The sequence below is a fragment of the Bifidobacterium sp. M3-N-101 genome, from assembly GCF_023656805.1.
GTDB classification, from domain to species: Bacteria; Actinomycetota; Actinomycetes; order Actinomycetales; family Bifidobacteriaceae; genus Bifidobacterium; species Bifidobacterium breve.
Map to the genome: position 1 here is coordinate 1 of NZ_JAMOKQ010000007.1, position 115,343 is coordinate 115,343.

The 115,343-nt window shown below is 61.1% G+C and carries 104 protein-coding genes, 1 tRNA gene and 4 pseudogenes (1 of these 109 running past the window's edge); 20 read left to right on the top strand and 89 right to left on the bottom strand.

Annotated elements, in window-relative coordinates:
- Nucleotides 1-271: 271 nt before the first annotated feature.
- Nucleotides 272-667, bottom strand: a complete 396-nt coding sequence (hisI, locus tag NBH12_RS06610) for a phosphoribosyl-AMP cyclohydrolase (RefSeq protein ID WP_015438852.1) — start codon at nucleotides 665-667, stop codon at nucleotides 272-274.
- A gap of 82 nt (nucleotides 668-749) precedes the next feature.
- Nucleotides 750-1,520: an imidazole glycerol phosphate synthase subunit HisF gene (gene hisF, locus NBH12_RS06615; RefSeq protein ID WP_003829472.1), complete on the bottom strand. Its 771-nt coding sequence runs from the start codon at nucleotides 1,518-1,520 to the stop codon at nucleotides 750-752.
- Nucleotides 1,521-1,705: 185 nt separating this feature from the next.
- On the opposite strand from hisF, the pseudogene NBH12_RS10980 reads away from it, so the two are divergent.
- Nucleotides 1,706-2,256: pseudogene (locus tag NBH12_RS10980) on the top strand (type 1 glutamine amidotransferase domain-containing protein).
- Here NBH12_RS10980 and rlmN read toward each other — a convergent pair.
- From rlmN to NBH12_RS06675, 10 genes are all read right to left on the bottom strand, one after another.
- Nucleotides 2,257-3,426, bottom strand: a complete 1,170-nt coding sequence (rlmN, locus tag NBH12_RS06630) for a dual-specificity RNA methyltransferase RlmN (RefSeq protein WP_250819302.1) — start codon at nucleotides 3,424-3,426, stop codon at nucleotides 2,257-2,259.
- Nucleotides 3,427-3,451: 25 nt separating this feature from the next.
- The gene (locus NBH12_RS06635) at nucleotides 3,452-4,438 is read right to left on the bottom strand and encodes a phosphatidate cytidylyltransferase (protein ID WP_250819303.1); all 987 of its coding nucleotides are present in this window, start codon (nucleotides 4,436-4,438) and stop codon (nucleotides 3,452-3,454) included.
- A gap of 24 nt (nucleotides 4,439-4,462) precedes the next feature.
- Complete coding sequence (gene frr / locus NBH12_RS06640; RefSeq protein ID WP_250819304.1) at nucleotides 4,463-5,014, bottom strand: ribosome recycling factor; 552 nt, start codon at nucleotides 5,012-5,014, stop codon at nucleotides 4,463-4,465.
- Between the two features lie 62 nt (nucleotides 5,015-5,076).
- Nucleotides 5,077-5,817, bottom strand: a complete 741-nt coding sequence (gene pyrH, locus NBH12_RS06645) for a UMP kinase (RefSeq protein ID WP_003829481.1) — start codon at nucleotides 5,815-5,817, stop codon at nucleotides 5,077-5,079.
- Between the two features lie 175 nt (nucleotides 5,818-5,992).
- Nucleotides 5,993-6,844: a translation elongation factor Ts gene (gene tsf / locus NBH12_RS06650; RefSeq protein ID WP_003831798.1), complete on the bottom strand. Its 852-nt coding sequence runs from the start codon at nucleotides 6,842-6,844 to the stop codon at nucleotides 5,993-5,995.
- A gap of 81 nt (nucleotides 6,845-6,925) precedes the next feature.
- On the bottom strand, nucleotides 6,926-7,765 hold the full coding sequence (gene rpsB / locus NBH12_RS06655; RefSeq protein WP_015438854.1) for a 30S ribosomal protein S2: 840 nt from the start codon (nucleotides 7,763-7,765) through the stop codon (nucleotides 6,926-6,928).
- 255 nt (nucleotides 7,766-8,020) lie between these two features.
- On the bottom strand, nucleotides 8,021-8,506 hold the full coding sequence (gene def, locus NBH12_RS06660; protein WP_016462908.1) for a peptide deformylase: 486 nt from the start codon (nucleotides 8,504-8,506) through the stop codon (nucleotides 8,021-8,023).
- A gap of 6 nt (nucleotides 8,507-8,512) precedes the next feature.
- On the bottom strand, nucleotides 8,513-10,594 hold the full coding sequence (locus NBH12_RS06665) for an AMP-dependent synthetase/ligase (RefSeq protein ID WP_016462907.1): 2,082 nt from the start codon (nucleotides 10,592-10,594) through the stop codon (nucleotides 8,513-8,515).
- Between the two features lie 75 nt (nucleotides 10,595-10,669).
- Complete coding sequence (locus NBH12_RS06670) at nucleotides 10,670-11,158, bottom strand: hypothetical protein (protein ID WP_003829492.1); 489 nt, start codon at nucleotides 11,156-11,158, stop codon at nucleotides 10,670-10,672.
- Between the two features lie 145 nt (nucleotides 11,159-11,303).
- Nucleotides 11,304-12,428 (bottom strand): GuaB3 family IMP dehydrogenase-related protein, encoded by a 1,125-nt coding sequence (locus NBH12_RS06675; protein WP_003829495.1) that lies wholly within the window; start codon nucleotides 12,426-12,428, stop codon nucleotides 11,304-11,306.
- A 128-nt stretch (nucleotides 12,429-12,556) separates the two neighbouring features.
- Here NBH12_RS06675 and NBH12_RS06680 point away from each other — a divergent pair, with 128 nt between their 5' ends.
- Nucleotides 12,557-13,777, top strand: a complete 1,221-nt coding sequence (locus NBH12_RS06680) for an NADP-dependent isocitrate dehydrogenase (protein WP_003831796.1) — start codon at nucleotides 12,557-12,559, stop codon at nucleotides 13,775-13,777.
- Between the two features lie 140 nt (nucleotides 13,778-13,917).
- The gene (locus NBH12_RS06685; protein ID WP_025299846.1) at nucleotides 13,918-15,603 is read left to right on the top strand and encodes a substrate-binding domain-containing protein; all 1,686 of its coding nucleotides are present in this window, start codon (nucleotides 13,918-13,920) and stop codon (nucleotides 15,601-15,603) included.
- A 12-nt stretch (nucleotides 15,604-15,615) separates the two neighbouring features.
- Here the strand turns inward: NBH12_RS06685 and NBH12_RS06690 are convergent, their stop codons facing one another.
- Nucleotides 15,616-16,239, bottom strand: coding sequence for a M23 family metallopeptidase (locus NBH12_RS06690; protein ID WP_025299847.1), 624 nt, complete (start codon nucleotides 16,237-16,239; stop codon nucleotides 15,616-15,618).
- 480 nt (nucleotides 16,240-16,719) lie between these two features.
- Here NBH12_RS06690 and NBH12_RS06695 point away from each other — a divergent pair, with 480 nt between their 5' ends.
- Complete coding sequence (locus tag NBH12_RS06695; RefSeq protein WP_033501826.1) at nucleotides 16,720-17,655, top strand: tyrosine-type recombinase/integrase; 936 nt, start codon at nucleotides 16,720-16,722, stop codon at nucleotides 17,653-17,655.
- Between the two features lie 56 nt (nucleotides 17,656-17,711).
- Here the strand turns inward: NBH12_RS06695 and NBH12_RS06700 are convergent, their stop codons facing one another.
- The 16 genes and pseudogenes from NBH12_RS06700 to NBH12_RS06770 form a co-directional block, all read right to left on the bottom strand.
- Nucleotides 17,712-18,038 (bottom strand): hypothetical protein, encoded by a 327-nt coding sequence (locus NBH12_RS06700; RefSeq protein WP_033501825.1) that lies wholly within the window; start codon nucleotides 18,036-18,038, stop codon nucleotides 17,712-17,714.
- Nucleotides 18,039-18,056: 18 nt separating this feature from the next.
- Nucleotides 18,057-19,004 (bottom strand): nucleotidyl transferase AbiEii/AbiGii toxin family protein, encoded by a 948-nt coding sequence (locus NBH12_RS06705; RefSeq protein ID WP_007056046.1) that lies wholly within the window; start codon nucleotides 19,002-19,004, stop codon nucleotides 18,057-18,059.
- Nucleotides 18,991-19,542 carry a type IV toxin-antitoxin system AbiEi family antitoxin gene (gene abiEi / locus NBH12_RS06710; RefSeq protein WP_007056124.1) on the bottom strand — a complete coding sequence of 184 codons (552 nt, stop codon included), beginning with the start codon at nucleotides 19,540-19,542 and terminating at the stop codon, nucleotides 18,991-18,993. The genes NBH12_RS06705 and abiEi overlap by 14 nt, the downstream gene beginning before the upstream one ends.
- A 73-nt stretch (nucleotides 19,543-19,615) precedes the next feature.
- Nucleotides 19,616-20,521 carry a Fic family protein gene (locus tag NBH12_RS06715; RefSeq protein ID WP_007057623.1) on the bottom strand — a complete coding sequence of 302 codons (906 nt, stop codon included), beginning with the start codon at nucleotides 20,519-20,521 and terminating at the stop codon, nucleotides 19,616-19,618.
- A 47-nt stretch (nucleotides 20,522-20,568) separates the two neighbouring features.
- Entirely contained in the window at nucleotides 20,569-21,243 is a 675-nt protein-coding gene (locus tag NBH12_RS06720; RefSeq protein ID WP_033501823.1) for a hypothetical protein, read from the bottom strand.
- A 76-nt stretch (nucleotides 21,244-21,319) separates the two neighbouring features.
- Nucleotides 21,320-22,498 carry an IS256-like element IS1249 family transposase gene (locus NBH12_RS06725; RefSeq protein ID WP_034879614.1) on the bottom strand — a complete coding sequence of 393 codons (1,179 nt, stop codon included), beginning with the start codon at nucleotides 22,496-22,498 and terminating at the stop codon, nucleotides 21,320-21,322.
- 309 nt (nucleotides 22,499-22,807) lie between these two features.
- Nucleotides 22,808-23,225 (bottom strand): annotated as a pseudogene (locus NBH12_RS06730) (transposase family protein); the annotation flags it as partial.
- A gap of 164 nt (nucleotides 23,226-23,389) precedes the next feature.
- A complete protein-coding gene (gene erm / locus NBH12_RS06735) occupies nucleotides 23,390-24,244 on the bottom strand; it encodes a 23S ribosomal RNA methyltransferase Erm (protein WP_005390949.1) in 855 nt (284 codons plus the stop codon).
- Between the two features lie 99 nt (nucleotides 24,245-24,343).
- Nucleotides 24,344-24,409, bottom strand: coding sequence for an erythromycin resistance leader peptide (locus NBH12_RS10985; protein WP_118069233.1), 66 nt, complete (start codon nucleotides 24,407-24,409; stop codon nucleotides 24,344-24,346).
- A gap of 50 nt (nucleotides 24,410-24,459) precedes the next feature.
- The gene (locus NBH12_RS06740; protein ID WP_034879614.1) at nucleotides 24,460-25,638 is read right to left on the bottom strand and encodes an IS256-like element IS1249 family transposase; all 1,179 of its coding nucleotides are present in this window, start codon (nucleotides 25,636-25,638) and stop codon (nucleotides 24,460-24,462) included.
- Nucleotides 25,639-25,888: 250 nt separating this feature from the next.
- The gene (locus tag NBH12_RS06745; protein ID WP_033502003.1) at nucleotides 25,889-27,706 is read right to left on the bottom strand and encodes a hypothetical protein; all 1,818 of its coding nucleotides are present in this window, start codon (nucleotides 27,704-27,706) and stop codon (nucleotides 25,889-25,891) included.
- A 15-nt stretch (nucleotides 27,707-27,721) separates the two neighbouring features.
- On the bottom strand, nucleotides 27,722-28,807 hold the full coding sequence (locus NBH12_RS06750) for an antirestriction protein ArdA (protein ID WP_250819305.1): 1,086 nt from the start codon (nucleotides 28,805-28,807) through the stop codon (nucleotides 27,722-27,724).
- Nucleotides 28,808-28,832: 25 nt separating this feature from the next.
- Nucleotides 28,833-29,543 carry a hypothetical protein gene (locus tag NBH12_RS06755; RefSeq protein ID WP_115790996.1) on the bottom strand — a complete coding sequence of 237 codons (711 nt, stop codon included), beginning with the start codon at nucleotides 29,541-29,543 and terminating at the stop codon, nucleotides 28,833-28,835.
- 157 nt (nucleotides 29,544-29,700) lie between these two features.
- Complete coding sequence (locus NBH12_RS06760) at nucleotides 29,701-30,786, bottom strand: aggregation-promoting factor C-terminal-like domain-containing protein (protein ID WP_007052702.1); 1,086 nt, start codon at nucleotides 30,784-30,786, stop codon at nucleotides 29,701-29,703.
- Nucleotides 30,783-31,742, bottom strand: coding sequence for a hypothetical protein (locus NBH12_RS06765; RefSeq protein ID WP_007052703.1), 960 nt, complete (start codon nucleotides 31,740-31,742; stop codon nucleotides 30,783-30,785). Before NBH12_RS06765 ends, NBH12_RS06760 begins: the two co-directional genes overlap by 4 nt.
- Complete coding sequence (locus tag NBH12_RS06770; protein ID WP_022527652.1) at nucleotides 31,739-32,137, bottom strand: hypothetical protein; 399 nt, start codon at nucleotides 32,135-32,137, stop codon at nucleotides 31,739-31,741. Before NBH12_RS06770 ends, NBH12_RS06765 begins: the two co-directional genes overlap by 4 nt.
- A gap of 184 nt (nucleotides 32,138-32,321) precedes the next feature.
- Between NBH12_RS06770 and NBH12_RS06775 the strand changes: the two genes are divergently transcribed.
- From NBH12_RS06775 to mobC, 5 genes are all read left to right on the top strand, one after another.
- Nucleotides 32,322-32,615: a hypothetical protein gene (locus NBH12_RS06775; protein ID WP_007054354.1), complete on the top strand. Its 294-nt coding sequence runs from the start codon at nucleotides 32,322-32,324 to the stop codon at nucleotides 32,613-32,615.
- Nucleotides 32,616-32,721: 106 nt separating this feature from the next.
- Nucleotides 32,722-34,881 carry a type IA DNA topoisomerase gene (locus tag NBH12_RS06780; RefSeq protein WP_250819306.1) on the top strand — a complete coding sequence of 720 codons (2,160 nt, stop codon included), beginning with the start codon at nucleotides 32,722-32,724 and terminating at the stop codon, nucleotides 34,879-34,881.
- A 75-nt stretch (nucleotides 34,882-34,956) separates the two neighbouring features.
- The gene (locus NBH12_RS06785) at nucleotides 34,957-35,388 is read left to right on the top strand and encodes a ribbon-helix-helix domain-containing protein (RefSeq protein WP_250819307.1); all 432 of its coding nucleotides are present in this window, start codon (nucleotides 34,957-34,959) and stop codon (nucleotides 35,386-35,388) included.
- Between the two features lie 93 nt (nucleotides 35,389-35,481).
- Nucleotides 35,482-35,688, top strand: a complete 207-nt coding sequence (locus tag NBH12_RS06790) for a hypothetical protein (protein ID WP_250819308.1) — start codon at nucleotides 35,482-35,484, stop codon at nucleotides 35,686-35,688.
- 12 nt (nucleotides 35,689-35,700) lie between these two features.
- Nucleotides 35,701-36,144 carry a plasmid mobilization relaxosome protein MobC gene (gene mobC, locus NBH12_RS06795; RefSeq protein ID WP_007052708.1) on the top strand — a complete coding sequence of 148 codons (444 nt, stop codon included), beginning with the start codon at nucleotides 35,701-35,703 and terminating at the stop codon, nucleotides 36,142-36,144.
- Here mobC and NBH12_RS06800 read toward each other — a convergent pair.
- From NBH12_RS06800 to NBH12_RS06810, 3 genes are all read right to left on the bottom strand, one after another.
- Nucleotides 36,106-37,374, bottom strand: coding sequence for a type II restriction endonuclease (locus NBH12_RS06800; RefSeq protein WP_007052709.1), 1,269 nt, complete (start codon nucleotides 37,372-37,374; stop codon nucleotides 36,106-36,108). The two genes, mobC and NBH12_RS06800, sit on opposite strands and share 39 nt — an antisense overlap.
- 45 nt (nucleotides 37,375-37,419) lie before the next feature.
- Nucleotides 37,420-38,391 (bottom strand): DNA (cytosine-5-)-methyltransferase, encoded by a 972-nt coding sequence (gene dcm / locus NBH12_RS06805; protein ID WP_007057142.1) that lies wholly within the window; start codon nucleotides 38,389-38,391, stop codon nucleotides 37,420-37,422.
- Nucleotides 38,392-38,519: 128 nt separating this feature from the next.
- Nucleotides 38,520-39,302, bottom strand: a complete 783-nt coding sequence (locus NBH12_RS06810) for a Fic family protein (protein ID WP_250819309.1) — start codon at nucleotides 39,300-39,302, stop codon at nucleotides 38,520-38,522.
- Between the two features lie 117 nt (nucleotides 39,303-39,419).
- Between NBH12_RS06810 and NBH12_RS06815 the strand changes: the two genes are divergently transcribed.
- The gene (locus NBH12_RS06815; RefSeq protein WP_250819310.1) at nucleotides 39,420-40,727 is read left to right on the top strand and encodes a relaxase/mobilization nuclease domain-containing protein; all 1,308 of its coding nucleotides are present in this window, start codon (nucleotides 39,420-39,422) and stop codon (nucleotides 40,725-40,727) included.
- A gap of 19 nt (nucleotides 40,728-40,746) precedes the next feature.
- On the opposite strand, the gene NBH12_RS06820 is transcribed toward NBH12_RS06815, so the two are convergent.
- The 42 genes and pseudogenes from NBH12_RS06820 to NBH12_RS07025 form a co-directional block, all read right to left on the bottom strand.
- Nucleotides 40,747-42,030, bottom strand: coding sequence for a HipA domain-containing protein (locus tag NBH12_RS06820; protein WP_007056089.1), 1,284 nt, complete (start codon nucleotides 42,028-42,030; stop codon nucleotides 40,747-40,749).
- A complete protein-coding gene (locus tag NBH12_RS06825) occupies nucleotides 42,027-42,341 on the bottom strand; it encodes a hypothetical protein (RefSeq protein ID WP_007056064.1) in 315 nt (104 codons plus the stop codon). Before NBH12_RS06825 ends, NBH12_RS06820 begins: the two co-directional genes overlap by 4 nt.
- A gap of 102 nt (nucleotides 42,342-42,443) precedes the next feature.
- A complete protein-coding gene (locus NBH12_RS06830; protein ID WP_250819311.1) occupies nucleotides 42,444-43,577 on the bottom strand; it encodes an alanine and proline-rich secreted protein Apa in 1,134 nt (377 codons plus the stop codon).
- Entirely contained in the window at nucleotides 43,564-44,517 is a 954-nt protein-coding gene (locus NBH12_RS06835; protein WP_217740448.1) for a DUF4913 domain-containing protein, read from the bottom strand. The genes NBH12_RS06830 and NBH12_RS06835 overlap by 14 nt, the downstream gene beginning before the upstream one ends.
- On the bottom strand, nucleotides 44,517-46,325 hold the full coding sequence (locus NBH12_RS06840; RefSeq protein WP_195575025.1) for a type IV secretory system conjugative DNA transfer family protein: 1,809 nt from the start codon (nucleotides 46,323-46,325) through the stop codon (nucleotides 44,517-44,519). Before NBH12_RS06840 ends, NBH12_RS06835 begins: the two co-directional genes overlap by 1 nt.
- An 80-nt stretch (nucleotides 46,326-46,405) precedes the next feature.
- Nucleotides 46,406-47,047, bottom strand: a complete 642-nt coding sequence (locus tag NBH12_RS06845; RefSeq protein WP_131212449.1) for a hypothetical protein — start codon at nucleotides 47,045-47,047, stop codon at nucleotides 46,406-46,408.
- Nucleotides 47,048-47,148: 101 nt separating this feature from the next.
- Nucleotides 47,149-48,183 carry a hypothetical protein gene (locus tag NBH12_RS06850; protein ID WP_007056059.1) on the bottom strand — a complete coding sequence of 345 codons (1,035 nt, stop codon included), beginning with the start codon at nucleotides 48,181-48,183 and terminating at the stop codon, nucleotides 47,149-47,151.
- A gap of 104 nt (nucleotides 48,184-48,287) precedes the next feature.
- Nucleotides 48,288-48,557 carry a hypothetical protein gene (locus NBH12_RS06855; RefSeq protein WP_250819312.1) on the bottom strand — a complete coding sequence of 90 codons (270 nt, stop codon included), beginning with the start codon at nucleotides 48,555-48,557 and terminating at the stop codon, nucleotides 48,288-48,290.
- 230 nt (nucleotides 48,558-48,787) lie between these two features.
- A pseudogene (locus tag NBH12_RS06860) lies at nucleotides 48,788-49,129 on the bottom strand (dehydrogenase); the annotation flags it as partial.
- A 14-nt stretch (nucleotides 49,130-49,143) separates the two neighbouring features.
- Nucleotides 49,144-50,703, bottom strand: coding sequence for a putative type IV secretion/conjugal transfer ATPase (locus NBH12_RS06865; RefSeq protein ID WP_172633840.1), 1,560 nt, complete (start codon nucleotides 50,701-50,703; stop codon nucleotides 49,144-49,146).
- Between the two features lie 53 nt (nucleotides 50,704-50,756).
- Nucleotides 50,757-52,244 carry an SCO6880 family protein gene (locus NBH12_RS06870; protein ID WP_077384267.1) on the bottom strand — a complete coding sequence of 496 codons (1,488 nt, stop codon included), beginning with the start codon at nucleotides 52,242-52,244 and terminating at the stop codon, nucleotides 50,757-50,759.
- Between the two features lie 24 nt (nucleotides 52,245-52,268).
- Nucleotides 52,269-54,260: pseudogene (locus NBH12_RS06875) on the bottom strand (hypothetical protein).
- Between the two features lie 9 nt (nucleotides 54,261-54,269).
- Complete coding sequence (locus tag NBH12_RS06880) at nucleotides 54,270-54,572, bottom strand: hypothetical protein (protein ID WP_007057813.1); 303 nt, start codon at nucleotides 54,570-54,572, stop codon at nucleotides 54,270-54,272.
- Nucleotides 54,573-54,609: 37 nt separating this feature from the next.
- On the bottom strand, nucleotides 54,610-55,092 hold the full coding sequence (locus tag NBH12_RS06885) for a hypothetical protein (protein ID WP_217740441.1): 483 nt from the start codon (nucleotides 55,090-55,092) through the stop codon (nucleotides 54,610-54,612).
- A 13-nt stretch (nucleotides 55,093-55,105) separates the two neighbouring features.
- Nucleotides 55,106-56,338 (bottom strand): hypothetical protein, encoded by a 1,233-nt coding sequence (locus NBH12_RS06890; RefSeq protein ID WP_217740440.1) that lies wholly within the window; start codon nucleotides 56,336-56,338, stop codon nucleotides 55,106-55,108.
- Complete coding sequence (locus tag NBH12_RS06895) at nucleotides 56,335-56,973, bottom strand: hypothetical protein (protein WP_217740439.1); 639 nt, start codon at nucleotides 56,971-56,973, stop codon at nucleotides 56,335-56,337. Before NBH12_RS06895 ends, NBH12_RS06890 begins: the two co-directional genes overlap by 4 nt.
- Nucleotides 56,974-57,295: 322 nt before the next feature.
- Complete coding sequence (locus tag NBH12_RS06900) at nucleotides 57,296-62,101, bottom strand: LPXTG cell wall anchor domain-containing protein (protein WP_250819315.1); 4,806 nt, start codon at nucleotides 62,099-62,101, stop codon at nucleotides 57,296-57,298.
- A 337-nt stretch (nucleotides 62,102-62,438) separates the two neighbouring features.
- Nucleotides 62,439-63,470 (bottom strand): FIVAR domain-containing protein, encoded by a 1,032-nt coding sequence (locus NBH12_RS06905; protein WP_007056898.1) that lies wholly within the window; start codon nucleotides 63,468-63,470, stop codon nucleotides 62,439-62,441.
- A 41-nt stretch (nucleotides 63,471-63,511) separates the two neighbouring features.
- Nucleotides 63,512-64,396 (bottom strand): hypothetical protein, encoded by an 885-nt coding sequence (locus NBH12_RS06910; RefSeq protein WP_032738551.1) that lies wholly within the window; start codon nucleotides 64,394-64,396, stop codon nucleotides 63,512-63,514.
- 28 nt (nucleotides 64,397-64,424) lie between these two features.
- Entirely contained in the window at nucleotides 64,425-64,655 is a 231-nt protein-coding gene (locus NBH12_RS06915) for a hypothetical protein (protein WP_016462865.1), read from the bottom strand.
- Nucleotides 64,655-64,909, bottom strand: a complete 255-nt coding sequence (locus tag NBH12_RS06920; RefSeq protein ID WP_007056901.1) for a ribbon-helix-helix protein — start codon at nucleotides 64,907-64,909, stop codon at nucleotides 64,655-64,657. The genes NBH12_RS06915 and NBH12_RS06920 overlap by 1 nt, the downstream gene beginning before the upstream one ends.
- A 77-nt stretch (nucleotides 64,910-64,986) precedes the next feature.
- Complete coding sequence (locus tag NBH12_RS06925; protein WP_007058038.1) at nucleotides 64,987-65,580, bottom strand: ParA family protein; 594 nt, start codon at nucleotides 65,578-65,580, stop codon at nucleotides 64,987-64,989.
- A 135-nt stretch (nucleotides 65,581-65,715) separates the two neighbouring features.
- The gene (locus tag NBH12_RS06930; RefSeq protein WP_118088510.1) at nucleotides 65,716-66,189 is read right to left on the bottom strand and encodes a WhiB family transcriptional regulator; all 474 of its coding nucleotides are present in this window, start codon (nucleotides 66,187-66,189) and stop codon (nucleotides 65,716-65,718) included.
- Nucleotides 66,180-67,550, bottom strand: a complete 1,371-nt coding sequence (locus NBH12_RS06935; protein WP_195346833.1) for a helix-turn-helix domain-containing protein — start codon at nucleotides 67,548-67,550, stop codon at nucleotides 66,180-66,182. Before NBH12_RS06935 ends, NBH12_RS06930 begins: the two co-directional genes overlap by 10 nt.
- On the bottom strand, nucleotides 67,547-67,747 hold the full coding sequence (locus tag NBH12_RS06940; RefSeq protein ID WP_077322488.1) for a hypothetical protein: 201 nt from the start codon (nucleotides 67,745-67,747) through the stop codon (nucleotides 67,547-67,549). The genes NBH12_RS06935 and NBH12_RS06940 overlap by 4 nt, the downstream gene beginning before the upstream one ends.
- Complete coding sequence (locus NBH12_RS06945) at nucleotides 67,734-67,901, bottom strand: hypothetical protein (RefSeq protein ID WP_165499374.1); 168 nt, start codon at nucleotides 67,899-67,901, stop codon at nucleotides 67,734-67,736. Before NBH12_RS06945 ends, NBH12_RS06940 begins: the two co-directional genes overlap by 14 nt.
- Entirely contained in the window at nucleotides 67,898-68,047 is a 150-nt protein-coding gene (locus NBH12_RS06950) for a hypothetical protein (protein ID WP_165499373.1), read from the bottom strand. Before NBH12_RS06950 ends, NBH12_RS06945 begins: the two co-directional genes overlap by 4 nt.
- A complete protein-coding gene (locus NBH12_RS06955) occupies nucleotides 68,032-68,415 on the bottom strand; it encodes a hypothetical protein (protein WP_060868089.1) in 384 nt (127 codons plus the stop codon). The genes NBH12_RS06950 and NBH12_RS06955 overlap by 16 nt, the downstream gene beginning before the upstream one ends.
- Nucleotides 68,412-68,678, bottom strand: coding sequence for a hypothetical protein (locus tag NBH12_RS06960; protein ID WP_015512204.1), 267 nt, complete (start codon nucleotides 68,676-68,678; stop codon nucleotides 68,412-68,414). The genes NBH12_RS06955 and NBH12_RS06960 overlap by 4 nt, the downstream gene beginning before the upstream one ends.
- 203 nt (nucleotides 68,679-68,881) lie before the next feature.
- Nucleotides 68,882-69,091: a helix-turn-helix domain-containing protein gene (locus NBH12_RS06965; RefSeq protein WP_032684878.1), complete on the bottom strand. Its 210-nt coding sequence runs from the start codon at nucleotides 69,089-69,091 to the stop codon at nucleotides 68,882-68,884.
- Between the two features lie 497 nt (nucleotides 69,092-69,588).
- Nucleotides 69,589-69,661 (bottom strand) — tRNA-Asn (locus tag NBH12_RS06970).
- A 111-nt stretch (nucleotides 69,662-69,772) separates the two neighbouring features.
- Nucleotides 69,773-70,816 carry a tRNA (adenosine(37)-N6)-threonylcarbamoyltransferase complex transferase subunit TsaD gene (tsaD, locus tag NBH12_RS06975; RefSeq protein ID WP_003829524.1) on the bottom strand — a complete coding sequence of 348 codons (1,044 nt, stop codon included), beginning with the start codon at nucleotides 70,814-70,816 and terminating at the stop codon, nucleotides 69,773-69,775.
- Entirely contained in the window at nucleotides 70,813-71,412 is a 600-nt protein-coding gene (gene rimI / locus NBH12_RS06980; protein WP_015438869.1) for a ribosomal protein S18-alanine N-acetyltransferase, read from the bottom strand. Before rimI ends, tsaD begins: the two co-directional genes overlap by 4 nt.
- A gap of 14 nt (nucleotides 71,413-71,426) precedes the next feature.
- Nucleotides 71,427-72,308 carry a tRNA (adenosine(37)-N6)-threonylcarbamoyltransferase complex dimerization subunit type 1 TsaB gene (gene tsaB / locus NBH12_RS06985; protein ID WP_003829527.1) on the bottom strand — a complete coding sequence of 294 codons (882 nt, stop codon included), beginning with the start codon at nucleotides 72,306-72,308 and terminating at the stop codon, nucleotides 71,427-71,429.
- A gap of 56 nt (nucleotides 72,309-72,364) precedes the next feature.
- On the bottom strand, nucleotides 72,365-72,931 hold the full coding sequence (gene tsaE, locus NBH12_RS06990; RefSeq protein WP_025263012.1) for a tRNA (adenosine(37)-N6)-threonylcarbamoyltransferase complex ATPase subunit type 1 TsaE: 567 nt from the start codon (nucleotides 72,929-72,931) through the stop codon (nucleotides 72,365-72,367).
- Between the two features lie 8 nt (nucleotides 72,932-72,939).
- Nucleotides 72,940-73,911, bottom strand: coding sequence for a DNA polymerase III subunit delta (holA, locus tag NBH12_RS06995; protein ID WP_003831786.1), 972 nt, complete (start codon nucleotides 73,909-73,911; stop codon nucleotides 72,940-72,942).
- 78 nt (nucleotides 73,912-73,989) lie between these two features.
- Nucleotides 73,990-75,696: a ComEC/Rec2 family competence protein gene (locus NBH12_RS07000; RefSeq protein WP_016462852.1), complete on the bottom strand. Its 1,707-nt coding sequence runs from the start codon at nucleotides 75,694-75,696 to the stop codon at nucleotides 73,990-73,992.
- The gene (locus tag NBH12_RS07005; protein WP_230473572.1) at nucleotides 75,693-76,460 is read right to left on the bottom strand and encodes a ComEA family DNA-binding protein; all 768 of its coding nucleotides are present in this window, start codon (nucleotides 76,458-76,460) and stop codon (nucleotides 75,693-75,695) included. The genes NBH12_RS07000 and NBH12_RS07005 overlap by 4 nt, the downstream gene beginning before the upstream one ends.
- 85 nt (nucleotides 76,461-76,545) lie before the next feature.
- Nucleotides 76,546-79,509 carry a leucine--tRNA ligase gene (gene leuS, locus NBH12_RS07010; protein WP_003831784.1) on the bottom strand — a complete coding sequence of 988 codons (2,964 nt, stop codon included), beginning with the start codon at nucleotides 79,507-79,509 and terminating at the stop codon, nucleotides 76,546-76,548.
- 42 nt (nucleotides 79,510-79,551) lie between these two features.
- Nucleotides 79,552-80,433 carry a transporter substrate-binding domain-containing protein gene (locus tag NBH12_RS07015; RefSeq protein ID WP_015438875.1) on the bottom strand — a complete coding sequence of 294 codons (882 nt, stop codon included), beginning with the start codon at nucleotides 80,431-80,433 and terminating at the stop codon, nucleotides 79,552-79,554.
- 12 nt (nucleotides 80,434-80,445) lie between these two features.
- The gene (locus NBH12_RS07020) at nucleotides 80,446-81,396 is read right to left on the bottom strand and encodes a magnesium transporter CorA family protein (protein WP_003829540.1); all 951 of its coding nucleotides are present in this window, start codon (nucleotides 81,394-81,396) and stop codon (nucleotides 80,446-80,448) included.
- 179 nt (nucleotides 81,397-81,575) lie between these two features.
- Complete coding sequence (locus NBH12_RS07025; protein WP_003829541.1) at nucleotides 81,576-82,421, bottom strand: histidine phosphatase family protein; 846 nt, start codon at nucleotides 82,419-82,421, stop codon at nucleotides 81,576-81,578.
- A gap of 68 nt (nucleotides 82,422-82,489) precedes the next feature.
- On the opposite strand from NBH12_RS07025, the gene NBH12_RS07030 reads away from it, so the two are divergent.
- Entirely contained in the window at nucleotides 82,490-83,761 is a 1,272-nt protein-coding gene (locus NBH12_RS07030; protein WP_016462850.1) for a THUMP-like domain-containing protein, read from the top strand.
- Between the two features lie 81 nt (nucleotides 83,762-83,842).
- Here NBH12_RS07030 and NBH12_RS07035 read toward each other — a convergent pair whose 3' ends face one another.
- Nucleotides 83,843-84,247, bottom strand: coding sequence for a pyridoxamine 5'-phosphate oxidase family protein (locus NBH12_RS07035; RefSeq protein ID WP_052789000.1), 405 nt, complete (start codon nucleotides 84,245-84,247; stop codon nucleotides 83,843-83,845).
- Between the two features lie 234 nt (nucleotides 84,248-84,481).
- Here NBH12_RS07035 and NBH12_RS07040 point away from each other — a divergent pair, with 234 nt between their 5' ends.
- The 6 genes from NBH12_RS07040 (at nucleotide 84,482) to NBH12_RS07065 (ending at nucleotide 90,672) form a co-directional block, all read left to right on the top strand.
- Nucleotides 84,482-85,417: a DMT family transporter gene (locus NBH12_RS07040; RefSeq protein ID WP_016462848.1), complete on the top strand. Its 936-nt coding sequence runs from the start codon at nucleotides 84,482-84,484 to the stop codon at nucleotides 85,415-85,417.
- A 74-nt stretch (nucleotides 85,418-85,491) separates the two neighbouring features.
- Entirely contained in the window at nucleotides 85,492-86,190 is a 699-nt protein-coding gene (locus tag NBH12_RS07045) for a nitroreductase family protein (RefSeq protein ID WP_015438880.1), read from the top strand.
- A 171-nt stretch (nucleotides 86,191-86,361) separates the two neighbouring features.
- Nucleotides 86,362-87,594 carry a hypothetical protein gene (locus NBH12_RS07050; RefSeq protein ID WP_250819316.1) on the top strand — a complete coding sequence of 411 codons (1,233 nt, stop codon included), beginning with the start codon at nucleotides 86,362-86,364 and terminating at the stop codon, nucleotides 87,592-87,594.
- Between the two features lie 26 nt (nucleotides 87,595-87,620).
- Complete coding sequence (locus tag NBH12_RS07055; RefSeq protein WP_171842849.1) at nucleotides 87,621-87,776, top strand: hypothetical protein; 156 nt, start codon at nucleotides 87,621-87,623, stop codon at nucleotides 87,774-87,776.
- A gap of 295 nt (nucleotides 87,777-88,071) precedes the next feature.
- Complete coding sequence (locus tag NBH12_RS07060) at nucleotides 88,072-89,370, top strand: glycoside hydrolase family 125 protein (RefSeq protein ID WP_016462846.1); 1,299 nt, start codon at nucleotides 88,072-88,074, stop codon at nucleotides 89,368-89,370.
- A gap of 66 nt (nucleotides 89,371-89,436) precedes the next feature.
- Complete coding sequence (locus tag NBH12_RS07065; RefSeq protein ID WP_016462845.1) at nucleotides 89,437-90,672, top strand: AGE family epimerase/isomerase; 1,236 nt, start codon at nucleotides 89,437-89,439, stop codon at nucleotides 90,670-90,672.
- 110 nt (nucleotides 90,673-90,782) lie between these two features.
- Here NBH12_RS07065 and NBH12_RS07070 read toward each other — a convergent pair whose 3' ends face one another.
- From NBH12_RS07070 to NBH12_RS07120, 11 genes are all read right to left on the bottom strand, one after another.
- Nucleotides 90,783-91,892 carry a LacI family DNA-binding transcriptional regulator gene (locus tag NBH12_RS07070; protein WP_016462844.1) on the bottom strand — a complete coding sequence of 370 codons (1,110 nt, stop codon included), beginning with the start codon at nucleotides 91,890-91,892 and terminating at the stop codon, nucleotides 90,783-90,785.
- A 241-nt stretch (nucleotides 91,893-92,133) separates the two neighbouring features.
- Nucleotides 92,134-93,276 carry an Ig-like domain-containing protein gene (locus NBH12_RS07075; RefSeq protein WP_250819317.1) on the bottom strand — a complete coding sequence of 381 codons (1,143 nt, stop codon included), beginning with the start codon at nucleotides 93,274-93,276 and terminating at the stop codon, nucleotides 92,134-92,136.
- On the bottom strand, nucleotides 93,264-95,516 hold the full coding sequence (locus tag NBH12_RS07080) for an endo-beta-N-acetylglucosaminidase (protein ID WP_250819318.1): 2,253 nt from the start codon (nucleotides 95,514-95,516) through the stop codon (nucleotides 93,264-93,266). The genes NBH12_RS07075 and NBH12_RS07080 overlap by 13 nt, the downstream gene beginning before the upstream one ends.
- A 234-nt stretch (nucleotides 95,517-95,750) precedes the next feature.
- Nucleotides 95,751-98,030 carry a glycoside hydrolase family 3 protein gene (locus NBH12_RS07085; RefSeq protein WP_016462842.1) on the bottom strand — a complete coding sequence of 760 codons (2,280 nt, stop codon included), beginning with the start codon at nucleotides 98,028-98,030 and terminating at the stop codon, nucleotides 95,751-95,753.
- Between the two features lie 158 nt (nucleotides 98,031-98,188).
- On the bottom strand, nucleotides 98,189-99,469 hold the full coding sequence (locus NBH12_RS07090) for a glycoside hydrolase 5 family protein (protein ID WP_016462841.1): 1,281 nt from the start codon (nucleotides 99,467-99,469) through the stop codon (nucleotides 98,189-98,191).
- Nucleotides 99,470-99,496: 27 nt separating this feature from the next.
- On the bottom strand, nucleotides 99,497-100,336 hold the full coding sequence (locus NBH12_RS07095; protein ID WP_007057343.1) for a carbohydrate ABC transporter permease: 840 nt from the start codon (nucleotides 100,334-100,336) through the stop codon (nucleotides 99,497-99,499).
- Nucleotides 100,336-101,307, bottom strand: coding sequence for a carbohydrate ABC transporter permease (locus NBH12_RS07100; RefSeq protein WP_013410736.1), 972 nt, complete (start codon nucleotides 101,305-101,307; stop codon nucleotides 100,336-100,338). Before NBH12_RS07100 ends, NBH12_RS07095 begins: the two co-directional genes overlap by 1 nt.
- The gene (locus NBH12_RS07105) at nucleotides 101,304-102,596 is read right to left on the bottom strand and encodes an ABC transporter substrate-binding protein (RefSeq protein WP_007054407.1); all 1,293 of its coding nucleotides are present in this window, start codon (nucleotides 102,594-102,596) and stop codon (nucleotides 101,304-101,306) included. The genes NBH12_RS07100 and NBH12_RS07105 overlap by 4 nt, the downstream gene beginning before the upstream one ends.
- A 387-nt stretch (nucleotides 102,597-102,983) precedes the next feature.
- Nucleotides 102,984-106,136, bottom strand: coding sequence for an alpha-mannosidase (locus NBH12_RS07110; RefSeq protein WP_016462840.1), 3,153 nt, complete (start codon nucleotides 106,134-106,136; stop codon nucleotides 102,984-102,986).
- A gap of 121 nt (nucleotides 106,137-106,257) precedes the next feature.
- Entirely contained in the window at nucleotides 106,258-109,377 is a 3,120-nt protein-coding gene (locus NBH12_RS07115; RefSeq protein ID WP_016462839.1) for an alpha-mannosidase, read from the bottom strand.
- A gap of 219 nt (nucleotides 109,378-109,596) precedes the next feature.
- The gene (locus NBH12_RS07120) at nucleotides 109,597-109,740 is read right to left on the bottom strand and encodes an IS3 family transposase (protein WP_230473570.1); all 144 of its coding nucleotides are present in this window, start codon (nucleotides 109,738-109,740) and stop codon (nucleotides 109,597-109,599) included.
- Nucleotides 109,741-109,771: 31 nt separating this feature from the next.
- Here NBH12_RS07120 and NBH12_RS07125 point away from each other — a divergent pair, with 31 nt between their 5' ends.
- Nucleotides 109,772-110,065, top strand: a complete 294-nt coding sequence (locus tag NBH12_RS07125; protein ID WP_025263025.1) for a hypothetical protein — start codon at nucleotides 109,772-109,774, stop codon at nucleotides 110,063-110,065.
- Nucleotides 110,066-110,393: 328 nt separating this feature from the next.
- Here the strand turns inward: NBH12_RS07125 and NBH12_RS07130 are convergent, their stop codons facing one another.
- From NBH12_RS07130 to NBH12_RS07140, 3 genes are read right to left on the bottom strand one after another with little or no spacing between them, the layout of a single operon-like run.
- Nucleotides 110,394-110,627, bottom strand: a complete 234-nt coding sequence (locus NBH12_RS07130; protein ID WP_014483672.1) for a hypothetical protein — start codon at nucleotides 110,625-110,627, stop codon at nucleotides 110,394-110,396.
- A 24-nt stretch (nucleotides 110,628-110,651) separates the two neighbouring features.
- Nucleotides 110,652-111,629, bottom strand: coding sequence for a Fic family protein (locus tag NBH12_RS07135; protein ID WP_016462837.1), 978 nt, complete (start codon nucleotides 111,627-111,629; stop codon nucleotides 110,652-110,654).
- Nucleotides 111,630-111,689: 60 nt separating this feature from the next.
- Nucleotides 111,690-113,003: a HipA domain-containing protein gene (locus NBH12_RS07140; RefSeq protein ID WP_016462836.1), complete on the bottom strand. Its 1,314-nt coding sequence runs from the start codon at nucleotides 113,001-113,003 to the stop codon at nucleotides 111,690-111,692.
- A 443-nt stretch (nucleotides 113,004-113,446) separates the two neighbouring features.
- Here NBH12_RS07140 and NBH12_RS07145 point away from each other — a divergent pair, with 443 nt between their 5' ends.
- A complete protein-coding gene (locus tag NBH12_RS07145; RefSeq protein ID WP_014483669.1) occupies nucleotides 113,447-113,743 on the top strand; it encodes a hypothetical protein in 297 nt (98 codons plus the stop codon).
- Nucleotides 113,744-114,108: 365 nt separating this feature from the next.
- On the top strand, nucleotides 114,109-115,343 hold the 5' portion of the coding sequence (locus tag NBH12_RS07150) for a tyrosine-type recombinase/integrase (protein ID WP_003831770.1). It continues 82 nt past the right edge of the window; 1,235 of the gene's 1,317 nt are visible here — the first part of the coding sequence; it begins with the start codon at nucleotides 114,109-114,111; the stop codon falls past the right edge of the window.

Sequence of the window (115,343 nt, forward strand, 5' to 3'; positions counted from 1 at the left end):
CCGGGCCACACGGGAAAGGACGCCGGACGCCACCGGCAGGGCGAAGCGCGCCCACGACAGCCAACCGGAATCCCGACACGTCAACTCACCAAGGAGTTGACAAAAACATAGGAACACCCCCCCAGTCAGCTGCGCTGACAGCTCGTCGCAAGAGAGGACGGCCTCCGGCTGATTATATTTTGCTCACTGTCGTTCGCCTTCGCCTAAAAACGCCTCCGCGTTTTCTTCACGGTTCAGCCTCAGAGAGGGGAGCCAGAGAAAGGAACCAACTCTACTGCTCGACCGGACGATGACCTTCGACCACGGGCAGAGGGCCTCCTTCGAGGAAGCAACTGCGCTTGCCGGTGTGGCAGGCGGCACCGACCTGATCGACCTCAACCAGCAGTGCATCGCCGTCGCAGTCCAAGGACACACCCTTGACGTACTGCACATGGCCGGAGGTGTCGCCCTTGCGCCAGTATTCCTGACGGGAACGGGACCAGAAGGTCACGCGCCCGGTGGTGAGCGTGCGGCGCAGAGCCTCATCGTTCATGTAGCCGACCATCAGCACCTCGTGGGTGTCGTACTGCTGCACGACTGCGGCAACCAAACCTTTGGCATCGCGCTTGAGGCGTGCAGCGATGCGGGGGTCGAGTTCAGTGGAATTGTCGTATATAGTGTCTGTCATATTTGTCTTCTTTATGTGGACCATCCTCAGTCACGCTACGCGTGACAGCTCCCGCCAGCAGGAGCAATAAGGTGTATGCGTTTTATCGAACGGTGTAACCGTGCTTCTTGAGTTCGGCCTTAACATCGGCGATAGTCAGAATTCCGTAATGGAACACGGAAGCCGCCAGCACAGCATCCGCACCGGCCTCGATGGCAGGAGGGAAATCCTCGACCTTGCCGGCACCACCGGAGGCGATAATCGGAATCTTGACTTCCTTGCGCACTGCGCGAATCATTTCAAGATCGAAGCCTTCTTTGGTGCCGTCGGCATCCATCGAGTTCAGCAGAATCTCGCCAGCGCCCAACTCTTCAGCTCGTTTGACCCACCAGATTGCGTCGATACCGGTGGATCTGCGGCCACCCATCGTGGTGACCTCGAAGCCGGACTGGGTATGCTGTTCGCCCTGTTCACGGCGGGCATCAACGGACAGTACCAGCACCTGGTTACCGAAGCGGTCGGCCACGCGGCTGATCAACGACGGATCGTTGATGGCGGCGGTGTTCACTCCGACCTTGTCCGCGCCGCAGCGCAGCAGCGAATCGACATCTTCGGGCGTGCGCACGCCGCCGCCCACGGTCATCGGAATAAACACCTGCTCGGCAGTACGGGAGACCACGTCGATCATCGTATTGCGGTGGGAACTGGAGGCGGTCACATCCAGGAAGGTGATTTCATCGGCACCCTGACGGTAGTATTCGGCGGCCAATTCCACCGGATCACCGGCATCCTTGAGGTTTTCGAAATGCACACCTTTTACCACACGACCGGCGTCAACATCCAGGCATGGGATGACTCGTACCGCCAACGACATGCTTCACTCCCTGTTTGGCTTTGCTTTACAACTTTTCAGACTACCTACCGCCCGTTACATGGGAAGCAGTCATTTCTGGAATATGAGAATTACCACTATATGTGGTCGGCAAAGCAGGCGCATAGCAGCCCGAACCGTGAGAGAACAGCCAGTGGAACAATCCCAGTCGCGTGAAGGAGACCACTATGGCTGTGGAGAACAGCAAGGTTCTGATTATCGTCAACAAACTGGGGCATTGAGGAAACCGAGCTGACGCGCCCGCTGCGTGACCTCAAGGCTGCCGGAGCTCAGGTGACGCTTGCCGCCATCACGCTGGACCCGTGCGAGACCGTGCAGCACGACCGTTACGAAGGCGAGACGCTGACGCCGGATGCGCTGCTGAGCGACGTGCAGGCCTCTGATTATGACCTGCTGGTGGTGCCCCGGCGGCACTTGCAATGTGGATCGCATTCGTGTCAATGAGGATGCCATTACGCTGGCGCAGGAGTTCGCACATGAGGGCAAGCCGATTGCCGCGATCTGCCATGGCGCTTGGCTACTGGTCAATGCTGGACTGGTCGCAGGCAAGACCGCCTCCCCTTGCCGTTACATCGCCGCCGATATCAAAAACGCCGGCGGTCATTACGTCGACGAGCAGCTGCACGTGGATGATGCCAACGGCTTCAAGCTCATCACGTCCCGCAAGCCCGCTGATTTGGACTACTTCGTGGACGCAATCAAGGATGCGCTGAACTAACTACCGCTCCTTGGCAGCGAGCTGACCGCAGGCACCGTCGATGTCCTGGCCGCGGGTGTCACGCAGAGTTGCGGTGATGCCCGCGCGGTGCAGAATTTCCAGGAATTGCTTCTCGTCTTCCGGCTTGGAAGCCGTCCACTTTGAACCTTCAATCGGGTTCAGCGGAATCGGATTGACGTGAGCCCAATTATCACCGTAATGGTTGAGCCGCTTGGCCAGCAGCTGCGCATGCTCGGCCTGATCGTTGATGCCACGCATGAGTGCGTATTCGATGCTGACACGGCGCTTGGAGGCAAGCCAGTAATCATGTGCCGCGTCCAGCACCTGAGTGGTGTTGAAACGCTTGTTCATCGGCACCAGCTCATCGCGCAGCTCGTCGCTAGGCGCATGCAGGGAGACCGCCAAACGCACCGGAATGCCTTCGGCAGTAAGCTTCTTGATACCAGGCACCACACCTACTGTGGATACGGTGATATTGCGTGCGGAAATGCCAAAGCCCTCCGGCGGCATCGCAGAAATCTGGCGCACGGCGGAAAGCACGGAATTATAGTTGCCCATCGGCTCGCCCATGCCCATGAACACGATGTTGCTCAGGCGGCCTTCTCCTCCGGCCACTTCACCATCGCGCATCATTTTGGCGGCCACGCGCACCTGTTCGACGATCTCGCCGGTGGACATGTTGCGGGTCAGACCCAGCTTGCCAGTGGCGCAGAACGGGCATCCCATGCCGCAACCGACCTGCGAGGAAATGCACAGCGTGGCACGGGTCGGGTACCGCATCAGTACCGATTCGATCAAGGAGCCATCAAACAACTTCCAGAGCGTCTTGATGGTGGTACCCTCATCGGCCACCTGACGGGTCACTTCGGTGATGAGCTGCGGGAAGAATGCGGCAGCGGCCTCATCACGCTTTGCAGCGGGAAAATCGGTGAATTCCGCGGCATTCACATCGAAATGACCGAAATAATGATTGGCCAACTGCTTGACGCGGAATTTAGGCAGTCCCAATTCGGCCGCCTTTTCAATACGCTGCGCGGGAGTCATATCCACGAAATGCAACGGCGGCTTGCCTCGCCGGGCGTGATCTTTGGAAAGCACGTCGCGGAAAGCTCCAGACGTACCACCAGGAGTGATGCCGGTCTCCGGGGTATCGATTTCAGGTATAGTCATAACCAGTCGTTCCACTCTCAATCGGTCACAGTCCGGTGACCCACAGCAACGCACAGGTGAACGGCGCGCTCATCAGAATCGAATCCACGCGATCCATCACACCGCCGTGCCCCTTCAACAGATGGCCCATGTCCTTGATGCCGATATCACGCTTGAGCATGGAGGCGCACAAATCGCCAAACGTGCCAACTGCACCAATCAGAATGCCCGCTACAATCGGCACCCACCAACGGCTGGTCTGCAACGACGGGTCATAGGTGAAGATGAATACGGCAAACGAGCCAATCATGGCGAACAGCATCGAGCCAATCAGACCTTCGACGGACTTCTTCGGCGAAATGCGCGGGCTGAGCTTGTGCTTGCCGAGCCATGCGCCGGCAAACAGACCACCCGTATCAGACAATGCAGGCATGAACACCAGCATGATGGCATGGGCAATAGGATGATCGTTGAACGTCAGCGGAATGATGATGCAGCTGGCCAGCAACGGAATGTAGAGCACGGTCAGCACGGAAACTGCCACATGGCTCAACCGGGAGTGATGCTGTTCACCGCCGTCGTGATTGTATGAGGATTCCAGACGAGCGCTGGCGTCCGTGTTGGACAGTTTGCCGGCGACCGCCAGAGAAAGCCGGTTGCCAAGCGTAAGCTTTGCGCTTGCGGCGATGGCAACAAGAATGATGGAGACGATGACGCTCAGCGACATCGTGATGAGATGGTAGGGAGAATAATACGTGGCAATCAGGGTGAAGGAGGAGCAAATCCAGAGCATAACTACAGGAATGTGCAGTCCTACCGTGGCGAAGTCCACGCGGAGTTCCCAGAGTGCCAGAATCATGAACGCAACGACCAACAGCACGAACACATCAATGCTGAGCAACAGGCAAGCGACGATCAGTATGACCAGTGCCGAACCCGTGGCAATTGCCTGAGGCATATTGCGACCAGTCTTCTTGTTGATCTGATCGAGAGCCTCTTCGGCCTCTTCATGGAGTTGTTCGTTGCGTTCCATAGCCATTCTCCAGGTCTGATCGAATCAGACCTCCATGATCTCCTTCTGCTTGGTGTCCAGCAGAGCATCAATCTCATCAGTAACGGACTTGGTGACCTTGTCGAGATCCTTGAGCAGACGATCGCCCTCGTCCTCGCCCATGTCGCCGTCCTTGACAGACTTATCGATGGTTTCCTTGGTCTTGCGGCGAATGTTGCGCACGGCCACCTTGCCATCCTCGGCCTTGGACTTGGCGAGCTTGACGTATTCCTTGCGGCGATCCTCGGTGAGTTCCGGCATGGTCAGACGGATGACATTGCCGTCGCGGTTCGGGCTGACACCCAGATCGGAGTTGCGAATGGCCTTCTCCACCGCGGCAGCCTGAGAGGCGTCAAACGGGGTGACGGACAGGGTGCGGGGCTCAGGCACACCGATGGAGGCCACGGCCTTGATCGGCGTCGGAGTACCGTAGTAATCGACCACAATGCCGTTCAGCAGAGCCGGATTGGCGCGACCGGTACGAATACCAGCGAAGTTCTCTTTGGTGTTTTCCACGGTCTTGGCCATCTGTTCCTTGGCCTGATCGATGAGGGACATGTTCACTCCTTGTGTTTGGGGTTCTTCTATGAACGCTTGTATTCGATTGTAGGCGCTCGGGACTACTCGGCCACGCGCGACTCGGCGGTGGAGACCAATGTGCCGATCTCTTCGCCAATCAGGGCGCGGGTCACGTTGCCGGTTCCTTCAAGACCGAACACACGGATGCGCTTCTTGTTGTCGCGGGCCATGGAAAGCGCGGATGCGTCCATAACGGCCAGATTGTCGACCAGCGCACGGTTGTAGCTCAGGGTCTCGAAGCGCTTGGCTTCAGGATCCTTGCGCGGATCGGCGGTGTATACGCCGTCGACGCCGTTCTTGCCCATCAGCACCTCATCGCAGTGGATTTCCAGAGAGCGCTGGATGGAGACGGTATCAGTGGAGAAGTACGGCATACCTGCGCCGGCACCGAAAATCACCACACGCCCCTTTTCAAGATGGCGAATGGCCTTCAGTGGAATGTACGGCTCAGCGACCTGACCCATGGTGATGGCGGTCTGCACGCGGGTGGCCTGGCCCTCCTGCTCGAGGAAGTCCTGCAACGCCAGGCAGTTCATGACTGTGCCGAGCATGCCCATGTAATCGCCACGGGAACGGTCGATACCGGCCTGTTGCAGCTCAGCGCCACGGAAGAAGTTGCCGCCGCCGACCACGATGGCCACCTGCACGCCCTGCTGCACAGCGGGAACGATTTCCTCGGCGATACGACGAATCACGTGGGTGTCGATGCCGACCTTGCCTCCGCCGAATGCCTCGCCGGACAGCTTGAGCAGAACTCTGCGCGGCTTATCGCTATCAGTCATATTGATGCCTTCCTTCAACCGAAAATGCCTGAAAATATCCGTAGACAAGCGTATCGGCTTACAACGACACCCCTTGCAGCGACACCCTCGGTATACAGACAAAAACGCCACCCGGCTGCAATCAGCCAGATGGCGTTTTGAAAATTACGCTAGTCGCGTGAAATGAGCGCTAGGCTCACTCCTCTTCGCCCTTGCCGACTTCGACGCGAGCGAAAGCAGTGGCGTTGCCACCGACTTCCTTGAACAGGGCGCCAACGGTCTTGGACGGATCTTTGACGAACGGCTGCTCGAGGAGCACGACTTCCTTGAAGAAAGCGTTGAGACGGCCTTCGACGATCTTCGGAATGATCTTCTCCGGCTTGCCTTCGGCCTGGGACTTCTCGGTGGCCACGCGACGCTCGGACTCGACCACATCGGCCGGCACGTCCTCGCGGGTCAGCCACTTGGCACCCATAGCGGAGATCTGCAGGGCGGCTTCGTGAGCCACGGCGGCACCGGCCTTGTCGGTGGCGATCATGGCGACGATGCTCGGCGGCATCTCAGCGGACTTCTTGTGAGCGTAAATCTCGACGTGCTCGCCGGAAATCTTGGCGAACTGGCCGACCTTGACATGCTCACCGAACAGAGCGGCGGCCTCTTCGACAGCCAGCTTGACGGTGGTGTCGCCAGCCTTGGCGCCTTCCAGCTCCTCAGCGGAGTTGGCGTCGGCGTCCACGGCGTAGCCGAGCACTTCGTCAGCGAACTCGACGAACTTCGGGGTCTTGGCCACGAAGTCGGTCTCGGAGTTCAGCTCGACGGCGTAACCGGTCTCGCCATTGGCGGTCTCGACGACCTTGGAGGCGATGGTGCCTTCCTGAGCCTTGCGACCCTCACGCTTGCCAGCTGCGGCGATGCCCTTGGCGCGGATGATCTCCTTGGCACGAGCGACGTCGCCTTCAGCCTCGGTGAGAGCCTTCTTGACGTCGAGCATGCCGGCGCCGGTGTCTTCACGAACCTGCTTGATCAGTGCGGCGGTAATTGCTGCCATTGATTATTCTCCTTTAAGAAGATGTTGCTTACCGTGTGAGCGATGGGAGGCGCTGTTACCAGTGCTTCCCATCGCGTAGTATCACTCGGCCTTGGGGGCCTCAGCGGTCTCCTCAGCAGCGGCCGGAGCAGCGGCTTCGGCTTCGGCAGGAGCCTCGTTGGTCAGGAGTTCCTTTTCCCAAGCGGCCATCGGCTGCTCGGCGGTCTCGCCCTCAGCCTTGGCGGCCTGGCCGGAACGCTCCAGCAGACCCTCGGCGACGGCGTCGGCCATCAGGCTGGTGAGCAGCTCGATGCCGCGAATGGCGTCGTCGTTGGCCGGGATCGGGTACTCGACGGTGTCCGGATCGGCGTTGGTGTCGACCAGGGCAACAACCGGGATGCCCAGCTTGTGAGCTTCCTCAACAGCCAGGGATTCCTTGGTGATGTCGACCACGAACATCGCGGACGGGGTGCGGTTCATGTTGCGGATACCGCCCAGCTGCTTGTTGAGCTTGTCCTTCTCGCGCTCGAGCAGGAGGAGCTCCTTCTTGGTCAGGCCGGAGCCGTGCACGTCGGAGAAGTCCATCTCCTCAAGTTCCTTGAGGCGGTTGACGCGCTTGGAAACGGTCTGGAAGTTGGTCAGCATGCCGCCGAGCCAGCGCTCGGAGACGTAGGGCATGTTCACGCGGGTGGCCTGGTTGGCAATAGCTTCCTGAGCCTGTTTCTTGGTGCCGACAAAGAGCACAGTGCCGTTGTGGGCCACGGTGGTCTTGATGAAGTCGTACGCCTTGTCGATCATATCGAGCGACTTGAACAGGTTGATGATGTGGATGCCGTTGCGCTGGGTGAGGATGAACTGCTTCATCTTCGGGTTCCAACGACGGGTCTGGTGGCCGAAGTGCAGGCCAGCCTTCAGCATCTCGCTCATAGTGATCTGAGCCATGGTATTACTACCTTTCATTGTCGGTTCTTGCCTGGCCATGCGCACCTGCGTGCAGCTACTCCCCCGTTGTTTCACGGGCTTGCAGCCGACCGACACAGGCCGTCGCGAGCATGACGCGAATTTGTTGTGTGCCGGTTGACAATAATGGGTGGCTCCGAACGCCAGCGACTGCGCTCGTTGCCGGGTGGCACACAAAATTCGAGAATAGCATGACCCGAGAATAATATGCTCCCGTTGGCGGGAGCCAAGAACGGACTACTTCTGATGTTCGCGCATGTACTTCATGGCAGCGCGACGCTCTTCCTTTTCGAGGCGATCCAGGTAAACGTGTCCGTCAAGGTGATCGCATTCATGTTGAAGCATACGACCCATAATGCCAGTGCCCTCGAGCACAATTTCCTTGCCGTCCAGATCAATGCCACGCACACGGGCATACTCGGCCCTGCGGGTCTTGTACCACAGTCCTGGCACGGACAAGCATCCCTCGTCACCGTACTGTTCGCCGGATTTCTCCTCGAGTACCGGGTTCAGCACGTAGCCAACCTTCCCATCGATGTTGTATGAGAAAGCCCTCAAACTGACGCCAATCTGGTTGGCGGACAGGCCAGCACGTCCCGGATCGTCCACCGTTTCTAGCAGATCATCAACCAGTCGGCGCACGGCAGGCGTGATTTCCTTAATCTCGTCGCAGGGGGTGCGCAGGACGGGGTCAGGCACGACCCTGATCTCACGAATGGCCACTTCTCGTTACTCCTCGTTGTTCTCGCCGGCTGACTGATCAGGCAGCTCATCGGCAGTTGCCTCTGCGGACTCGCCTTCCTCAGCCTCATCGGCTTCGTTCTTCGTCTTCTTGATTTTCTCCGACACGCTAGCAATCGAATCAGACACGCTGGCCTTCATCTGCTCGGAAGCCTGCTTGACCTGTTCCGAGGCCTGCTTGACCTGCTCGGAAGATTTCTTGACGGTTGCCACCGTGCTGTCGATGATCTTTGCCGTGGTCGGCAATGGTTTGTTGGAAGGCTTGGGCGCGTACAGGTCTTCTTCGATGATGGCTGTGTAACGCTGCAGCACCTTAGGACGCACCACCTTCATGCTCGGGGTGAGCGTGCCATGTTCCTGATTGAATTCCTCGTCGAGAATCGCGAACTTGCGCACGGATTCGGCGCGGGACACATTGGCATTGGCCTGATCGATGTACTGCTGCACGAAAGCGCGCACCGCATCGTTGCCGCTGGCCTCGGCTAGCGACATATCAGGGTCAAGGCCCTGTCCTTCCAGCCACGAATGCAGCATCTCAGGGTCAAGCTCAATCAGTGCGGAAACGAAGGGCTTACCATCGCCGACCACCACCGCGTGAGCGACGATTGGACAGGTGTCGATAACATCTTCCATAGGTGCCGGGCTGATGTTCTTGCCGCCGGCGGTAATGATGATGTCTTTCTTACGGCCGGTGATGTATGTGAAACCACGGTCTTCGATACGTCCAAGATCACCGGTTTTGATCCAACCGTCGGCGGTCATTGCCTGGGCGGTGAGTTCCGGCTGCTTGTAATAGCCGAGGAACACGTTCGGACCGGTGAGCTCGATTTCGTCATCCTCGCCAAGACGCACGCCCATACCGGGACCGGGCTTGCCGACCGATCCGACCTCGTTGTCATCCTCCCAGTTGACCAGCATCGGAGCGGCGGTTTCGGTCATGCCGTATCCCTGAATGAATGTGATGTCGTCCATGCCATTGAAGAAATGAGCCAGATCCACGTTCAGCGGAGCACCACCGCAGGCCAGCCATTTGAGATTCGGGCCAAGGGCGGAACGAATCGACTTGCCGACTGTGGCCATAAAGAAGGAATGCGCCATACGGTCGATGAACGAATGGCCATGCCCCGACTGCTCGTCCTTGCTCCACTTGACGAAGTGCTTGACGGACAGGGCAAAAATATGGCCTTGAACGCCCGCGCCGGCTTTCTGCGAGGCGGCGTTGTATACCTTCTCGAACACACGGGGCACACCAAGCAGGTAGGTGGGTTTGAAGCTGCGAATGTCGGCGAGCAGATGCTTGGCATCGGGAATGTATCCGACCACACCGCAGCCGCCGATGCATACATATTGGATGTACCGCGCGAAGCAGTGCGCAAGCGGCAGGAAGAGCAGCAAGCGATTGTCGTCATAGAGCATGCCACGCAGAATCTCATAGCCGTTGAGCACAATATGCGTGTAGTTGCGATTCGAGAGCATGGCCCCCTTGGGCTTGCCGGTGGAACCGGAGGTGTAGACCACAGTCAGCAAATCGTCGGCCTTGATGCGCGCAATGGCAGCGTCCAAGATCTCGTCGGATACGTTTTGTCCGAAATCGGCAACCGCATCGAGCCCATCGGCCTTGAAGTTGAACACATATTTCAGGCCCGGATGTGCAGCGCGAATCTGCTCCAACGTTTGCGCATGCTGGAAACCACCGGCAAAGGCTATGACCGGATCGACCTCTTCCACAATGCCGGCAGTCTGCTTGGCGGAATCAGTCTCATACACCGGAACCACAACCGCTCCGATAGCCGCACAGGCAAAATCAGCCACGCCCCACTCGTAACAGGTGGGCGAGTAGATAAGCACCATGCTCCCGGCCTTCACGCCGAGGCCGAGCAGTCCCTTGGCCACCTCGCGGACACGGCTGAGCATTTCCGTTGCAGTGGCGCCACGCCATTGATGGGTATCGTCATCCTGCCATTCGGCAATGGTGTCATCCGGCGTGCGGGCTGCACGCTTGACCAGCAGAGAGAACACCGTGTCCTCGTCGGTGGTGACATACCTAGGTTCTTCAACATGTTCACGCATACGCTCTACTATAGGCGCGACCTGTCCTATGACTACGCCGTCCGCATGAAGTCATGTCAGCTTTGAGCCGAAACGCTACCCCAAATCGGCAAAGACACACATCCATCTGGAACCGATATACCGGAACTTGAGATTCACCCGCAAATCTTCCTGGCCAATGGTCATGAATACCACCATCTCCATCGTGTCCGCGCCGGTGATCACGCCATCAATCAAAGTCGGCACTGTGGGCAGATAGCAGAATTTGGTTTTGATTTCCGGATGAGTCACCATATGGGAATCCAGCAAGTACTGCATGGTTCTCAGACGTTCTAGACAAGGGTTGGTCAGCGCTCGGCGCAAATGATCCACGCTAAGCTTGCCTCGGATGGCATCGGCGCAATTGCAGGCGATTCGACATGCAGCCATCGCCATCGTATGGCATTCCCGCGCACTCATGCTGCTGGCGAAGGTAGGTTGTATGTGGTACTTGACCGGACGATCCGATAACTCTACGACGATGAATCCGTCATACCCCGGCAAAGGCCCGCATCGACGCATATCAAAAAAGCCCGTATATTCCATGGAATCCCCCTCGATCCCCCTCGAGGCCCACCACCATCGGCAGGCGCAGGATTACACAACATCATGAAAAGGCGTGTCAAGTCAAGTAACTTGACACGCCTTTCTCACATGATGGATTAGTTCATGGAACGCGAACGTCTTGCGATCAGCGGCTGGAATACGGGTTAACCACCATGCCGCAACGCTGGAAGTTCTTCACATCGACATAGCCGGTGGAAGCCATTGCACGCTTCAACGCACCAATGAAGTTCGTCTTGCCATCCGCTTCATGGCTCGGTCCGAACAGGACCTGCTCCAGAGACCCAACCGTGCCGACCGTGGTACGATAGCCACGCGGTAACGTCTGATGACGAGCCTCCGCACCCCAGTGAGTGCCCTTACCAGGAGCCTCAGTGGCGCGCGCTAACGGAGCGCCAAGCATAACCGCGTCAGCACCAAGAGCCAGCGCCTTGACGAAGCTGCCGGAGTCGCCCATGCCACCGTCTGCGATGACCTGTACGTAGCGGCCGCCAGATTCGTCCATGTAGTCACGACGGGCTTCGGCCACGTCTGCAATGGCGGTGGCCATCGGAGCCTGTACGCCGATGGTCTGGCGAGTGGCGGAAACTGCGCCGCCGCCGAAGCCAACAAGTACGCCGGCCGCGCCGGTGCGCATCAGGTGCAAGGCTGCAGTGTAGTTGGATGCTCCGCCGACGATGACGGGCACATCAAGGTCATAGATGAACTTCTTCAGGTTCAACGGTTCCTGACCGGAAGACACATGCTCAGCAGACACCACAGTGCCGCGAATCACAAACAAATCTACGCCTGCATCAACCACGGTGGAGTAGAACTGCTGGGTGCGCTGCGGAGAAAGCGCGCCGGCAACGGTAACGCCAGCGTTACGAATCTCGTGCAGACGTTGGGTGATGAGTTCCGGCTTAACCGGCTCGGCGTAAATCTGCTGAATGCGAGTGGTGGCTTCTTCGGCCGGCAGACCGGCGATTTCATCCAACAGCGAGGTCGGGTCCTCGTAACGGGTCCACAGCCCTTCCAAGTCGAGCACGCCAAGCGCGCCCATCTTGCCCATGGCGATGGCGGTGGCCGGGCTGGTCACCGAATCCATGGGAGCGCCAATTACCGGCACGTCGAACTCGTAGGCATCGATCTGCCAAGAAGTAGAGACATCTTCGGGGTCGCGGGTGCGGCGAGAGGGGACGATGGCCACATCATCGAGTGCATAGCCGAGACGGCCCTTTTTGCCCAAACCGATTTCAATTTCCTGAGACATGGCTTCCACACTATTGCTCGGGCGGGACGCTCATGTCTCACTTTCCCACAGACCGGACGATTGTTTCGCGCCGTTACAAACATGCGCTAAGACTAAAACCATCTTCACATCATCTATCAGGAGGAAGCATGGCCAAAATCAAGGTCGAAGGCACCGTTGTCGAACTCGACGGCGACGAGATGACCCGCGTGATCTGGAAGGACATCAAGGATCGTCTGATTCTGCCGTACCTCGACGTGAACCTCGACTACTACGATCTGGGTATCGAGCACCGTGACGAAACCGATGATCAGGTGACCATCGATGCCGCCCACGCCATTCAGAAGCATCATGTCGGCGTCAAGTGCGCGACCATCACCCCCGATGAGGCACGAGTCAAGGAATTCGGCCTCAAAAAGATGTGGAAGTCCCCCAACGGCACCATCCGCAACATTCTTGGCGGCACCATCTTCCGCGAGCCGATTGTGATGAGCAACGTGCCGCGTCTGGTGCCCGGCTGGACCAAACCGATCGTCGTGGCCCGTCACGCCTTCGGCGACCAGTACAAGGCCACCGATTTCAAGGTACCGGGCGCCGGCCAGCTTACCGTGACCTTCACCCCGGACGATGGCAGCGAACCGATTCAGCACGTGGTGCACAACTACGGCGAAGACGGCGGCGTGGCCCAGGTACAGTACAACGTTAACGATTCCATTCGCGGCTTTGCCCGCGCCTGCTTCAACTACGGTCTGATGCGCCACTACCCCGTGTACCTGTCCACCAAAAACACGATTTTGAAGGCCTACGACGGCCAGTTCAAGGACATCTTCGCCGAAGTGTTCGAGACCGAGTACAAGGACAAGTACGAGGCCGCCGGTTTGACCTATGAGCACCGTCTGATTGACGATATGGTGGCCAGCTCCCTGAAGTGGCATGGCGGCTACATCTGGGCCTGCAAGAACTACGATGGCGATGTGCAGTCCGATTCCGTGGCACAGGGCTTCGGATCGCTGGGCCTCATGACTTCCGTGCTGATGACCCCGGACGGCCAGACCGTCGAGGCCGAGGCCGCCCACGGTACCGTGACTCGCCATTACCGCCGTTGGCTCAAGGGCGAGAAGACCTCCACCAACCCGATTGCCTCCATCTTCGCTTGGACCGGCGGTCTCAAGCACCGTGCCGACCTGGACAACACTCCCGAGGTCCGTCATTTCGCCGAAACGCTGGAAAAGGTCATCGTCGACACCGTTGAAGGCGGTCAGATGACCAAGGATCTGGCCATGCTCATCGGCCCGGACGAGCCGTGGCTCGATACCGAAGGCTTCATGAACGCGCTGGACGAGAACCTGCAGAAGGCTCTGGCCAAGTAAGTCGAGCGGTTTTTCGACACATCAACCCTGATTGTTCCCGGATATGTGGTGATTCCTCCACATATCCGGGACTTTTTTCTACTCCGCCCTACTAGAATCGTGAACCAGTGCTACTCGCCCCAAGGAGGTTTTGCCCGCTTATGGTGTTCACACGCCGCCCAGCCGCCGTTCTTACCGCCATCGTTGCCGCTTGCGCGATGGCAATATCGCTGACCGCGTGCACCACCGACGCGAATTCGCAGGACACGGCGGACGATCAGACCACGGTCACTTCGTCCGCCCCGGGAGTCGTGGCCATGTTCACTCCTTCCGACGGCATCACGCTGAACCAGCAGACCCCGTTGAACAAGTGGGCAAAGCTGACGCCGAATCTCACCAAGGCACTGACCTCCGCCGGATTCAAGAAGGGCGATATTTCCCACACGACTTCCGATTCCCTGGACAAGCAGAGCCGCGCCATCCAGGACTATGTAGTCAATCATCTTTCCGGCAGCAACACCACCGATGATGCCGGCATCGTCATCTCCCCCGACAACATCACCCTGCTGGTGGCACCGGTAGTCGAGGCCGATGCCTCCACCCGCCAGTACGGGGACTATGTCAGCCAGGAGCTCAGCACCGCCGACACCGCTGAAGGCAGTGATTCCACGGATTCGTCTGATTCGTCCAATTCGTCAGACTCGTCGGATTCATCTACGGGTTCTGATTCCACCGATGATTCGTCATCCGACGCATCCAAAACGGCCGGCGATTCCAAGAACGCGGCCCAAGCTGAAGCGGTGGATCGACTGGTGTCGTCGCTGAAACTGGCTAAAGAGTCCGGCATGCATGTGGTGCTCATGGGCAACAGCATCAAAGGCTACAAACCAGACGCCTTCGTCAGGTTCTCGGATGCGCAGGCCATCGGCAAGCTGCAGGCCGAAAAAATCGTATCCAAGCTTGAACTCAGCAAGGCCAGTAAAGACAATCCCAAGTACATCGAAGTGCTGATACCGTATACCGCTGTGGATGAGTCAGGCGAGGCCAGCGACTCCACCTTTGTCCAAGAAGCGTTCCGCGGCATCTGGCAGGTGCTGGGCGCCTACTACCAAAAAGGCGTTGTGGAAAGTCCTTCAGGTACATTGAACGGCAACTCCACCGAGGATGATTGGCAATCCGTGGCCTACGACGCGTCCAAGGAAGGATCCACCGCAAAGGTACTCGACGCGCGCTTGGCCAAAGCCGACGAACATGCCTCTCCCACCCGCATTGACGGCATCATCGCCATGAATGACTACATCGCCTCGGAAGTCGTCACGGAACTGGACGATCTTGGATATACCGGATCCGCTGCTGATATCAATCCTCAAATCACTATTTCCGGCATAGTCGGCAACATCACCGGCAAGAAGGATCTGAGCCGCAGCGATGTTCCTGACCCCATCAAGTCTCCCGAGAAAGACGATTCGGCCGATTCCACCGATTCCGCAGATACCCAGGACGACTCCACCGCCACGGATAAAACCGATAAGACCAAGGACTCGCAATGGCCTCTGGTTACCGGATATGGTGCCTACGTCTCGAATATCCCGTCTATCGTGAACGGCAAACAATGGATGACCGGCATAGAGGATCGCCAGACCTTGGCCGAGAACATTGCTGAGGCATGCGCACTGCTCAACAAGGGCCAAACATTGACTTCCATGTCTTCCGTGCGGAATACCGAAGTGGGCGGCAAGAAAAAGGTTCCCACCATCAGCGGGCCGCTTTTGGCCGTCAGCGCCAGCAATCTCAAGGTCACATTGATCGATCCGGGATATATCTCTTTGGCCGATGCCGGCTTGTAAACCGAGCCTGAATCATAACGATTTCAACACGATCTTCTGATTCCCCGCATACCGCTGTGGATCCAGATAATCATCTTCCCCGCGCTTGAGGCCCCAGTGCAGGCACTGCCCTGTGCAATGGTCCGACGCACCACCAACCGTACCGATGAACTGCCCCTGCGTAACCGCTGCGCCAACCGTCAGCGTCGTGGTCGCCGGCTCGAACGTCGAGATCACACCATTGCTATGGCGCATGCTGACCACGTCCTTCTCCGCCACTTTCCCAGCAAAACGTATTATTCCCGCCTGGGGCGCCACAATCACGGTTCCGGCCTGTGCCGTGAGATCTATCCCGCGATGTCCGGACAACCACCGCTTGGCCGGTTTCTCGAACTCCCGTTCAATCCGCGGGTCAAGCACCGGCCATCCGCAAAGGGCCTCGCATTGCCGATCCGACTGCGGTTGTGTCGCATAGGCATGCTCCGCATTCCCATTCGGCATCGCAATTCCAAGACCTAACGGCAGTAACAGCCCCAGAATGAGAGCTACTGCACACATGGCACGTTTCTGTTCCTGTGCCTTTCGATGCTCTCTGCGACGCCATATAGACGCTTTTCTGGCCGCCTCACGGCGTTTGTTTGCATGATATGCACGCATGAGTTCCCCATTCCCCTGTTCAGGCCGGTTTCCGCTCCGGTTCTTCCACAGTGAAGCGGTGACAGAGGAATGTCCAGCTGAATCGGGATATGTGGTTCCAGCTTGCCAGTTATCCACAACGGCGTGTTGCTTACAATTCGGCAAGATGATTCAAATATTGACTACCGAGCCGCAAATCACTTGATTGAACATAGTCCAAATACAACGAAACCCCTTGATTTCCAAGGGGTTTCAGGTAGCTCCTGCGACTGGGCTTGAACCAGTGACCGTCCGATATACGGTTCTGGCTCGCAGCCGTAGGGCTTTTTGCAACAGGAGTAGACAATACACCAGCCTTGCTGTTCCTTCAAATCGGCGTGTCATCGCGCATGTTCGCCTTGCAGCTGGTTTTCCGAAGAGCATCGGCCAGAAACGCGCAATAGTATTCCTTGGGAAGTGATGAAGAAGTCACTTCCCTTTTCTATGCGCTTAAGGAGCCCCATGAGGTATTGGAACGACAACAGGAAGAGCTGCGAACACGTCGAGCCACGGGAGGATTGGAAAGAATCCATTGAGAAATGGATCGACTGGATGGACGCCATCGGACGCACGAACGACACCCTGCGCACCCGCTGGTACCAGATCGTTCGATTCTCCAAAGCCGTCGATAAAAGCATCACCGACGTGACCGAAGACGACCTCATATTCTACCTAGCCGGCATGGGAACCGAAGGCAGACGCGGAGTGCGCAGCTGCGTCAAGGTCTTCTACCAATGGAGCATGAAGCGAGGGCTCGCCCGCCGCAATCCGGCGGACGAAGTGCCCACCGTGCCCATGACCCTTCCGTCCGGCTGCATCTGTCCCGAGGAGAACATCGAACAAGGACTCGCATCACCCGACGAGAACGCGCGGCTGGCCGTCATGCTGGGCGCGTTCTGCGGCCTGCGCCGCATCGAAATGACCCGGATCAACCTGAAGACCGATCTGGAGGAGAACGCCGAGGGCATGGTGCTCCACGTCCACGGCAAGGGCAACAAAGAGCGAATCCTTCCCGTGCCGGCAAGACTTGCGGCGACATTGAGGAAACGCACCGGCGTATGGCTGTTCCCCGGAGACGTGCAGGGACACTGCGGCGTCGATTACGTGGCGAAGAGGATCAAGACGGCAACCGGATACCCGTCGCACAGCCTGCGCCGCAGGTTCGCCACATGCGTCTACTACAGGAACGGCTGCAACATCGTGCTTGTCAGCCGTATGCTGGGGCACGCCAACATCGCCACCACCATGCGCTACATCGGCCTCGTGCAGGACGAAATGCGCAACGCCGTGGAATCCACCACCCGCACCGACATGAGACTGACCATGCCCATGAACCAGGTCGTCGGAACAGCCGGCAGCGTCGCCACCTATTCCCTTAGCACCGCGAGGATCGGATGAACAAACGGTATACGCCAACATGCTTCTTTGCGCATATTGGCGCATACCAACACCGCTCACCGAGTGTTCCCGAGACTGGAAAGCGGCAACGCGGCTATGTCTATCCCCAGCGCATCGGCTGCGGAGAACACCGCTTCAATCGGGGCTTCGCCCCGCTGGAGCAGAGCATCGGCAAGCCGGGGACCGATACCGGCCTGGGAGGCAAGGTCGTCGGCGTTCCAGGAATGGTTCGCGGTCTCTTCACGGAAGGCGGCTGCGATATCCGATTCGGTGCGGGCGAAAAGAGTCCGGCGTTCACGCGGCGCTTGGAAACGACTAAGGTAACGCGCGTACTCCAATTGCGCCTTTGTCGGCTCAGGCAACTTATAGTCCAGATTCGACATCGCAGACCTCCTTAGCGTTCAGCGGGTTGGACTGGAGTCGTTCGACGCACCGAAAATAGGGAATCCGGGAACCGCATCGGCCGACGATGGAGTGCCTGGAGTGCCGTACAACGTCCCGATCTGTTCGATCGCCCATGCGCTCCAACGTGGGGATTCGACCGTGGATGTCATCAGGCCGGCGGGGAGGAACCGGCGCATCTCGTCGGCGAAGGCATCCGAGCCGATCACATCGGCGACCCCCGCCACGCGATCAGCACGGTCTGCCCAAAGTCCTTCTTCGCCGTAATCAGATGATTTCAATTCCGCAAGCTCCATCGCCCGTCGGGAATCGACGTCGCCTCTCGACGCCAACCAGCACATGTCCCACAGGTCGCGTCGCCGCAGGTGCGATGCGCAGGCATAGGAGAGCAGCTTGTCGGCAAGAATCTCGGTGGGGCTTTCCACATCGAGGATGATCTGACCCGACAAGGCCGGGAACATCGGATAGTTGACCAAGGCGGGACGATGCTGCGGCTCGTACGCGGGAATCGATGCCACCTCCAGCTTGATTGTCTGGCTCGGCAGATCCTTGCGCTGACCGGCCGTGCGAATCGCTATACGCCATCTGCGCGTCAGCCCATCGGCGTCGGGTCTCGGCTCCTTGACCCGGACCGTCACATCATCGCCCATCCCCGAGAGCGAATCGGAGATGCAGGAGCCAAGCCCTTTAAGGGTGTCCATGTCGAACGAGGTGCCGCCGGCAAAATCAAGGTCCTCGCTGTACCTCGGGGACCCGTGGCACAGGCGCAGACTCGTGCCGCCCTGGAACACCAGCGAGGAGAAGAAACCCTCGCGCATCATGGCGTCCAGGATTCGATAATGCAGAAGTTCCTTCTCGACCACGGGAAGCAGATTGCCCATGCCCTCGGCGGAAACGATCTGTGCTGCCATGGCTTTGTACTTGAACGGTTCGTCAGTTCCAGTCATCGTCGTCCTCCAATTCATCCATATCCACCAGATCGAGATTACGCCCGACGGCCTTCAGGTCACGATACGCCCACTGTTTCGACGCGAGCGGCGTCAGTCCGTCATCGCGGGCGATCAGGTTCGGCAGGATGCGGTCCCAGCTGAGCTTGCAGTGCGTGAACTCGATCACCCCATACGGGGTATGGAACTCGCCTTCGCGACCCGTGGTCATGAACGTGACCCTATCCACCGGAATCTGGCTGATCACGTTCCAGCGCGACAGAGCGCTTTCGAGGCTTTCCCACACCAGCTCGCCGGAACGCAACCGCTTTGCGACCTGATGAAGTGTCCCCTCGCCGAGATGGGAGGAATACGCGAACACGTAGACGCCACGGGCGGCACGGACCAACGCCTTCGCCGATACCAGGCTGGACAGGGTTCGGTTCAGTTTCTGCCCCTGCTCACCCAGCACGACGGCCAGTTCGTTCTTGCAATACACGTAGCACGAGTACTTGGCGTCCATCTCGCGCAGCTGGTCAATCGCCTCGCTCCTTTTCATGTTTGTGAGTATACACGAACATACGCAAAAACGCATATTCATGTACACCTATCACAATCCTGAAGCGTTCCAATCAGAGGGAACGCCCTCGTGCCGGACCGTCTTCGAGACCAATCCCGTCGATGGCGTTTTCCGAGAAAGGGTTCTCTCTTAATCTGCCGACGATTTCCGCTACGGCGCGCTCTTCCTGATCAACGCATTGGACAAGCTGGGAAATGAACGGCTTGGGATCGCCGTCAACCTGCCATGCTTCCAGACTTTTCCCATAGCTGCGGCCGGCATCATGTTTGATTGCTACGGGCCGGTAGCCGGCAGCCATGAGCATGAGATTCAGAATCTGTCGCCCGGTTCGCCCGTTGCCGTCCGTGAATGGATGGATGTTCTCGAACATCGCGTGGAATCCGGCAGCCTTGAGGATCGGGTGGTCTTTGGAACCGTTCACCGCGTCCACGAGCGCTTCCATGTCCTCGTAGATTTCAAGTGGGTCGGCGGTCTTCACTCGGGTGGCGGTGATCCTTGCCTGGTAGCCGTAGGGGCGGAACCGACCCCTGAGCGCGGGCTGCATGTCCAATGCGGTGACTTCATGCAGCTTTTGGATCATCTCGACACTCAGCGTCCGCTCCTCTTCAGCGAATCGTTCCGCATAGGCCATGCCATCCGCAACGCCACGGGCGGCGAAGATGTATCTTGCCGGCGAGTCGGTCGGCACGAACTCGCCCTCCAACACCAGTTCGGTGTCCTCAAGCGTCAGCGTGGATCCCTCGATCGCGTTGGAGTTGTAGACATAGCGGGCCATCCATTCCTTACGGTAATCCTCAAGCGCTGACTGCTCCACCCCATCCAAAGGAAACATCTGCCTGAACCGTTCTCGGGCAGCATCGGAACGACGAAGCAAGTCGGACACCTCCGCGTCCCGCTCCAGAGAGTCCAAGAGAGGAGGAAGGTTTCGGATTTTCTCAGTCAGCGCTGGATTCGGCATATCGGCTCCTTAATCGATGCTTCCATAAGTCTACAAGCGCAGGCGCGTCACATGGACAGTCCGACGATTTTCTTGCCTTCGAGAAAGTCCTGGAAAAAGGCCGTGGAATCATCGTTGCCGTCCGATGATTCCACGGATGGCTCCTGGAGACGCATTTCCTCGACTTCTGCGGCGGTCTGCTTCGTCGCCTGTTCGAGCTGGTCGCACAGACTGACGGTCTTGCCCGTGAAAGCGGCCGCGAGGTAATGCGGGTCAATGTCCAAGGCGATGGCATCGGCGCTTCGCAGACATTCCCCGGCCTGCTCGATCAATCTCATGGCCTGTTCCACACGCGCCCTGGCACCATCGAGACCGGATGCTTCAAGCCCCTGTTCCATGGGTTCGTCCGACCAGGAGCGGATATCGAGCCGGGTATCAAGCGTGAAATCCACCCCCGCGTCACGCAACGCAAGCACGGCGCTGCGGTAATGCCCGCTCTGCCAGTCCGCTATGAACCGGTCCGCGAGCCCCTTGTCCTGAGTCCCGCATTCCTCGGCGAGGAATCCGCGCAGCGCCTCCTCGTCATCCTCCTCCATGAGCGCGGCGCTGACGGCCACATGGTTCCGGCCGTCATGCGACTCGAAATACAGCATCGTGTCGGGCAAACGATCACGGTCCGCGTGCTCCAGCAATTCGCCTATCGACCGGTCCATTCCCGCCGTGACCTCATGTTCATCACTCATATTCGTTTCTCCTTATTCCATATCGTTTTCCGGGTTAAGGGTCAAAATGTGTGTCTGGCTCGGCGTGTCGCGGGGGTTAGATTTGGCCTTTTTGAATGCCGATTGAGTGGGTGTAGTCGGTGTCGATAGCGTTGTCGTAGAGGGCTGGGCGTCCTGTTTCGTGGTCGGCTTGGTTCTCGGTTTGGGTCAGGGTGGATACTTTGGCGAGTTGGCCCTGGCCCCAGTCGGACTGCCTGGCGATTCGTACTGGATCGTCAGGCAGTTCCGTTTTTAAGTAGAGCCACCAATCCAGCATGCGGCGTTGTCGTTCGCCTGATCTGCCGCGGTGGGTTCTGGCGAGCAGTTTGAGCTGGGCGTTGATGCCGCCTTCTAAGCTGTTGGTGGTGGATTTGATCCGCTCGGGCGCAAGGACTCCTGCTGGCGGGTTGAGGTAGACAAACAGCATCTCGGACCGCCAAAGATGGTTGAGGCTGTTGTAGGCCTTGCGCACGTTGTGGTGGGTCCACACGCGGGTCCATGCACCTGTTTTGGGGTCTTTGATCATGGTTTTCTCGTTCATCCATTCCCGGTAGATCGTTGAAAACTCGTGCAGTTGCACACCCCACGCGGCGGCTTCATCCAGTGTGGTGATCCGGGTCAGTTTCAGCGCAAGTCGGTAGATGGTGCGCCCGGCATCGGTGCGTGGGTTGGTGGTGGTGTAGCGGCGGACCACGCGTTGGGCGTGGATGAGGCAGCGTTGAATTTTCGTAGTCGGCCAGCACTTTTTGATTGCGCTGTATGCGCCTTGGCCGCCGTCGATGACGGCGATGAGTGGGGCTTCGATGCGTTCAAGCAGCAGTTGGTAGTCGCGGGTGGTTTCGTGTTTGCACCAGTGCCAGGCGATCACGTGGTCGATGGTCGCCGCGACGATCAGGCAGCCACCGGCGGTGTAGGTGCCATCGAGAAATACCTGGTCGTAGATCCGCTTGTGGTGGCCGGCGGTGGGGTCAGGCACATCAACGAGCCAGCACCACTTGAAGCGCCGCTTCATGGTGGCGCGGCTAACACCGTTTCGTTTGGCTAGGTCGTCGAGTGATATTGCGGTGGTGCAATGCTCGATGAACTGGGTGAACACTGCCGCGTTGGTGATGTCGTTTCGACGTTTGACGCTGGAGGCGCCGCATTGTTTGCAGCGCCATCTGGTGGTGCCTTTGCTGGTGGTGCCGTTGCGTTTCATTTCACCGCCGCAGTGGCAGCGTGGTTGGTTCTTCGACATTGCGACACCACACCACGCCGCGCATAGCACATCACGGCTGCCACACCGAGGATTTCCCGTCGGGGGCTAGATATATGCTTCCGGAGCATATACTTTCCGGAAACCTACAGGTCAATCCGTGAAAATCCGCGATTCCGGACACACTTTTTGACCCTTAACCCAGATTGCACGCGTGGGGATTGAGGGTGTGAATCCCACTGTCGTGGGTTTGATGAGGTAGTCGATGTTGCGGAAGCTTTGGCATCGGCGTGCGTTGTGCTCCGTACGTTGTTTCAAAAACGGGTTTCATCAAACGGAACAAAACCTGGGACACTTCATATCCCACCCCAGGCCTAATGACTTGGGTGCAGCGGCAACGCTCATCCGATTTAGGCAGAGTCGTTGCAGGATCCAGTGGGTCACCTGGTCCGTGGTCTTTGAATTGTCGGGCGCGCAGGCAAGGCCAGCACGGAAGATCTTCTGCAAGCAACGCTTGTTGGTGCACCGGTAGCGTGGAAGGCGCACATGAAGTTGTTGGGTGGCCGACGATGGGCAGATCGACCAGGCTGCGGATGACGTGGTCGCGGAATACCCCAGGCTGCCCGCAGGTAGGGCATTCATTGATCGGCTCGACGGGTTCGGCTTCAATAACAGTGACGTCACCGTTTTCTGTGGCACCGGTGATAGTAGTTCCTAGTTTTGCGGTGCGGCAGATGGTATCGACGATGACATTTCCGTTAGGCTGCACAGTAGGTCCTTAGTTTTGTACGGATGGATTAGATACCTTTTTCCTACAAAGCCAAGGACCCCAATATCTTGTGCCACGCCCGAACCCCCGGCGAACTAATCAATGCACTCTAAAACCGGAAGAGCCCTTTTAGTACTACTGGTGGATTTCGGTTTTGGTGGGGATTAACGCCGCCGGCTTCGGTTTTTCCGTTGAGGAGGTCGTTGACTACTTCCCGATGGTGAAATGGGTCGATGGTGAGGTAGAGAGGAACCAGTCACCTGGAAGAGATCGATCCAGTCGTTGGTGTGCAATCTGGGAGGTAGGGTCGCGGGGTCGATTCCTCGCGAGCGCAACCATGATTGTGTTTCTGAACGTGATGAAAACAACCCTGCCCTTCGGAGAATTTCCCCTATCCCGCGTCCCCGGGCAGTGAAAACGGTGTGCACCATCGCCTGAAAGGCTTTGCGCTGCTCTATCGGAATCTTCGGGTCACCCACCCGGCGGATCACTAAGATCCCCCCGTCAACGTTTGGCTGTGGCCGGAAAGCAGTCCTTGGTACCCGAGAACCCAGGTGAAATGTGAACCATGGGGACCACTGAGCCGTCATCATCGTGCTTGCGCCTACCCCGGCCCGGCGGCGAGCGACTTCCCACTGCATGAGGAGTACAGCGTCAGTCCATGCTGGCGCATGCAGCAACTTTCGAAGAATGGCAGTGGTGAGGTGAAAGGGAATGTTTCCCACAATGACGCAGGGAGTGGCGGGTAACCGGAAGTTAAGGAAATCATCATGGACCACTTCGACCGCCGCCGAGGAGGTTTCTTGTGTGATTTTGGCAGCTAGTTTTGCGTCCACTTCAACTGCCGTTATCGCCCTCCCCAAGTGGGCCATCGGGTGAGTGAGGGCACCGCTTCCTGGTCCGATCTCAATGATGGGGCCGGAGGTTTGTTTCACAAGGTCGATGATGGAGTTGATGATCTTGTGGTTGGTGAGAAAATTTTGGCCATGCTCGTGACGGCCGTGTCCGTATGCAGACATCAGGTGTGCTCCTTGGATTTGAAAGGGAGCCGGGCATGACAAATAGCCACCCGGCTAAAGGACCGGAGCGGTTTTTAACCTACGGGGTAGGAAACCGCCTTAGCGGTTGGTGCGCAACCGCAAGAAAGCGATACCTGAAATCAACATGGGTCTAATTATATCCATTTAAAGGGTTAAGGGTCAAAATGTGTGTCTGGCTCGGCGTGTCGCGGGGGTTAGATTTGGCCTTTTTGAATGCCGATTGAGTGGGTGTAGTCGGTGTCGATAGCGTTGTCGTAGAGGGCTGGGCGTCCTGTTTCGTGGTCGGCTTGGTTCTCGGTTTGGGTCAGGGTGGATACTTTGGCGAGTTGGCCCTGGCCCCAGTCGGACTGCCTGGCGATTCGTACTGGATCGTCAGGCAGTTCCGTTTTTAAGTAGAGCCACCAATCCAGCATGCGGCGTTGTCGTTCGCCTGATCTGCCGCGGTGGGTTCTGGCGAGCAGTTTGAGCTGGGCGTTGATGCCGCCTTCTAAGCTGTTGGTGGTGGATTTGATCCGCTCGGGCGCAAGGACTCCTGCTGGCGGGTTGAGGTAGACAAACAGCATCTCGGACCGCCAAAGATGGTTGAGGCTGTTGTAGGCCTTGCGCACGTTGTGGTGGGTCCACACGCGGGTCCATGCACCTGTTTTGGGGTCTTTGATCATGGTTTTCTCGTTCATCCATTCCCGGTAGATCGTTGAAAACTCGTGCAGTTGCACACCCCACGCGGCGGCTTCATCCAGTGTGGTGATCCGGGTCAGTTTCAGCGCAAGTCGGTAGATGGTGCGCCCGGCATCGGTGCGTGGGTTGGTGGTGGTGTAGCGGCGGACCACGCGTTGGGCGTGGATGAGGCAGCGTTGAATTTTCGTAGTCGGCCAGCACTTTTTGATTGCGCTGTATGCGCCTTGGCCGCCGTCGATGACGGCGATGAGTGGGGCTTCGATGCGTTCAAGCAGCAGTTGGTAGTCGCGGGTGGTTTCGTGTTTGCACCAGTGCCAGGCGATCACGTGGTCGATGGTCGCCGCGACGATCAGGCAGCCACCGGCGGTGTAGGTGCCATCGAGAAATACCTGGTCGTAGATCCGCTTGTGGTGGCCGGCGGTGGGGTCAGGCACATCAACGAGCCAGCACCACTTGAAGCGCCGCTTCATGGTGGCGCGGCTAACACCGTTTCGTTTGGCTAGGTCGTCGAGTGATATTGCGGTGGTGCAATGCTCGATGAACTGGGTGAACACTGCCGCGTTGGTGATGTCGTTTCGACGTTTGACGCTGGAGGCGCCGCATTGTTTGCAGCGCCATCTGGTGGTGCCTTTGCTGGTGGTGCCGTTGCGTTTCATTTCACCGCCGCAGTGGCAGCGTGGTTGGTTCTTCGACATTGCGACACCACACCACGCCGCGCATAGCACATCACGGCTGCCACACCGAGGATTTCCCGTCGGGGGCTAGATATATGCTTCCGGAGCATATACTTTCCGGAAACCTACAGGTCAATCCGTGAAAATCCGCGATTCCGGACACACTTTTTGACCCTTAACCCCGTTTTCCTATTCACCGGGTCATGCCGTACGGCGATGCCTGGTCAAGGTTCAACGTGCCGGCCGGATCGCATACGCCGGCAGAATCGCTTTATCGTCCGTGTGCCGTTTCCATGCCGTCATCCAACGCGAGGTCGAGCCCTGCGGTCTCAGGAGACGTTTCCTGTGGGTCGGCCCAGCCGACGGCGAGGTCCAGCGCGCCGCGCAACGCCTGGCCGGAAAGCCGGTACGTCCAGAAATCGTTTGCCTCGTAAGGGAAGGATTCGCCGGACACGATGCCGCGCTCGTCATGCAGGCTCACGTCGAACGCTTCGGGTTTGGCCGTGATCAGCGCATGACGGGCGGAACCGGGAACCGAGACTTCCAGCGCCTTTCTGCCGTCGGGAGACCCGGTGGCGGTGAATTTGATATCGGGGTGGTGCGCGAGGCTGTAGGAAGCGTTGGACTCACACGCCAGCGGGACCGTATCTCCCAGCCCGCTGTCTGCGGCCAGCTGCTGTGGGCTGTAATCCATGCCCTGCGTGTAGTCGATGGGCTGCGCGTCGGTGTAGAAGCATCCGCCGCCATCGTCCGCGTCGATCGCGTCTCCCACGAGCCGGTCCAGGCGCGCGGGGTCGTCCCATGCGCTCACGAGTCTGGCGGGTTCGGCCTGGTTCTTCCATGCCATGTAGCGGTCGCGTTGGTCGCCGCAGATGCCGTCGAATGATTCCTGGGAGATGAACGTGCCGCCGTCCAATTGGTAGCATTCCCCGTCCGGGTCCAACGAGCGCTCCTTGAACTCCTTTTCGGCGGCGGCGTACAGGCGCTTGTCGATCTGCCCCATGGCCGCGTCGATGCCCGACATCATCTCGTCCACGTGTTGCCGCATGTCGGGCTGGCTCGTTTTCCACCATGCCTGCAAGTCGGCGAGCACGTCGGCGGCGTTCTCCCGTTCGCACACATCGAGCAGGTCATCGTCGTAATTTTCCACCGTCCAGGAGTAGAAATCCCAGTCACTCGAACCGGTCAGGCGTTCGATGCCCTTCATGCGGTGGAAGTCCATCAACCCGCCGCCGTGCTCGCGCACGATGCCCGCCAACGGCAGATCGGCCTCGTCCATCAGGCCTTTCCAGTATTCGGGGACATTCCCGTTCTCCATGTCGTTCTCCTTTCCGAACGCCTTTTCGATCACGAGCGGGTCTCGTGGGTCAACAGTGCGGTCGATCCGCAGTATCTCGGGCATGACCGCCTCGCTTTCACGGCCGATGACGAACGTGCCGATGCCGGCCTTGACGCGATGCTCGGGAAGCCTTCCCGAACCGTCGCACATCACCGCCGGCCGGAACAGCGAATCCCCGTAGGCGAGCGTCACCGTGTCGCCCGGCCTGGCGAGAACCCGTTCGACGGCCATGCGTGAGAGGCCATGCGCGTCGAGACGGCCGGAACGCCAATCGTTGGCCTCGGCTGCTGTCAGGGTGAAGGAAACGGAACGCCCTCCCTGGGCCGAGGTCACGTCGAGCCTGACCGGCTGCATGGCCTCGAAACCGATCCAGATGCCTTCCGGCGTCCTGTCCGGGGCTTTCACGTCAATGTCCGTGAACCCGTATTCGGTCAGCACGTCCGTGACCCTGATCCTGAGCGCGTTGTCGGGAGGCAGATCAGGGCGTTCATTGGGAATCGGGAGCGAGGACGCCTCGAACCACACGTCCTCGCTCGGATCGGTGTCGAAGCCGCCGTCCGCGTCGGAATACGCCATGTGGACGCCGAACTCCAATTCCTTGGCATCGACGGAAGAGACCAGAATCGCGTTCCCCAGCACGAGATCGCGCGCGTTCCTGCGCAGGATGGATTGCATGTCGGGCTTGGCGGGATTCCCGGCCGCGAGCAGGTCGCGGTTCACACCCTCCATGTCAAAAGGCGTCAAGGCCATCTCGCTCGCCCTTTCTCACTTGGAAAGGCCGGAACCGGCCGTATCGGTCATATTCAGCGGGTCCGAGGGGTCGCACGCCTGCGCGCGTTCCGCGAACGAGGTGACGGCACCGGGCAGCACATATCCCAGATCAAGGTCGATCGGGCTCACGCCGTCGTCTTCGCCGACGGACGCTGCGGGCATTGCGCCCATGGTCTCGCGCAGCACGTCCACGGCGTCGCCAGTAGCGGCGCGCGCGTCGATGATCCGGTGCATCGTGTCCTCAAGCGCGGCATGGATATCGGTGGAACCCTCCTCCACGATGCACTGGTATGAGGGGGCTCCCCAGTTCGTGCCGGTGCCGGAAATCGTGTAGTCCGCGATGCGTTCGCCCGGCTGGACGAGCGAGGCGAGGTCGAACGCGGCCGGCGAACCGGTCTTCGCGTCGAAATCATCCAGCCATTCGACCTCCTCGGCGATCTCCTCGCGCGAGTACCGGCCGTCGATATCGCTCGGCCAGTCCGCGTCCTCCAGATAGCCGTTGTCGCCAAGCGACACATCGCCGTCGAGCGTGAGGTCCCGGCCGTACATCTCCATATCGATCAGATAGCCGAGCCCCGTATCGAACATGGACCACACGGCATCCGATGCCCACCCCTGGTTCACGGCGGTCCAGGCATACTTCGCCTCCTTCGATTCGGCCGAGGACGGCGCATCATAAGAGTGATAGGGGATCTCGTCCGAGTTCAGCGCGAGGTTCGCGTACTGCAACGGGGTGCGCGGGGCCGCGTCAAGATCGTCGCGGACCGTCTGCACCTTCTCGTACACGTCCGGGTCGTCGTCCTCGCGCGCCTCGAACGCGCGGCACATGAGGTTCAGGTCCGTCAGCGACTCGTATTCGCCGGGATTCGCCACGGTGGCGAGCAGTCCTTCCCCGCCCTCGTAGTCGTGGATCGCGTACTCCTCGTACCGGCCGCCCAATCCCACCTCGGTCTTCAGGGTGTCCTGCAAGCGTTCGGCGGGCATGGGCAGCGTGATCCACGCGCCCTGCAACACGCCCTCCACGTATTTGCCCAGGTTGGCGACGTACACGCTGATCTGGTAGTCCTTCAATCCGGCCATGATGATGCTCCTTCGCTCGGGTCTTTTATCGTGTGGCTGCGGCCGAGGCAGACGGGTCGGCAATGCTCAACGGGTCGGCCGGGTTCGCGGGATCGTGGGTTTCGGACGTTTCGGCCTTCTCGCCTTCGTCTTTGCGGGCGAGCCGGCCGTCGTCCACCATCGCGTCGATGATCTCCCATCCCTCCTCGATGCTGCGGTCCCGCAATTCCCTGGCCGAGATCATGTCGCGCATCGCGTCCATGTTCTCGTTGTTGTCGGGCCAGTCATGGTCTTTCAGCCAGTGCCGAAGGTCCTCCTCCGTCCAGCGGATCTCCGCAATCGTTTCGTTGCCTTGCCCGGCGTTGCTTTGACCGGGATGAAGCAACGCCTCAGATCGGAGACCGAAATACGCTTTGTCTTCCTGGAGGCCGGACAGGAAGCCGGAGGGCGTGAACCCGTTGCGTGCCGCGAACTCGCGGGACCAGCATTCGTCGAACTCCTCGTCGGGGTCGAAGTCGAGGAGCCCGTCCGCCATGGCGCGCCTCAGCCCCTTCTCGTCCGCCTCGGCCGGCACCGTGACCGTGACCGTGGCGTGGTTGGGGGCCTCCAGCGTCATGTACAGTTCGCTGTGGCCGGCGTCGCGTTGGATGAAGCATTCCCCGTTGCCCCAGTCGAGCTCGTGCTGCTCGATCAGCTCCTTCGCCTTGTCGGTCAGGGCCCGTTCCTGGGACGTGTATTCGTCGGGTTCCATCAGCATGATGCGTCCTTCCTTCCCTTGGATGATCGGTGCCGCGCCGTCCGGCGGGCATGGCTCCGATCATCAGCCCATACGGGCGGTCGCGCGGGGCATGGCGTCTACGGGGCAGATGATTCCGCCGAGATCTGATGCTCGGTCCCTTCACGTGTCCCGCTCCTTAGTACCAGTTGTGGGCGAGCCAGAACGTCTTGGCGGCGCTGGGGCTGCCGTACCGGCCGGCGATGTAGTTCAATCCCCATTTGATCTGGGTGGCGGCGTCGTCCTTCCAGTCGTCTCCTGCGGAGGCGAGTTTCGACGCGGGCAACGCCTGGGGTATGCCGTACGCGCCGCTGCTCGGGTTGGTGGCATTCCACTGCCATCCCGATTCCTTGTTCCACAGCCATACGAGCGCGTCATAGTCGCCGTCTCCCCAGTCCTTGTACGAGGCGATCATCTTCCGGGCGATGGCCCGGGCCTGTTCCGGCGTGGCGTGGGTGCCGTCGCCGTCGTAGTCCACCACCACGTCCGTGGAGCCCGAGTCGGAACTGGAGCACGTCCATGCCGCCTCCACCGGATCCGAAGAGGAGGACGAGTCGGACGATGACGACGAATCGGACGATTCGGAACCGGATGACGTGGAATCCGTGCCGGCGGAACCATTGGTGGACACACTGCCGTTGGGCAGGATGTAGACCGCGCCGACGTCGATCCTGTGCGTGCGGTGGTTGACGATGCCCAGGCCGCCGCGCCCGTTCATCTCGCTGATGGTCACGGTGCCGGCCGTCCGGTCGACCGCCTCGACGACGGCGACGTGGCCGTACAGGGTGTCCGCGTCGGCCACGCCGGGCGGGTAGCTGACGATGCTGCCGGCCACGGGATCGGTGCGGGTGGTCTTCCATCCGGCGGCGGTGGCGCTGGCGGCCCAGTCGCCGCCGTTGCCCCAGTAGGAGCCCACGTCCAATCCGATTTTATGGCCTCTCATGCACGCCCACCATGTGCATTGCCCGTCCGGATAGGCCTGGCACACGTTGTCGGGCCCGTCGGATCCGTTGAACCACGCCTTGGTCTGCGCGATGGTCATGCCGTCACGCACCTCGCCGGTCGTGACGCTTCCCGTGACGCCTCCCGACGATCCGTTGGAGCCGCCGTCCTTGCAGCCGCCGAGGACCGCGAGCACGGTCAACGGCGTGCATCCGCCGAGCAGGGACAGCAGGCACGCCGAGAGCATGGCCGCGAGGATCCGATGGCGGCTGGCCCGGCTCATTGCGTGTTCCTCAGCGACCAGAAGGGCTTCTGCCCGCCGACCACGACCTCCACGGTCCGGCAGGGATGCTGGACCGTGCCGTATCCGGTGGCGGAGATCACCGTGTACGCCTCGTCGCCGGCCTTCACCTGATCGGGGTCGAGCTCGTTGGCATCCTTGTCCAGCAATGACGCGTCGAGCGCGGCCGGGCAGTAGACGGTGACGTGCCAGTTGCCGTCGTCCATCGGCAAGAGCACGGTGTTGTACGCCTGGCTGACGGTCTGCTGCGGATCCGTCGTGGATGACGGTCCGCCGCCTTCCGGGATCGGGAAGCTGGTTTCCTTCGTCGTCCAGAACGGCTGGGACTGGATGGCATCCGTATCCGAGCCCTCCCATTTGCCGTCGGAGGTGCAGGTGTAGGCGTAGTTGACGTACTTGTCATCGTATTGGCCCGAGCATACGGATCCGGCGTGGAAGCGGCGCTGGGTCCACCACCAGCGCGGCGCGTCGGAGACCGGATGGCTCTCCCCGGCACCGTCGTCGCCGAGCAGCGCGAACACGTTCTTGCGCCATTCGTCGTCGCTGCCGTTTGGATCGAGCAGCGCGTCCACCGTTTCCAATGCGGTGTCGATCGGGCCGGAACCATTGTGCAGCGTGATGCCGTCCGCGTTTTCGGAGAGCGTGCGGGTGCCGTCCTTGTGGGTGTCAACGGGGAACGCGGTGGTGCGCTGAGACCAGTCGCCGGGAACCGGGATTCCCGCCGCCTCCAGGCCGGCGTACCGTCGCGGGCCTGAATCCGTTTTCCTTTTGCCCGTGGACTCCTGTTTCGCGTCCGTCGCGGAACCGTGGTCGTCGCCGGCCGTTGACGGCTGGTGGTTGGCGACGATGACGCCCAGCGAGCACACGAGGAGCGCGGCGACGAACAGGCACAGGACGCGCAGCGGTTTCGGCAGCGGACGCGGTTCCGGCCGGTTCACGATTCACCGCCTTCCCAACGGTTCGGCTCGCCCGGCATGCCGCCTTGCGTGTTTTCTTCCATGGCCGGATGCTCCCGCTCGGGGTTCACGGTTCCCGGATCCGCGTTTTCGGGCGACCCGTCTTCCGCCGACCCGTCTTCCGTCCCCGTCCACCGCGCGTCTATGAGGTCGTCCGCCGTTTTCAGTTCGGCGCTGGTGTTTCCCGCGTCCTTCGCCTTCCTGCGCAGCAGGGTGGCCTTCTCGCGGGCCTCTTCCAGACGTCCCTCCAATGATTTGATGTTGACGCGCGCCGCCACGTACTCGTCCATCGCATCCTGTTTCGTCTTCTGGCTGTCGCGCACCGCCTTGAGGATGCTGCGTTTCATGTCGCGCATGGTGTTCTGGTTGTTCGCCACGACGATCTTCCTTTCGCTCGTTTTTCCGTCAAGGCGAGTCTGCCTTCCCGTCGCGCGTTCCACGGGGCATGGCGTCTACATTCCCCATGGCGGAAGGCGGGGCGTGTAGACGCCGTGCCCCGTGGCCGGCCGTTTTGCGGCCGAGAATCGGAAGCGTCGTTCCAATCAGGTGAAAGGAAAATCAATGGAATCGTTTCTCTCTATGCTCGCCGGCTGGTTCATGGGCCTGTGGACGTGGCTGGTCGAGCTCAACGGGATGCTCCAGGTGGTGCTCGTGCTGTTGTGCGTGGTCGCCTCGGGCGTGTGCGCGATCATCGGCAAACGCATGGGCAGCCCGATGATCGTGGAATCCGGCGGACAGACCTGGAGCCGCACGCTGGTGACGGCCATCGCGTGGATCGCCGGCGTCATCCTCATGCTGATCGCGGTGCTGGCCATCGCCGCCGTGTTCGCGCCGCTGCTCGGCTTCGCCGCCTGACCTTGGCGACGCCTTTCCATCCAGGGCCGGCCGGGAAGGGATTCCCGCGCCGGTCCTCGCATGTCGGACAAGAATCAAGGAATCCCAAAAAACGGAAGGAACGCGAATGAGACTCGTCATCGCGGAAAAGAAATCGGTCGCCACGGCCATCGCGCAGGCGTTGTGCGCCGCGCCCGTCCAAAGGGACGGATGCTATGAGTGCGGCCAGCTGCTCGTGACATGGGCGCAGGGCCACCTGATCGACCTTGCCATGCCCGAGGACTACAAGGACAGGGATTGGGGCAAATGGAGTCTGGACACGCTGCCTGTGGACCCGTCCGGCCATTGGCGGTGGAAGATCAGCGCCGAGCGCGGTGCCGGCTCCCGCTACCGGCAGATCGTGCGGCTGATCCGCCGAACGGATGTGGATTGCCTCGTCAACGCCTGCGACCCCGACCGCGAGGGTGAGGCCATCTTCCGCCGCATCGCGGACATGGAAGGCTCTCACAAGCCGGAACTGCGCCTGTGGGTGGCGAGCCTGGAGGCGGAGGCCATCCAGGCCGCGTGGCGGGCGATGAAACCCGAATCCGAATACCAAGGGCTCGCATGGTCGGCGGAGATCAGGTCGAAGGCGGACTGGCTGATCGGCATGAACGCGAGCCGCGCGTACTCGCTGCTCTACAACGCACGGTTCAGCGTGGGCCGCGTGCAGACGCCGACGCTCGCCATGATCGCGGAACGCGACCGGCAGATCAGGAACCACAAACCGGTGCCGTTCTGGACCGTGATCGCGGACATGGGCGGATGGCGGCTCTCCAGCGAACGGATCGACAGCAAGGATGCGGCGATGCTGCTGTGCGGCCAGGTCGAACGCGGCCGCTTCCGCATCATGTCCGTGAACCGGAGGCGGGTGAACGACCGGCCGCCCCGCCTGTATGACCTGACCGGATTGCAGAAGGACATGAGCCGGTTGCACGGCATGACCGCCGCGCGCACGCTCCAGGCGTTGCAGCACCTCTACGAACTCAAACTCGCCACCTATCCGCGCACCGACAGCCGGTACATCACGCATGACGACCTCGCAACGTTCACGGCGCTCCTCGAATCCGGCCGTCTCGCCCAAGGGTTCGTCACCCGCGAGGGCATACCCGGACACCCGCGCCCGGAGCTGGCCGTCAATGACGCGAAGGTGGCCGGCCACACCGCGATCCTGCCGACCATGCAATTGGACGCCGGGAAGCTGGAAGGCCTGGACGATGACGAGCGCAAGGTGATGACGCGCATCGTGCGCCGCATGTGGGAGGCCGTGGGCGACGACCATGTGCACATCGTCACCGAGGTGAAGGCCCGGCTTTCCGACGACACCGACAGGGAGTTCTCCAGCCGTTCCGACGAGACCGTATCCGCAGGATGGAAGGCCGTCGAAACCGGCCGCGGGTCCGAACCGGAAGACGAGGAAACCGCGAACCCGGCGGGAGGAAGGAACGTGATCCCGTCGAACCTCACGGAAGGCGGCGTCATTCGCCCGGTCGGGAAGGTCACGGTCGAGGAAGGCGAGACCCGCCCGCCCAAACCGTTCACCGAGGCCACGCTGCTGGCCGCGATGGAGCACGCGAGCCGGTACGTGGAGGACAAAAGCCTCAAGGCGGCGCTCGATGACGACGAATCACATTCCGGCGGCATCGGCACGCCAGCCACCCGCGCGGACACCATCGAAAAACTCGTGCGCTCCAAACTCGTGGAACGCAAGGGCCGTCAGCTCCACGCCACCACGGAAGGCGAACGCCTCACCGACGTGGTGGAGCCACGCCTGAAGGACGTGCTGCTCACCGCGCGGATGGAACAGGCGCTCTCCGACGTGGAACACGGCAAACGGGACCCGGCCGACGTGATGGACATGTTCCACCGGGAGGCATTGCGAATCCCCGCCGACGCGACCGCGAACCTCAAGGCCGATGCCGTCACACGAACCACGAACACCGACGCGCAGGATTGGGGCGACTGCCCGCGCTGCGGCCAGCCGGTCAGGAAAACCGGCCGGATGTGGCAATGCTCCACGAACAAAAGCGAGAAGACCAAGGACGGCAAGTGGATCGCCGTCGAGGGATGCGGATGGAAGATGTACGCGAGCCTCGCGGGCAAGACCATCACCGACCAGACCGCACGCAGGCTCCTCGCGGGACAGACCGTCACGCTGAAGGGCTTCACATCCAAATCCGGGAAGAAGTTCGACGCGGCCATCCGCATCGACAAGTTACGCGGCACGGCGTTCGACTTCGACCGCTGACCAACCGGCCAACCATCCGTGCCCGACGCGCCATGCCGCGCCGGGCACGGCAACGACCAAGGAGACGATGAAACCATGCGACGATACAGCCACGCCTTCCGGGTCCTCATGGACCGGGAGCTGTTCAATCTGCTTGCCGAGGCCTCCGCCAAGACGGGCATACCCAAATCCCGTTTCGTGAGATACGCCATCCAGCCGTTCAGCTACACGGAACTCGCCCCCGGCACCACCGATTGGAACGACGTGTACCGCACCGACCCCGACCCCGAACATCCGCTGAAGCAGGGACGCCAGCTCAATGTCATGCTCACCGGCGACGAATACGAGATGCTGTGCCGGGCCGCGTTCAAGATGGGCATCGCGCGCAGCGCATGGGTGCGGGAACGGGTGTACGCGCTCCTCTGCCGCTCCTATGCGGACGAGCTCTCCCCGCTCACGGACGCGAGCATCCGCGACAACGCGACGATGCTCCTCAAGGAGCTCAAGACGAAGGATGCGGGAAGATGACATTCCAAAAAAAGGAAGAGCCCCTTCCCATTCGTGGAAGAAGGCATCACCCCGAACGATCATCCACCCTCATGCGTTTTCCTATGCGCTCATATGGATATATCCATGGACACCCACATGGACACGTCTATGGACACCCACATGGATATGTCCATGGACATCCACATGGAGATGCCCATCAAATCGAAGGTAAGCAAGCTAGACGGATTGTATATACAATCCGAGCCCGCAGCCTCCCGCGCCCTGCGGCGCTGGAGCAACAACCCGAGTGCCGAAGGCCTGATAATCAATGATCCATGAGAGGAGGAAACGATGGCAAGGAAAAGACGGTGCAGGCAAAACGGTCCACGCGAAAAGGCGGTGCTGATCCGCGTCGATGACGACGAGAAACGGATGATCCAGGATGCCGCGCGGCGACGCGGCCAGACCGTCTCCCTCACCGTCATCGAGGCGGTGAAGCTGTTGGAGGGAAGCCTGTACGTCGAGGAGGAGGAACATGATTCGCCCACCGTCCAGGCGCTCAGGGATATCGAATACCAGCTGCGCCGCATCGGCCGCAACGTCAACCAGATCGCGCACAACGCGAACAGGGAGATGAACGCGACCATCGAGGACGAGGCATCGGCGTCCTACGCCGTCCGGCAATGCCGGGAGCTGATAGACCATCTCGATGCCGTCATCGGGCAGTCCGGGGGAGTGCCCGATGACGCGAACCGGTCAGAGGAGGGTCAGGCTTTGCGGACGGTCCGCTTGTAGTCCTTGGATTTCTTCGATGAACCGGGAGAACGTCATGGTTTCTCCCTGGATCAGGTCGTCATAGGATTCCTTGACTACCTTGGGCATGACCAGGTGGATGTGCAGTTCATCGAGTTGGGCGAGCTTGGGATGGGTCACGTCGCCGGGAGTCAGGGTGAACAGGTGTTTGTCCCTGATCCGGTTGGCTTCGTCGGCGACCTGGCGGAAACGATCCTTGATGGAGGTTTTCGAGGCGAGCATACGCAGCTGTTCCTCGGGGAACGCCGGATCCTCGTAGGCGGCTTGCGAGGGGAACAGGAAATCGGGTTTCTTTCCGTTTTCCGTCTTGGCCTGCGCCTCGTATTCGATGCCGCGCGCGTCGAGGATGTGGGCGATGTGGATTTCGAGGACCTTGCCTGCGCGGCTCATGCGCCGGTTGCGCACGGAGGTGTAGAACGAAGTGAACGAGTCAACGTCGATGACGCCATCCGATACGAATGGCGCGGCATCGTAGTCGTGTTGGATGACCGCCCGCTCATAGAGTTTGAACAGCAGGTAGCTGCGGTCGTAGTATTCGATCACCACGTCGTCAGGGTCATCGTGCGTGGGGTCCACGTCCGTCAAGGAGGATTGGGAGAAGGCCGCGAACTCCTCGTTGCTGGGGAACCTGTATCCCCATCTGCCGATCATCTCGGGGAGATACGTGTCATCCCGCACTTCGACGTTGATGCCGAGAGCTTCGAAGATCTGCGCGCCGAAGGCGTCCAGCTCACGTTCCGTGTTGTCGTGGAAGCGGAACGCGACCTCCTGTTCGTCGTCGATGCCGAAGAGCCATTTGGCTTGGGCTTCGGCCGTGCTGTCATGCTGCGCGATGATGATCAGCAGACGATTGTCCCTGAGCATACCGAAGCACATGAGGTCGCCGGGGCGGGCCATGCGGATTGGCTCGCAGTCCTTGTAGTAGAGACGCCATTCGGCGCTGCGGTTCGGGTTGTTGCGCCGTGCGTCGTACCATGTGGTTTCGAGGTCGGCGACCGCCGGTGCGTCATCGTCGCTCAGGTACATGAGCGCGGTGGGTATGCCGTGCCCTTGGGATGCTCTGCGGTCCTCGCCGGTGCCGAGCAGTCTTCTGAGCGCGTCGTTGCCGCCGAACTCGTGCTGGTTGCTGCTGTTGGCGTCGATATCGACGGCCGACAGTTTCTTGGCCGCGACCGGGCCGATGTAGTCGCCGATTCTTCCGTAATCGCTCATAATCCATGAGCATAGACCAATCGGACAGGGAACGCCTCGGGCTAATCAGTCGGACAGGTAGGGTTTCATCGCCTCGCCTATGGCTCGGATGACCGGCACTGCGACCGAGTTGCCGAACTGCCGGTATGCCTGCGTGTCGGATACCGGGATACTGAACGAATCCGGGTAGCCCATCAGTCGCGCGCATTCGCGCGGGGTTAGCCTTCGAGGGTTCTTTCCCTCGCCGCGTGAGACCAGTATCTCGCTGCCGTCCTTTCCGTACCGCGCGCTCAACGTGCGCGTGTGGTCGGTGGCGGCATCGACCATGCCATATCCGAAACCGTTGCCTGCGGCCTCGTGCTTCTTCTTGTAGTTCTGGAGGTACGTCCACAGCTTGTCGCTCAGAACATACTTGTCGGGAACCTGGGAGGCGGGCAGGAGGATGCTGCCGACGTTGCCGTGCGCGATGGGCTTCACGTCATCGAACGTGAACCCGTTCTCCTCGCGAAAGCCCACGATGTACGTGCGTTCCCTGTGCTGGGGGACGAAGCCCGCCGCGTCGATCAGCTTGTAGGTGACGTGGTATCCAAGGTCTTCGGTCAGCACGGAATATATCGTCTTGAACGTGCGCCCACGGTCGTGCGAGAGCAGGTTCTTCACGTTCTCCAGGAGGAACGCCTTCGGCTGCTTTGCCTTGATGATTCTCGCCACGTCGAAGAACAGTGTGCCTTGGGTCTTGTCCTCGAAGCCGGTGGGACGGCCCATGCTCTGTTTCTTGGAGACGCCGGCGATGGAGAACGGCTGGCACGGGAATCCCGCGAGCAGCAGGTCGATGTCGGGAACGTCATGCTCGTCGACCTTGGTGATGTCGCCGGCCACGGGATTCTCGTCGTGCCAGTTCGCCTCATAGGTCTGCACGCTGTACTTGTTCCACTCGGACGAATACACCACGTGCGCGGCATCGCCCAGCGCCTGCACCATTCCCATGCGGATGCCGCCGATGCCGGCGAACAAATCCGCTATCCTGATCTCACTCATACGGTTCCTCCGATTCCCGAGAAACCCAGGATAGCACATGAGAAGGGCGCGGCCCGACACCCCGCGAAATCATCGCGTAAATAATCCCGTGGCGTTCGGGAGCAAACTTCCCCCGGACGCCACGACCGTCACCTCAGTAAGCCGGAACCTCCATCGAGGCCGTCGAGGGGAACGCCGGGCACGGTGCCCATCCCGTTCACGGCATCATTCGTCTTTTCCACGACCCCAGACGATTGGGCCAAAGTCAGCCCGCCGGGCACATGGCCGACGGCGTTCTGTGAGAGCCAATCGGAGAGCCGGGAGTAGTCGCCCGTCTCGTAGTAGCGCAGGAGCATAGAGACGAACTGCGCCTTGTCTTCGGGAGGGATCGAGAAGACGCCGATGCCGTCGTGTATGAGCTGGTGGTTGGCAACCATCAGCGCGGTGCGCTTGTTGCCGTCCGAAAACCATTGTCCCCGCGTGACCGCGCCGAACAGCAGCATCGCAGTGGCCTCCCCTTCTGACTCCTCCAGGATGCCGCGAACCCTTTCCTGTGAGGACTCGACGGCGGGGATCTCCGGCACCCATCCCGTGCCGCCGATCCTCACGCCGTATTCACGCAAGCGGCCGGCGTCGCGCACGCGGCCTTCGCCGATGATGCGGTTGTATTCGCGGATGTACTGCCAATCGACCGGATGGTCGATGTTCCCGAGCAGGAATCCCCACGCGCGCTTGATGTTATTCACCGTGACTATATCGTCCACGCTCATACCCTCGGGCGCGCGCCCGTCGAAGATCTCCTGCGTGTCGGGGAAGGTGACGCCATCAACCTCGATCTTGGCGGTGCGCCAGATCAAATCGACCAGCAGCCGCTTCGCCAGTTCCACGGCCGTGCGCCTATCCGTCGTCGTATCGTTCCTCACCGGTTCCATCAAAGCCCCTTATCCGTTTCCGATAATTCTATCGAAGTGGCCGTGCCGGCAAAGGACGCATATCTCTCATAGACGCCATGCGCCGCCGTGCCGGGCGCGCGGGCGGAGAATCATCGTATGATACCGAATATCGTCAGGGGCTCGGACCCGGCCGGCCTGGTGCGCTACCTGTTCGGCAAGGGACGGCGCAATGAACACACCGACCAGCATCTCGTGTGCGCGAGCGGCGACATGTTTCCCTCGTTTGACATGGATGGCAAGCCGGCGGCGTCGTATGCGGAGATAGGCCGCAGGTTCGACCGACGCTACCGCGTCAGGGAACGCAAGGACGATCCGTTCCCGCCCGACATGCGAGGCAAGAACAACCCCGAACGAGAGCATGGCAGGAAGCGCGTGTGGCACTGCTCGCTCGCCATCAAGGCCGGGCAGGGAATCCTGACCGACCAGGAATGGGAGGCCGTCATCCGCGATTATCTGACGCGCATGAACATCATCGACGGCGACGACGATCAGGGCGTCACATGGCTCGCGGTCCGCCACGGACTGTCCGCCAACGGCAACGACCACGTGCACATCATGGTGCAGCTCGCCGCCGACGACGGGTGGATCAACCCGTACCACGACCGGATCAACGCGCAGAAATCATGCAGGCGGATGGAGAAGACGCGCCCCGAACTGGTCGAGCTCGCACGCTCCGACACCGGCACGCGCGTCAGCTGGCAGTACGGGCAATGGCGTCAATGGGCCGAATGGAAGGCGCGAAACGAGTACGGCGACGACGAGGGATGGGATGCGTTGGACGGCAACGAGAGAAGCCGGCTCGTCACGGCGGTCGCCGCCTCAACGATGCCGCGCCAGCATGTCGGCCGGATCGTGGAGGCGTGCGCCAAGGCATCGCGCAGCGAGGACGAGTTCATACGCCGCGTGCGCAGGGAAGGCTTCTCCATCGACCCCAGGCTGCGCAAGGGAACCGCCAAAGACTCGTTCACCGACCCCGGCCAGGTGGTCGGCTACAGGATCACGTGGCGCAGCACGGACGGGTGGACGGAACGGTTCAACGCCTTCGAGCTCGGCGACGACATGCGATTGAAACGACTGCGCGACGACTGGGCGGACGATGCCAGAAGCCGCGCCCTGGCCGTGCAGGAATGGCGCGCCGCGATGGAGAACCGCCCGCCCTTCCTCGATGATGGACGCGAACGGCACCTGGAGAATCTGTCCACGCACGACATGGAACGCCTCGTATCCGAAGCGTTCTGCATCGCCGCCAGTCTCAACAACGCGGCGGACGGCGACGAATACCGGGCAGCGATGCGCGAGGGCCTGCACACGTTCGACATGCTGCGCGAACGCTACGGAATCGCGCCGGAATACGGTCTATGGAGCATGGTCGCCTCTGACGAGGAGAACCGGCCCCGCCGTTAGGACGCTTCCCGGAAAAAGCTCAGATGGTACGGCCCGAGGAGGGAAAACCGAGCGAATCGGGCAAAGCCGATGCTGGATCGAGAGAGTTCGCCGGCTCGTCTCCCGGCATGATCGGCTCGATGGACTCGTTCGCCTTCGTCCAGCACGCGTTCAGGCGATCGGCCATCCGCGCGTCCAGGCCCTCGCAGGATTCGGATATGCCGGCGAGGACCTTCCCCGCCATACGCCGGGCCATATCCGCCACCCTCGAACCATCGAGACCGTGACGTGTCGCCAGATCCTCCCAATCCTGGGGCGTGGTGTGCTCCGCGAAGGCGTGATCCTCGTTCAACGGCATGGTGAGTTCCCAGTTGAACTCGGGCCAATACCTGGTGGCGACCGCATCATACTGGGGAGACAGGCGTATCCCCGATGCGGGATCGAGGATCAGGGAATAGTTCTTCGCATGTGCGTCGCTGTTGGCGGACGACGTGTTGAAGGCCAGCCTTTCGAGCCACCGGTAGGACAGGGAACCCGACGCATCGATGCGTTGCAGGAGATCCAGGCAGTCATCGGCCGACGGATCGTATTTGTCGCGGGTCGGCAATCCCAACGCTTGCAGGAAGTCCTCTTGCCGCAGTCGGACGATTCGGCCTTCCTCCAGGCGACGGTCGAACCGTTCCACGATATAGGCCGTCTTGCGCTGCGCCGTGATCTCGCCGCGTGCCGGTGTGTCGATGCCGCACAGTTCCGACAATCGCATCGTCGCCAGTTCCACCTTGGTCGCCTCGGGAAGGTCATGGGGCTTCGGTTTGACGATGTGGGTGGAGGGCAGCATCATATCCGGCCAATACCACTTGCCGTCCACGCGGGACAGTGTGAACTTGCCCTGCGCCCCTCCCAAGGAGAACCGGCAGTGGCTGTCCTCGTCCCACCAGTAGTTCCTGGTCCGCTCGATGCGGTCGATTTCGTTGGCTATCTGGGAATCGGAGATCAGACGAAGCGTCGGCGATGGGATTGGAGGTTCCGGGGAGAGGGAGAACACCAGTCCGCCGGTGGCGTCAACCCGGTCCAGCAGATCGAAGACGCCGGCCGAGGAGGCATTCAGGTGCTCACGCATGGCCTGGCGGACGTTGGGATTGTCGGGCAATAGATTGTCCAGGAAGTTACGCGGTGCCTGGTCTCTCCATCCGCCGGTTCTGGGCAGGCTCAGACTGATCGGCAGACCCTCGTTCGCGTCGTACGCGAACGATATGCGCTCCTCGTCGTCTTCCGAGAACACGCCCACATGATGCCCGTTCTCCCAGGCGTGCAGTTCCCTCACAGCAGTCTCCCCGCGTAGGCGGACGGCAGCGTTTCGGTGCGGATGTGCAGCAGGTCGAACATCCTGTACACGTAGCGGATGGAGGTCAGACCGGTCTCCACGAGCTCTTCGGCGCTTGAGAGGGGAACCCCGGCTCTCCTGGCGAGTTCGGCGGCGTCGAGACCCATGACGGACATGCGTTCGCGCACGCAACGGCGGACCGACGAGGTGTCGGGGAAGAACCGCGCCGGGTTCTCCTCCTTCTCGTCGGGAAGACCCTTGTAGGCGGTCAGGGCATCATATTTCGACAGATCCAACGTCACGTGTGCCATGCTCGTCCTTTCCGGTTCCGAAAGCCGTTGACACCATGATACGGCCATCCGATGCCGGCGCACCCCACGAACCTCATGGCAAGGGGTGCGCCGGCATCGGCGTCAGCGTGCGTTGCCGTTGGTCTCGGGTTGCAGGATCTGCGGCGTCGAGACGTTGGCCTGGTCGGGTATCGGCTGGTCCGTGGGGTTCATGGAGGATTCCATGGCGGGGCTGTATTCGCCGAACGGGTCGGGCCCGTTCCATTCCTCGGGTTCGTTCAGGTCGAGGGGCGGTTCCTCGTATCCGTCGGGCTCCCCGGTCGTCAGGTCGCCGCCTCCCGTGGTCTCGGGCTCGGGTTCGGATGCCGGTTTGCGTTCATCGGCGGCGGGCTTCGTATGCTCCCGCACGGGTGTGGGGGTTTCGATGATGGGTGCGGCGTCAGCGTTCTCGGTGCGTTCGGCCTCGCTTATGGTGCTGGGCTCGTCTCCTGTGGCCTTGTTGTCCGCGTGCGAGGATTCCGGCAGGCCCTGGTCCTTGAGGAAGCTGATTCGGGAGGCGGCGTCGTCCACGCCGTTGACCGGCGCGCACATCACGGCTTCGACGATCCTGTCGTGGTCGTAGCCCGTCCATTGGCCGGTGAGCCGCGAGTCCACGAAGAACGTGGCGTCGTCGCCGTGCGCGGCCTGGAACGCCTGCGTGTCCTCCACCCGTTGCAGGTCCACGGGCACGCCGGCCGTGTTGAAGGCGTTCAGGGTGGCCTGCAACGCGGGCGACTGGTCGGTGTAGGTGATGTTCACGTGGTTGGTCAATTGGTCGGCTGCGGCGTCGATGTGCGTTTCCGGGTGGCGTTTCGACCATTCGTCCTTCAGCCGGGCCTTCGCCTCGATGATCTGCCTGCGGTAGCCGGGGTCGTTGCCCTCCAGTTGGTCGGCGACCATCCATCCTTGCAAGAGGGACGAGTCGCGCATCTTCCTCCAGCCGTCGCCGTCGGCAAGCACGGTCGCGTTCAGGGTGGACTCGAACCCCTTGTTGAGGCGTTCCCTGTTGTCCATCTCCCATTGTTCGAGGCGGATGGATTGCTGCTGCCGTCTGGTCTGCTCGTAGCGTTCGTTCTGGACGGCGCGTTCGGCGCGTTCCCTGCGTCGCGCGCGGTCGCCGCTCAGCTCGTTGTGCAGGGTGCGCAGCTGCTGGGCGACGCTGTTCCAGCTCTGGACCATGATCTGGTCGAAGCCGTCCTCGGGATCAGTTTGAGCCATTGTTTCTCCTCCTTGTTGGCGTGATGGTGGTTTCCTTGTTTTCCTTGCCGCCTGCGGCGGGGACCGACAACGTTTCCAGGATCGGTTCGCGCCATGCCCGGTTCGGGCGTTCGCAGGGCAGCGGTTCGCCCTTCCTGGTGAGATTCTGCTTGCAGTCGAGGCTGGCGACGATGCCACGGTCCTTGTCGAAAACGCGGTCGAGCATCGACGCCGCCTGGATGTAGAAGATCATCATCTGGCCGGGTGCCTTGCGCGCGTTCTCGTAGGCGCGCCACATGGCGTCGAGCGGGAACACGAGCGCCGGATAGCGCCACCAGTCGCTCACCCATTGCATGTTCACGCTCGCGCTCTGGTGGTAGCAGAACACGTTGGCCACGAACCTTTCCACGAACGCGGCGAGGTTCGGATAGTAGGTCTCGCTGCGCCGCATTCGCGCGCCGAACTGGCCGGACACGTCCCTTGCCCGCGCGGGATCGAGGTCGCCGGATTCGTCTCGGCCGAGATCCGTCTTCCCCTCCGGCGCGGGCAGTATACGGGTGTCGGATTCCTCCGCATCGTCCTTTGGAGGGGTGTCGTCACGGTCCGTTGCGTCTTCCGGCGGGTTCTCGTAGCCGTTGCCGGTTTCCCCGGCATCGGCCGGAATCCCGGATCGGATGGGTTCCGCCGCGTGCCGGCCTGCCGGCACCTCGGGTGCGGTCGGCGTCGGCTCGCCTTGGCCCGGCATGGTTTCCTCTTCGATCTCCTTGTCCTCGGGGATGTGCGGCGCTTCGGGGTTGGGCAGTCCCTTGCCGTAGGGCACGCCCTTCTCCTCCAGGATGGCGCGGGTGAACAGTTCCAGCCATCCGCAGTCCGATGACAGCAGGGTTCTGGCGGCACCGACCGCGCGCTCCCATTCCTCCCCATCAGGGCCGGACGTGGTGTTCGAGGTGTGTTCGCTCATTATGCGGCCTTTCTCTGCTCTTCTCGGGCTTTCGCCTTGGCCTGTGCCAGGGCGTCGGCCCATTGCCTGTTGCCCGTCCATGGCAGGGTCTTGACGATCTGCGCTCGGGATTGGGATGCGAGCAGCAGCGCGCGGCCGACGGGCCATTCGGTCAGGTCGGAAACGTCGAGGATGTTCTCCTTCTGGATCGAGTTGTTCACGCTGCGCCGGCCGGTGCCGTCGATGTTGACGCTGCCTCGCACGATCTCCCTCTGGCCCACCAGCTGGCTGATCTCGCCGAGGAATTTCGCGTCCTTGATGCCGCCCAGGTAGACGGTGATGTTCGCGTTGTTGAACAGCGAGCCGAAGTTCGTCTCGCCGAACGCGGCCCTGCCCTGGTCCGGGTTCTGCCAGATCGTCATGATCGGGATGCCCGCCGAACCGAAATACGAGTACACGTCGGCCAGTTCGGGCCAGCGGCAGATGTTCGCGGCCTCGTCCAGCACGCAGCACAACGGGACCGGCAGACGACGGTTGTTGCCGGTGAACTCGCTTTGGGCGCGTTGGAACGCGGTGAACGCCACCACCGCCGTCAGGCTGGCGGTCAACGCGGTGGAGGGACGGCCCTGGGCGGAAAGCAGGTACAGGGTGTCCTCGCTCGTGGCGAACTCGTAGGGGTCGAACAGGCCGCGCCGCTCGTCGATGTTTCCTTCCGCGTCCCGGTGCGGGTCGATCCAGTCGATGATCTCGGGGTCCGCGAGGAACGCGACCATGGTCTGAAGGCTGCCGAACACGCCGCTTCGGGTTTCCGGCGTCAGCGCGATCACGCTGGACACGCGCGAGGCGATGCCCGCATAGCGCGGGTATTCGCTCAGGATGTCGGCCGGCGACGTGTCGCGCTCGTTGGAACACCATCGAAACACGTCGGACACGGATCGGCCTCCCAGATGCGCGGCGAACAGGTAGTCGGCGAGCTGCTGGGCGGCGGTGCCGGGGAAGAAGTCGTCGCCGCCGGTCTGCGGCTGGCCCGAGGCGTAACGCCAGCAGTCGGCGATGCGTTTCGCGTCGGCGATGGACTGCACCGAGGCGATCAGGTCCCACACCCACGGCGCGCTCTTCCGGTTCGGGTCCGCGATGCGTTCGGGGTCGAACGTCCATATTTCGCCGTTCGGATGGTCGAGCCTGCGGATCGGGGCGGTCACGTCGAGGATGTCGCCCTTGTTCGAGGTCGCCAGGCACGGGCCCGGTGCCGAGAGCACGGCCGGGATCGCGTAGCACAGGGACTTGCCGGAACGTGGGCCCGCCAGAACGATAGCCATGTCCTCCCAGCTGGTGTACATCGACGTGTTGTCCACGATGTTGAGCCCCAGCGGATATCCCGGCGACATGCCCTTGCGCCAGTGGTCCGCTTCTATGAGCCTTGACGCCATGGCCTCGGCGCGCTGGCGCGTCACCTTCTCCACGGCCTCGCCATGGCCCATGGCAGGCGCGTACACGTCCACGCGGGTGCGTGCCTTGGCGCCGGTTGCCCACGGCACGGCCTTGCTGGCGATCAGCCACGCGCCCACGCCGCACGCCACGGCCAGTACGACGAGCACGGCCACGGCCAGCGCCCACTGGCCTGCGGTCAGCGACCATTGGCCGGAGACCAGGTACATGAGCGCGAAGATCTGGAAGGGATGCCCCGCATGGGAGCACACGAGGGCGAACGTCGTGAGGATCAGGGACACCGCGACGATGATCGCCAGTTCGATCTTGCGGCTGGGACGGACCGTGCCGCCCAGATCCTTCACTCGGTTCGATTGCAGTTTCGGATCGACGTCGGCCAAGATTCATTTCTCCTTTCAAGCATGACGGCGGAACCGATGGAAGCGGTCCCGCCGTCGATGCGCCAGGGCTTGCGTCATGGCTAGCGGGCGTTGCCCGTCGTGAAATCGGATGGGGTGGAAAGGAAATCCGGTGCCGCAGGGTCCGCCGGAGCGGGAGCCGCGCCCGGTGTCGGATAGCCCGACAGCGGTTCGAAGGGCTCGCCGTTGAAAGTGCGGGGAACGCCGTCGCCAACGTATTCGCCGCGCGAGGCGTCAACCTGGTCCGTCCATGGATCCGTTCGCCCGGCATCGGCCACGGCACCGGCCTGTTCCTTGTTCTGGCGTTTGCGTTCGCGGGCGAGCTGGATGCGCCGGGACACGATGGAATCGATCTGCATGGAATCGCCGATCACGACCGGACGCGCGTATGCCTTGCCGTCCTTCTGGCTGATGAAGGCGTCGGGATCGCCCATGCGGCCGGTCGCCACCACGGCGTCACCCTGGCGGAAATCCATGCCGTGCAGGAGCTCGGCGGCCTGGCCCCAGAATTTCACGGTGGTTCTCACCGGGCCGAGCGGATTGTCCGTATAGCTGCCGTCCTTCTGACGGACTCGCGGGCGGTCCTCATACACGGTGGCGCGCAGGTACGCCGAGCTCGTGGTGCCGTCCGCGTTGGTTTTCGCCGGCCAGTAATCGGGGTTCGCGGCGAGGAGACCGCGAACCACTTGCATTGACTGTGGCATGATGATGGTCCTTTCATTCGGGGAATACCAGCGCCTTCAATGGCGGCGGCGACTCCCATCATCCGGCCGGACCGGTGGCATCGCGGGGTACGGCGTCTACGTCAGCGCCCCAAATGCCCGCCGTTCTCCCACACGTTCGCCGCCTCCATGGCGGGATCGGTTTCCGGCAGACGGTCGAGCACGCTTGACGCGAACCGGTCCGAGGCGTCGTAGCCGATGGCCTGTTCGGCGAGTTCCCGCGCCTTCTCGCCGTCGCCCATGGCGAGGCTGAGCATGGCCTTCAGGCCGATGATCCGGTAGCAGGCGTCCGTCGGCGCGTTGGCCTCCAACGGGCCGAGGATCCCCATCGCCATGTCGATGCGCGCCGGATCGGGCGTGGTGCCGTTGTCGATCAGCCGGGAAAACAGCAGGTCGGTGTTCACCATGCCGTCCGGCGTGTTGATGCGTTCGCGCAATGCCGGAAGGGATAGGGGAGCGTTCTCGGCCAGTATGTCGCTGGCGATCATCATGCATGTTGATTCGGGCGCGAACTGCATCATCACGCCCAATACGGCGAGCCGGTTCGCGTCGGACGACCATTCGCCCGTGGAGCGTGGTTCGGCCATGAGCTTCGACCAGTCGTAGGCGGCGGCGTTGCGCCAGGTGGTGCGCACATGTTCCGAGAATCCGTCGTAGGTCATGCCTGAGTCCAGATATTCGTGTGTGGCTGCGGTGATCAGCTCGTCCAACGGCGGTTCGTCCGTATCGGCGGCTGTGGCCTCGCTCTCCACGATGAACGGGATGCGGGGCTCTTCGGAGGCCAGGCCGTCCGTTTCCTCCGGCTGCTCCCCGTTGATGCGGTCCGCTTCCATGCGGTCCACTTCGCCGGCGAACCATTCGGAGCCCGCGAAATAGGTGCCGTCCATCGAGGAGAGCACCGGCTGGAGGATGGATGCCAGTTCGTCGTACACGGCATCGGGGTTCCGCAACGCCTCGATGGTTTCAGTCGCCGCGTTGTATTCGATGATGCGGTTCGCCAGCCGCATGGCACCGTCATCGGGTCGCACGTCGTCATACGATTCGCCCCAATGCTCGATCCATCCGATCATCGTCTCCCGTGTGATCCGCTCTTCGGCATCGGTGTTCTCCAAAGGCATGTTCGGCTCCTTGACAATCCTCGGCGGCAACCCGCTGTTCCCGCCATGACCCCGATCATCAGTCCAAGGCCATGGCGGGGTGGGGCATGGCGTCTACAGGGTTCTTACAGGTTTCGTCCCGTGCGGCCGGTCAGGTCGTCCACGAGGCCGAGGAGTTCCGGTTCGGGCCAGATGGAGTTGGCGAAAAGGTAGTCGTCCGTCAGGGGCCGGTCCTTGAATATGGTTCGCGCGTCCTCCCGGATCGAGGCCAGCGAGCCGTCGGCGATCATGCCGGTGAGGTCCTGTGTGCAGTACAGGTCGTATGGCGTGAACCCTTTGCCGTTCCAATCGATGTGATGGGTGATCGAATACTCGTATTCGTTCCAGTGCTCCATCCATGGAAGGGCGTGGTCGCCTTCACGGGTGACGACCGAGTAGCGGAACCAGCCCTCGGGAACCTGTATGGCATCGCCGTCATACGGGTCCGTCAGGGAATCGAGGTAGCCGGCGACGATGGATTCGCCGGCATGGAATTCCGTGTACCATGCGAGGTCGGGATTGCGCAGCGCGGCGTGCAGCGAGTCGAGCAGTGCGGCGTCGTTCGTCGTGGTCCTTTCACCGGTTTTTCCGTTTCCGGCAGGATGCCGGTGTTGTCGTATATTCTGAACGTTTCGACGGCGTGCGCGACCCGCGCCCTCGATTCGCCATAGGTGGCGGAATCGACCGTCTCACGCCATACGGGTTCACGGGTTTCCGCATTGCCGTACGGCTTGGGCTCGGTGGGGGTTATCGACATTTCGAAGTCCCATGAGGATGCGCCGTGCTCGGCGGGGCGGAAGTCGAGAGTGCTGCGGTTGCCCGTCAGCCGCAGCAGCCGGGATCGCTCGCCGAGCCGGTCGGAGAGGGATGCGGAGCGTGCCACGGTGCGGATCATGCGTTTCATGCCGGTGGCGAGGTGGTCTGTCATCGCAGGGTTCCCTTCTAGGCGTGCCATTTGAGGTTCGTATCGTTGAACCCGCTTTTTTCGAGCGGGCACATCTCCACGTTGATGGGGATTCCGGGCAGTCCTCCCAGTTTGATCAGGAAACGGCCCAGACCCTTGTGCGAGGCATCGGAACCGAAGTTGACGGGCGTGGCCCAATCCTCCAGCATGTCCTCCTCGCGCCGGGATACGGGCAGTCCGCATTCGCCGCGCAGGTAGCGGTCCACCTCGATGCGGCTCAAAGCGCCCAGCACCTTGATCTCGCTGCGTTCCACGAAGCCGCGCGCCTTGGTGTTCTGCGCCGGGGTCTCCATGCACATCAGGTCCTTGAACGTGTGCGTGATCATGATCTGGCCTACGCCCCACTGCCTGTTCAGACGGGTGAGCAGGTCGAGCTTTTCGACCATGAGGGGGCTGGCGCGCAAAGCGCGGTGCATCTCGTCCATGATGATCACGTGGTTGCGCCGGGGCTGCAATCCCTCCTCGGCGAGCACGTCGGCGGCGTTCTTCGCGGCGAACGCGCTCGTCCACGTGGTCGCCAGCACGGCGGCGACCACATCGTCGCCCGACTGGGCCAGGGCGCTGATATCGAAGTCCACGGGCCTGGACAGGTCGATGCGCGCGGTGGTCTGGTCGCCGAACAGACGGCCGAACTTCGTCATGCGGTTCGAGAACCCGTGCAGGTCGGCCAGAAGGCCGCGAACCTGCGCCCTGTAGAGCTCGTCGTTTTCCGGGTCGTCCCAGACCGCCGCCATACGCACCTCGTCGGGCCCCTCGCGCAGCAGGTCTCGCAGGTCCGCGATGACGGGAGGCTGCGGGTCGCCGCCATGCCGGTCGTGGAGCACGCGCACGGCCACGGAAAGGATATCGGATTCGCGTGCGGTCACGCCCCTGGCACCGCCCACGTCGTCGGCCTCGCGGCCGGTGCGCATGATCGTCAAAAGCACCTCCATGAGCGCCGCCCTCGTGTCGTTGTAGTAGTCCGTCAGGTCCTTGCGCGCCTTGCCCTCCAAGCGTTGCAGCGCATAATGGAGGTCGCCGGGGTCCAGGGGGTTGACCACGCCGATGCCCGCTCCCAGCCGGATGACCTGGCCGCCGAGCATGTTGACCAGTGAGGCGTAGTCGGGCTTCAGATCGCCGGGGATGATCGCGTTCATGCCCAGGGCGCTCAGTCCCAGCACCTCGCGGCGCACGAACGTGCTCTTGCCGATGGCCGGCAGGCCGAGCAGGAACATAGAGGGCTGTTTGATGATGCCGGCCTTGAACCAGCTGATCGGGTCGCAGCACACGCCGGCACCCGTCATCAGGCTTCGCCCGACCGGCACCCCCTCGGCCGGCAGGGCCATGTCGGTGCCGAACGGCCAGAACCCGCCGCACACCTGGTTCGACGTGCCGAAGAACTCGTCTATCGTGGGCATCAGGGCCGCATAGCCGCCTCCACGCGAGCGTTTCCCCCGCCACGGCATCGGGGGCACGGGCTCGTCCGGTTTGGCCTTCAACGGTGTGAGCAGCATTGATTCCATGCGAGCCACGGGGTCCGTGGCCGTGGCGCTTGGCATGGTTCCCTTCCGTTTCGACGGCTTCCATGGCATCGGCATCACGTGTCCTCCGTTCAGGACAGAAGCCGGCCGAGGGGGCCGGCTGGAGTGTATGATCTGACGTTCAATCCAAGGGGCAGGCTTGCGGCGAATCCCGTGTCCTGTGCCCCGTAGCAGGGGCGCAGGTCGATCTTCGCGCCGCCTGCGGCCTGTTCCACGGCGCGTGACGCGGCTTCGAGCCGTTGGCTTTCCTGTTCGCCCCTGGACACGGTGACGGTGACGAGCATCCCGAAGAACACCATGACCGCGCCCTGGTTCGTTTCGACGGCCTGTCGGTTGGCCTTGCCTATCTGGCTCATGGACCTCACCGTGGCCCGTTTCTCCTGGCTGACCTGGTTCGCGGCCTTCTGCCTGTTCTGCTCGGCCATGAACATCGTCTTGTCGGGCGGCAGCATCCGGTAGAGCACGGTGACGCGCTTGCGGTCGCAGTCCGCCAATGGGCTGAGCAGTCGGGTGAGCGTGTCGGCGGTCACGTTGCTTTGCGGCGGGTCCACCATCTCCCATGTGCGGCTCAGCCCGGAATCGTGCGAATAATGGCTCCAGCCGGCCTCGTGCATGAGCGGCCCGCAATCCTCCCATGCGATGTACGGGGGCTCGTCGGATTCCTCGATGGTCTCCTGCGCGGCCGGATCGTAGGCGACGCGGACCATGCGAGTGATCTCCTCCATGCCCAGGGCCCTCGCGGCACCGCCTCCCGCCTGCGCTATCTGCTCGCGGATCGAGGGCAGCAGCAGGCTTATGCGACGCGCGGCCTCCCCGGCCTCCAGGTATTTGCCGTCACGGTCGGTGTAGCGGAAAGTCAAGGTGAGCGTCACGTCGTTGGAAGCGCCGCCGGCTGCGTACTGGTCCATGATCTGCGCCATGGCGCGCGCCGCGAGCTCGGGAGCGTCCTCCACGATGCGTTTGCTCAGCGTGCGGCGGAAACGCACGCCGGAATCGGGTGCCGTGTCCACGGTCACGGCCAGTTGGGTGACGCCGGTCTCGGAGGCGAGCGATTCCATGAGCCCGGCCCACGAGGCCACGTACGAGTCCTCCACGTCGTCGTCGGCGAGGCTCGCGCCCTGCGGCTGGCATGACAGGAGCAGCGAGTATTCGCCGGTGTGCGAATGCCGCACCAGGCAGAACTCGCCGCCCAGCCCGTCCAGCGCCGAGGTCAGGCCCACCCGTGAGAGGATGCCCGGCAGCATGGCCTTGCCGCCGTCGATCGGCGCGAGCAGGCCGGAACGATACAGGTTAGCGCCGGTACGCTGCGCGGCCATCCACGTGCGTTTCTCCACGGCGCGATCCACCATGTTGCGGTGCTCGCGGTCCCTGATCGCCAGCACGAGGATGACGCCCATGCCGACCACGAGGATCGCGATGGCCGCGACCACGCTCGCCATGCTGACCAGCAGCGTGCAGGTCAATACGCCCATGCCCGCTATCGTCAACGGTATGCCGATGTTGCGGATGCCTCCCGGCATCGGCCGCATCCAATCCCCGTATGTCGTGTTCGACGCCATGATTATCCGAATCTCCTTAATGCGTCAGAATGTCTTGCCCTTGCGAGTGGAGGAACGGTCCGCGCCGTCCGGTGCGCCCTCGCGGGCGAACCCGCCGGCATCGTTCGTTCCCTGCGGCCTGTTGCCGCCTGACGGGTCGGGTGGCGCGCCATCGGGTGCCGGTGGAACCGGGCTTCCCGTGCCATTGCCGTTCGTTCCCTGCGGTTTGCCGCCGTTGCCCTTGCGGTTCGCTCCCTGTGGCTGGTCGCCGGTGTTCTGTGGTTCGCCGCCCGTGGGATTGCCTTCCAGCGGCTTGGCGTGCTTGCCGCCGCCGTTCGTTCCCTGTGGTTTGCCGTCGCCCCGGCCGAGTCCGGAAAGCAGTCCGGCCAAACCTCGGCCGGCACCGGGTTTGGCACCGTCCGGTGACGCTTCGCCGCGTCCGTCGCCGCCGCCTTTCCTGCCGCCCTTGCCGCCCATGGCCTTGCGCAGGCCGCCGCCGGCCACGGCGACTCCCATGCCGAGTATGGAGGGCAGGATTCCGCCGCCGCCACCGCCGACCGAGGATTGCACGGCGGGCACGATCACGCGGATCATGGCGGGAAGGAGGATGATGACGCTCAGGGTGAGCATCAGCGTGATGGCCTAGCTGTCGTCGCCGGGCCCGGCCGTGGCCATGATCGCCGAGCCGGTCGCCATGACCAGTGCGGCGACGGGCTTGTAGGCCAGGAACGCGGCCAGCCAGCCGATGGTCTTGGCGAAAGCCTGCTTGCCGGTCTCCATCCAGCTCATGGCGGCCCACATGGGTGCCACGCCCACCAGGATCGGCAGCATCCCGGCGCGGAAGTAGGCGAATATCTTGCTGATCAGCCCGCAGATCCACATCACGATGGTGAGCACGATGGCGACGGGCGCGCCGAGATTGAAGAACGAGCTCGCGGCCAGGCTTTTCGATTCCCAGGCGTCGTTCATCATGCCGCTTGCGGACCTGAGCACGTCGGCGGTCCACGTGTCGAATGTGGCCTGGAACGTGTTGACCAGTCCGGCAAGGCACACGGCGCTCAGGATCGCCCACATGAAGGCCTTGCCCAAGGGGATCAGGTCACGTCCCTCCTGTTGGGTGACGAGCTTCCAGCCGGCCGCGATCACGCCGCACACGGCAGCGATGATAAGGAACGGGTCAACCTGCATACGGATGTAGTCCGACAGGAAGAACGTGGTGCCGCCGCCCGGCGTCCATGACGGCAGGTCCGGATTGCCGCCGGACGAGCGGGAGAAGAACGTGAGCGCGATGCTCGCGCACGAGGAGCCGAGCAGCACGCCGAGCAGTATCCAGCCGATGCGGTCGAGCAGACGGCCCTCGCCGCCCTGGCCGATGTTCCACACGATGCGCGCGCTCAGCACGATCAGGCTGATCGCGGCGGCTGCGACGAGCACGCCCTGCGCGATGCGCAGGTACCGGTTCACCGGTGCGAACCATGAATCGTAGTCCGGGGTGGCGTTCGCCTGCAACGTTGATACCGTGTCGTTCGCGGCGACCAGCGTGTTGCGGCTGGTGGACAGCCATTCGATCGTGGAATCCGATTGGACCTGGTACATGTTCCACAGGGTCTTCTCCAGCCAGGAGAGCTTGCGCTGCTTCCGGCACGAGGAGTCCTTGTACTCCCATTTGCCCTCGTCGGACGACTCCTCCTGATACGTGTTCTCCAATGCCCTGCATTGCAGTTCCGGAGACTTCCTCAGCAGATCCTTCGCCGCCTTCTTGGTGCCGACCGCGACCGCGCCGGTATGGGCGGGCGGGTCGCCGTACTGGTCGATGACCCATTGGATCTGGCTGGGGCCGATCAGGTCGCCGAGTCTGCCTTCGGGTATCTTCATCACGTAGGTGGTCTGGGTGTCGCTGATCTGCTTGTCGCCGAACTCCAGTTCCTTGCTGAACGATCCGAAGTCGGGTCCGCCGCAGGCGGCGAGGCCCATGAGGCAGGCGAGGGCGAGCGGCAGCGCGCACAGGCGCTGCCGTATGCGTCGAATCCCTTTCATGGCTTTTTCTCAGCAGCTTGCGGTGACGGACAGGCCGAGTGCGGCGAGGATGGCGACAGCGCCCGCACCGAGGAAGATGCCGATCACCCAGTTGACGAGCTTGTCGAAGGTGTCGTCGCGGTCTGGCACGCCGTCGCCCTGCTGGCGCAGGATGTGCACGCCGATGCGCACCAGCGCGACCACGCCGATCACCAGGCTCAGCGCCTTCACCCAGCCCAGGGCGGTGGATACCGGTCCCGAGAATCCCGGAGGCAGGCACGGGGTCGGGTCGGAAAGGGTCTCGGCGAGGATCACGCATGTTTCATGCAGCATTGGATTGTTCCTTTCGTGTTAGGTTCATGCACCATCGTCAGCCGACATGGGCCGTGGCGCGGGGCATGGCGTCTACGTCCCTGACAAGCCGCGCATACGCGGCCGGATAACGCCGGGGAAACCCGTCGAGTTCAAGCCCTTTGATATGGGGCAGCCGCCACACGCGGACGGCGGATGACAGTTGGATGCGCGCCGCCACCAAAGGCCGGGGCATACGGGGCACGGGGTCGGTGATGGCCGCGCCCAACAGGATCGATGCGCCGAACAGTCCGGCCGACTGGTCGGCGAGCAGCGCGCGCAACGATTCGAGACCTCTCCCGGTTCCCATGGCGCACAGGATGATGCGCGACGGCATGGAGGGATCCTGGCTCACCGGCAGCGCGCGGCCGGCGTCGGCGAACCGGTCGGGGTCCGAATGGCGGATCGTGGTGCATCCGGCACCGCCGTGCGCGCCCACCAGCCACACGCGGTCGGTGACGGGTGCCGCGAACGACGGGATCAACGTGGTCAGTTGTGGCATGGTGCTGGTCCTTTCATAGGCTCGGGTCGGTGCCGGGCAGTTGCGAGGGGTCCGGGTTCGCGGGCACCGACCAGCCCGGAGACGCGGAACCACCGGTCGAGCCGGCGGAACCGCCGGAGGAATGGTATCCGCCACCGGACGGGCCGGAACCCGGGCCCGAAGCGGAGCCGGAGGGCGTGTACGAGTACTGTTGCGGTGCCGGCGTGCTCTGCGCCTGCGCCGCCGCAGCCGCTGCGGCCTCCTCCTGCGCTTTCCTTTCCTCGTCGGCCTTGGTCTTCGCGTCGATGGAGGCGTTCACCTTGTCCATGGCGTCGGCGATGGCCTTCTCGTCGCGCTTGTCGATGGAGGCGCGCAGCAGGGCGCGAGAATATTCGTCCTGCACCTTGCCTTCGGAGGAGGAATACAATCGTTCGCCCTGTTCGACCGTATGGGCCAGCCGTGAGGAGAACACCGCGCCCGCCGCCTTCTTCAGCCGCGAGAGATTTCCCGTGTGCTTCTTTTCGATGGCTTGCAGCTTGGATGTGGTGGCGTTGGCCGTTTCCGTGTCCGTGGCGGCACATGCGGGGATTCGCTCGCCCTCGGAATATTGTTCGGCCAGCTTGTCGAGGGTTTCCAGGGTTTCCGGGTCGGCGAGCTTGTCGGCCGTGACCGCTTTCGCCTGTGCGAGCCGGTCGCCGGCGAGATATTCGACCAGCTTCCGTTCGGCTTTCTTCGCCGCAGCGCGCGCGGTGGCGCAGTCCGCCGTCGCCTGTTCCAGCTCGCGTGCGGCCGTGGCGGATTCATGCGATCTCCACGCGGACATGCCGGCGACCGTGACGCAGGCCGCGAGCAGGATGCCGCCCGCGGTCGTGGCTATGCGCCTCCATTCGCGCACGGGCATGGCGGCATCCCGGTCGCCGACCGGCGTGAGGTCGATCGTGTCGGCGAGATCGGCCGGCTCCACGGCACCGCCAACGTGCTGCGGTTCCGATGCCGGGGCATCGGCCGGGATATCATTCCCCACCGGATTCGAGGCCGATGGCAGCGGACCGATCTCCCACGGATCGACGGCCGGGTTCGCCCGGCCTTCGCTTCCGGCGTCGTCCACGCATCGCGCATCCGGCTCCAGCCCGGGCCCGGGCTCGGGTTCGGGTTCGGCCGGTGGCCGGCGTTCCGGTTCCGGTTCTCGTGCCGTGTCGATGGCGACGGCGGTGCCGGCGGCGATTATGGGGCCCATCTCCCATGGGTCCGTGCCGGAGGTGTTCATCGGTTCGGGAAGAGGCGCTGGCGAAGGCTCGGGCGGTCCGGCGCGGTGGCGGTCATGCCGTCGGCGGCGTCGGCCTGCCGCTCGCGCAGCTGCCGCTGTTCCATGACCCATGCGGGATGCTGGCCGTGCTCGTGCGCGTCCATGAGGCAGCGCGTGACCTCGCCCTCGGGTGAGACCGCCGCGAGCCGGCCCAGATGGCCGGTGAACGCGGCCTCGGGATCGCCCTGCATGAAGCTCATGTACGCGGCGGCCTCAAGCGCGCCCTCCCTTCGCGCGGAATCCGGGATGTTGTTGGACAGCCGCCACAGCAGTGCGGGTATGTCCTGGTGGAACTCGCTGTTGGCTATCTCGCGCACGTTGTAGTCGGCCTGGTACCACGGTTTGACCTGGCCCGAGGCGAACAGGGGCAAGGCGCGCGGATCGTGCTCGGCGACCATGAGGAAACGGGCGCGTTCCATGCCCGGCGATATCAGCTTGGCGCACACGGCGTCGCGCAGCCCCGTGTCGCCGGACAGCGATGCCAGCAGTCCCGCCGTGGCATGGTCTTTTTCCGCGTCCGCGCCGATGCGGTATTGTCCGGCGCGCAGCGAGTCGAGAAAATCGAATACGGCCAATGCGGTTTGCCTGTCAGCCATGTGCAACCTCCAGAGGAATGATGATGGTGCGAACAATGTCAGAGTCGATGATGCGCCGGGTCGCGGGCCGCTGCGGGGCGCACCGTCTACAGGCCCCATCGGGAGCACGGTTCCACGGGTCTGCGGCTCCACGGTTCCACGGGTTCACGGGTTCCGGGCATGGAAAAGGCCCTTCGCCGGGGGAGAGGCTGGCGAAGGGCCTGGGGGTTCACACGCCGTCCGGGGCACGGGATTCGGAAAGCTTTATGCCCCTTTCCGGCATGTGAAGTCAATGGAGGGCGTCCCGGCCGTCATCGGACGACGAGGCCGGAACGCCACGGGGTCACTTGCCCGCGTTCACGGCCGTGTGGCGGCCGGAACCCTGTGCGTAGTGGCGCTTGCGGAACACGAGCAGGGAGCCGCCCGCGAGCAGCACCGCCAGAGCGCCGCCGGCAAGGCCGAGCACGGCCGTGCCGGTGGAGGCCAACGGCTTGGCACGGTAGCCGTTCCAGTCGTCGGTGTTGCTGGCGGTCTGGGTGTCGGCGCACAGCTGCTTGCCGTCGATCTCGGTCACGTCGCCGGTGGAGTATTCCGGATCGGTGTCTTCGCCGCCGTCGGTCTTGTCGTTGAACGGGTCGCCGTTGGACGGCGCGCATTCCACGAGCGGGGTTCCGGTGACGATGGCGCGATCCGTGTGGGTCTCGCCTTCCTTGACGCCCTTGAGCGTGCCGGTCACGCTGACCGATTCGCCCGGCTTGAGCACCAGGGTGTCCCAGTCGGCGGGATAGGTGAGCGAATCCATGTCCACGTGCGCGTCGCCGACGATGGTGGAGTCGTCGAGGTTCAGGTCGCTTGCCTTGAACCATGCGCCGTCACCGGTGGCCGGGTCGGTCTTGGAGGTGTTCGTGATGATGAACGTGATGCCGATGCTGTCGGCGTCCATCTTCAGCGCCTGCTTCGGGTCGTCGCGGTCCGCCTGCTCCTGGCCTTCCTGCTTGAGGGTCGGGGTATCGACCTTCTCCAGGTGGATGCTCGGGGTCATGTCCGGGGTCTTGGTGACGACCTTGTTGGATTCGCGCGGCTGGCCGTTGATGGTCTCGGTCCACGTGTTGGGCACCTCGTCGGCCACGGCGATGCGCTTGCACTGGAGGTAGAGCACCCAGCCGGCCTCGTGCTCGTTGTCGGCGCTCACCAGGTCGAGGTAGGCCTGGGTCGCGTCGGCCGTGACCTTGCCGTTCTCGTCGGCGTCCACGGTGAACAGGTTGCCGCCGAACTTCGAGGAGTCGAAGCCGCTGCCCGCGATCTTCTCGCCCTTGGCCGCGAGCACCTGGCCGTCCCTGTACAAATCACGCGAGGCGTAGACGGCCCAGTTGCCCAGGTACTGGTCGTACTCGGTGGCCAGCTGGTCCGTGCCGCCCCAGTCCGTGACGGTCTGGTAGGCGCGGCCCGGGGGCAGGATGCTGGAATCCAGTCGGTAGAGGAACGTGTGGTTCAAATACACGCTCTTGCCGTCGATGCTGTCGCCGCCGACCTTCACGGTCACGTCCTTGGTCGGGTTGATCTCCTTCAGCGGGTTGGTGACGGTGTTGGTCTTGTCGCGCCTGTCGTTCGTGACCTGCGTGGCGGTGTTCTCCACCGTGTGGCCGTCCTTGACCTTGGTGACGGTCATCGGCATGACCACCTGGTAGGTGTGGCCCAGCAGCGACTGGTCGATGCTCGGGTCCTTCAGCGGATCGTAATCCTTGTCGGACTTCTCGCTGTACGCCTTCAGATCGTCGGGCTGCGGGTCGCCGGGAACGGTCTCGCCGGTCGCGGGGATCTGGGTGTCCACGGTTTTGGCGAAGGCGTAGAGCACCCCGTCCTTGTCCTGGATGTTGAACTCGCCGGTGCGGTCCCTGCCGGTCTCGTCAAGGATCTCCACGTGCTTCGCGTCGAGGGTCAGGTACTCCTGGTCGTAGTCGTCCGTCATGCCCAAGCGCCATACCTTGTAGGCGGTGTCGGTGAGCCTGGAGGCGTCGATGTTGACGCGGTAGTACACCTTGTCGCCCAGCAGCGCGGTCTTGCCGTCGATGCTGATGGTCGGGTCCTTCTGCGTGTCCTGCTTGGAGGGCTTGATGACCGGCGGCTCGTTCTCGACCTTGTTGGACGGGGTGACGCCGTTGTTGACGGTCAGCGCGGCCTTGTTGTCGACGGTCTTGTCGGTGGGCGCGTCCTCGTTCACCTTGGCCTCGAAGCGCAGCAGCACGCGCGGGTTGGAGCCGGCCTTCCAGTTGGCGGCAACCCAGTCCTTGGCGAACGTGGCCTCGAACGAGTGGTTGGCTTCGTCCCACTGCACCTTGTAGGCGCTCTTCGGGATGATGCCGCCGGTTCCCAGGTCGGTGATCTCCAGGGTCTGCTTGTTCGCGGTGGTGTACTCGGAATAGGTGTCGCTCAGCTTGATGGCGGTCACCGAATATGCCTGGTCCGCAGGGATCTGCGGGTCCACGCGCACGGTGTATTCCACGGTCTGGCCGGGGAACACGGTCTTGGTGTCGATGCTGGACTGGTCGCCGCCCTGGGAGGATTCGGCGATGACCTGCTTGTGGATCGGGGGCACGGTCACGCAGATCTTCGGCGTGTTGGTGTCCACCGTGCTGCCGCCGACCGTCTGGCCGCCCTTGTTGTCGAGGTCGTCGCCCTTCGGGTCCGCGCACGTGTTGAGCTCGTCGCCCTCCGCCTTGCCGTAGGATTCGAGCAGCTTCACGGTGTCGAAGTTCACGTCGAAGGGGATCACGACGCTGATCTGCTTCGCGGTCTTCAGGTCCTTCTGCGCGGCCTCGTAGGAGTCCTTCGCGCTGACCGTGACCTTGGTGCCCTCGGCGGTGATGTCGAACTGGTCGGTCACGTCCCTGCCGGTCTTGTTCAGGTCGTTGACGCTGGCGTTGGCCTCGTCGGTGGTGTCCTGCTCGTAGACCTTGATGTTGGAGGTGTCCTTCAGGTCGAGGATGCTATCGACGTTGGCGAAGTCGTCGGTCCACGCGATCTCGGGCACGCGGCCCAATCCTGTGGGCAGGGTGCCGGAAACGACCGCCGCCACCTCGTCGCCGAGACGGTAGTACTTGTCGTCGCCGCCCACCTTGTCGGTCTTGGTCGGATCGACGGTCAGCTGCCACTTGCCGCCGACCTTCATGGCCCACGCCTTGTTGGGGTTGGGCGTCCACACGAACACCGGCGGCTCGTTGGTCGGTCGGGTCTCGTTGTTCCACTTCTCGTACGCCTTGTTGGTCAGCTGGATCTTCTTGCCCTCGGTGGCACCCTTTTTGATGGTGCCCGTCAGGTAGAACCTGACCTTGCTCGCGCTGTTCCTGAACATCGTCTTGGCGATGTACGAAGCCTTCGCGGTGGCGGTCGCGGTCCCGGCCTTCCGGTCGATCGCGATGGTGAAGTTCGCGGTCTCGTCCTTGCCGTCGACGAACACCTTGCCGGACTTCCAGTCGATCCACTGGTTCGAACCGGTCAGATCATCGGTGATGGAATAGGATGCCAGCGGGTTGAGCAGGTGCGCGGGGATGCTGCCGTTGACCACGACGCCCACCTGGTCGCCCACGAGGAACGTCTTCTGATCGACGCCCTGCTGGTTGGTCCATTGCTTGTCCTCGGCCACGAGAGCGCCGGACTCGTCCAGCACCCACACCTTGTCCGGGGTCGGCGTGACCTTGCCCACGCTGTCGCTGTTGCCGGTCTGGCAGTCGGCCAGGCTGCCGGTGCCGTTGTCTCCGTTCCAGCACGCCACGGAACCGTCGTTGATCTCGTAGTCGCCGCCGGTGGGTTTGGCCGACTGTGGCACGTTCAGCGTGTAGAGGCCGGAATGCGGGGCGGTGGCGTGCGCCTTGACCACGCGCTTGCCATCGATGGAATCGTCGATGGAAATGTCCGCCGGCACGATGTTGCCGTTCGCGTCGGTCACGGTCACCTTGCTCACGTCGTCCTGCTCGGTGCCGCCGATCACCACGTCCCTGGTGTCGATCGTGTCGTAGATCCAGAACTTGCCGGAGGCGTTGGAATGCGCCTTGATGTGCGCCGTGTACAGCGAGCCGGACGCGATGGAGTCGTTGCCGTCCCGCACCGTGTCGCCGGCCTCGTTGGTCAGCCATTTCTCGGGCGGGGTGGTGGTCTTCTCGCCGGACTCCTTGCCGTCGTTCTCTCCCTTGTGGGAGACCGCCTCGGCCATGTTGCCCTGCTTCGCCACGTCAACGTCCCACCAGCGCTTGCCCGCAGGCCACGACTCCCACGAGGCGTCCATGTCCTTGAAGGACGCGCTCACTGTGGCGCTGCCCTTGTTGGATGCGGTGAACTGCTTCGCCACCGTCTTCTCGGTGCCGTCAATGCCACGCCAGTGCAGGGTCGCGGTGCCGTTCACGTTCTCGGTCTTCGACCCGTCGCTGGACAGGGTGATCGTGTCCGAAGCATCCTTGGTGTCGCCCGCCTGGCCCGACATCTCCGCAGCCTGCGTGCTGATGCTCAGGTGATATGAGGGCGGCGCGGGCTGGTACTTGTCCAGCACGATCACCACGATCGACGGCTTGCTGGAAGCCTCCACATTACGACGCATGATCGCATCCACGCTGTTCGACGGATCATCATCGAACGGATATGAGGTCCTATATACGGTGCTGCCGTACTGGTATGTTCCTGGAGCTACGTATTTGTTCCAGTTGTCGTACCAGCCACCGGTCCCGGTCGGCGAAGCCACGCCGGACCCGTTGTAGATGTAGTTGCCGCCGATGACGGCTGGCACCGCGCCGACCGCGACCACTCGGCAGTCGCCGTTGCCCTCGCCGGGGTGACGCCGCTGGAAACCGGTCTCGCATTCCGTGCGGGCCTGGTCCAATGCGGCCTGCGCCTTGGTGATGCCGTTGCCCTCCAAAGTGACGCCGGCATTGTTCATGGCGGCGCGCACCGAATCAAGACTCGTGGCCGGGCCCCAAGCGCCCGAAGCGTCGTCCTTGTACTGCCAGAATTGCACCGCGTCCAGGTTGCCGCCCGTGCCGGGCTGGTTGCCGCCGCCACCGCCCGCGAACGCGGTCGATGCGACGACGCCGCCGGCACCAAGCGTGGCGATCGCGGCCAACGCGGCGACGCCGGCTTTCATCTTCCTACTAAAGTTCATAAAAATGAACCTCCGTTAACCTTGTCTGTTCATCCCCTCCCTTCAAACTTTCCGGCCATGGCCCCGCCAACCCCTTTTCAGGGAATGGCGGGGCTTCCGACCGCAGGAATAACGGGAGGTAGCCACCGGATGATCCGGCAACCACCAACAAGCCTCACAGGCGACACGCCGAGCCACGGAGCATGGCGTCTACAAAATTCCAGGAATATTTCCCGGCAACACGGATACACGGGAATGCGGGGACACGGGTTCACGGGGAAATGGGTTTCCTTTGCGGAATCCATGGAAAAGGCCCGTACCGGTTTCCCGATACGAGCCATAATCAGTCAATCGTCAATCAGTGATGGTAGTAGCCATCATCCTTGCCGGTGCAGCTGTTGCCGCAGCCGTAAGAGCCGTTGAGGTTCGGCTTCGGGGCGGAGCCGCCGGCCGGGCCGGAGCCGGACGTGGAGCCGGAGCCGGTGCCGCCCGATGTGGTGCCACGGTATGTGTTGGAGCCGGAAGTGGAGCCTTCCGTGCGCCTGTACGCGCCGCCGGAGTAGGAGGAGCCGCCGTTGTAGGCGGATTGGGCCTGCGCCTGAGCCTGGGCGGCCGCTGCGGCGGCTTGCGCATCCGCGTCCGTCTTTGCCTGGACGCTCGCGTTCACGCCATTGATGGCATCCTCCACCGTCTTGCGCGCCCCGTCGATCTTCGCCGGATCGTTCCCGTCCTTCAGCCCGTTCGCCGCGTCGATGGCGTTCGACAATGCGTCGCGGGTGGCGTTGTCCGCGACCTTGCCGTCCGAATCCGCGAGCAGCCTCGACGCCTCGTCCAGCTTCGCCGTCAGATTCGTTTTCGCGGTCTCCAGGGTCTTCGCGGCCTTGGATTCGATGACGGCCCTCACCGCCTTCGACAGGCTCTGTTCGTGGGTCTTGTACCAGTCGGCCTGTTCGCCCAGCTTCACGGTGGCGGCATCCAAGCCCTTCGCGTCCTCGGCCACGCAGCCCTCGTATTCGGGTGCCGAGGCCTTGAGCTCCTTGCCCAATGATTCGACGGTCTTCGCGTCCTTGACCTGTTCGGCCTTGACGGCGGCGGCATCGGCCGCATCCCCGTTGAGCAGCGCGTTATACTCGTTGGCCTGGCTGCGCACGCCGTCGGCGGCGGTGGCGCACGCCTCCTTCGCTTCCGCGAGCTTCGCGCCACGGTACATGTTCCAGCCGACGACTCCCGCCACGACCAGCACGACCGCGCAGACGACGGCGATCAGGGGCAGCAGCCACTTCGGCCGCTTCCTTCCGTCCACGCCGCCACGGGCCTCCGCAACGTTTGCGGCAGCGGTTTCGACGGGTTCGAGGGCTTCCGTCTTGTCGATCTCGTTCTCGGGGTTCATTGTCGTTCTCCTTGTTTTGATTGTCGTCTCAATTTCGTCTCTCATCGCAGCGTCTCCCGCGCGATGTCGAGCAGCCGCCCGTCACGGCCGGGTTGGGCGTCCGCTGTGTGGGAGAGCCAGTCCTGATCGACGTCGAGGGTCAGGTCATCGAAGGCCTGTTGCCCGTCGTCGCGGCCCAGCAGGCCGCGTAGCCTGAACGTCTCGTTCATGTGCTGTCCGTCCCATTCGATGCGCCGGGCGTACAGCAGGAAATCCAGAGTAAGGAACCCCGGCCCGGCCTTGTCCACCTGCACGTACCGGGAGCGCGTCGGCGCGAGCCTCACCTGCGGCACGCCTTTCAGCCGTTCGTGCAACGGGCTGCCCGGCACGATGTAGCGTTTGACCAGGTTCTGTCCGCCGGCCGCGAAGAACAGCATCTGCGGCAGATTGCCGTAGGTCGCGTCGTAATAGCGCCATCCCTGGTCGTCCCGCCATCTGCGAAGCATGTCACGGGCGGCCCCCGGCCCCAGATGGATGCCGGAGAACCGTTCCCACGCCAGCGTCACCCGGTCGAACTCGCCGCGCATGAGACCATACAGGGCCCGACCTGTCGGATCCTTCGGATGACGTCTCGCTCGGGTGTCCGTCCGATGGTTCGGATCTGCATACGGGCAGTGCAGGTAGGCGTCCTCGTCGTAGCGGCACAGGCCCGGCACGTCGCCCCGGTGGTGCCGCCCGTAGGGCCGGCGCGCACGGCTTTCCTCCTGCCGGCGGAACAGGCCGACGATCTGGATGGGATTGTCGCACAGCGGGCACACCGCGTAGTAGGACGGCCCCGTGTCGCCGTCACGACGCCACGGGGCCACGCCGCCGGTGCACCCCATGTATGACTCTTGGCTGATCACGATGCTTTCCGCCCTTCCCGGCCATGCCTTGAACACATCCATAGCCAGCTCCCCTCGCCGCGCATCGTCGTCATTGATACCTCCTGTTGATATTAACCCACCAATCCGCCGGCAGCTCGGGCACCGCGCCCTCGCGTTCGGCGAACGCGAGGCACGCGAGCACCGTGCGCAATCCCAACGGGAACTCCCGCCGTCCCTGACGCATCAGGAACGTCCAGTCCTCCACGCAGTCCTCGCAATCCGAATGATCCATGATCCCGCGACGGGCCAGCACGGCCCGCTCCTCGATGTCATCCGTCATCATCCACTCCTTCTTCCGTCTTGCTTCGCCTCGGCCCTTGCGTCCGCCGCGTCGAGGGGAGGGCAGTCATGTTCGATCCATGCCGTGAGCATGTCGCGGATGGTGGTGCCGCGTCGCACGGCCTCGGCCTTGAACCGTTTCTTGAGCTCGGGGTCGAGCTCCACCGTGATCTTGGGCAGCTTGACCGGTTTCTTGTAGTCCGTGAGCGTCGATGCCAGCATGTTCCTCGTGGTCATCGGCTTGTTGATCTCCATGATGTTGTTCCTTTCCGTGTCCCCGTATCCACGGGTTTACGTGGATACGGGATTGCGGGTTTCCGGTTCTGCGGGTGTCAGGCGGCGAATGCGTCGCTGAGTTCCTTGGCGATAAGCCCGTAGCCCGAAGCGGACGGGAACCGGCCCTCGTCCGATGCGAGACGCATGGCCTCCTTGTACGGGATGGTCTCTTGGCATCGGGCCAGTCCGTTCTCGGCCAGGAACTCCTCGGCGTGCCTGAGGCTGCGCGTGCCGTACCTGGTCTGGGTCAGCAGCACCGAGGAGGGCTTGTTGATCTGCCGGATGGTCTCCAGCATGCGTTCCAGGTCGATGGGGCCGGTGGTGGTGACGAGCAGCACGAGGTCGGCCGCGTCCACCGCCGCCTCCACCAGATCGGTCTGCAAGGGAGGCGTGTCGATCAGCACCCATTCCTCCTCGGCGGGCGCGGCGACGGTGAACCGGTTGACGACCTCCACCCCGAAGGGCAGTGGGCGGCCGGCCGATAGGGCCTTGTGCGCCCACAGGGTCGCCGCGCCGGACGGGTCGGCGTCGCGCACCGTCACGGTATGGCCCAGTCGGGCGAGTGCTTCGGCGGTGCCGATGGCGCTGGTGGTCTTGCCGACCCCGCCCTTGAGGTTGACGAAGGCCACCGTTTTCGTGTTCGTGGTCATTGGGATTGTTCCTTTCATTCGGGTTTCCGGCTTCCCGTGTCCACGGGTGCACGGTTCCACGGTTTGCCGCGTATACGGGTTTCCGGAATGGTTCGTCCTTATGGGGCCGGACCGGTTATCTGTATCGGATTGTCTTCAGAAGAGGGTGTCCTGCAAGGGCGGGGTGTGTGTGGCGGCCGGGGCCTTCGCCTTGCCGGTCGAGCGTGTGGTGGCGCGCCATCGTTGCTGGCGTGCGTTGCGCTGATCGGTCTTGCGGCGTTTGCATTCGCGTTCGCGTGCCGCCGCCACGATCTCGGGGTTCTCGCGGATGTACCGGGCGAGCCGCTGTTCGGCGTTCGGGTCGTCGGGGTCGAACCGGAATCCGGCCTCCTGCGCGGTCTTCAGCACCTGGCGTCGGGCCCTCAACGGCAGTCCGCCGTAGATGCCGTACTGGTCCCGGACCATGATGCCGAACGCGAGGCATTCGGCCCTGACCGGGCAGGCCTCGCAGATCCGCACCGCCGCGCGGCGCAGCTCGTATTGGGTTCGCTGGTTGGGAAGGTCGTCGGGCCCCCACATGCGGTCCGACCACGAGTCGGGGAAATCCGCGCATTCGCCTTTCAGGAACATGCCGGCACCTCCTTCGGCCCACGGCCGCCGATGAAGCCGAAACGGACGGACGCCGGCCCGGTCTCGGACGGCTTCCGCCGCCCGAAGCCGTCGTCCTTCTCCCTGGATTCCGCGTCCAGGAAGGCGCGGCCCGCCCGCAATGCCTCCAGCACGGCATTGCGTTCGCCTTCTGCGTCGTTCGCGGGGACGCGCTTCAACAGCCGGCGCAGGGTGCGCGGTGCCTCGAACCCGTCGTTGCCCGCATCGAAGTCGTAAGGGTCGAGCAGTTTCCACACGCGCCGGTCCAGGTTGTCGGGGATGCCGTAGTTCGGCACCTTCGGCGTGGATTCCGCGCTCGGCGGCTGCGCCGTTTCGCCCTTGTCGGCGATGACGCCGTGTTCGGCGAGCAGGCGACGCCCGTGGGGGTCGTCGGCCATCTGGAGGCATACCTGGTCCCAGTGCCGTGCGAGGGAGCGGGGGCCGGTGAGCGTGCGACGCCAGAAACCGTCATACGGCTTGCCGGAAGCGTCGCCCTTGTCGGTCTTGGAAGGCGGCAGCGACGCCCATTCGGCCACGGCCAGCACCAGTGGCATGCCGTGGCGGGCGATCAGCCGTCGGGCGGCGTCGAGTTCGCGTTTGCCGGGCCGGGCCAACGGTTCGGGAACCGGCATCGGCGGCATGGCGCGCAGCCCGTCCGCCATCGTGCGGCACACCGCCTCCGCGTCGGAACCGGCCTCGGCGGATTCGCTGCTTGGGGGTTCGGCTCCGGCGGCGTCGGCCCATGAACCGTCCTCGCGGATTCCGTCATCGTCCGGGGAGGTCTCTCCGCTTGCGGGGAGATGCCCCGTAGGGGCAGAGGGGTTATTACGTACTAGGGACGTACTGTGGCTCACCAGGTGAGCTGGGGGTGGGGTCACAGCTGTGAACCGTGGTTCACCCGTGAGCTGGGGTTTTCCCGTGTCCCCGTCGCCATAACCACGGTCCACGTGTGAGCCGGGGTTTCCCTTCGCCCTGTTTTCCGTGGAAGGCCGTCCTCCTCGGGTCGAGTCGATGTCGTTCGAGTCGAAGAAGTCGGAATCGAGCTCCAGACGGTTCCCCAGGCACAGATCCCACACGACGGGCCGGTGCCACTCGCTGAAATGCCCGGCCTGGCGTTGGTCGCCGCGACGGATCAGCCCGTTCGCTTCCAGCCATGACAGGTGGCGTTTGACCGTGCTCACGCTGCACTTGCACCACGCGGCCAGCTTCCTGTGCGTCGGATGCGCGTTGCGCCCCTCGTCGTCGGCCACGTTCGCCAGACACATCAGCACGCGCGCGGCACCATTATGCTTGGCATCCACGGGCGCGAACCTGAGCGCCCAATCGACCGCGTTCACGCTCATGCGGCACCCCCTCGGCGGGAGTCTTGCAGACGTGCGCGCAGCATGGGCACGCGCGGCACGGGAACGTCGAGCATCATCGACAGATAGAAATCCTGACTGCCATCTCGGGGAGCGGAGGCCAACAGGCCAAGACCGGCCCCGCGAGACGGGAAACGCGGGCGAACGTCGGCGGACGGCTGCTTCTCATGCCGTTTCATGGCGTTCCTCCTTCTCCTGGCCGCATGACGCGGCTGACGCCCAGCGCTCCTCCATCTCGTCACGACGAGTGGCCGCGCGGCACAGGGCGAACGTCAGCAGACAGGACGCGGCGAGAATGATGACGATGGCGATCACGAGTACGAGGTGCATCATCGGCCCGCCCCCATTGATCGCGCGAGGGAGGCCAGCAGACGGACCACAAGAAGCACGATGCCGACTGCCAGACGCAGGAACGGCAGCAGCAGGCCGAAACAGGCCACCGCGAGCACCACGAACAGCAGGATCACCAATTCCACCATTCATCACCCCCGCTCACCGAGGGATGCCTGAGCATCGAGAACACCGCGTCATCGCCGCTGAGGGCCTCCACGTCGCGCATCAACGCGTCGATCTCGTCGGACACCATGCCCGCACCGGCCTCGTAGCCGCGATTGAACACGCAATCCGACGGACCGCCATGGATCAGACGACGGTTCACCGTCCGAGCCGGCGACGAAGCGTTCCGCACGTCACGAAGCGCGTCATGCCGGCCGATCAGATAGGCGACCGCCATGATCTCCCTCACGGTCATCGACGCATCCACGGACAGGGACAACAGGGACATGTAGTCCCGGAAATTCGAGCGCTCCTCGTTATCGAGGGAACGCGCGCCAACGGTCATGGTCATTGCCTCACCTCCGCGTGAAGGGACCAGAAAGCGAAATCCCAGGCATCACGCGAGTTACGGTCGCACCAGCAACCCACACAAGCCAGGCCGCAGGCCACCGGCACCAAAGCGAATCCCGGCAGAAGCAGATTCCTCGCGGCAAGCAGAATCGCCAGAAAAACCACGCACGACAACGCGGCCAGCATCGAAGCGGCAAGACCCGCCAGCTCGTAGCGCCGGGCAGAACGTCGCCAATACAGGGATTCGGAAAATGTAGACGCCATGCACCGCGAACCATTCACGGGGGCGTTACCATCAAAATCAGAAGTCGGCACAGCGACTTCGGTTACACTAGACATTTGTGCAGCCTCCATAATCTAAAAGGCAATGCGAACGATTCAAAAGTTTGGCGACTAGGGAATCGTTCAACATTGGATGTGTTGCATACGCCCGGTTTCGATGTTCCAGATCGAGACCGGGCATTTCCTTATCGGACAAACACCCCCTCACCCTCGCTCAATTGAGATGGATACATAACGTCAAAAGGAATCCCATACTCAGTGTGCAGAATCATCGCACGCCTCATGCTGAGGTCTCTTTTGTAGTTGACGATGCGTGAAACGGTCGAGACGGAAACGTTAAGAGTGGCGGCGACCTGCTCTTGGCCGATACCGCGTTCTTTGAACCAATCATTCATCGGCGTACACACCTCCAGCCTCCATTTTTGTAATACTTTTTACGACCTGCAAAAAGTGTACGACAAACTTGCACTAAACGCAAATCGAGAGGTAATATATTTTGCAACAGGTAAACATATTGTTGTAAAGGTTAAAAATGACCAGTATTGAAACAATGCCGGGCGTCAGCCCCAAGGCGCGAGCCGCATACAAGTTAAAAGTCGTTTCTTTCAACGTTCAGCAGCTTCTGGCCGCACAAGCGAGAGAAGGCAAAAATCAAACTGAGATGGCAAGCTATCTCGGGATAAAGCCTTCCGGTATGTCCCTCAAGATCTCTCGCGCAAACTGGCGATTTGAAGAGGTTCTTTTGGCTGCGGAATATCTTGACACTACGGTGGACGAACTGTCTAACGATGCGATTATGCGCATGATGCTCGGAAACAAGAAAGCCGATCAGATGCTCATGGATATAAATACAGAAAAAGCCACCGGCAACACGCCGATGGCTTCCAATGAGCTCCTGCGGCTGGGCTTGAACCAGCGACCGTCCGATTAACAGTCGGATGCTCTGCCAACTGAGCTACGCAGGAATAAGTTGTTTTGTGCTTAAGATTTCTCTCGCGCACAAGTCACATAGTCTACACGTACCTGAGGAAAATACAACTTACATGCGTGTCATGCATGTCGCGCATGATTCGTTATCACATCGAGACCTTGGTCAGGGTCATGGCGGAGTCGATTGGGAAGTCGGGGGCGCTGGGTGCCACGCCGGCTTCGACCAGGTTCACGCCGAGCATGGCGACCATGGCACCGTTGTCGGTGCAGAGCTTGATCTGAGGGATGCGGACGTCGACACCGTAATTCTCGCCGAATTCGAGTAGTTTGGCGCGCAGCTGCGAGTTGGCGGAGAAGCCGCCGCCCACGATCAGCGTGTTGGAATCATACTGCCGGCAGCCGCGCATGGCCTTGCGAGCCAGCACAGTGGCCACGGAATCGGCTAGGGAGGCGCACACGTCATCCACTGGAATCTCATGGCCGGCGGCCTGTTCGCTTTCCACCCAGCGGGCGACAGCGGTTTTGACGCCGGAAAAGCTGAAATCGTATGGGTGTGCAGCACCGGCCTTGCCCTGGGTCAAGCCCATCGGGACCTTAATGGCATGCGGGTCGCCGTTCTGGCCGTGACGGTCGATGTGCGGGCCGCCCGGATAGGGGAAGCCGAGCAGACGGGCAACTTTGTCGAAGCACTCCCCTGCCGCGTCGTCCAGCGTGGTGCCCACCACGTCGATCTTGCGCGGCAGGTCCTCCACGTGCAGCAACGAGGTGTGGCCGCCGGAAACGATCAGAGCCAGCGTGTCTTTGGGGAACGGGCCGAACTGCAGCTGGGTGACGGCAATGTGGCCGATCACGTGGTTAATGCCGTAGATCGGCTTGTTCGCCGCCCACGCTAGCGCCTTGGCGCCGGAGACGCCCACGGCTAGGCAGCCGGCCAGTCCGGGGCCGGCGGACACGGCGATAGCGTCCACGTCAGCCAACGTCATATTCGCGTCGGCGAGCGCCTTGGACACGCACGGAACGAAGGCCTCGGCGTGCGCGCGGGAGGCGATTTCGGGAATCACGCCGCCGTACCGCGCGTGTTCCTCCATGGAGGAGGCCACCACATTGGAGAGCAGTTCGCGGCCGCGTACGATGGCGGCTGCGGTTTCGTCGCAGGTGGATTCAATGCCCAGTACAACCGGTTCGCTCATCGTGCTTCTCCGTTCGTAGTAGTGTTCTCGTTCAATGTGTTCGTATCGTTCGACGCATGTTCCGTGCCCGCGCCGCTCACACCCGATGTCGTTCGTGTTGATACCGTCTGCGCCGGTGCAAAGCCCACGATCCTCGGCTTCAGGTCCAGGCTCATGGTGTACGCGTCAATGCCTTCGGGCTGATAGTACCGTTTGCGCAATCCCATACGTTCGAAACCGAAGCGTTGGTACAAAGCCAGCGCGGGCTCGTTGTCCACGCGCACTTCGAGCAGCATGCGCGCGGCGCCCTGCCGTTTCGCCTTGTCAATCAGCGTCTTGAGCAACGCGGCGGCGATGCCTTGCCGTTGGTGCGCCTTGCCCACACCAATGGTCATGAGTTCCGCGTCCTCGCCGTCGTACCAGAAGCCGGCGTAGCCGCGAACAACAGTCTGTTCCGTCTCGCCAAACACGTCGAGCAGATATGTGCGGGTGGGTGCATCCAGTTCCTCGCGCACCATGTTCTCGTTCCACGCGCCACGGCCGAATAGTTCGCCTTCCAACTGTGCGATGGAGTGAACCGCAAGATCACGACTTACGGCAGTGATGTCAACAATCATCGAATCAACCCGTCTCACGCCTTATCGGCGCCGGCATGGCCGAGCACGTGCTTCAGCGGGTTCGGCACTTCGGCGTCCGGCCGGCGCAGGTACAACGGTTCGACCGGCACGTCCCTGTCGCCGCGCAGTTCGCGGCTCAGTGCGGTGGCCGCAAAGGCGGCAAGCCCGGCTTTCCCGGCATCCAATATAGATCCGTCCGCCACGGAGCCCAGCGCGCGCAATCCCTGCCAGACGGACGCGTATTTAGCCGCGCCGTGGCCGGCCACGTCTACCACGTAGCTGACGCCGTCACGTTCGCCGTATTCCGCGAGCGCCGCGTTCACCCGTTCGACGATATGCTCCGGATAGTCGATGTCCATCTCGATCCAGCGTCGTTCCGCGGCCTCCTCGTCCGGCCGGCTGATGCTGCCGTGGTTGAGCGAGAAGTACAGCTGCTTGCGGCGCGCATCGTTGACGCACAGCGTAACATGGCGGTCGAGCTCGTGCTCCTTGGCCTCGGCGTCCGAGTCGTCACCATCCGACTGATGCGAGCCCAAGCGCGGCACGTCCGCCAGAAAATCGATGCCGTCGAACAATTCGTCGCCATCCAATACGAAGCTCATCATCTCGCCTTGCGGGTCGAGCACGTTCTGTCCGACGAGCTTGGCCCCGGTGGCGAAGGCCAGTGCCTTGGCGGCCACGATGCCAGCGCGCAGGCCGGTGAACGGCGCCGGGCCGATGCCCACGACGATCTCCTCGATATCGGTGGGGGTCAGGCCGGCTTCTTCGACCGCACGCGCGATATTGACCTGCAGCTTCTCCACATGGGTGCGCGAATCGGTCTCCACAATGGGCTCTCGACCTACAATGCCGACCGTCGAACCGAATGAGGTGTCAATCACCAGCGTGCAACCCATGAATCCTCCTAGTCATAAACCTCTAGAGAGTGTACATCGAGGAGTCTATGGGCGGATTATCGTAAGTCGAACGACTCCCATCGCGCGCCCACCGGTACGAACGTGACCGTACGAACACCATCGCTGGTCAGTTCGCCATTCATGTCATCCGACACGACGGCAGCTTGGTCGAGCGGACGGTCGATATGAACTTCCAATCGTTCCGGAGCCAGTGCGGTGGCCATCTGCTCGCCCCACTCCATGAGCACCACCGTGTTCTCGCCAGGGTCTTCAAGCTCCTCATCAAGACCCAAAGACTCAAGCTCGTCAAGCAACCGAGCGACGGCATCCTGACCGGGGGCATAAGCCGAACCACCCAAACGATAGGCATCCACATGCACCAGATGTGCGGGAGTTCCGTCCGCGAATCGTCCATCAAGCTCGCGGGCGATGGTAAACGTCGGCGAGACAATAGGCTCGGTAATGCCGAGTCCAGCGCCGAATCCTTGCGCAAATGTGGTTTTGCCTGCGCCAAGAGGTCCGGAAAGCAACAACACGTCGCCGCCGTGCACCAATCCGGCGATACGCCTGCCAAGATCTTGCATGGCTTCGCTAGTGGAAGCCTCAATCACGTGTTCACTCATCAACTGCCCTACCGCCCTTTATGACTGATGTCTTCGATGCAACGCTCCAGCGCATACATCGGGTCGCCACCGTTTGTCTTACTCTGCTCATCGGCCCAGGCGAGCATGCGGATGCAGTGCGCAAGACCGGGAGAAGTCCACCCGCCGAGTTGGCGCATCGCATTTTTGAGCACCCAGGGATTGGTTTTCGCCTCGGCCTGCGAAATCGTGCCGGCACGTACGGCCGATGCCTTGGCGATGGTTCTGAGCTTCATAGCCAATGCACCAATCAATGCAATGGGGTCGGTTCCTTGTTCCACTGCCGCACGCATCATAACGATGGATTCAGCGGTACGACCTTCAACGGCTTTGTCCGCCACGGCAAAGCCAGTGACCTGCGGGTTGGCGGTGAGATACTGATTGGCACGGTCGAGTCCAATGGGATTGTCCTCAAAATCAAAACACAATTGCTCGCACATGGCCGCAAGCTCGCCGGTTTTGCCGCCAAGCACGGACACAAGCTGTTGGGCCGCCATCGGCTCCACCCTGCGTCCGCGTTTCTCGAATTCGCCGAGCACGAAATTCAACTGCGCATCCGGCTTCTTCAAGTCGGGCACGTCCACCTTGCGAGCGCCAGCCTTGGTCAGCTGATCGATGATCTTGCGCCCCTTGACGCCGCCTTCATGCTGACAAATGACGATGCTGGAGCCGTTCGGGTCTTTGGCCGCCTGTTTGGTGTAGGAGACCAGGGTTTCGGCGAACTTTTCATCGGCGTTTTGCAGATTGATGATTTTCACTACGGCGGTGTCGGAAAGCAGTGAAGGACTGACAGCCTCATCGAAGGCGTATTGGTCGGCCGAGGTGGCGTCGAGTTCGATGAGTTCGGCATCAGGGCGGGCCTGCAATGCCTGTGAGCACAGTTCCTTGGTTCGCATGCCGTTAAGGTACGAGTCGCCTCCGGGCACCACGGTCACCGGTGCATTCGCTACTGTTTTCGCCATGCCCCCATCTCGCCACACAGGTTGGACAATGTATGCCAATCCGGTCTATTCCTCGACCTCATACGCGGGCATCTTCTTTCACGAAGAATCACCGGACAAGAGCCGCCGAGATTCCTCGATCCACAAAGTCAGGCGCACCCGCCATACCGAACCGAAGCGCATACCGGGAAGACCGGCTTCCGGCTGCCGTACACGCTTCACTTGACGAGTAACCAGCACCAACAAGGCTCCTATGCCCAGCTCCGCCAGCAGTATCAGCGCAGCGCCGACCACGCCATCTTTCCACGGCAGTGTGGCTATCTCGTTGCTTCCCAGCCACATCGCCACACGTTCCATCACCAATGTGCCCCATGACGACACCCATGCGAACACGCCCGCCAACCACGGCATGCACCATGCGAGAGCCAACGACATCAAGCCGGTGATGGTGGACAGCCCCACGAATGGCGCTACCAGTAGGTTCGCCGGTACGGACAATAACGGCAATTCCGGTTCCATCAGCACCTGAATTGGCAGAGTGAACAGCTGTGCAGCGATGGTCATCGCCATCATCTCCGCAAGACTATGCGGCAATACATGCCCCAGTACGCGACTCAACCGCCCGGCAAACAGCACTATGCCCAGCACTGCCGCCGAAGACAGTGCAAAGCCGTAACTGGTCGACATACCCGGACTCACCACCAACACCCCAACCACCGTCCAGCACAGGGCGCTCAACGCTTGGGATCGCCGACCCATCGCATGCGATGCGGCACCCATCATGCCCATGATGAGTGCACGGGTGACCGAATCACCGGGGAACATCGCCGCAGCCAACAGCACGTACATGCTTGCGATCATCACTGCGGTCAGCCGCCGGTCCATCAGCAGCCACCTGCCAAGCCGACGGACCAGTCCCGCCAGCAGTACAAAATGGCCGCCGGATACGGCCATCAGGTGCATGATTCCCGATTTGCGGAACCGGTCTTCAAGTATGTTCGCATACGTGGCGTGAATCGGCATGGATTGCGAATCCGTGCCGACATAATCCTGCCCAAGTACACCCATCGTCAATCCCGGCACCAGCACACGACCCTGATCGGGCAATTGCTCGGTAACCATGAAAAACTCCTGCTGCATGCGGGATATCAACGCATAATGTAGCGGCGGATCTCTCACCTGCGCCAACGGCTGGCTGCCATCAACCAGCAGCCATAATGGCATGCGGCCATACCTCGCCTGCTGCAAAGTGCCCACCAGACGATACGCCGCGCCCCTATGCATGCGCGCGCAATACGGGTCATCGGCATACACGCGCGCTTTGGCGACCGAGCCCCTATCCGTTCCTCCAATCACGATGACGCTGAATCGCACATCCGCCTGACAGTCATAACCACGCTGGTCCGAAGCGACCACAGGTGCCGTCACTGTAGCCGTAATCGCACTCTGCACGCTGGATTGCCGAGCTTGGGTCATTGCCGGATCGTGCCAGGCGATGGTGTCTGCCGCAATCGTCGTCATGCTGCCGACGCACGCCGCCGCAATACAGACAGCCAGTACACCGGGCCAGCGCATGCGTAGGTGATGGGCCAGCAATACTACCAATATCAACACCAGACACGCCATGCCGCCCGGGAGCAAACGCTCCCAACCGATGCCATCCGAGGGCAACGCATCAGCCTCGCGCTCCGACCACCAGGCAAACGCGCTATGCGAGCCCAGACTCGCCGCCCACATGGTCAAGGCGACCGGCAGCATGCGCCAATCGTGGCTCCCCTGCTCCCGCAACGCCCAATCCATGCTCATCTGACTGTCACCTGCCCTCGTATCTTCTCCAAGGTTTTCGAGCCAATGCCCTTGACGCCGAGCAGTTGATCAACCGAGGCGTATCGGCCGATTGTCTTGCGATAATCGATGATGCGCTGAGCGGTCACCGGGCCAACACCCGTAATGGTTTGCAATTCCGCCAGACCGGCGGTGTTGATGTCAACAAGCCCATCATCAACGGTTACGGCACTGTTCTCATCCGTCTGTGTTTCCGGGAGTTGCTCAGGATCCGGCTCGACATCGGTCATCTCGTCCGAATCGGAGGAAGACTGCGGCCTCTGCTGCGTTGCATTGGCATTGTTAGGGGTTTCGACGGCAACATTCGATAGCGCGGCCAAATGCATTGATTGTTGAATCAACAGGGTCAGACTGATGCCCAGCGCGGCAACCAATAACAGCACGACGGCCAGGGCCTGATGGACATTGAACGTCAGCCGCGGCTTGTCCCGTAAACGATGGACTGCACCATCGGCAGCATCCGTAGAACGTACGCCTATCAAATCGGATAGTGATTGTCGGCCGTTTTTGGATCGAGCGGACGAGCGGCTCGAGACAGCCGCTGCCGGAGGAATATCAATAGATTTTGCGCGACTCGGCTGAGGTGGTGGCTGGGGAGGCCCAGCCGCCGCTCGGCCGCTGGCCCCAAAGCTTGACCGAGGAACGGGCATGGCTTCTTCCGCCCTGCACAGGTCTCGCAGTCGGCGGTTGGCATCGATGGTCTTGCGGTTACGAAAAACGCCCATGAATCCACGCTGATGGATTCATGGGCGTTTGTCTAGCTGAAATGGGGTATGTGGTTCTAGCTTATGAAGTTATCCACAATGAGCGTCACTCAGCGGGAACGATGGAGACGATCTTGGGGGCCTTGACAATCACCTTACGCGGCTCCTTGCCGCCAAGACGGTCGGCGACGGCGGCACGCGCCTGCTTCTCGAGATCGGCCGGGTCGATGTCGACCGGCACTTCGAGCTTGGCGCGTACCTTGCCCTTGATCTGCACCACGGCGGTCACGGTGTCGTGACCCACGTAGCGCTCATCAGCCACCGGCCACGGCTCGGCGGACAGGGAATCGGCGTGGCCGAGCTTGTTCCACATTTCCTCGCAGATGTGCGGGGCGATCGGAGCGAGCATCAGGATCAGCGGCTCGACGGCGGCACGCGGCACGGCCTTCAAGCCGGTCAGGTGGTTGTTGAGCACAATCAGCTTGGCGATGGCGGTGTTCGGGCGCATGCCCTCCATTTCCGCGGTCACTTCGGCGATTGTGTTGTTGAGTAGCTTCAGGGTCTTCTCGTCCGGGGTTTCCTCGGACACGTGCACCTCACCGGTGGTCTCGTTCACCACGTTGCGCCACAGACGCTGCAGGAAGCGCATGCCGCCGACCACGTTGCGCGTGTTCCACGGGCGGGACTCGTCCAGCGGGCCCATGCTCATCTCGTACAGGCGGAAGGTGTCGGCGCCATAGTTCTCGTACATGTAGTCCGGGGTCACGATGTTCTTCAGGGACTTGCCCATCTTACCGAACTCGCGGTTGGCGTGTTCGCCGTTCCATGTGAACGTCGGTTCTCCGGAAGCGTCCGGTTCGCCTTCCACGACCTCGTCGGCCGGCACATACTGGCCACGGTCATCGGTGTAGGCGTAGGCCTGAATCATGCCCTGGTTGAACAGCTTGTGGAACGGTTCGGCCGAATCCACGTAACCGAGGTCGAAGAGCACCTTGTGCCAGAAGCGGGAGTAGAGCAAGTGGAGCACAGCGTGCTCGACGCCGCCGATGTACAGATCCACGCCGCCTTCGTCACCCGAATACTTGTTGTGGTTCGGACCCATCCAGTAGTCGAACTCGTCCTTCTCCACCATGTGCTTGGTGTCGGTCGGGTCGATGTAGCGCATGTAGTACCAGCAGGAGCCGGCCCAGTTCGGCATGGTGTTGGTGTCGCGGTAGTAGGTCTTGACGCCATCGCCCAAGTCAAGTTCGACCTTGACCCAGTCCTCGTTGCGGCTCAGCGGAGCCTCCGGGTCGGATTCGGCGTCCATCGGATCGAAGGTGCGCGGCTCATAGTCAGGCACGTCGGGCAGGTTGATCGGCAGCGCGGAATCCGGCAGCAGATGCGGGGTACCGTCCTCGCCGTAGACGATCGGGAAAGGCTCACCCCAGTAGCGCTGGCGGGAGAACAGCCAGTCACGCAGACGATAGCTCACCGTGCCCTTGCCGATGCCGGCAGACTCGAGCCAGGCGTTGACCTTGGCGATGGCGTCGTCCACGCGCAGGCCGTCGAGGGAGAGAGCGTCGCCCTTGGCCGCGGTGGCTTCGACGAAAGAATTGATCACGATGCCGTCATGGGAGACGAACGGCGCTTTGCCCTCATAGTTGGCTAGGTCGTCGCCGGATTCAGGCAGAGGCTTGACGGTGTAGATGACCGGCAGTCCGAACTTCACGGCGAAGTCGTAATCGCGCTGGTCGCCGCCAGGCACGGCCATGATGGCACCGGTGCCGTAGTCCATCAGGACGTAATCAGCGGTGAACAGCGGAAGCTTAGCACCAGTAATCGGATTGGTGGCGTACAGGCCCGTGAACAGACCGGTCTTCTCGCCGGCTTCGTCAACGCGGTCCTTGGCGGTCTTGGCCTCAGCAGCCAAACGATAGGCCTTCACTGCCTCGACCGGGTTGGCATAGCCGCCCTTCCAATCCTCGGGCACATCAGCCGGCCATTCGGCAGGTACGTTCTCCAGCAGGTGGTGTTCCGGGGAAACGACGGCGAACGTGGTGCCGAACAGCGTGTCGGGACGGGTGGTGTAGATTTCCATGTCCTTGCTGCCATCGGCGGTGGCCACGGTGAAGTGCACGGAAGCGCCGTGGGATTCGCCGATCCAGTTGCGCTGCATGAGCTTGACCTTCTCAGGCCAATTGATGCCATCGAGATCCTCGATCAGGCGGTGGCCGTACTTGGTGATGCGCATGGACCACTGGCGCAGCTCACGCTGGAAAACCGGGAAGTTGCCTCGCTCGGACTTGCCTTCGGCGGTGACCTCCTCGTTGGCCAGCACGGTGCCCAGACCCGGGCACCAGTTGACCGGGGACTTGGAGATATAGGCCAGGCGGAAGTCGTTCAAAATGTCCTGCTGTTCGGCCTGGTCGAGGTCGGCCCACTTCTTGCCGTCGGACTCGTGACCTGGAATGGCCTTCTCGCCGGATTCAAACTTGGCAACGAGTTCGGCGATGGGGCGTGCGGAGCCCTTGGAACCAGAGGGGTTGGTGGCGTCCTCGTCATACCAGGAATCGTAGATGCGCGAGAAGATCCACTGGGTCCAGCGCACATAACCGGGGTCGATGGTGGCGAAGGTACGGCGGTTGTCGAAGCTCAGGCCCATGCGGTGCAGCTGGCGGCTCATGTTGGCGATGTTCGCCTCTGTGGTCACGCGCGGGTGCTGGCCGGTCTGGACGGCGTACTGCTCGGCAGGCAGACCGAAAGCGTCATAGCCCATGGCGTGCAGGACGTTCTCGCCCTTCATGCGGTGGTAACGGCTCACCACATCGGAGGCCAGATAGCCCAGCGGATGACCTACGTGCAGGCCCTTGCCGGACGGGTATGGGAACATGTCCATGGCAAAGTAGGCGGTGCGGCCTTCGGCGTTGCGACCTTTGCCGTCCTTCAGATCGCCATTGACGTTGGCGGCCCAGAAGGTGCCTTTCTCATCCCAGATCTTCTGCCATTTGTTCTCGATATCCTGCGCCAGCGCGGCGTTGTAGCGGAAGTTGGGCTCTTCGGTTTGCGTGCTCTTCTCGTTGTCACTCATAAATCAGCAAGGTAGCCGCGCAACTGGACACGTCGTCAATCGTTATTCAGCATCCGAGACGATGGCCTGCGGGTCGACTTCCCGTGTGACCGTAAGCCGAGTTTGCCGCTTCAATTCAGCCCGCGCGGACTCCCAGCTGCCATCTGCGATCATGTCCTTGAGCGCTTCCGAGATTTTCTGCGCCAACTGTGGAGTCCCTTGGCTTACGGCGATACCGTATTCGACCGAGCCCTCATCCTGCAGCACGGTCATATATTGCGGGCCATTGGCCTGTCGCAGACCGGACAGCACCGCCATGTCGGAGGCGATGGCATCTGCTGATCCGACCTGCACCGCGGTGACGCATTGCGCGTAGCTGTCCCGTTCCTGGAATTGGGCCTTGGGATGGTTCGCGCGGAACAGGTCGGCGGTATCATCGCCTTTCACTATGCACACCATGCGGTCGGCGATGTCACCGATGCCGTCACCCGCCTGCGCAAAATCAGCTCGGTCGTCAGTCCTGATCAACAGACCCACACCAGTGCGCAAGTAGGGTCCGGCAAAATCCGCTTCTGCCTTGGAACCATCGGTAATCGCCCAGGATGCGACGACCATATCCACTTGCCCGTTGTTCAGCATCGACGCCCGGTTTGCGGGCCGTACCTGCTTGAACACGATTTGCTTGTTCGCATAGCCGAGTTTGGCCGCCACATATTTGGCGACGCTAATGTCAAATCCCTCATAGGTGCCGTCATGCCACGCGCCTATTGCCGGCTCATCCGCAGCAACGCCAATTGCAAGCGTTGGTCCTTCCGGCGAACCGTTGACCGTGGTCACCTGAATCTGACCACATCCAGACAGCATCAGCGCGAAGCCCAAAGCAGCAGCAATCCCCGCAACCAGACGGGTGCGGATGCGGCGGCGCAAACGGAACCAGTTGGTCATGGATGAACCGGCTTATTTGAACATGCGCGAACGGGTGAGGAACCAAGTGACCAGAATCGAGAGCGCCACCGAAATGACGACAATCGTGATGAATCCCCACGGCTTATCGCTGAACGGCATGCCGAGCATGCCTCCTTGGAAGTTCATGCCGTACATCGAGAAAATCAGGGTCGGAATGGACAACGTGATGGAGATGATGGTGAAGATGCGCATCACATTGTTCAGGTTATTGGACACGATCGAGGCGAATGCATCGGTCATGTTCGCAAGAACGCCGCTGTAGATGTTGGCCATCTCGATAGCCTGTTTGTTTTCGGTGATGACGTCGTCAAGCAGATCCTCATCGTCCGGATACTGCTTGATTCGGCTTAACGTGGTGAGCTTCTCCATCACGATTTCATTCGATTTCAGTGACGTGGTGAAGTACACCAAGGTCTTGCTCAGCTCCATGAGCATCACGATTTCACGGTTCTGCATGGAGTGGCGAAGCTTCAATTCGAGCTTGTCGCTTTCGCGGTCGATGATACGCAGGTAACGCAGGTACATGGTGGCGTTGCGGTACAGAATCTGCAGGATGAACCGCGAGCGCATGAAGGTGTTGAAGCCGCGGATGGTGCCTTCCATGAACGGATGAAGCACGGGGGTGTCCTGCATGCAGACGGTGATGATGAGATTCTCGGTCACGATAATCGACAACGGGATGGTCTCATACCAGTCACGGCCACCGCGTTCTTCCACGGTGGGAATATCGACGATGATCATCGTGTATTCGTCTTCGACATCCACACGTGAACGTTCCTCGTCATCCAGGGGGGCGCGCAGGTCAGCCAGATCGATGCCGGTTTGCGAGGCGACGGTGGCAAGTTCCACATCAGTGGGTTCACTGAGACACAGCCAAGAGCCGTTCTCCGGTTTCTCGATCTGCTCCACTTGGCCATTGATTGAGCTGAAGATTCTCAGCATGTCGTCTCACCCGCCTTTCGCGCTTTCCTACTGTTCTATCGCTGTACGGTTCCAAACCGAGAATAGTCTAAACCTACCGTTTGAATTTGCGGCGAACGCGTTCATACTGTGTTCCATGTCCCCACGCCAACAGCCGATATGCGGTTGTGCCATGCGGATATGGCGACTAACGTATCCGGTCACCACACAATCGGCTGCCAGCCTGGCATGTGCGGTCCGCGCAGGTCGGCGGGCCCGTTCTCCCAGTCTGCGCAATCGGCAATGGCGGGTGCCTTGTTGTATTCTTCCAGCTCCCACAGTGGCTGCTCCGTCGATTGGCCATTGACGCTGTGACGCACTTTCAGTCGGCACCAACAGGCGTTGCGCATGGCACCAAGCGCGTTCATACCGTCAGGATCCAGATCAAGCAGATTGGCAATGGTGGCGGTAATCCATGAGCCATGGGTGACCAGCATAAGCGTGGTGGGCGTGTCATCCGCATAAGCCGAATCACAGACCAATGCGCGCACTGCGTCGGCTCCGCGCTTGCCGACTTCGGCGCGACTTTCCACCCCGTGTTTGGTTTCCCCGCCAGTGTGGTGCTTCCAGGAGGCGTAGTCCTCAGCGGCCACGGCTTTGATCTCAGCGCGGGTCAGGCCTTCCCATTCACCAAAGCTGCGTTCGCGAAGACGGCGATCGCAGACCACCGGCAATCCCAACACATCTGCAAAGGCGTGAGCGGTCTGTTGCGCGCGAAACAGATCGCTGGTCAATACCACCATGCGCCGGCCGGCTGCCGGAGCTTCCTCATATTGGTGAATATCGGTACGTTCCGCGGCATCCGGTCCGGGCTGCGCGATGGCTTCGGGATGAGAGGCCAGACGGTTTACCTTGGCCCAGTAATAGCGTGAGGCGAGCGCGAATCCGGTTTGGTCGACCTGCCATTGGCCTACGATGTCGAGCGGCACATCGATTTGGCCTTGCAAACGATGTTCGAGATTGTATTGGGTGCGGCCGTGGCGCAGCATCATCACTTCATCAATCATTGGCCTGTCACCTCGTTTGTTGCGGATGTCTGACGTATTCATCTCACCATGACCCCTAGAATGGCCGCATGGAGATTTCTGAGTCGACCTGGGCGTTTATCGCCAAGCATCGCTGTGAGGATGTGCGCGATGTGGCTTTGCATGCCAAACGTGGCGATGGCATTGATCTGTCGTTTGCCTTGGAGCAAATAGCTGGCTGGCAACGCGCTTCGGTGAAATTGCCTGATTGGGCGGCTTGCGATGGCCTGATTTTCCCTCCGCAAGTGCCTATGGAACAGTGTTCTTCACAGTTCACTGCCCAGTACAAGGCTCGGCTCGCCCAACATTTGCTGGAAAACCAGCTCGCTGATGCTGATGCATCCGACTCGACTTCTCTGGTTGACCTTACCGGTGGGTTCGGCGTTGATTTCTCGTATATGGCTCGGGTGTTCGGCCATGCCACCTATGTGGAACGGCAATCCAATCTTTGCGATATCGCCCGTCATAATTTTCCGCTGCTTGCGCTTGCTCACGCCGAGGTCATCAATGACGATTCCACGGCGGTGTTGAGGCAGCTTGCCCCGGTTTCCATGATTTTTCTAGATCCGGCGCGCCGTGACGATCACGGCTCACGCACGTATGCGATTGCCGACTGCACGCCTGATGTACTGGCCTTGCAGGACTTGTTGCTCGCCAAGGCTCCCCTCGTCATGGTCAAGCTCTCCCCCATGCTTGATTGGCATAAGACCGTCAATGATTTTGCGGGCGCGGTGCACGAGGTGCATATCATCTCCACCGGCAACGAATGCAAGGAACTGCTGCTCGTGCTGGAGCGCGAACGCTGCGCGGCGCCTCGCGTGGTATGCGTCAACGATGAGCAAATATTGGAATATGAGGCGAACCATGGTAGTACCGAGGATACCGACGGTATTGCGCATGCCAGCAGTGATGGCGAAGAGCCATTGGCCGGCACTCGCACAGGTGCTATCGGAGCCGACCGTTGGCAGTATCTTTATGAGCCCAATGCCTCCATCATGAAGGCCGGTTGTTTCGCTGTGATCAGCCAACGATTCGACGTTCACCCGATTGGACCGAACAGTCATCTCTTCGTATCAGCAAAACCCGTTGATGGATTCCACGGACGATCGTTCGCCATCGAATCAATCGCCACGATGAACAAACAGGAGCTGAAGCAGGCTTTGGCCGGACTTACGCATGCGAATATCGCCGTGCGCAACTTCCCGCTTTCCGTGACGCAATTGCGCAACAAACTCAAACTCAAGGACGGCGGCCACACCTATCTGTTTGCCACCACGGATGCGCAAGGCCGGCACCTCGTCCTACGCACCCAGAAACAATAAAGCTCCCTCTGATGAGGGAGCTAGCTCGCGAAGCGAGACTGAGAGAGAACAGGTGTAGTCTGCCCCAACGGAAGGAACCAATCAGTCCTTGACGATGGTCTTGCCGGCGGTCGGACCGGAAGCCAGGTTCTGAATTTCGGTGACTTCGAGCACCGGAATCACGGCCGGCTTCTTGGTGCCCTTTTCTTCGGCGACCTTGACCTGCTCGTTGTAGATATCGTCGTCAACGTGCAGCACCACGTTGCCACGGAAGCGGTAGCCCTGCTTCTTCTCGAGGTTGGCGAAGGCGATGACCAGCGGGGAGCCGTTCTTGAGGTTCTCGTAGTGCTGGCTAGCGGTGCGCTCGTGGTAGGCAATGTGGGTGTCGTCCAGCACGAACAGGGACATCTTCGGGCCGAGATCCAGTTCGCCGTCCTTAGAGATGGTGGTGATCCAGCCGAGGTTGTTCTGGATGAATTCCTTGATTTCCGGAGTGATGACTGCCATGTCGAATCCTTTCATGGGTATGAGTACGACGTGTTGTTCCACTCTCAAGGGTAGCGGTTTTCTTCGCTGCCGGCACGGATGTTCGCTGTGAGTAACCTCACCTTCACACTGCTTTCATTCGCCGTTCACCGCCGGAGCGCAAGGCTCGCAGAATCCTCTTTTTGACTGGTAGTTCCCGTAATCTGAGAGCCGAGAGAGCCACAAGTTTTCCGTTTTTTCTAAGGTGAGTGTGTGATGGGTTTGATCGAGCGCTGCAACCGGCTGCGTAGTCGTTGGTCACGTAGTTTTCCGCCGAATCTCGCCCGTCTGATGTTGCTGGCCTGCGCTGCGCTGTGGGGAGGCAGCTATCTGCTCGCCAAATTCGCCATGACGGCGATCCCGGCGCAATGGCTGATGGCCCTTCGCATGTTCGGCGCCTGCATGTGCATGCTGGCTTTATTCCACAAGCACATCGTGCCATACCTGACGCCAAAGATCATCGTGCCGGCGCTGGTGGTCGGGCTGACCTATTGGGGCACGATGATCACGCAGACCATTGGATTGCAGACCATAGAACCGGGTCGCAGCGCTTTTCTGACGGCTGCCTATTGCGTCATTACCCCATTCGCCACATGGATTATCTCCAAAACCAAGCCGAGAGCCATCAATCTGGTCGCCGGCGTGATCTGCCTGACCGGCGTTGGTTTCGTGTCGTTGAAGCCGGGAGGCTCGCTCTCCTTGAGTTCCGGCGACTGGCTTACCATCGCCACGGCGGTTATTTTCTCCTTCAACCTGACCTGTCTGGGCGTCTATACCAAGCGTTTTGATCCGATTGCCGTCACCTTCGTGCAATTTAGCGTGGCCGGAATCCTGTTCTTTATCGGCGCGTTGGCCACCGAACCCGCGCCTGATGCAGGATGGCTGGCACCTCCGGTGGTGGCCAGCGTGTTGTATCTGTTCCTTGGTGCCACGATGAGCGCGCAAATCATGCAAAATATCGGCCTGGCCCACGTGCCGGCATCGCAAGCGTCAATCATCATGTGCACGGAGAGCCTGTTTGCCGTATCGTTCTCCGCACTGTTCTGGGGCGAGCGCATCCTATGGAGTTCGTTGGTCGGTTTTGCGCTGATTTTCGCCGCCGTGCTGATGTCGGTCATCAAACCGACCAAATATTCGCTGCATCGTAACTAATTGCCCAATGCCGTCACTATCATGGTGACGTTTGCGGCGTGTTGTGTCGCCGTCATCATGAGGAGGAAATCAGCATGAATCTGCTTGAGTCCATGCAGAAACGCCATGCCGTGCGCGATTACAACGACGAACCGCTCACCGCGGAACAGGTGAATACCCTTGATGAGGCCATTGCCGCCGCCAACGCCAAGCAAGGACTCGATATTCAACTCATCCATGATGTCGATGACGCATTCGGGGGCTGCCCGACCCACTATGGCCGGTTCAAGAATGTCCACAATCTTATTGCGCTGATTGGTACTGACTCGCCTAGCAATGAGGCCATACTGGACGAGAAGGTCGGGCATGCCGGGCAATTGCTGGCATTGACTGCCGTCTCTCTTGGACTCGACACCTCATGGGTGGTACTGCATGAGACCGCTGATCATGACGGCGCGTGGACGCTCGCCGAAGGGGAACGTATGCCCGCCGCCATTGCGCTCGGGCATGGCAACCGCCCCGGCCGGCCGCATCGCAGCAAACCGGCTAAGGAACTGGGAGCCGTAGAAACCGGCGATTACGCGAATGCACCCGACTGGTTCAAGCGGGGCGTTGAGGCTTCGATGCTCGCGCCCAGCGCGTTGGGCAAGCAGCCGTTCCGTTTCACGCTGCTCGCGGACGGCCGCACGGTAAGGGCCGAAGCATTGGAAGGCGTACAGCCGGAAATCGGACTGGGTATCGCCAAGCTGCATTTCGAATTGGCGGCCGGCACCGATAGCTTCGTGTGGGCATAGTCGTTCAATCGTGTTGTGCCGGTTGAGCCTATGACGAAACCGGCCATATAGCGCCACAATACGCAACGCGTATAGGCTCTATGTGAAGGTTTTGCAGGGCACTTGTAAGCATTTCGTCACTTTCAGAGGGCCTTCAGCAACCTTCAAGCACAGACATCTACCGTCGTATGCGTGAAGAAGTTTTTCGAAGGTCTTTCCATTTCCTCGATCGTGGCCGGAGCCCTTGCTGCCGTCACCTCATTCCTGTTGGCGTCGAAGATCGGCATCGCAGGTTCGGTGATTGGCGCCGCGGCCAGCTACATCGTGTCCGCAGTCGCCACCAACATCTACCAAAACGTGTTGCAGGCTTCTGGGGAAAAGCTTCAGAGCGTCGGTTCCACGGATGATGACGCCGCCGAGCACGGCGAATCGGATGCCGGTAGCAATGATTCCTCACCCACATCTGAAACGAAACTTCCTGCAGCCTCCGGCGATGCGGCGGATGCCCAACAGAGCGACGATATCGATCGACCCGCGCGGGTTGAAGCGGCAGCCAGCGAAAATCCCGAAAACACCATGGTTGCTGCAGCCGCGGCAGGTGAAACTACTACCAGCCTCGGCACCGCTTCCACACCCGCTACACGTGAAGCGACCACCGGCCTCGGCACCGCCTCTGCACCAGCTGCGGGCCGTCGCACACCTCGCGAGGTTGTTTCTCGCCCGACTGCACAGCGTTCGCGCCACACGTATTCCGTCAAGGAACTGCGCGCATCACGCCGCAATCCCAAGCGCACAGCTGTTATCGTAACCGTGGTATCCGGCCTGTTGGCCGTTGCCGTAACGGCCGGCATCGTGCTGCTCATCACCCAAGGCAACGGCACGGACAGCGTAGTGCGCGACTGGATCTCCCCCACAGTCACCACGCCTTCGCCCGAGCAAACCGAGTCCCCATCGACTCCCCAGCACACGCCAACGGACAACACCAATACACCGAAGAGCAACGGCACCACGACCGAGAACGACTCCGCTCCCTCAGGGTCGTCCAACTCCGATAGTTCGTCTGGTTCCACCGATTCGTCCGGCTCCACCGGTACTGGCTCCGGCAACACGAATACCGAATCCGGCACCAACAGCGGCACGGAGACCAACGGCAACACCAATTCAGGAACCGGCGGAAACTCCGGCTCGAACTCAACGGGTTCCGGCAACAGTTCGACAGGCTCCAGCAGCCCATCCGGCAACAGTTCGACAGGCTCCAGCAGCCCATCCGGCAACAGTTCGACAGGCTCCAGCAGCCCATCCGGCAACAGTTCGACAGGCTCCAGCAGCTCATCCGGCAACAGTATCGGCAGTTCCAAGTCCAAATCCTCCAGCTCGAGCACAAGCAGCAGCGCCGGCACTGATATCGACGTCATCGGCGAATGACGTGGGGCAATGCGAAACTTGGACGTATGACTACAGTTATCATGCGCACCTGCGAAGGTGACATGCGCATGATGCTTCTTCTTTGGGATGTGACATCAGGAAACAGATCACTGGAAATCGTTGAAATTCCAATCAAAGCCACTCCAAGAGCCCTGAACAATCCCGATTTTCCCGAAAAATAGAATCCCCGAGGCCGCAGGGCGGCACCTTATTCAAAATCACCGGCGTAGGCAATTACTCTTTCTTCTAATGGTTTTTCAAGAAGCAGAGAAAGACAAAACAACCGATGTCCAACGGAGACAGGAAAAGACGAAAATGGGGATGCGTCGTCGCCTGCAAGGACGCGGACGAAAGCATCGTCTCCTGGTGCACTCAGAACCGCGCTCTTCACATCCTTCCGCGTGTCTTCAACTAAAGCGGTTTAGAATAATGCTGCTCCCTTGATATGTATATCCCTCAAACAAAGAAGTTGAATTTATGACGACCACCGCGATACCGAAGTCGGTCTCGGATTTCATGCAGCACATCACGGATCTGTGTGGCACCGAACACGCCGCCTGGGCCGAGAACTTCAACGCATGCTTTGCCGATACCCTGACCACCACGGTCAAACGGCATGACGACGGCACCACATTCCTGCTCACCGGCGATATCCCGGCCATGTGGCTGCGTGATTCGACCGCACAATTGCGCCCATATCTGGCCCTTGCCGCCGAAGACGGCGACATTGCGAGCCTGATCGCCGGTCTGGTGCGGCAGCAGTTCCGCTACATCACCATCGACCCGTATGCGAACGCCTTCAACGAGGAGCCGAACGGCGCTTCCTGGGACAAGGATGATCAGTCCGACTTCTCCAGTCCCTGGCTTTGGGAGCGCAAGTACGAGGTGGACTCGCTGTGCTACCCCATTCAGCTGGCTTGGATGCTGTATGCGAACACCGGCAACACCGATCATTTCAATGACGAATTCATTGCCGGCGTCAAGAAGATTCTTGACGTCTTCGAGACCGAACAGCATCACGAGAACTCCCCGTATTTCTTCATCCGCGACACGGACATTCCCACCGAATCGTTGAGCAACGATGGCAAGGGGTTGCCGGTGGCGTACACTGGCATGACCTGGTCCGGCTTCCGCCCCAGCGACGACGCCTGCACCTACCACTATTTGGTGCCCTCGAACATGTTCGCCGCCGTGGTGATGGGCTATCTGGAACGCATCTTCGGCGGTGAGATTCTGGATGATGCCGATATCGCCGCACGCGCCGGCGAGCTGCGCCGCACCATCACCGAAGGCATCGAAAACCACGCCAAGACGACGAACCGCAATGGAGAGACGATTTACGCGTTCGAGACCGACGGCCTGGGTCACGTCAATGTCATGGACGACAGCAATGTGCCCTCCTTGATGGCGGCCCCTTACTTGGGATACTGTGCACCGGACGATCCGACCTATCTGGCGACCCGACGCACGCTGCTCAGCGACGAAAACCCGTACTATTACGAGGGCGAGTATCTCAAGGGCATCGGCTCACCGCACACCCCGCCGCACTATGTGTGGCCCATCGCCCTGTCTATCGAGGCGATGACCAGTGACAACAAGGACTTCAAGGCGCATATCCTCGACCGTCTTGTAACCACCGACGCCGGTACACATCTCATGCACGAAGGCATCGACGTGGACGATCCGACCAAGTACACGCGCGAATGGTTCAGCTGGTCGAATATGATGTTCTGCGAACTGGTCATGGACTATTTCGACATTCACGTGAAGCACTAAGACGTGTCCGCCGCATGCTCATCGCGCACCCACCGCATGTTCTCATTAAGGAAAGGAACAATCATTATGACCAATAACCCACGTTATACGCTCGGCACCGAAGCCAACCGCATTTTCATGGCTTCCGAAACCTACGAGCTGCTGAAGTTCGGCAAAGGCTTCCCAGCGCCGGATGGCGGTTCCGGCTGGCTGAACGCCGACGGCACCCTCGACCCCTCACACGGCGTCGAAACGTGGATCACCAGCCGTATGGCCCATGTGTACTCGATTGGCGCCATGCTCGGATACCCGGGTGCGGGCGAGCTGGCCGACGCGGCGCTCAGGGGATTGACCGGCATTCTGCACGATGACGAGCACGGCGGCTGGTATCCGCAGGTGTTCGCGGACGGCACCCATGCTCCGGGCAAGGTCTGCTATGCGCATGCCTTCGTGATACTCGCCGCATCCTCTGCCCTGCTGGCCGGACGTCCGGGTGCCAAGGAACTGCTTGACGAGGCGCTTGCCACGTATGACAAGCATTTCTGGGATGACGAAATCGGTTTGGCCGTCGATACCTGGAACACCGAATTCACCGAGCTCGACCCGTACCGTGGTCTCAACGCCAACATGCACACCACCGAGGCATTCCTAGCCGTGGCGGATGCCACAGGAGACAACGCCTATCGAGTACGCGCCGGACGCATCATCGATCATGTGATCGGCTGGGCGAAGCACAACGAGTGGCGCATCCCCGAACATTTCAAGTCCGATTGGTCGCTGGACCTCGAATGCAACGTCGACAAGAAGGATGATCAGTTCAAGCCGTACGGCGCCACGCCGGGTCACGGCATCGAATGGGCCCGCCTGATCACGCAGTGGGCGTTGAGCTCCTTTGCCAACCTTGACGGAGCACAGCCGTACGTCGACGCCGCCGAACACCTGTTCGCGCGTGCCGTGGCCGACGCATGGAACGTCGACGGCGCGCAGGGACTCGTCTATACGACCGACTGGAACGGCATGCCGGTGGTCACCGACCGCATGCATTGGACGGCGGCCGAATCGTTGAACACCGCCGCCACGTTGCACGCCGCCACCGGCGAGGCACGATATGCCGACTGGTACGCCACATTCGCCCGCTACGTCGACGAGCACGTCATCGACCACGAAGGCGGATCATGGTTCCACCAGCTTGACAAGAACAACCACGTGATCGGCACGGTCTGGCCGGGCAAGTCCGACCTGTACCACGCCTTCCAGTCCACGCTGATTCCGTTCCTCGACCCGGCCGTGTCCATCGCCACCGCGGTCAAGAACGCGGCCTGACCGGCAATATCTTAGCCTTCTTATCTCCTCCTTCAACGACGTTGGCCCCCGCTTGATAACGAGGGCCAACGTCGTATGGATTGGAAGTGCTGACTCAGAATCGGTGGTTTCTATATTCCACAGGAGTTACAGGGTTTGGCCGTGCTGTCCCTGACCACCAGTTTCGGGGTGAGGATTCGACGGTTGCCGCTCACCTGTTCGCCGGCGAGCACTTTGAGCAGCAGTTTCGCCACTTTGGCACCGTATTCACTGGCGTCACGATGCGCTGAGGTAATCGACGGGTACGCTGCCTCACAAATAAAGCTGTCTTCAAAGCTGACAATAGCGGGCAACCCGTTCGGATAACCCGCAGATTGCCCCTCCCCTGTTTTCAGTTGCCCGGTGGTATATGCTTCGGCCATGGCATGCAGACTGGCCGCGGCAAGAATTTCCGTCTCGTAGATGAATGCAGTAGGAGGCTTCGGCGAACGCAACATCTCCAGCGTAAGCATCGCGGCCTGCTCGGCATCGAAATTCGTGAACTCGATGTTGATGGATTCCAGTTTGCGCCGTTTTGCGAACGACCGAAACGCCGACACACGCCCCTGCGAATAATCGAGATTGGAATCGCCGGACAGATAGGCGATACGGCGGTGCCCCAGTGACGACAGATGTTCAAGCACGGTGCCCATGGTGCGCGAATCATCGATGGACAGCGACGGTACATAATTGTTCGGATCAGGGCCACCGGCCAGAACCGCACGCACACCCAGTTCCTTCAGCAGTTTCGGGCGTGGATCGTCGGCTCGCAGATCAACCAGAATCACCCCGTCCACACGCTTGCGTGACGCCCAGTCCCTGTAGACGCTCATCTCCTCGTTCAGCGAACGGCAAGGGCGATACAGCAAGCCGTATCCCTTAGGGCTGAGCGAGGTATGCACACCGGCCATGAAGTGCAACATGAAGGTTTCGTCCGTGAGTCCCTGTGCGGAGCGTGCGGGGGCAAAGCCTATGGTCATGGTTTTCGACGAGCCCAACGCTTGCGCGGCATAGACCGGCGTCCACCCAAGTTTGGCCGCAGCCTCCTTGACTCGTCGTTTGGTTTCCGCGGAAACACCAGGCCGATCGTTGATGGCAAAGGACACCGCGGTTTGCGAAATGCCCAACTCATCCGCGATGTCTTTTAAGCTCACACGCTGCGTGCCTGTGGACGATGGTGATGCCTCGCGAGCAAATCCCATGAATAATCCTCCTTGCAGCCACGCTGCGAATACCACGCTACAACAGATTATTTCCCACTTTGGGCCGCATGTAATCAGCTGTGTTCTAATACCTATGATATCAACAACTAAAACGTTTTAGTCTATGGGTCTCAGCATATGTTCGGATATAAAAAGCGGGATATAGGGGGTGTCTACAGGGACAACCACCCCATATCCCGCTTAAGGCACGGGTATCAACGCACCCGCATACGCAGCGAAACTATTCCATCTTGCTACGAGCACGAAGCACCACCGTGCCCGCTCCGAGCAACACCACTGCGGCAGTCACAATCGCAATAATCGAAGAGCCCGTCTTACTCAGCGAAGAGTCCGATGCGCCATTCTTATCATTGTTCTTGTTGTTGTTCTGGCCAGGCTTGTTGTCGCCGGGCTTATTCGGCTTGTCCGGCTGGCCGGGCTTGTTCGGGGTCGCCGCGACCTTGGTGAATTCGATGGCGACACCCTCACCGATGGACTTGTCGCCCAGTGCGGCCTTCACCGTGTACTTGCCCACCTTCGTGGACACGACGTTCAGTGAAGCCACGCCAGCGGCATCAGTCTTGACAGTGGCGTTGCCGTCAACGGCCGTGACACCCTCGGGCAGCGTAAACGCCACCTCGGCGTTGGTCAGCGGATTGCCGAACGAATCCTTGACCGTTGCCTGAATCGTACGTGTAGCCTTGCCGTCGGCCACGGCCGAGCCGTCAACGGCGGTCAGCGTGGACTCCTTGGCATCCGGCTGAGTCGGGTCAGAGACCGTGCACTTGGCCAGTTCGTCGGCGGTCTGAATCTTCACCGGTTCGGTCTTGTTGCCGTTGTAATCCTCGACCTGCACCCACAGTTCATGGCCAGAGGGGATGGACTTGGTGTAAGAGCTCGGCGTAGTGCGACCACGGATGATGCCGGTGATTGGCGGAGTGCTCTGCGAGTAGGTGTAATTGGCACCCAGCTGCTTCTCCTGCTTTTCACCGTTCTCGTCAGTCCACTTCTCGGTCATGTAGAGGTAGCGCCAGTCTTGAGTCTCCGGACGGACCAGAGTGACTCTATCGCCATTCCATGTCACCGAGCAAGCCGGATACGGCTCAATGGTGGCATCGGCAAATACACCTGTTGCCGTGGCGGTAGTGCCGCCTGCGTTATCGACGGTCACCACATAGCGGGAACCGTCAACCGGCGCATTCGGAATCGTCGCTTCGCTCTTATCGGCAGAGACCTTGACGGTCTGGGAGTACGGCTGCGCGGCGTAACGCCACGAACCATTGTCAGACTTGACGGTCACGGTCTTCTCGCCGGATACCTGCGGATTGGTCCAGGAGACCTTGACGTTACCATCCTTGCCGGGTTCGACTTTCACGCCAGACACGGCCGCTCTTCGTTCAGCGGCGCTTCGGCGGCCAGCGAGCGCGAACCGTCCGCACCCACGGCGTACAGCTTCAGCGTGCCGGTCTTGGCAGGCAGGTGCTTGACGTACAGGGTGTCGTCGTAACGGCCACCGAGGAAGGTGTTGTCCAAGTAGAGCAGGTAGTTCTTGGCAGTAGAGTAATCGGCGAGATCCCACTTGACGGTCAGTTCGTCGGAGTTCGCGTAGGCGCGTTCCACTTGGAAGTTCGTCGGAGCAGCCGGCGTGTAGGCAGCACCGTCGGTGACGGTAATCTTGCCGATGTTCACCTGGTAATTGTCGATTGGGTTCGCCCCGGCCTTGACGATCAGGCCCAGGGTGGCGATCTTCTTACCCGCGTACTGAGAGAGGTCTACAGTTGCGGTCTTCCAGCCGTTGCTTGCCCCACCGTCTGCCATGTCCACCGGCACTATAGTCTTGGTGTCGTCGGCGAAAATGAGGCCGAGTTGCAGCTTGGAATCGTCGCTGTTGAGCTTGTTGTAGGTCAGTTCGACCTTGGAGCCGGCAGCGACGCTCAAGTCGGTCTTGTAGAGACGGACGGTGTTGTCGCTGGACAGCTTGCCGCTCAACACCAGCGAATCGCCGCCTTCGTAGCCGCCGACCTTGGTGTAGTTAAAGCGTGGTGCCGCTTCATATTTCTTGCCATAGTCGAAGTCGGCTTGCAGCGGGTCGGAATCGGCATCAATCCACCACTGCCATGTCGGCAGAATGTCTTGGAGGTTGATATTGCCCCACTGCTGGTTGCTGGTCTGTTCGCCGTTGTCTCGCCATTCGAGACCATGACCGGTGTTGAACGATGTGGAGAAGACCGGACCGCCGATGACGGAGCGCTCGGCGATCTGCGAAGCGAAACCCTTCCAGCTATCGCTGCTCGTACCATCATCAATATACGGATCAGATATATCCGTCGTGCCCTTCTCACCGGTGGACGAACCAGTCCACAGACGGCGTTCGCGGTCGAATACCTGGTTCTGATACTTCGGGTAGACCTTCTTGTCGTCACCCAACTCGTGGGAGACGAAATCGGTGCCAAGTGCCGCAAGGCTCACATAGGGCTTGCCGTCAGCGTCAAGGTTGACATTCATATAATTCGCGTTGCTGGCGATGCTACCAAATTTCTTCTGTCCGGCCTCGATACCCGCGAATACCGCGTACTTCGGATCAATGCCAAGGCTCTTGGCGTGATCAGCTGAATCTTGTAGCATGTTGCCGCTGAACCAGTAGTTCAGGAAGATCGAATCAGAGATTTTACCCTTGTTCGGATCCTGCACCCACGGCGAATTGGCATCGTTGAACATGTTTTGATAGCTGACGCCGCCATTCGGGTATGTGGCGGAGTCGTACCACTGGATATAAATGCCCTGATCGATGATCTGCTTCATGAAGTCTTGGTAGGCCGGCACATCAGCAGAATTCACACTGGATTCCTGGTTAACGAAGTAACCATCAAAACCATAGTACTTGGCAATCTCCACCAGCTTGTCAGCCACCGGATAGGTGCCGTCGGCACGCTTGCCTTGAAGCAGGTCCTTATAGGTCTGTTCTCCTCGGTCGTTGCCAGAATAGAAGATCGTCGCAATCGACTTCGCGCCATTCTTGTGCGCGACATTGGTATATGCGGCATTCGGCAGATTCAACGTACCGAACTCAAACCATTTCTGAGTCCAGTCAGACTGGGCCTTCTCGTCGTAGAGGCTCTTTGGCACGTTCGCAGTCGGCTGACCATGCCAGGTACCGTAATAATCCGTGTACTGCCAGTAGTTGAACAGGTACTGCGAGAACACGCTGTTGTCGTGGAACGACTCGAAGAACGCGTTGCCGTAGTCGCCAGCAAGGTTGAACATCTCCGTATCGGCCGGCAGGTTCGGGTCTTTCTGCGTCGCGGCGTTGGCGGCGATGCGGGTCTGCAACGGTACACGGGAGCGCAGGTATTCCGAGTCCTTATCCGCGTCCGGGTTCCAGTTCAGAATATCCAGACCGGTATAGCCATGCTGATATGGCTGGTTGGCTCCCGCAGACTGCTCCGGATGGCTGGTATCGGCATACTGGCCTCCCCACGGCATGGTGTCGGTGGCGCTTGCCGGTGCGGCCAATGCCGCCAGCGTGGCCATCGACAGCACCGCTGCCAAGCCAGACCGCAGCCATTTCCTGTGTCGAGTCCGAGCAGAAGCACGCCCAGCGTGATCACCTGATGACAATCTCATCCATAATCTCCTTTGATTTCCTCCGACTCACGCCGGAAATCAACCGTCTATGCGGCTTGAGTAGACGGGGGCTCAAACCGGTAGGACGGTTTGAGCCCACGGGATACGGCGATATTTCACCAACGCCATATCCCACATTCTCTTTTTCTCTCACCCACCGACCATATCGGCCGCAATGAGTAGGTCATGAGACTTACGGAACATACCCCTCTCCGACTTGTCTCATGCACATCGTCAGCGATGTATCACGATGCTTACGCTGGTATCGCAGTCGTCTGTATGTCGGGTATCATCGTTATTCAAAGCGGCTGTCAGGGCAAACGTCACACGCACATTGTCATCAGCTTCGTCCATCAGCCGTTCAAAGGGTACCGAGAACGATACCGCGTGGCTTTCGCCCGCCTCAAGCGTCAGGGCAACGGAATCGACCAGCACTGCCAAGCGTGGGATGCGACGACCGCCACTGACGTGTGCGAAGAGGTTCACCGAACCGGCCGTCTTATGGTCGCCGGCATGTGCCGTCACCTGCACCAACACCTCATTCGCGCGGGATTCGGCATCGGCATGCATCCCACTAAACGTCACTCCAGCCAAAGAACCGGCTCCGTAGCCAAACTCGCGCAATACCGGTTCCGCCGCATCCTTGTATACGTGGGCGGCACTTTGCCGGTCGTTGTATCGAACCGGAATGGCTGCGGGATGCGCAGGCAGCGTTACGGGAAGGCGGCCCGGCAAACCGGCACCGTCAATCAGCACATCAGCCACGGCCTGCGGACCATACTGGCCAGCATATCCGACCCAAATCGTCACGGCGGATTGACCTATTACATGAGTCAGCACATGCGCCCTGCCGCACACCACCACCGAAACAACCGGAGCGGTGGTCAATGCCACGACTTCGTCCAGCATTTCATCCTGGTGCCAAGGCAGACGGATGTCGGACAAATCCACGCCTTCACCGCAGGTGGCACCGTATTCGGCTACGGCCTTTGCCGCACCATTGTCGTCGAATTCACTGTCATAGCTGCGTTCGCTGGTGCTGCCGCATACGAATACCACGGCTGCCGCACTCGCCCACCGATCGGCCGACACATCGCTCGGCTTGACCGCCAAGCAAACCCGGTCTTTCCCAAGGCGTGCCACCAATTGCCGGTAGATGCTTGACTGCTTATCGGCGGGCAGAGGGGCGGTGTAATCGCCCAGGAAGCAGCCGAAATCGTCGGCGAATGGGCCGGCGACAATCACAGGGCCGGCTTGGGCATCGGTCAGCACACCCCGAATGCTGTCGAGCGTAACGGCAGAGCGGCCATCATTAATCAGCGTTATCGCCTCGCGGGCCATGCGCTTGGCCTGCTCACGCCCATCCGCAGTGGCCTGCGCGATGGCATCGGCATCTGGCATGGCAATTGCGGCGGTATCGGCACCATCTTCGGGCAAGAGACCGAACATGGCTTTGAGCTCCAGCACACGACGCAATGCCGTATCGACGGCGGCCGCCACCTGTTCGTCATCCACATATTCTTCGAGGCGCGCGAATCCTTCATCCCACAGGGAGACATCCACACCGGCAAGCAGTGCGGCGCGTCCGGCAGCGGGAATGGAGCCGGCCATATCTTCAAGCCGGTCCACGGCCAGACCATCGGCCATCACGATGCCATCAAAACCGAGCTGGTCACGCAGATAATCCTCGAGCAACCACGGGTTGGCACAACAAGGCACGGAATCGATATCGTTGTAGGCAGCCATAAAGCCCAAGGCACCGGCACGCACGCCAGCGGCCACCGGCGGCAGATGAATCTCGTGAAGATCGTGCGGGCCCAATACGGCGGACTGCCCGTTGCGGCCACCCACAGCCTCGCCTTGCGCCGCCAAATGCTTGAGCACCACGGCCACTCCCCCGCGGCCGACCTTGCTGCGATGCTCACCCTGCATACCGGTAACGATGGCCTCGCACATGCGGGAGGCCATCAGCGGGTCCTCGCCGAAGCATTCCTCGCAACGGCCCCAACGCGGGTCGCGGGCGATGTCCAAACCGGATACCAATGCAATATGAATACCGCTGGCTGCCAGTTCCGCGGCGACTGCGGCTTCCGCTTCCTGCACTCCTTGCGAATCGAATGTGGCACCCAATCCCAGATTGGTGGGCAGCACCGCGCCGCCCAGCGCCTGATGCCCGTGAGGAGCCTCTTCGCTGAGCAATACGCCGATGCCATGTGCACCGCGCTCCAACACGGTTTGCTGCACCACGGCAACCGCCTCAGGCCGTTCCTCAGGGCGTATGCCATTGCCCCAATGCTGGCCCGACCACGGGTCAGCTCGCAGCAGGCCGTACAAAGCGCCAAGCCCGCCCCACCGGTCGATCTCTTGCTTGAGCTCGTCTGAGGCCACAAGCCGTCCTGCGGCATTGCGTTCTACGGACTTCCAACCGAACAGACGCTGGTTCAGCTGACCAACCTTCTGCGTGAAGCTCATCGAATCAATGAGTCGGTCCACTGCGGCGTGATTGATGCTCATCGGGTGCGCCCCCTCTCGTATATAACTTCTCGTTCTTCCCGCTCTTCGGCGAGTACAGGGTCTTATGTTGTGCACTGCGCACCGTAATTGTGCGCAGTGCAATTGAAAATATCCGGTTGCGGAACAAGGAGTAGATGATTCCACAACCGGATATCGGTTTAGTCAGCCGTTTCGAACGATGGGTCCGAAACCGCAGTGTAGTAGCGGGCGGCGTAGGGGTGCTCGTCGGCGTGCAATTCAAGGATGCCGCGACGCGCGAGTTCCGCCTGATCGGCCGCCACCTGCGAGGTGATGATGGTCGGGCGCTGGCCTGCCACCTGCAGCTTCATCCACAGGTCGCACACCGAACCTCCCGGGCCGAGCGCACTGCGGTTCACCGGGTTTCCGGCCTCGTCCACATCAACCACCACGGCGACGGTCTTCGGCTGAGCCGGCAATGCGGAACGGTACTGTGCGGCGAGCTCCCCGAACGTACGGCCAATCGGCTTCAGCTGGCCTTGCTCGTCGAACAAGCCCAGAGAGTGCTCAAAGAACGGGAAGTCTTCCATGCTGGCGGGCACATCGTGCGAGCACCACCACGTCACACCCCACAGGTTCCGGCAATCCATGGCACGTTCAACGGTCTTGCGGCAGAATTCCGGCGTGTAGTCGGTTTCCAGCACATTCTCCGGCGCACCGACTTCCTGAAGCCACACCGGACGCTCGGAATCCTTGCCGAACGCCTTGGCCAGCTCAGCCAAGTACAGTGCGTACGACGAACATTCCTCACTGGTAGCGCCGTATCCTTGCGCGATACCGTTAAACACCCAGGAGTGAATCACGGTCATATCGCCCTTGGTGGCAGACTGCACCGGCGTGAACGGGTGCCCGTCAATGAACCAAGTGCCATCGTTGACGCTGTACAGTGCGTTATGCCCTTCGCCGGCAACGGCCGGAAGCAGTGCATTCAGCCATGCATCGATCTGCTGGCTCGTGGCGCTCATCTTCGTAGGATGCGGCCTGTCAGACAGCTGATTGACCTCGTTGCCCAAGGTAAGGCCCTTGAACGCGGGTTCCTTGGACAGCTCATCGGTCATGGTCTTGACCAGTTCACGCTCGGCCGCAACGGCGTCCGCATCGGTGAACATGTTGCCCGCATGCCAGGTGACCAGCCATGAAGGCAGGAAGTCGAAGCTGGACAGATGCCCTTGGAACACGTCCACATAGGCATCCAAACCGTGCTCGCCGGCGGTGTGCACCATGCGGCGCACATCCGCCACGCCCTTCTTGTTGATCCAAGTGCGATTAGGTTGCAGATACGGCCAGATCGGGAAGATGCGCACATGGTCCATACCCAGTTCGCTGATCTGCTTGAGATCGTTGTCGATGCCGTCCCAGTCCGGGTCGAGCCATGCGTGGAACCAGCCATGCGACGGCGTGTAGTTGACTCCGAATTTCATTGGAGTATCTCCTTTTTTCCAGTCCGCTCAGCCCTTGAGTCCGCCCTGTTCCAAGCCACGGAAGAAGTAGCGCTGGAAGCAGCAGAAGAAGACGATGATCGGGATAAGCGAGACGAGCGCGCCGGCGGCAATCAGTCGCGGATCTTGGATGAACATGCCCTTGAGTCGGTTCATGCCGAGGGTCAAGGTGTACTTGCTTTCATCGGAGATCGCGATCAACGGCCACAGGAAGTCGTTCCAGGCACCGACGAATGCGAAGATGCCGACAACGGTCATCGTGCCTTTGACCTGCGGTACACAGATGTGGAAGAACCGCTGCCATAGGTTGGCACCGTCCACCATGGCCGCCTCTTCGAGTTCCATTGGAATGGATCTGAAGGCGTTGGTCATGAGCAGGATGTTGATGGCACCGCACAGGCCAGGCAGTGCGACTGCCAGCAGCGTGTTCTGCAGGTGGATGGAGCGAATGATCAGGAACTGGGAGATCATCACGCCTTCGATCGGGATGACCATGGTGCCCATGAACATGGTGAACACCAGTCCGCGGCCACGCCACTTCAGGCGTCCCAGTGCGTAGCCGGCCATCGTGGAGAAAACCACGTTGCCGAAGATGGAGATCAGGCAGACCACCAGCGTGTTGAGCATGTAGTGGAATACCGGGACCTGCTTGAACACGGAAATGTAATTCTCCAGCGTCGGGGTCTTCGGCATCAGGTAGGGAGGCACGGCGTAGACGTTGTCGCCCTTGCCCTTGAACGACAGGGACAGTTCCCAGACGAACGGGCCGACGAGCAGCAGGAACATCAGAATCAGAATCAGATACTGGACGACTTTGCCGACAGTGACCTTATGCGTGTTGGTATTCATCAGTCCTCACCTCGCTTTTGTAAGATCTGCTGCACGATGAGCATGACGCCGACGATGACGAGCACGACGATGGAGATGGCGCTCGCGTAACCAGTGCGGGCCTGGATACCGGTGCCTTCGCGCTTGATAAGCATCGACATCGTCATATCCATGCCGCCGGGGCCTGCGGAGCCGTTGGTCAACACGTAGATCTCGTTGAAGACTCGGAATGCGGCGATGGTGGACAGCATCATGATGAGCATCATCGTGGAGCGCACGCCGGGCATTGTCACGTAGATGAACTGGCGGACAGGGCCAGCGCCGTCGAGGGAGGCGGCTTCGTAAAGGGATTCATCGATGTTGGCGAGGGCGGTCAGGTAGATGACCATGTAGTAGCCGAGGCCCAGCCAGATTGTCACGAACATCGAGCTGAAGAGCACGCCCCATCGATCGGTGAGGAATGGAATCGGCTTGGAGATGATCTTCAATGCCTTGAGCACGGAGTTGACCAGACCGGCGGAATCCAGCAGGTTGGTCCAGATCATGCCCACCACAACGGCGGACATAACCACCGGCATGTAGAAGGCGGTGCGGAAGAAGCCCATGATTCGGGAGTTACCCTTGACCAGATAGGCCAGAATCAACGGGAGGATCACCATGAACGGCACTACGCAGATCACGTAGATCGTGGAGTTGAGCAGTGCGGTGAGGAAGTACTCGTCGTGGAACAGTTTGATGAAGTTTTCGAATCCGACGAATTTGCCCGGACGGAGCAGCGTGGAATCGGTGAAGGCAAGCCTGAAAGTGTTGAGTGCCGCGAGGACGATGAAAACAAACACAATCACGAATGCGGGCAGAACAAACAAGTAAGGGGCAATGATGGTGCCGAACTTGCGATCCTGCTTCTTGCCGTGACGCGTATTCATCGGTTCAGGCCGGTCGGAGGCCGTGCGGGCCTCCGACCTGTCAGCGGCGAGTGCCGCGTTGCTCACTGTGCGAGCTTCTCGTTTGCGAACTCGACGGACTTGTCAAGGGCTTCCTTGGCGGTCTGCTTGCCCTGCATGGCGAGGGCGATCTGCTGCTGGAAGTTCTTGTAGCCGTTGTTGTCAGTAAACTCGGCCGGACGAGAACCGTAGCCGTCCTTGACCTGGTCGAGCGTGATCTTCAGAGCCTTGCCCTCAAGGGTGCTCTCGTCAATGCTCTTGTAGTAGTCGTCATCCAGACCACCCTTAGCGGACGGGAACACGGAGGCCTTCTTGTCGAACTCGATCTGGTTCTTCTCGTTGGTCACAAAGCGGGCGAAGTCGATGGCGACGTCGGGGTGCTTCGAGTTGGCGCTGATGCCGAGCATCTCGTAGGCCACGGAAGCGGACTTGCCGTCGTTGCTGATACGCGGGCCGACTGCGAGGTTCTTGTAGAGGTCCGGAGCGTTCTGCTTAAAGCCGTCAGCGGAGTAGGCGGAGCCGGCCATGGAGACCAAGTTGCCGCGCTGGAAGAGATCGGCGGCCTGGCTCCAAGAGGAGTCGAGGGCCTCCGGCGGGATGCCGCCCTTCTTGTACAGCTCAACGAAGCGGCTGATCTGCTTGACACCGGCCTCATCATTGAAGGTGTACTTGCTGTGGTCATCATTCATGAAGGACTTGACGCCTGCGGTCATCAGATCTTCGGCGTTGTAACCCATCGTGGTGCCCAGGTAGACATCCTTGCAGTTCTGCACGATGGTGTCGCCGGCGGCGAAGTATTCATCCCATGTGGTCGGAATCTTGTTCGGATCAAGGCCGCACTTCTGCATGAGCTCGGTGTTCCAGTAGGTCGGGCCATCGTTGACATACCATGGCAGGCCGTAGGCACCCTTCTCGACGCCATTGCCCTGCATGGTCACGGACTTCCATGCGCCTTCGTAGTAGTCCTTTTCCGCATCCGGAGCCTGCTTGGAGACATCGAGCAGCGCGCCAGCCTTGGCCAGACCGTACAGGATGGAGTTGCCGCCGTCGACAATGTCCGGCAGTTCGCCGGCCGCAGCCTGGCTGGACAGCTTGTCTTCGTAACCATCGGACGGGGCGTCAAGCCACTTGACGGTGACATCCGGGTGGTCCTTCTCATAGGCCTTGATCAGCGCCTCGAAATACGGGGTGTACTTGTCGTTCTTGAGGTTCCAGGTCTGGAAGGAGATCTCCTTCTTGCCGCCGTCATCCCCCGCAGTTCCGCTACCACAGGCAGCCACCGATACGAGCATCGCACCGGCACCGGCGATGGCGAGGATCTTCTTCATAGAAAACATACGTTTTCCTTTCCTTTTGGTTCCTTTTTCGCCCCGCCCTGCTGTGGACGGAGAAAACCTAATCGTTGTGTTCCGGTACAGTCACCCGTCGCGGTGATTGACGTGGTATCACAACCTTTATTCAGTTCTCATCGCTGAGACTAAACCGTTTTAGTTTCCAGCCAGCTGTGAACCTGTTAACTAAATCGGTTTAGTAAGAATATAACACAATCGAAACATGCACGCAACGAATTCATCCGCGCGTGTCGCATTGATATTTGCCCAACGAAATCGTCCCCTCTTCTCATACAACAATGGGCCGCGCCCAACCGTATGGCAGAGCCGGTCTACTCCGGTTCCGTTACGGTTGGGCGCGACCCAAAATATCGAGCCTAGGCCCAATATCCCTTATCGGCGAATACGCAGCGTGGTGAGCTGGAACGGCGCCAACGAGACGACCGCACCGTCGGCAGGCATCGGCTCGTCGCCGGCGAGCGCGCGCGGCAATTCGGCGTCCAGTTCCGGCTCCTCCATGAGATTCACCTCCTGCACGCTGGCCTTAGCATCGGCGAGAGCGGCGTCAAGGCGTAGTGCGGCCGCGGCATTGCCGCCGGCGGCCTCGTACAGGCGCACAATCAGATCGTCGGAACCGTCATCGGCGAGCTTGACCCAGTCCAATACGATGGTGCCGGTGACGTCGGTGAGCGAGACCAGCGGGGCCAAGTCAGGCAACTCCCCTATTACAGGGCTGTTGAGTCGCGCCGCCTCGTCCAGCACTGCGTTCATATCGGCGTCAGCGACCAGAGACCATGCGAAGGAGTGCGCGCCTTGGTCGGTGCGTGGGTCAGGGTACAGCGGTGCGGACAGCAGCGACAACCGCACCATGGTGCCGCGGCCGGTGCCATGTGCCGTATCGGCGTGGATGGGGCTGACGTCGGAGCCGTAGGTGGAGGCGTTGACCACAGCGGCGGCATAGTCGGCGTCGGCGATACGCACGAAGCGATGCGTGCAGCTTTCGAATTTGGCATCATCGCTGCGCGTGTTCTTATTGATCGGGCGTTCGACCAGGCCGTATTGGCATTCATATTGCGCGTTCACCGCTTGCACGGTGACCGGCATATCCACTTTGAGGAACTGTTCGACGGCATGCCAGTCCACATCGGCGGTGAAGTCCAGTGTGACGGAGCCCGGCCTTAAGGCAATGCCCGTACGAATTTCAACGCCCTTCGCGCGAGTGACAGCATGCACGACGGCCCCACCGTTGGCGGTTTCATCCACGCTTGTAATCGATGCCTCGCTGAGCGCGTTGGCGGTGAGGAATGCATCGCGTTGAATATCCCAGGCGTCCCAGTGGAAGGGTTCGTCTTTGAGCATTTCGTAGCGGCCCAGTCGGGTGCCGGCTGGCACCAGTTCACGATTGGCTCGCTGATCGAGAACCGACGATACAGTGCCGTCGGCTTCAATGCGCACGTGCAGTTGGCCGTTGTCGAGCACAATCGTATCGCCGTCATGGGTAACGGCGACCCGAGCCATGGATGCGGTTCCCGCTTCGGCTCGGCTCGAAGCCGGGCGTACCACCCACGCCTCACAGGCTTGGCGGGAATATGGGGCAATTACGGCGTCGGTTATGGTTGCGTCATCGGGTTCCACGGCTGTGATCGCGCGCCCGGCTTCAAGGGCGATCTCGTTCAGCCAAGCGATGTCACGCGCGTATTCGGCCCGCGCCTGACGGTGTACCCATGCGATGGCCGAACCGGGCAGAATGTCGTGGAACTGGTTCAGGAGCAGCGTTTTCCAAATACGGTCCAGCTCTTCGCGCGGATAGACATAGTCCGGGTTCTTGATGCGGGCCGCGGCGCACAGGTATTCGGCGACGCGCAGCATCGACTCCTCCTGGCGGCAGCCGCGCTTCATGTCCTGCTGGGCGGTGAGGGTGGCACGGTGCAGTTCAAGGTACAGTTCGCCCTTGAACACCGGGGTCTCTCCTTGCGCATCGTCGACGATATCCTTATGCACGCGGTCGAACAGTTGGTCGGGAGTACCGAATTCGATTTTCGGCGCACCGGCGAGATCATGGTCGCGCCGGATGCGTGCGGTCATCTCACGGGTGGGGCCGCCGCCGCCATCGCCGAAACCGTAGAGCAGGATTGCGTTGCGGGAAAGATCCTTGTCCAGGAAATTGCGCTGCGAATACATGAGCTCGCGCATGCTCATCGACGAGCAGTAGGTGTCAGAGGGCGGGAAATGCGTGAGGATACGAGTGCCGTCGATGCCCTCCCACATGAAGGAGTGGTGCGGGAACTTGGTGGTGTCGTTCCACGAGATCTTCTGCGTGAGGAACCAGTCGAATCCTGCACGGCGGGCGATCTGCGGCCAGGAGCCGGTGTAGCCGAAACTGTCCGGTAGCCAGATGCCACGCGGCGTGACGCCGAGATGCTCCTTGAAATATCGGCGGCCGAACGTGATCTGCCGCACCAATGATTCGCCGGAAGGAATCATGTTGTCAGATTCCACCCACATGCCGCCGACCGGGATGAACCGGCCTTCTTCGATGCGTCGCTTCATTCGTGCGAACAGGTCGGGGTGTTCTTCTTCCAGCCATGCGTACTGCTGGGCGGAACTCATCGCATACGTGAAGTCCGGGTCTTCGTCCATCAAAGCCAGCACGTTGGATACGGTACGGGCCACTTTGCGGCGTGTCTCGCGCACCGGCCATAGCCATGCGGAGTCGATATGCGCGTGGCCGATGGCAATGTGGTTGATTGCGCTGGATGCAGCCGGTTCGGCGAGCACGCCGGCGAGCGCCGCACGGGCTGCCGGCACGGTTTCCAAGTCGCGTTCATCGTAGATGTTCAAGGAGCGTTGCAGCGCTTTGGCGAGCTGCCAGTAGCGCGGGTCGTCGTCTTTGAGTTCGCGAATCAGGGAAGATACGGTTTCCAAGTCCATGTCATAGGCAAACACGTCTTCGTTGAAGATGGTGATATCCATGCGACTCAGTGTGTATGGGAAGTCACAGGTGCCGGTGGCCTCTTCGCCGAGTTCGGTGGGTGAGAACGGGGTGGGGCCTTCGACGAATGGGTTGGCGGCGGCTTCGATATAGACGGTGAAGTCGCCATGTTCATCGAGTTCTACAGTGCTGCTGCCGTCCGCGTAGACGAGTGGAATCCAGTGGTTGCGTGGGTTCGCGGATTTGATGGCGGTGCCGTCGGCACGATAGACAAGTCCCTCGGATTGGAATCCGGGGCCGCGGTGATCGAGCCAGCCGAGGTCTACCATGAGTTCGACTTTTCGTCCTTTGACCGCCGCCATGTCGATGTGGCCGTTCACCTCGAACCATGTGGTGCCCCATGTGGTGCCCCAGACGCCGGGAACGCGGAAAGGTTCGAAGGGCACTTGGCCGTTGCGCACTTTGGCTAGAAATTCGCTGGAGGGCACCGGTTCACCAGGATTGTGGAACGAGCGCAAGGTGCATGCGGCGAGTGTGGTGTGGATATGCGGTTTGACGCGCTGCTGCATGACGCGGTCGCAGCGCTCCAACTGCTGATTGGGCAGAAGAAACATGGAGAGTTCTCCTTTGCTGTGTCTGGTGGTAGGGGTGGGAGGGATGGTAATTGGAGAAACCGTAATACGACATACTTCTGCCCCCTCATGGTACAAGGAGGCAGAAGCGTCAGGCGAAAATTCAGCGCGTGATACGCAGGGTGGCGAGCTGGAACGGGCCGAAGTGCAGTGTGGCGCCTTCGGCGTTCTGTCTACCGTCTTGCAGCGCGACCGGCAGGTCGGCGGCCAGATCGTCGCCTTCCAACACGTTGGTCTCATGCACCGAAGCGCCTGCGAGCGCCGGGCAGACATGCAGCGTGGCATCGGCCCTGCCGCCGGCCGCCTCATAGGCACGTACGATCAGGTCGCCGGAACCATCATCGGCCAGCTTCATCCAGTCCAGCACCACGGTGCCATTGACGGACTCGATCGAGGCGAGCGGCGTGATATCGGGCACATCATGGAGTACCGGTGCGTTGAGCACACCGGCGGCGTCAAGCGCACGGTCCACCGTGGCGTCGGCCACCACGGACCAGTCGAACTCGTGCGAGCCGATATCGGTGCGCGGGTCGGGGAAGGTCGGCGCGGAGAGCAATGACAGTCGGAACATAGTGCCCGAGTCACGACCTTCGGCGGAGTTCCCGGCGATCGGTGAAGCATCGGACCCGTATACCGATCCGTTGATGACGGCCACGGCGTAACCGGCATCACCGATAATGGCGAAACGGTTCGTGCTGCTCTCATACTTGGCTTCGTCGGATGCGGTGTTTTTGACAATTGGGCGGCGGATCAGACCATACTGGCAGTCGTAGGTCGCCTGATCGGCCACAATGCCCAGAGGCAGATCGACCTTGAGGAAGCGCTCGCGTTCGTGCCAATCGATATCGGCATGGAAGTCGAGCGTGTGCGAGCCGGGGCGTAGCGTGATGGTGGTGGTAATGACGGTATCACCGTCGGCGGTATGCACGTGGACCTGTGCCGCACCGTTTTCGGTATTCACCGACTCGATTGATCCGGTCACGGCATTCGCCATGAGCAGGGATTCGCGTTCGATCTCCCACGCATCCCAAACGGCGGGCTCGTCCTTCAACAGCTCGTATCGGCCCAGTCGGGTGCCGGCCGGGACCAGTTCATGGTTATGCTCCTCATCAAACAGCGAAGAAATCGTACCGTCGGCCTCGATGGTGACGGACAGTACACCGTTGGCCAGAAGTACACGGCCGTTGTCCAGCGTCTGAGTCAGCACGGAAAGCGCGTCGGTCGGTTCGTTGATGCGGTCGGCACGCCAAGACGAGCCGTCATTGCGGAACTGACTGATGCGGGCCTCGGCGAGCAAGTCGGCCTGCGGGTTGACCTTGCGCAGCACGGCGCACATGTCTTGGGCGATTTCAGCGAGACGCTTCAGGTCACGGCGATAGTCCTCGCGGGCTTCGCGGTGCACCCATGCGATGGATGACCCCGGCAGCACGTCATGGAACTGGTTAAGCATCAGGGTCTTCCAGATACGGTCCAGTTCTTCGCGCGGATAGTCATAGTTCGGGTCGGCCAACGTGGCGGCTGCGCCCAGGTATTCGACCGTGCGCAACAGCGATTCCTCTTGGCGGCAGCCGCGTTTCATGTCCTGTTGCGAGGTCAAGGCGCCACGGTGCAGTTCGAGATACAGCTCGCCCTTCCAGACGGGCATTTCCGGGCCGGCGTTCTTTGCAAGCTGCTGATGCGCCTTGTCGAAGAAGTCGTTCGGCTCTTCGATGCTCACCTTGGAGACGCCTTCGAGGTTCTCGTAGCGGTGCAGGTGCTCCATCATGTTGCGCGTGGGGCCGCCACCGCCATCACCGAAACCGAAGAGCAGAAGCGAGCGGTCGGCGAGATCCTTGTCTTGGAAGTTCTTCTCGGCGTAGTCGAGTTCCTGAACCTTGCACCAAGCAGCATAAGTATCCGCCGGCGGGAAGTGGGTGAAGATGCGCGAGCCGTCGATGCCTTCCCACATGAACGAGTGGTGCGGGAACTTGGTGGTATCGTTCCACGAGATCTTCTGCGTGAGGAACCATTCGTACCCGGCACGGCGGGCGATCTGCGGCCATGCGCCGGTGTATCCGAAGCTGTCCGGCAGCCATACGCCCTTGGGCTCCACACCGAGATGTTCCTTGAAGTATTTGCGGCCATATGCAATCTGGCGAATCAGCGATTCGCCGGCGGGCAGCATGCCATCGGCTTCCACCCACATGCCGCCGACCGGGATGAACCGACCTTCTTCGATGCGCTGTTTCATGCGCTTGAAGATGTCCGGATGATCCTCTTCCAGCCAGGCGTACTGCTGGGCGGAGCTCATCGCGTATTTGAAGTCGGGGTCGGCGTCCATCAGAGCCAATGCGTTGGATACGGTGCGGGCCACCTTGCGGCGTGTCTCGCGCACCGGCCACAGCCATGCGGAGTCGATATGTGCGTGGCCGATGGCGCTGACGTTCATGGCCGAGGCGTTGGCCGGCTTGGCCAGTACGCCGGCGAGTGCAGCGCGCGCGGCTTCCACGGATTCGGGGTTGCGCTCGTCGTAGGCGTTCAGCGAGCGCTGCAGCGCTTTGGCGAGTTGCCAGTAGCGCGGCGACTGCTTGTCGGCGAGTTCCATCAGGGAGCTCACCACGTCAAGATCCACGGAGTAGTTCTCGTAGCGTTCATCGAATTCGGTCAGATCGGCGGACTTGAATACGTACGGCTCATCCGGCTTGCCGGTGGCATGGTCGCCCAGTTCAGTCTCAACGAACGGAGGTACACCGAGCAGGAGCGGGTTGCTGGCGGCTTCGAGGTACAGGGTGAAGCTGCCGTCTTCGGCGACCGACACTTGCGCGTTGCCTTCAGCATCCATGAACGGCACCCAATAGTTGAGCGGGTGTACAGCTTTGATGGCGGTGCCGTCGGCACGGTAGACGAGGCCCTCGATATGGCCGCCGCAGGAGTGCGAGTACCAGCCGAGGTCGAGGATGAGCTCCAGCGGTTTGCCTTTCGGGTAGCCGGCCGGCACAGTACCGGTCAGGCGGAACCAGACCGTGCCCCATGTGGTGCCCCATTCGCTGCCGAGCGTAAACGGCTTGAAGTCGATGTCCCCTCGATTGAGCTTCGCGAAGAACTCGTCAGTGGGCATTGGCTCTCCGGGAATGTCAAAGGACTCCACCGCAAGCTGTGCGATCGATGGGTGGATATGAGGGTCCACGCGCTGACGCACTATGCGCTTGCACCGCTCCAGTTGCTGTTCAGGTTTCAGGAACATCTGCTGTTCACTCCCCTTATCTCTGCCGCTTGTGCGGCCACATCATTGTGCTGCCCGTTCATGGGAAACATATCTACATGCGCCATCGCCCGCAGAAGACTAAAGCGCTTTAGTAACATATTGGAAGGAACAGGATATGATGTCAAATCATTATCGCAATTCAGCGTGTTCCGTCAGGCATGTCCAAGATGAATTGGCAACGGTGTGTTGGACGGTTTCTTAGAGGATGAGTCCCTGTTCAGTGAATTCCTTCGGACTCCGGTATCCGAGGGTGGAACGGAGCCGCCGGTTGTCGGACCACCACACGTAGTCGTCGGGGTCGTGCCTCAGCTGCTCGATCGCGGCGTAGTGGTTCCGGCACACGAGCTCCTTCCTCAGCAGCCTGTCCGTCGCCGTGAACAGCTACCAACGCATCGTCAGGGAGCACCACCGGGACACCGCGGAACTGCTCGCCTACCGTTACCTGCCAACGGACGACCCGACGGCAATCCGCACCCTCATCGCCCGAAAGGAACGCCAGATCGGCAAGCTCCGCGACGAGGTGGACCGGCTCAAGCTGATCCTGCCCGAACATGATACCGGAAAACCGGAAAACCGACACAACGGAATGACGGAACACTGGAATACCGGAACCGATGGAGACCGATATACCAAAAACCGGAACACCAAGAAACCGAGACCGGCATGACGGAACGGGGCAAACGAAACAGCCTTGCATACCCCACATCTAAGTGTTGTGGCACCCATCGCCGCAACACTTAGATGTGGGGTATGCCGACCCCTGACACATAGCCAGCCACGTCGAAAATCAGGTCGACAACCCATTTTTTCGTATAGACAACACCATGGTGCGCAGACGCCATAATCCTCCCGAAATCAGATAGTCCCCATTGTTGCCTGGCGGAAAACCACTACCGAGGTTTTCTCACTGGCGGCGAGTATCAACACGAACCGTGGAATGACGCCACATATACGCCACCAGTGCGCCGCACCTTGAGCGCAACCCACAGGGCAGATCAGAACAGGTCTCCTTGGACCATTCCATCTGGCACAGGCATCGGCTTGCGGAATTCCGAAAGTTCCGGAGTGTATGCCTGCTGTTCTTTCCATTCGCGGACGAGCTTTTGCCGCCAGCCTTTCGACGGAGGCCACGGCACGCCCCATTGGGCCAGTTGGGCTTTGGTCCAGCCGCCGGCGGGAGTGCGCCGCGCTTCGATTTCCGTCGGCGAGGGAATGCGCGTTTCAGACATGGAGCTCCTTCCTTAAACCAGTCCTCACAAGGTCGGACGACGCTCATGCGTCTCTGATACGGCATGGACATCACGCGCGCTATTCTGGGCAAGCCTTGCCCGCATCGATTCACCGAATCTATCAGCCAGGTCGGCCTTGTTATGGATGGAATGGTCGGGGTCCGGGCCCCGGCGCAGCCCCTCGACCAGTTCGATGAACGACTGTTCCTCCTGCTCCACGCAGTCGAGGAAAACGGAACAGAACGCCGCGGAATCGCCATCCACCTGCCAGGCCTCCAGACCGCGGGCATAGTCACGCTTGGCGTCATACTTAATCGCCACGGGACGATAACCGTGCTTCAGCAGCATGAAGTTGAGCAACTGGCGGCCGGTCCGCCCGTTGCCGTCCATGAACGGATGGATGTTCTCGAACATCGCATGGAATCCGGCCGCCTTGAGCAGCGGATGCGCGCCGCTCCCGTTCAGCACGTCGACCAGGACTTGCAGGTCGTCACGAATCTCCAGCGGGTCCGCAGTCTTGACTCGGGTGGCGGTGATCCGCGCCAAATAGCCATAAGGACGGAACGTGCCGCGGGCGAACGGCTGGAGATCCAATGCGGTCACCTCGTGTAGACGACGGATCAGCTCCTCGTTCAGCTTCCGCCCCTCCTTGGCATATTCGCGCACGTAGGCCATGCCGTCAGCGACCCCTCGCGCTGCGAACACGTATCTGGCCGGCGAGTCCGATGGGACGAACTCGCCCTCCAGCACCAGCGACGTGTCCTCCAGGGTCAGCGTGGACCCCTCGATGGCGTTCGAATTGTAGGTGTAGCGCACCAGCCAGTCGCGGTCGTAATCCGCCAACGCCATGTCCTCGACACCGTCCAACGGCTCCAGCGAGCGGGCCCGGTCCTTCAGCGCGTCGATCCTCCGCAGGCGTTCGGAAATCTCCCGTCCCCTTTCAAGGGCGTTCAGCTCGTCGGGAAGGGCCTGGATGTGCCGCGACAGCTCGGGATTGGCCATCATGCTCCTCTTTTCGTGTTCCGGTTGCAAAGTCCATTATTCCAGTAGTGATTCGTTGCGCTAGCGGTTCAGATGACGGCTCAACGCATCCGGTCCGGTTCCGACGCTTCTGGCATCCCCGTCCCGTTGTCCAAGGTTCTTCCGCAACGTCTCGCCGAACCTGCCCATCAAATCCGTTTTATTGCGAATCGGGCCAGAAACACGAAGGACCTCACCCTCCCTGATCCTGCGGAGCATCCCGATACGCTTTACCAACTGTACCCGGATGGCATCGAGGCGTTCGGGCGCGAACATGCGCATGCGCGACAACTCGTGCGCCACCTCGTCGGGCCAGTCCGACAGAGCATCCAGATCGAACCGGCCCCAATCCTCCACCAGTTTGAGCTGCCGCAAGGCCGAGGGGCGACCGGTCGCCGAATAGAACGGCTTGGCGAACCAGTCGCGGTCGTCCACATCGAGCTCGCCGCTCCACAGGCTCGCGCCGGTGTCGTAGATCGGGGCCGGACGGACCGCAAGGGTCTCGATGTTCCGGATCAGACCGAAGTTGTTGTAATGCCTATCTGTATTGCGCATGAGGTAGTCGACCACGAGCCAATCGTCCGTGGCGTCACGAACCGCCCGTTCGTCTGCGCCGAAGCCGACGGCGGCGCGGATCCACTGGTCATGCGAGTTGAGGCCGTTGACGGCCTTGACGGATTGGAGCACCTGCCAGGCGGAGACCAGCTCCTCATGATTGGAGAGCATGTCCGCGCATGTGGACACCAGACGGTTGCCGTTGCGTGCCAGGGAATACCGGACGGCCGGAACGCCCAATCGCATGCAGAGCCTCGAGGCGATGACCTCGTTCATGGGCTCCTGGCCAGTACGGCCCGACTTGACGAGCAGTCTCCTGCCGGTGGCCCTGTCGATCGTCCAGCGTTTGGGAAGATCGCCGCCAGTGGACACGTCGGGGACGTTGAGGCTGATGTCATGGGACGACGAGTACGAGGTGAGCAGGATCTCGCCCAGCGCCTCGTCGAAGGGATTGTCGAAGAAGTTGACGTCCTTCCATTCGGCCGGGTCGTCCTCGCGTCTGACCCAGTACTGGTCCGACAGGCTCAAACCGTAGGTCCTGTCGAGCAGTTCGTCGGTCGATGCCGCGCCAAGCGATTCGAGCACGCGGCAGATGCCGTCGCGGGTGGAGGGGATGGCGCGGGACCTCCACCATTCGTCGATCCTCTTGGCATACAGCACGCTCTTGCCGTGCGTGGTGAACTCCAGGGGCAGACGATCATGGTCAAGGACCTCGCCAGAGGAGCACGCGCGACCGGACTCGGAATCGTATTCGAACGCAAGGACCGGATGGTCCCCGCACATGATCAGCTTGCGTGGCATGATTCCGCTCCCTCCAAACTTGGTCTTTAAAGATTCTACAGGCACGAATTACGCGCGAGACGGTGTACCGTTCCATGACGCGGTGCATGGATATGGGCCACTTCCGCAAATCGCAAGCCTCGGCGATGACGCCGACAACTGATACGGTAGTCATATTGGTTTCCCAAAGGTAAAGAGGCATGACCATGGGATTGTTCGACTTCGCTAAGAACTCTTTGGGTGACGTGCCGTCCGGCTTCGGCGGTCGGGGCGATATCGCCAATCATCTTTTCAACGACCGATGAAAAGGCTCCGGTTGAAGGCTATGGCATGATGACATGAGCGTGGGGACATTTATGACCGAAGGATACTCACATAAAGCGGCACACATCGTTGAGCATATCATTCTCGCAATCGCGCTGATCTGGGCTGGAGGCTGCACTCTCATATGGATGCAAACGGATATGTCGCATCGCATCGTGAACGCGAAATCCGCTGACGGCACCTGCGAAGTGACCATCAGCGAACTCGGCTCGCCCATATTCTTCGGCCCAAGCAGCATCACGGTCAAAGTCTCTTGGGACACCGATCCCGGTGTTATCGGTTCCGAGAACGTCACGGAAATCAAAACGGATCTACACAACGACGGCAAATCATTAGGCTCGGGCAACTTCACCGTCACCTGGCACGGCAACATCCCGACCGTCACCACCCATGGCGAGGAACAGCCGGACCAAAGCTACACATTCAACTGGAAATAACCGCTCCGAACATCATGTCTCTCCCGAGAGTAGTCCTCACAACCGGGCAGGTCCCACAAGGGGCATAGCTCATGCACCCACCGTCCGGTCTCAAGCCCATGAGACACTTAAGACCATGACTACAGTTATCATGCGCACCTCCGATGATAATCGCATGTGGTCGTTTTTGGCTTTTTTCCAGGGTTTTCCGTTCTTGGGAAATCTGCCGATTACCCTCGTTTTCCACGAGGCACCTACAGGCACCCGAAAATAATCTCGACTGACTCTCCCCTCACCGACCATACCGGCCGGTTCATGATTTTCATTCGAGACTTCCCGTTGACGATAGGCGCCCGAGCCCATACCGCCATCCAAGGGGGAAGTCAATGGAAAACACACGCACGAGGAAGCGCAGGAGATGGGGATCGGTGATCGTCCGCAAGGACGCGGACGGCAACCCGACCAGTTTCCAGGCGCGATACGTCAACCCGCTCGACCCGTCCAAGAAGGTCGGACGGAACTTCGGACTGGAATACGAGACGGAGGCCTACAGGTGGCTCGATGAGGAGCACTACCTCGTCACGCTCCACAACAAGGGCATCCGCCAATGGGTCCACCCATCGCAGCGAGGCACCGATACCATGCCCACATTCAGGGAATACGCCAAAGACTACTTCGACAAATACCGCAAACCGGACGGCAGCAAGCTCTCCGGACGAGCCAACCGGTGCAACGAGATCGTGCTGCGCCGGCTCAACAAGACGTTCGGAGACATCCCGCTCGACCGCATCACCAGACAGATGGTCGACGAATGGTATACGACAGCCAGGGACGAGCTGACGGCCTGGACGTTCGAGCAGGCCGCGCGCACGCTCAAACGGATCATGCTCGCCGCAGCGACCGAGCAGAACGACGGGACGCCGCCGCTCATCCCGGCGAGCCCATGCCGGTACCGCGTCATCAAACCGCAGTCCAAGCGACGGGACCAGCCGCCTATCACCGCCGACGAGATCAAAAGGCTGGCAGACCTGTTCCCCGACTACTACCGGCTCACCCTCTGGCTCTCCCTCCTGGTCGGCGGACTACGCCTCGGCGAGGTATGCGCCCTGCAGCTCAGGGACATCGACCTGGAGAACCTGCAGCTCCATGTCCGTCACTCCGTCAACCGCGGCCCCGACGACAGGGGCAAATACCGGTTGTGCGAGCCGAAGACCAAAAGCAGCAAGCGGGTCGTGCCGATCCCCAAACCGCTCGCCCCGCTCATCGAGGACCACATCAGCCAGTTCTGCAAGGACCGCAAGCCCGACACCATGCTGTTCCACTCGCCCATGCTGGACGAATGGCTGCTCCCGCCCACGACCATCGAGCGGACGTTCCGCATGGCCCGCGAAAAGATCGGCCGCCCCGACATCACCTTCCACTCATTGCGCGCCACGCACGCCACCATGCTCGTCCTCGAGGGAGGGACCATGCGCGAGACGATGGATGACCTCGGCCACACCAGCCTCACCGTCGCGGTGGACAGCTACCAGCGAATCGTCAGGGAACACCACCGCGACGCCGTGGAACTCCTCGCCTACCAGTACATGCCAACGGACGACCCGACAGTGATACGCACCGT

Bases quoted from the DNA above. Each gene is read 5' to 3' on its own strand.
- hisI (WP_015438852.1), bottom strand. From the start codon at position 667: ATGACAGACACTATATACGACAATTCCACTGAACTCGACCCCCGCATC.
- hisF (WP_003829472.1), bottom strand. From the start codon at position 1,520: ATGTCGTTGGCGGTACGAGTCATCCCATGCCTGGATGTTGACGCCGGT.
- rlmN (WP_250819302.1), bottom strand. From the start codon at position 3,426: ATGACTATACCTGAAATCGATACCCCGGAGACCGGCATCACTCCTGGT.
- NBH12_RS06635 (WP_250819303.1), bottom strand. From the start codon at position 4,438: ATGGAACGCAACGAACAACTCCATGAAGAGGCCGAAGAGGCTCTCGAT.
- frr (WP_250819304.1), bottom strand. From the start codon at position 5,014: ATGTCCCTCATCGATCAGGCCAAGGAACAGATGGCCAAGACCGTGGAA.
- pyrH (WP_003829481.1), bottom strand. From the start codon at position 5,817: ATGACTGATAGCGATAAGCCGCGCAGAGTTCTGCTCAAGCTGTCCGGC.
- tsf (WP_003831798.1), bottom strand. From the start codon at position 6,844: ATGGCAGCAATTACCGCCGCACTGATCAAGCAGGTTCGTGAAGACACC.
- rpsB (WP_015438854.1), bottom strand. From the start codon at position 7,765: ATGGCTCAGATCACTATGAGCGAGATGCTGAAGGCTGGCCTGCACTTC.
- NBH12_RS06665 (WP_016462907.1), bottom strand. From the start codon at position 10,594: ATGCGTGAACATGTTGAAGAACCTAGGTATGTCACCACCGACGAGGAC.
- NBH12_RS06670 (WP_003829492.1), bottom strand. From the start codon at position 11,158: ATGGAATATACGGGCTTTTTTGATATGCGTCGATGCGGGCCTTTGCCG.
- NBH12_RS06675 (WP_003829495.1), bottom strand. From the start codon at position 12,428: ATGTCTCAGGAAATTGAAATCGGTTTGGGCAAAAAGGGCCGTCTCGGC.
- NBH12_RS06680 (WP_003831796.1), top strand. From the start codon at position 12,557: ATGGCCAAAATCAAGGTCGAAGGCACCGTTGTCGAACTCGACGGCGAC.
- NBH12_RS06685 (WP_025299846.1), top strand. From the start codon at position 13,918: ATGGTGTTCACACGCCGCCCAGCCGCCGTTCTTACCGCCATCGTTGCC.
- NBH12_RS06690 (WP_025299847.1), bottom strand. From the start codon at position 16,239: ATGCGTGCATATCATGCAAACAAACGCCGTGAGGCGGCCAGAAAAGCG.
- NBH12_RS06695 (WP_033501826.1), top strand. From the start codon at position 16,720: ATGAGGTATTGGAACGACAACAGGAAGAGCTGCGAACACGTCGAGCCA.
- NBH12_RS06700 (WP_033501825.1), bottom strand. From the start codon at position 18,038: ATGTCGAATCTGGACTATAAGTTGCCTGAGCCGACAAAGGCGCAATTG.
- NBH12_RS06705 (WP_007056046.1), bottom strand. From the start codon at position 19,004: ATGACTGGAACTGACGAACCGTTCAAGTACAAAGCCATGGCAGCACAG.
- abiEi (WP_007056124.1), bottom strand. From the start codon at position 19,542: ATGAAAAGGAGCGAGGCGATTGACCAGCTGCGCGAGATGGACGCCAAG.
- NBH12_RS06715 (WP_007057623.1), bottom strand. From the start codon at position 20,521: ATGCCGAATCCAGCGCTGACTGAGAAAATCCGAAACCTTCCTCCTCTC.
- NBH12_RS06720 (WP_033501823.1), bottom strand. From the start codon at position 21,243: ATGAGTGATGAACATGAGGTCACGGCGGGAATGGACCGGTCGATAGGC.
- NBH12_RS06725 (WP_034879614.1), bottom strand. From the start codon at position 22,498: ATGTCGAAGAACCAACCACGCTGCCACTGCGGCGGTGAAATGAAACGC.
- erm (WP_005390949.1), bottom strand. From the start codon at position 24,244: ATGTCTGCATACGGACACGGCCGTCACGAGCATGGCCAAAATTTTCTC.
- NBH12_RS06740 (WP_034879614.1), bottom strand. From the start codon at position 25,638: ATGTCGAAGAACCAACCACGCTGCCACTGCGGCGGTGAAATGAAACGC.
- NBH12_RS06745 (WP_033502003.1), bottom strand. From the start codon at position 27,706: ATGGCCTTGACGCCTTTTGACATGGAGGGTGTGAACCGCGACCTGCTC.
- NBH12_RS06750 (WP_250819305.1), bottom strand. From the start codon at position 28,807: ATGGCCGGATTGAAGGACTACCAGATCAGCGTGTACGTCGCCAACCTG.
- NBH12_RS06755 (WP_115790996.1), bottom strand. From the start codon at position 29,543: ATGCTGATGGAACCCGACGAATACACGTCCCAGGAACGGGCCCTGACC.
- NBH12_RS06760 (WP_007052702.1), bottom strand. From the start codon at position 30,786: ATGAGCCGGGCCAGCCGCCATCGGATCCTCGCGGCCATGCTCTCGGCG.
- NBH12_RS06775 (WP_007054354.1), top strand. From the start codon at position 32,322: ATGGAATCGTTTCTCTCTATGCTCGCCGGCTGGTTCATGGGCCTGTGG.
- NBH12_RS06780 (WP_250819306.1), top strand. From the start codon at position 32,722: ATGAGACTCGTCATCGCGGAAAAGAAATCGGTCGCCACGGCCATCGCG.
- NBH12_RS06785 (WP_250819307.1), top strand. From the start codon at position 34,957: ATGCGACGATACAGCCACGCCTTCCGGGTCCTCATGGACCGGGAGCTG.
- NBH12_RS06790 (WP_250819308.1), top strand. From the start codon at position 35,482: ATGGATATATCCATGGACACCCACATGGACACGTCTATGGACACCCAC.
- mobC (WP_007052708.1), top strand. From the start codon at position 35,701: ATGGCAAGGAAAAGACGGTGCAGGCAAAACGGTCCACGCGAAAAGGCG.
- NBH12_RS06800 (WP_007052709.1), bottom strand. From the start codon at position 37,374: ATGAGCGATTACGGAAGAATCGGCGACTACATCGGCCCGGTCGCGGCC.
- dcm (WP_007057142.1), bottom strand. From the start codon at position 38,391: ATGAGTGAGATCAGGATAGCGGATTTGTTCGCCGGCATCGGCGGCATC.
- NBH12_RS06810 (WP_250819309.1), bottom strand. From the start codon at position 39,302: ATGGAACCGGTGAGGAACGATACGACGACGGATAGGCGCACGGCCGTG.
- NBH12_RS06815 (WP_250819310.1), top strand. From the start codon at position 39,420: ATGATACCGAATATCGTCAGGGGCTCGGACCCGGCCGGCCTGGTGCGC.
- NBH12_RS06825 (WP_007056064.1), bottom strand. From the start codon at position 42,341: ATGGCACACGTGACGTTGGATCTGTCGAAATATGATGCCCTGACCGCC.
- NBH12_RS06830 (WP_250819311.1), bottom strand. From the start codon at position 43,577: ATGGCTCAAACTGATCCCGAGGACGGCTTCGACCAGATCATGGTCCAG.
- NBH12_RS06835 (WP_217740448.1), bottom strand. From the start codon at position 44,517: ATGAGCGAACACACCTCGAACACCACGTCCGGCCCTGATGGGGAGGAA.
- NBH12_RS06845 (WP_131212449.1), bottom strand. From the start codon at position 47,047: ATGCCACAGTCAATGCAAGTGGTTCGCGGTCTCCTCGCCGCGAACCCC.
- NBH12_RS06850 (WP_007056059.1), bottom strand. From the start codon at position 48,183: ATGCCTTTGGAGAACACCGATGCCGAAGAGCGGATCACACGGGAGACG.
- NBH12_RS06855 (WP_250819312.1), bottom strand. From the start codon at position 48,557: ATGGAGCACTGGAACGAATACGAGTATTCGATCACCCATCACATCGAT.
- NBH12_RS06865 (WP_172633840.1), bottom strand. From the start codon at position 50,703: ATGCCAAGCGCCACGGCCACGGACCCCGTGGCTCGCATGGAATCAATG.
- NBH12_RS06870 (WP_077384267.1), bottom strand. From the start codon at position 52,244: ATGGCGTCGAACACGACATACGGGGATTGGATGCGGCCGATGCCGGGA.
- NBH12_RS06880 (WP_007057813.1), bottom strand. From the start codon at position 54,572: ATGCTGCATGAAACATGCGTGATCCTCGCCGAGACCCTTTCCGACCCG.
- NBH12_RS06885 (WP_217740441.1), bottom strand. From the start codon at position 55,092: ATGCCACAACTGACCACGTTGATCCCGTCGTTCGCGGCACCCGTCACC.
- NBH12_RS06890 (WP_217740440.1), bottom strand. From the start codon at position 56,338: ATGAACACCTCCGGCACGGACCCATGGGAGATGGGCCCCATAATCGCC.
- NBH12_RS06895 (WP_217740439.1), bottom strand. From the start codon at position 56,973: ATGGCTGACAGGCAAACCGCATTGGCCGTATTCGATTTTCTCGACTCG.
- NBH12_RS06900 (WP_250819315.1), bottom strand. From the start codon at position 62,101: ATGAACTTTAGTAGGAAGATGAAAGCCGGCGTCGCCGCGTTGGCCGCG.
- NBH12_RS06905 (WP_007056898.1), bottom strand. From the start codon at position 63,470: ATGAACCCCGAGAACGAGATCGACAAGACGGAAGCCCTCGAACCCGTC.
- NBH12_RS06910 (WP_032738551.1), bottom strand. From the start codon at position 64,396: ATGGATGTGTTCAAGGCATGGCCGGGAAGGGCGGAAAGCATCGTGATC.
- NBH12_RS06915 (WP_016462865.1), bottom strand. From the start codon at position 64,655: ATGACGGATGACATCGAGGAGCGGGCCGTGCTGGCCCGTCGCGGGATC.
- NBH12_RS06920 (WP_007056901.1), bottom strand. From the start codon at position 64,909: ATGGAGATCAACAAGCCGATGACCACGAGGAACATGCTGGCATCGACG.
- NBH12_RS06925 (WP_007058038.1), bottom strand. From the start codon at position 65,580: ATGACCACGAACACGAAAACGGTGGCCTTCGTCAACCTCAAGGGCGGG.
- NBH12_RS06930 (WP_118088510.1), bottom strand. From the start codon at position 66,189: ATGTTCCTGAAAGGCGAATGCGCGGATTTCCCCGACTCGTGGTCGGAC.
- NBH12_RS06935 (WP_195346833.1), bottom strand. From the start codon at position 67,550: ATGAGCGTGAACGCGGTCGATTGGGCGCTCAGGTTCGCGCCCGTGGAT.
- NBH12_RS06940 (WP_077322488.1), bottom strand. From the start codon at position 67,747: ATGAAACGGCATGAGAAGCAGCCGTCCGCCGACGTTCGCCCGCGTTTC.
- NBH12_RS06945 (WP_165499374.1), bottom strand. From the start codon at position 67,901: ATGATGCACCTCGTACTCGTGATCGCCATCGTCATCATTCTCGCCGCG.
- NBH12_RS06950 (WP_165499373.1), bottom strand. From the start codon at position 68,047: ATGGTGGAATTGGTGATCCTGCTGTTCGTGGTGCTCGCGGTGGCCTGT.
- NBH12_RS06955 (WP_060868089.1), bottom strand. From the start codon at position 68,415: ATGACCATGACCGTTGGCGCGCGTTCCCTCGATAACGAGGAGCGCTCG.
- NBH12_RS06960 (WP_015512204.1), bottom strand. From the start codon at position 68,678: ATGGCGTCTACATTTTCCGAATCCCTGTATTGGCGACGTTCTGCCCGG.
- NBH12_RS06965 (WP_032684878.1), bottom strand. From the start codon at position 69,091: ATGAATGATTGGTTCAAAGAACGCGGTATCGGCCAAGAGCAGGTCGCC.
- tsaD (WP_003829524.1), bottom strand. From the start codon at position 70,816: ATGAGCGAACCGGTTGTACTGGGCATTGAATCCACCTGCGACGAAACC.
- rimI (WP_015438869.1), bottom strand. From the start codon at position 71,412: ATGATTGTTGACATCACTGCCGTAAGTCGTGATCTTGCGGTTCACTCC.
- tsaB (WP_003829527.1), bottom strand. From the start codon at position 72,308: ATGGGTTGCACGCTGGTGATTGACACCTCATTCGGTTCGACGGTCGGC.
- tsaE (WP_025263012.1), bottom strand. From the start codon at position 72,931: ATGAGTGAACACGTGATTGAGGCTTCCACTAGCGAAGCCATGCAAGAT.
- holA (WP_003831786.1), bottom strand. From the start codon at position 73,911: ATGGCGAAAACAGTAGCGAATGCACCGGTGACCGTGGTGCCCGGAGGC.
- NBH12_RS07000 (WP_016462852.1), bottom strand. From the start codon at position 75,696: ATGAGCATGGATTGGGCGTTGCGGGAGCAGGGGAGCCACGATTGGCGC.
- NBH12_RS07005 (WP_230473572.1), bottom strand. From the start codon at position 76,460: ATGGGCGTTTTTCGTAACCGCAAGACCATCGATGCCAACCGCCGACTG.
- leuS (WP_003831784.1), bottom strand. From the start codon at position 79,509: ATGAGTGACAACGAGAAGAGCACGCAAACCGAAGAGCCCAACTTCCGC.
- NBH12_RS07015 (WP_015438875.1), bottom strand. From the start codon at position 80,433: ATGACCAACTGGTTCCGTTTGCGCCGCCGCATCCGCACCCGTCTGGTT.
- NBH12_RS07020 (WP_003829540.1), bottom strand. From the start codon at position 81,396: ATGCTGAGAATCTTCAGCTCAATCAATGGCCAAGTGGAGCAGATCGAG.
- NBH12_RS07025 (WP_003829541.1), bottom strand. From the start codon at position 82,421: ATGATTGATGAAGTGATGATGCTGCGCCACGGCCGCACCCAATACAAT.
- NBH12_RS07030 (WP_016462850.1), top strand. From the start codon at position 82,490: ATGGAGATTTCTGAGTCGACCTGGGCGTTTATCGCCAAGCATCGCTGT.
- NBH12_RS07035 (WP_052789000.1), bottom strand. From the start codon at position 84,247: ATGGCAGTCATCACTCCGGAAATCAAGGAATTCATCCAGAACAACCTC.
- NBH12_RS07040 (WP_016462848.1), top strand. From the start codon at position 84,482: ATGGGTTTGATCGAGCGCTGCAACCGGCTGCGTAGTCGTTGGTCACGT.
- NBH12_RS07045 (WP_015438880.1), top strand. From the start codon at position 85,492: ATGAATCTGCTTGAGTCCATGCAGAAACGCCATGCCGTGCGCGATTAC.
- NBH12_RS07055 (WP_171842849.1), top strand. From the start codon at position 87,621: ATGACTACAGTTATCATGCGCACCTGCGAAGGTGACATGCGCATGATG.
- NBH12_RS07060 (WP_016462846.1), top strand. From the start codon at position 88,072: ATGACGACCACCGCGATACCGAAGTCGGTCTCGGATTTCATGCAGCAC.
- NBH12_RS07065 (WP_016462845.1), top strand. From the start codon at position 89,437: ATGACCAATAACCCACGTTATACGCTCGGCACCGAAGCCAACCGCATT.
- NBH12_RS07070 (WP_016462844.1), bottom strand. From the start codon at position 91,892: ATGGGATTTGCTCGCGAGGCATCACCATCGTCCACAGGCACGCAGCGT.
- NBH12_RS07080 (WP_250819318.1), bottom strand. From the start codon at position 95,516: ATGAGATTGTCATCAGGTGATCACGCTGGGCGTGCTTCTGCTCGGACT.
- NBH12_RS07085 (WP_016462842.1), bottom strand. From the start codon at position 98,030: ATGAGCATCAATCACGCCGCAGTGGACCGACTCATTGATTCGATGAGC.
- NBH12_RS07090 (WP_016462841.1), bottom strand. From the start codon at position 99,469: ATGAAATTCGGAGTCAACTACACGCCGTCGCATGGCTGGTTCCACGCA.
- NBH12_RS07095 (WP_007057343.1), bottom strand. From the start codon at position 100,336: ATGAATACCAACACGCATAAGGTCACTGTCGGCAAAGTCGTCCAGTAT.
- NBH12_RS07105 (WP_007054407.1), bottom strand. From the start codon at position 102,596: ATGTTTTCTATGAAGAAGATCCTCGCCATCGCCGGTGCCGGTGCGATG.
- NBH12_RS07110 (WP_016462840.1), bottom strand. From the start codon at position 106,136: ATGTTTCTTCTGCCCAATCAGCAGTTGGAGCGCTGCGACCGCGTCATG.
- NBH12_RS07115 (WP_016462839.1), bottom strand. From the start codon at position 109,377: ATGTTCCTGAAACCTGAACAGCAACTGGAGCGGTGCAAGCGCATAGTG.
- NBH12_RS07130 (WP_014483672.1), bottom strand. From the start codon at position 110,627: ATGTCTGAAACGCGCATTCCCTCGCCGACGGAAATCGAAGCGCGGCGC.
- NBH12_RS07135 (WP_016462837.1), bottom strand. From the start codon at position 111,629: ATGGCCAATCCCGAGCTGTCGCGGCACATCCAGGCCCTTCCCGACGAG.
- NBH12_RS07140 (WP_016462836.1), bottom strand. From the start codon at position 113,003: ATGCCACGCAAGCTGATCATGTGCGGGGACCATCCGGTCCTTGCGTTC.
- NBH12_RS07145 (WP_014483669.1), top strand. From the start codon at position 113,447: ATGTCGCATCGCATCGTGAACGCGAAATCCGCTGACGGCACCTGCGAA.